This is a genomic window from Marivivens sp. LCG002, from assembly GCF_030264275.1.
Taxonomy (GTDB): domain Bacteria; phylum Pseudomonadota; class Alphaproteobacteria; order Rhodobacterales; family Rhodobacteraceae; genus Marivivens.
This window is the reverse complement of the sequence record NZ_CP127165.1, coordinates 752716-865062: the sequence shown is the minus strand read 5'-3', so window position 1 is coordinate 865062 and position 112347 is coordinate 752716. Positions and strand designations below refer to the sequence as shown.

General features: G+C 59.6%; 108 protein-coding genes and 4 tRNA genes (2 of these 112 cut by a window edge). 49 read left to right on the top strand and 63 right to left on the bottom strand.

Features of this window, described 5'->3' with window-relative positions; genetic code table 11:
- The 4 genes in view from glmS to QQG91_RS04385 are tightly spaced (each overlapping or abutting the next) and all read left to right on the top strand, a layout consistent with a single transcriptional unit that may run on beyond the window.
- On the top strand, positions 1-1711 hold the 3' portion of the coding sequence (glmS, locus tag QQG91_RS04400; protein ID WP_285771765.1) for a glutamine--fructose-6-phosphate transaminase (isomerizing). The gene continues 107 nt to the left of window position 1, outside the view; 1711 of the gene's 1818 nt are visible here — the last part of the coding sequence; the start codon falls outside the window, past its left edge; its stop codon occupies positions 1709-1711.
- Entirely contained in the window at positions 1711-2259 is a 549-nt protein-coding gene (locus QQG91_RS04395) for a pyridoxamine 5'-phosphate oxidase family protein (RefSeq protein ID WP_285771764.1), read from the top strand. Before glmS ends, QQG91_RS04395 begins: the two co-directional genes overlap by 1 nt.
- On the top strand, positions 2256-2846 hold the full coding sequence (locus QQG91_RS04390) for a GNAT family N-acetyltransferase (RefSeq protein ID WP_285771763.1): 591 nt from the start codon (positions 2256-2258) through the stop codon (positions 2844-2846). The genes QQG91_RS04395 and QQG91_RS04390 overlap by 4 nt, the downstream gene beginning before the upstream one ends.
- Positions 2822-3526: a DNA alkylation repair protein gene (locus QQG91_RS04385; RefSeq protein ID WP_285771762.1), complete on the top strand. Its 705-nt coding sequence runs from the start codon at positions 2822-2824 to the stop codon at positions 3524-3526. The genes QQG91_RS04390 and QQG91_RS04385 overlap by 25 nt, the downstream gene beginning before the upstream one ends.
- Here QQG91_RS04385 and QQG91_RS04380 read toward each other — a convergent pair.
- Positions 3523-3990, bottom strand: coding sequence for a D-galactarate dehydratase (locus QQG91_RS04380; protein ID WP_352232119.1), 468 nt, complete (start codon positions 3988-3990; stop codon positions 3523-3525). The genes QQG91_RS04385 and QQG91_RS04380 overlap by 4 nt on opposite strands.
- A 118-nt stretch (positions 3991-4108) precedes the next feature.
- On the opposite strand from QQG91_RS04380, the gene moaA reads away from it, so the two are divergent.
- Positions 4109-5113 carry a GTP 3',8-cyclase MoaA gene (gene moaA, locus QQG91_RS04375; RefSeq protein ID WP_285771761.1) on the top strand — a complete coding sequence of 335 codons (1005 nt, stop codon included), beginning with the start codon at positions 4109-4111 and terminating at the stop codon, positions 5111-5113.
- Positions 5114-5120: 7 nt separating this feature from the next.
- On the opposite strand, the gene QQG91_RS04370 is transcribed toward moaA, so the two are convergent.
- The 3 genes from QQG91_RS04370 to QQG91_RS04360 all read right to left on the bottom strand — a co-directional run bounded on the left by QQG91_RS04370 (position 5121) and on the right by QQG91_RS04360 (position 8947).
- Complete coding sequence (locus QQG91_RS04370) at positions 5121-6290, bottom strand: M20 aminoacylase family protein (protein WP_285771760.1); 1170 nt, start codon at positions 6288-6290, stop codon at positions 5121-5123.
- A gap of 66 nt (positions 6291-6356) precedes the next feature.
- The gene (locus QQG91_RS04365; RefSeq protein WP_285771759.1) at positions 6357-7637 is read right to left on the bottom strand and encodes a DUF3422 family protein; all 1281 of its coding nucleotides are present in this window, start codon (positions 7635-7637) and stop codon (positions 6357-6359) included.
- A gap of 128 nt (positions 7638-7765) precedes the next feature.
- Entirely contained in the window at positions 7766-8947 is a 1182-nt protein-coding gene (locus QQG91_RS04360; RefSeq protein WP_285772307.1) for a type III PLP-dependent enzyme, read from the bottom strand.
- Positions 8948-9238: 291 nt separating this feature from the next.
- Between QQG91_RS04360 and QQG91_RS04355 the strand changes: the two genes are divergently transcribed.
- On the top strand, positions 9239-9865 hold the full coding sequence (locus tag QQG91_RS04355) for a pseudouridine synthase (protein WP_285771758.1): 627 nt from the start codon (positions 9239-9241) through the stop codon (positions 9863-9865).
- On the opposite strand, the gene QQG91_RS04350 is transcribed toward QQG91_RS04355, so the two are convergent.
- Genes QQG91_RS04350 through QQG91_RS04340 form a run of 3 tightly spaced genes read right to left on the bottom strand, consistent with a single transcriptional unit; the run spans position 9859 to position 12365 of the window.
- On the bottom strand, positions 9859-10899 hold the full coding sequence (locus QQG91_RS04350) for a HesA/MoeB/ThiF family protein (protein WP_285771757.1): 1041 nt from the start codon (positions 10897-10899) through the stop codon (positions 9859-9861). The two genes, QQG91_RS04355 and QQG91_RS04350, sit on opposite strands and share 7 nt — an antisense overlap.
- Positions 10896-11363, bottom strand: a complete 468-nt coding sequence (gene dut / locus QQG91_RS04345; protein ID WP_285771756.1) for a dUTP diphosphatase — start codon at positions 11361-11363, stop codon at positions 10896-10898. The genes QQG91_RS04350 and dut overlap by 4 nt, the downstream gene beginning before the upstream one ends.
- Before the next feature lie 15 nt (positions 11364-11378).
- A complete protein-coding gene (locus tag QQG91_RS04340; RefSeq protein ID WP_285771755.1) occupies positions 11379-12365 on the bottom strand; it encodes a 2-hydroxyacid dehydrogenase in 987 nt (328 codons plus the stop codon).
- A gap of 127 nt (positions 12366-12492) precedes the next feature.
- Here QQG91_RS04340 and QQG91_RS04335 point away from each other — a divergent pair, with 127 nt between their 5' ends.
- Complete coding sequence (locus QQG91_RS04335) at positions 12493-12993, top strand: SH3 domain-containing protein (RefSeq protein ID WP_285771754.1); 501 nt, start codon at positions 12493-12495, stop codon at positions 12991-12993.
- 38 nt (positions 12994-13031) lie between these two features.
- Positions 13032-13940 (top strand): cation diffusion facilitator family transporter, encoded by a 909-nt coding sequence (locus QQG91_RS04330; protein WP_285771753.1) that lies wholly within the window; start codon positions 13032-13034, stop codon positions 13938-13940.
- Here the strand turns inward: QQG91_RS04330 and QQG91_RS04325 are convergent, their stop codons facing one another.
- Together QQG91_RS04325 and QQG91_RS04320 are read right to left on the bottom strand one after the other, a co-directional pair.
- Positions 13941-15968, bottom strand: coding sequence for a M3 family metallopeptidase (locus tag QQG91_RS04325; RefSeq protein ID WP_285771752.1), 2028 nt, complete (start codon positions 15966-15968; stop codon positions 13941-13943).
- A gap of 115 nt (positions 15969-16083) precedes the next feature.
- Positions 16084-16662 carry a transglycosylase SLT domain-containing protein gene (locus tag QQG91_RS04320; protein WP_285771751.1) on the bottom strand — a complete coding sequence of 193 codons (579 nt, stop codon included), beginning with the start codon at positions 16660-16662 and terminating at the stop codon, positions 16084-16086.
- A gap of 189 nt (positions 16663-16851) precedes the next feature.
- Here QQG91_RS04320 and gatB point away from each other — a divergent pair, with 189 nt between their 5' ends.
- Together gatB and QQG91_RS04310 are read left to right on the top strand one after the other, a co-directional pair.
- Positions 16852-18363 carry an Asp-tRNA(Asn)/Glu-tRNA(Gln) amidotransferase subunit GatB gene (gene gatB / locus QQG91_RS04315; RefSeq protein ID WP_285771750.1) on the top strand — a complete coding sequence of 504 codons (1512 nt, stop codon included), beginning with the start codon at positions 16852-16854 and terminating at the stop codon, positions 18361-18363.
- A 14-nt stretch (positions 18364-18377) separates the two neighbouring features.
- The gene (locus QQG91_RS04310) at positions 18378-18860 is read left to right on the top strand and encodes a PACE efflux transporter (protein ID WP_352232117.1); all 483 of its coding nucleotides are present in this window, start codon (positions 18378-18380) and stop codon (positions 18858-18860) included.
- A 12-nt stretch (positions 18861-18872) separates the two neighbouring features.
- On the opposite strand, the gene QQG91_RS04305 is transcribed toward QQG91_RS04310, so the two are convergent.
- Both QQG91_RS04305 and idi read right to left on the bottom strand, forming a co-directional pair.
- Positions 18873-19475 carry a hypothetical protein gene (locus QQG91_RS04305; protein ID WP_285771748.1) on the bottom strand — a complete coding sequence of 201 codons (603 nt, stop codon included), beginning with the start codon at positions 19473-19475 and terminating at the stop codon, positions 18873-18875.
- A 65-nt stretch (positions 19476-19540) separates the two neighbouring features.
- Positions 19541-20068 (bottom strand): isopentenyl-diphosphate delta-isomerase, encoded by a 528-nt coding sequence (gene idi, locus QQG91_RS04300; protein WP_285771747.1) that lies wholly within the window; start codon positions 20066-20068, stop codon positions 19541-19543.
- A 158-nt stretch (positions 20069-20226) separates the two neighbouring features.
- Here idi and QQG91_RS04295 point away from each other — a divergent pair, with 158 nt between their 5' ends.
- Positions 20227-20640, top strand: coding sequence for a c-type cytochrome (locus QQG91_RS04295; protein WP_285771746.1), 414 nt, complete (start codon positions 20227-20229; stop codon positions 20638-20640).
- Positions 20641-20767: 127 nt separating this feature from the next.
- On the top strand, positions 20768-21124 hold the full coding sequence (locus tag QQG91_RS04290) for a DUF4177 domain-containing protein (protein WP_285771745.1): 357 nt from the start codon (positions 20768-20770) through the stop codon (positions 21122-21124).
- Here the strand turns inward: QQG91_RS04290 and QQG91_RS04285 are convergent.
- A complete protein-coding gene (locus QQG91_RS04285; protein ID WP_285771744.1) occupies positions 21121-21375 on the bottom strand; it encodes a BolA family protein in 255 nt (84 codons plus the stop codon). The genes QQG91_RS04290 and QQG91_RS04285 overlap by 4 nt on opposite strands.
- A 78-nt stretch (positions 21376-21453) precedes the next feature.
- Between QQG91_RS04285 and QQG91_RS04280 the strand changes: the two genes are divergently transcribed.
- Positions 21454-22086, top strand: a complete 633-nt coding sequence (locus tag QQG91_RS04280; protein WP_285771743.1) for a J domain-containing protein — start codon at positions 21454-21456, stop codon at positions 22084-22086.
- A gap of 24 nt (positions 22087-22110) precedes the next feature.
- Here the strand turns inward: QQG91_RS04280 and QQG91_RS04275 are convergent, their stop codons facing one another.
- A complete protein-coding gene (locus tag QQG91_RS04275) occupies positions 22111-22605 on the bottom strand; it encodes a hypothetical protein (RefSeq protein WP_285771742.1) in 495 nt (164 codons plus the stop codon).
- A 223-nt stretch (positions 22606-22828) separates the two neighbouring features.
- Here QQG91_RS04275 and cobS (QQG91_RS04270) point away from each other — a divergent pair, with 223 nt between their 5' ends.
- The 5 genes from cobS (QQG91_RS04270) to QQG91_RS04250 all read left to right on the top strand — a co-directional run bounded on the left by cobS (QQG91_RS04270) (position 22829) and on the right by QQG91_RS04250 (position 28503).
- A complete protein-coding gene (gene cobS, locus QQG91_RS04270; RefSeq protein WP_285771741.1) occupies positions 22829-23800 on the top strand; it encodes a cobaltochelatase subunit CobS in 972 nt (323 codons plus the stop codon).
- A gap of 130 nt (positions 23801-23930) precedes the next feature.
- The gene (locus QQG91_RS04265) at positions 23931-24326 is read left to right on the top strand and encodes a hypothetical protein (RefSeq protein ID WP_285771740.1); all 396 of its coding nucleotides are present in this window, start codon (positions 23931-23933) and stop codon (positions 24324-24326) included.
- A gap of 84 nt (positions 24327-24410) precedes the next feature.
- Positions 24411-26288, top strand: a complete 1878-nt coding sequence (gene cobT, locus QQG91_RS04260) for a cobaltochelatase subunit CobT (protein WP_285771739.1) — start codon at positions 24411-24413, stop codon at positions 26286-26288.
- On the top strand, positions 26288-28084 hold the full coding sequence (locus QQG91_RS04255; protein ID WP_285771738.1) for an aminopeptidase P family protein: 1797 nt from the start codon (positions 26288-26290) through the stop codon (positions 28082-28084). The genes cobT (QQG91_RS04260) and QQG91_RS04255 overlap by 1 nt, the downstream gene beginning before the upstream one ends.
- A 77-nt stretch (positions 28085-28161) precedes the next feature.
- Positions 28162-28503: a DUF427 domain-containing protein gene (locus QQG91_RS04250; protein WP_285771737.1), complete on the top strand. Its 342-nt coding sequence runs from the start codon at positions 28162-28164 to the stop codon at positions 28501-28503.
- A gap of 3 nt (positions 28504-28506) precedes the next feature.
- Here QQG91_RS04250 and QQG91_RS04245 read toward each other — a convergent pair whose 3' ends face one another.
- The gene (locus QQG91_RS04245; RefSeq protein WP_285771736.1) at positions 28507-30195 is read right to left on the bottom strand and encodes a chloride channel protein; all 1689 of its coding nucleotides are present in this window, start codon (positions 30193-30195) and stop codon (positions 28507-28509) included.
- A gap of 63 nt (positions 30196-30258) precedes the next feature.
- Between QQG91_RS04245 and QQG91_RS04240 the strand changes: the two genes are divergently transcribed.
- Positions 30259-31626, top strand: a complete 1368-nt coding sequence (locus tag QQG91_RS04240; RefSeq protein WP_285771735.1) for an FAD-binding oxidoreductase — start codon at positions 30259-30261, stop codon at positions 31624-31626.
- Here the strand turns inward: QQG91_RS04240 and recN are convergent, their stop codons facing one another.
- The 12 genes from recN to ftsW all read right to left on the bottom strand — a co-directional run bounded on the left by recN (position 31627) and on the right by ftsW (position 45358).
- Positions 31627-33276: a DNA repair protein RecN gene (gene recN / locus QQG91_RS04235; RefSeq protein WP_285771734.1), complete on the bottom strand. Its 1650-nt coding sequence runs from the start codon at positions 33274-33276 to the stop codon at positions 31627-31629.
- Between the two features lie 20 nt (positions 33277-33296).
- Positions 33297-34151: an outer membrane protein assembly factor BamD gene (locus QQG91_RS04230; RefSeq protein ID WP_285771733.1), complete on the bottom strand. Its 855-nt coding sequence runs from the start codon at positions 34149-34151 to the stop codon at positions 33297-33299.
- A gap of 138 nt (positions 34152-34289) precedes the next feature.
- On the bottom strand, positions 34290-35207 hold the full coding sequence (lpxC, locus tag QQG91_RS04225) for a UDP-3-O-acyl-N-acetylglucosamine deacetylase (protein WP_285771732.1): 918 nt from the start codon (positions 35205-35207) through the stop codon (positions 34290-34292).
- A 177-nt stretch (positions 35208-35384) separates the two neighbouring features.
- Positions 35385-36959, bottom strand: a complete 1575-nt coding sequence (gene ftsZ / locus QQG91_RS04220; RefSeq protein WP_285771731.1) for a cell division protein FtsZ — start codon at positions 36957-36959, stop codon at positions 35385-35387.
- 176 nt (positions 36960-37135) lie between these two features.
- Positions 37136-38470 (bottom strand): cell division protein FtsA, encoded by a 1335-nt coding sequence (gene ftsA, locus QQG91_RS04215; protein WP_285771730.1) that lies wholly within the window; start codon positions 38468-38470, stop codon positions 37136-37138.
- Position 38471: 1 nt separating this feature from the next.
- The gene (locus QQG91_RS04210) at positions 38472-39344 is read right to left on the bottom strand and encodes a cell division protein FtsQ/DivIB (protein WP_285771729.1); all 873 of its coding nucleotides are present in this window, start codon (positions 39342-39344) and stop codon (positions 38472-38474) included.
- Positions 39332-40246 carry a D-alanine--D-alanine ligase gene (locus tag QQG91_RS04205; RefSeq protein WP_285771728.1) on the bottom strand — a complete coding sequence of 305 codons (915 nt, stop codon included), beginning with the start codon at positions 40244-40246 and terminating at the stop codon, positions 39332-39334. Before QQG91_RS04205 ends, QQG91_RS04210 begins: the two co-directional genes overlap by 13 nt.
- Positions 40247-40332: 86 nt before the next feature.
- Positions 40333-41259: a UDP-N-acetylmuramate dehydrogenase gene (gene murB, locus QQG91_RS04200; RefSeq protein ID WP_285771727.1), complete on the bottom strand. Its 927-nt coding sequence runs from the start codon at positions 41257-41259 to the stop codon at positions 40333-40335.
- Positions 41260-41312: 53 nt separating this feature from the next.
- Complete coding sequence (locus QQG91_RS04195; protein ID WP_285771726.1) at positions 41313-41570, bottom strand: DUF2484 family protein; 258 nt, start codon at positions 41568-41570, stop codon at positions 41313-41315.
- Positions 41571-41683: 113 nt separating this feature from the next.
- Entirely contained in the window at positions 41684-43084 is a 1401-nt protein-coding gene (gene murC, locus QQG91_RS04190) for a UDP-N-acetylmuramate--L-alanine ligase (RefSeq protein WP_285771725.1), read from the bottom strand.
- Position 43085: 1 nt separating this feature from the next.
- The gene (locus tag QQG91_RS04185) at positions 43086-44195 is read right to left on the bottom strand and encodes a UDP-N-acetylglucosamine--N-acetylmuramyl-(pentapeptide) pyrophosphoryl-undecaprenol N-acetylglucosamine transferase (RefSeq protein ID WP_285771724.1); all 1110 of its coding nucleotides are present in this window, start codon (positions 44193-44195) and stop codon (positions 43086-43088) included.
- Positions 44192-45358 (bottom strand): putative lipid II flippase FtsW, encoded by a 1167-nt coding sequence (gene ftsW / locus QQG91_RS04180; RefSeq protein WP_285771723.1) that lies wholly within the window; start codon positions 45356-45358, stop codon positions 44192-44194. Before ftsW ends, QQG91_RS04185 begins: the two co-directional genes overlap by 4 nt.
- Before the next feature lie 142 nt (positions 45359-45500).
- On the opposite strand from ftsW, the gene QQG91_RS04175 reads away from it, so the two are divergent.
- Positions 45501-46679, top strand: coding sequence for a BaiN/RdsA family NAD(P)/FAD-dependent oxidoreductase (locus QQG91_RS04175; protein WP_285771722.1), 1179 nt, complete (start codon positions 45501-45503; stop codon positions 46677-46679).
- Here the strand turns inward: QQG91_RS04175 and murD are convergent.
- The 8 genes from murD to QQG91_RS04135 all read right to left on the bottom strand — a co-directional run bounded on the left by murD (position 46676) and on the right by QQG91_RS04135 (position 55853).
- A complete protein-coding gene (gene murD, locus QQG91_RS04170; RefSeq protein WP_285771721.1) occupies positions 46676-48073 on the bottom strand; it encodes a UDP-N-acetylmuramoyl-L-alanine--D-glutamate ligase in 1398 nt (465 codons plus the stop codon). The genes QQG91_RS04175 and murD overlap by 4 nt on opposite strands.
- A gap of 128 nt (positions 48074-48201) precedes the next feature.
- Positions 48202-49284 carry a phospho-N-acetylmuramoyl-pentapeptide-transferase gene (gene mraY, locus QQG91_RS04165; RefSeq protein ID WP_285771720.1) on the bottom strand — a complete coding sequence of 361 codons (1083 nt, stop codon included), beginning with the start codon at positions 49282-49284 and terminating at the stop codon, positions 48202-48204.
- 3 nt (positions 49285-49287) lie between these two features.
- Complete coding sequence (locus tag QQG91_RS04160) at positions 49288-50730, bottom strand: UDP-N-acetylmuramoyl-tripeptide--D-alanyl-D-alanine ligase (protein WP_285771719.1); 1443 nt, start codon at positions 50728-50730, stop codon at positions 49288-49290.
- On the bottom strand, positions 50730-52241 hold the full coding sequence (locus QQG91_RS04155) for a UDP-N-acetylmuramoyl-L-alanyl-D-glutamate--2,6-diaminopimelate ligase (RefSeq protein ID WP_285771718.1): 1512 nt from the start codon (positions 52239-52241) through the stop codon (positions 50730-50732). Before QQG91_RS04155 ends, QQG91_RS04160 begins: the two co-directional genes overlap by 1 nt.
- Before the next feature lie 12 nt (positions 52242-52253).
- Entirely contained in the window at positions 52254-54035 is a 1782-nt protein-coding gene (locus QQG91_RS04150; RefSeq protein WP_285771717.1) for a peptidoglycan D,D-transpeptidase FtsI family protein, read from the bottom strand.
- Positions 54032-54385: a cell division protein FtsL gene (ftsL, locus tag QQG91_RS04145; protein WP_285771716.1), complete on the bottom strand. Its 354-nt coding sequence runs from the start codon at positions 54383-54385 to the stop codon at positions 54032-54034. Before ftsL ends, QQG91_RS04150 begins: the two co-directional genes overlap by 4 nt.
- On the bottom strand, positions 54385-55353 hold the full coding sequence (gene rsmH, locus QQG91_RS04140) for a 16S rRNA (cytosine(1402)-N(4))-methyltransferase RsmH (protein WP_285771715.1): 969 nt from the start codon (positions 55351-55353) through the stop codon (positions 54385-54387). Before rsmH ends, ftsL begins: the two co-directional genes overlap by 1 nt.
- On the bottom strand, positions 55353-55853 hold the full coding sequence (locus tag QQG91_RS04135) for a division/cell wall cluster transcriptional repressor MraZ (RefSeq protein ID WP_285771714.1): 501 nt from the start codon (positions 55851-55853) through the stop codon (positions 55353-55355). The genes rsmH and QQG91_RS04135 overlap by 1 nt, the downstream gene beginning before the upstream one ends.
- An 845-nt stretch (positions 55854-56698) precedes the next feature.
- Between QQG91_RS04135 and QQG91_RS04130 the strand changes: the two genes are divergently transcribed.
- A complete protein-coding gene (locus tag QQG91_RS04130) occupies positions 56699-56914 on the top strand; it encodes a DUF1127 domain-containing protein (protein WP_285771713.1) in 216 nt (71 codons plus the stop codon).
- Between the two features lie 312 nt (positions 56915-57226).
- Here QQG91_RS04130 and QQG91_RS04125 read toward each other — a convergent pair whose 3' ends face one another.
- Positions 57227-57679, bottom strand: coding sequence for an Lrp/AsnC family transcriptional regulator (locus QQG91_RS04125; RefSeq protein WP_285771712.1), 453 nt, complete (start codon positions 57677-57679; stop codon positions 57227-57229).
- Positions 57680-57752: 73 nt separating this feature from the next.
- Between QQG91_RS04125 and QQG91_RS04120 the strand changes: the two genes are divergently transcribed.
- On the top strand, positions 57753-58361 hold the full coding sequence (locus tag QQG91_RS04120; protein WP_285771711.1) for a LysE family translocator: 609 nt from the start codon (positions 57753-57755) through the stop codon (positions 58359-58361).
- On the opposite strand, the gene QQG91_RS04115 is transcribed toward QQG91_RS04120, so the two are convergent.
- Together QQG91_RS04115 and QQG91_RS04110 are read right to left on the bottom strand one after the other, a co-directional pair.
- Entirely contained in the window at positions 58358-60760 is a 2403-nt protein-coding gene (locus QQG91_RS04115; RefSeq protein WP_285771710.1) for an ATP-dependent helicase, read from the bottom strand. The genes QQG91_RS04120 and QQG91_RS04115 overlap by 4 nt on opposite strands.
- 68 nt (positions 60761-60828) lie before the next feature.
- Positions 60829-61446: a MarR family winged helix-turn-helix transcriptional regulator gene (locus tag QQG91_RS04110; RefSeq protein ID WP_285771709.1), complete on the bottom strand. Its 618-nt coding sequence runs from the start codon at positions 61444-61446 to the stop codon at positions 60829-60831.
- Between the two features lie 90 nt (positions 61447-61536).
- Here QQG91_RS04110 and QQG91_RS04105 point away from each other — a divergent pair, with 90 nt between their 5' ends.
- The 7 genes from QQG91_RS04105 (at position 61537) to hisH (ending at position 68464) form a co-directional block, all read left to right on the top strand.
- Positions 61537-63048, top strand: a complete 1512-nt coding sequence (locus QQG91_RS04105; RefSeq protein WP_285771708.1) for an MDR family MFS transporter — start codon at positions 61537-61539, stop codon at positions 63046-63048.
- Positions 63049-63186: 138 nt separating this feature from the next.
- Positions 63187-66630 carry a pyruvate carboxylase gene (locus tag QQG91_RS04100; protein ID WP_285771707.1) on the top strand — a complete coding sequence of 1148 codons (3444 nt, stop codon included), beginning with the start codon at positions 63187-63189 and terminating at the stop codon, positions 66628-66630.
- 150 nt (positions 66631-66780) lie between these two features.
- Positions 66781-66855, top strand: a tRNA-Gly gene (locus tag QQG91_RS04095).
- An 18-nt stretch (positions 66856-66873) separates the two neighbouring features.
- Positions 66874-66948 (top strand) — tRNA-Gly (locus tag QQG91_RS04090).
- Positions 66949-66982: 34 nt separating this feature from the next.
- Positions 66983-67057: transfer RNA gene (locus QQG91_RS04085), tRNA-Gly, on the top strand.
- Between the two features lie 181 nt (positions 67058-67238).
- Complete coding sequence (gene hisB / locus QQG91_RS04080; protein ID WP_285771706.1) at positions 67239-67826, top strand: imidazoleglycerol-phosphate dehydratase HisB; 588 nt, start codon at positions 67239-67241, stop codon at positions 67824-67826.
- Positions 67823-68464: an imidazole glycerol phosphate synthase subunit HisH gene (gene hisH / locus QQG91_RS04075; RefSeq protein ID WP_285771705.1), complete on the top strand. Its 642-nt coding sequence runs from the start codon at positions 67823-67825 to the stop codon at positions 68462-68464. Before hisB ends, hisH begins: the two co-directional genes overlap by 4 nt.
- Before the next feature lie 45 nt (positions 68465-68509).
- Here hisH and QQG91_RS04070 read toward each other — a convergent pair whose 3' ends face one another.
- On the bottom strand, positions 68510-68899 hold the full coding sequence (locus tag QQG91_RS04070; protein ID WP_285771704.1) for a DUF2147 domain-containing protein: 390 nt from the start codon (positions 68897-68899) through the stop codon (positions 68510-68512).
- 131 nt (positions 68900-69030) lie between these two features.
- On the opposite strand from QQG91_RS04070, the gene hisA reads away from it, so the two are divergent.
- Genes hisA through QQG91_RS04050 form a run of 4 tightly spaced genes read left to right on the top strand, consistent with a single transcriptional unit; the run spans position 69031 to position 71164 of the window.
- A complete protein-coding gene (gene hisA, locus QQG91_RS04065; RefSeq protein WP_285771703.1) occupies positions 69031-69753 on the top strand; it encodes a 1-(5-phosphoribosyl)-5-[(5-phosphoribosylamino)methylideneamino]imidazole-4-carboxamide isomerase in 723 nt (240 codons plus the stop codon).
- The gene (locus QQG91_RS04060; RefSeq protein WP_285771702.1) at positions 69750-70037 is read left to right on the top strand and encodes a hypothetical protein; all 288 of its coding nucleotides are present in this window, start codon (positions 69750-69752) and stop codon (positions 70035-70037) included. Before hisA ends, QQG91_RS04060 begins: the two co-directional genes overlap by 4 nt.
- A gap of 60 nt (positions 70038-70097) precedes the next feature.
- Positions 70098-70856: an imidazole glycerol phosphate synthase subunit HisF gene (gene hisF / locus QQG91_RS04055; protein ID WP_285771701.1), complete on the top strand. Its 759-nt coding sequence runs from the start codon at positions 70098-70100 to the stop codon at positions 70854-70856.
- On the top strand, positions 70853-71164 hold the full coding sequence (locus tag QQG91_RS04050) for a phosphoribosyl-ATP diphosphatase (RefSeq protein ID WP_285772306.1): 312 nt from the start codon (positions 70853-70855) through the stop codon (positions 71162-71164). Before hisF ends, QQG91_RS04050 begins: the two co-directional genes overlap by 4 nt.
- 80 nt (positions 71165-71244) lie before the next feature.
- On the opposite strand, the gene QQG91_RS04045 is transcribed toward QQG91_RS04050, so the two are convergent.
- The 3 genes from QQG91_RS04045 to rlmB all read right to left on the bottom strand — a co-directional run bounded on the left by QQG91_RS04045 (position 71245) and on the right by rlmB (position 72936).
- Positions 71245-71664, bottom strand: coding sequence for a CoA-binding protein (locus QQG91_RS04045; protein ID WP_285771700.1), 420 nt, complete (start codon positions 71662-71664; stop codon positions 71245-71247).
- Positions 71665-71841: 177 nt separating this feature from the next.
- Positions 71842-72144 (bottom strand): hypothetical protein, encoded by a 303-nt coding sequence (locus tag QQG91_RS04040; RefSeq protein ID WP_285771699.1) that lies wholly within the window; start codon positions 72142-72144, stop codon positions 71842-71844.
- A 12-nt stretch (positions 72145-72156) separates the two neighbouring features.
- Entirely contained in the window at positions 72157-72936 is a 780-nt protein-coding gene (gene rlmB, locus QQG91_RS04035) for a 23S rRNA (guanosine(2251)-2'-O)-methyltransferase RlmB (protein ID WP_285771698.1), read from the bottom strand.
- Between the two features lie 148 nt (positions 72937-73084).
- Between rlmB and QQG91_RS04030 the strand changes: the two genes are divergently transcribed.
- Positions 73085-73168 (top strand) — tRNA-Tyr (locus QQG91_RS04030).
- Positions 73169-73309: 141 nt separating this feature from the next.
- Positions 73310-74311, top strand: a complete 1002-nt coding sequence (locus tag QQG91_RS04025; protein WP_285771697.1) for a GT-B fold glycosyltransferase domain-containing protein — start codon at positions 73310-73312, stop codon at positions 74309-74311.
- Between the two features lie 74 nt (positions 74312-74385).
- On the opposite strand, the gene QQG91_RS04020 is transcribed toward QQG91_RS04025, so the two are convergent.
- Positions 74386-75081 (bottom strand): SIMPL domain-containing protein, encoded by a 696-nt coding sequence (locus tag QQG91_RS04020; RefSeq protein ID WP_285771696.1) that lies wholly within the window; start codon positions 75079-75081, stop codon positions 74386-74388.
- A 157-nt stretch (positions 75082-75238) separates the two neighbouring features.
- On the opposite strand from QQG91_RS04020, the gene QQG91_RS04015 reads away from it, so the two are divergent.
- Both QQG91_RS04015 and QQG91_RS04010 read left to right on the top strand, forming a co-directional pair.
- Entirely contained in the window at positions 75239-77776 is a 2538-nt protein-coding gene (locus QQG91_RS04015) for a hypothetical protein (RefSeq protein WP_285771695.1), read from the top strand.
- A gap of 112 nt (positions 77777-77888) precedes the next feature.
- Positions 77889-79820, top strand: a complete 1932-nt coding sequence (locus QQG91_RS04010; protein ID WP_285771694.1) for a monovalent cation:proton antiporter-2 (CPA2) family protein — start codon at positions 77889-77891, stop codon at positions 79818-79820.
- On the opposite strand, the gene cobT (QQG91_RS04005) is transcribed toward QQG91_RS04010, so the two are convergent.
- On the bottom strand, positions 79821-80837 hold the full coding sequence (gene cobT, locus QQG91_RS04005) for a nicotinate-nucleotide--dimethylbenzimidazole phosphoribosyltransferase (protein ID WP_285771693.1): 1017 nt from the start codon (positions 80835-80837) through the stop codon (positions 79821-79823).
- 78 nt (positions 80838-80915) lie between these two features.
- Here cobT (QQG91_RS04005) and cobS (QQG91_RS04000) point away from each other — a divergent pair, with 78 nt between their 5' ends.
- Positions 80916-81692, top strand: coding sequence for an adenosylcobinamide-GDP ribazoletransferase (gene cobS / locus QQG91_RS04000; protein WP_285771692.1), 777 nt, complete (start codon positions 80916-80918; stop codon positions 81690-81692).
- Here cobS (QQG91_RS04000) and QQG91_RS03995 read toward each other — a convergent pair.
- Together QQG91_RS03995 and QQG91_RS03990 are read right to left on the bottom strand one after the other, a co-directional pair.
- A complete protein-coding gene (locus tag QQG91_RS03995) occupies positions 81689-82387 on the bottom strand; it encodes an FG-GAP repeat domain-containing protein (RefSeq protein ID WP_285771691.1) in 699 nt (232 codons plus the stop codon). The genes cobS (QQG91_RS04000) and QQG91_RS03995 overlap by 4 nt on opposite strands.
- The gene (locus QQG91_RS03990) at positions 82387-82710 is read right to left on the bottom strand and encodes a 2Fe-2S iron-sulfur cluster-binding protein (protein WP_285771690.1); all 324 of its coding nucleotides are present in this window, start codon (positions 82708-82710) and stop codon (positions 82387-82389) included. Before QQG91_RS03990 ends, QQG91_RS03995 begins: the two co-directional genes overlap by 1 nt.
- A gap of 161 nt (positions 82711-82871) precedes the next feature.
- On the opposite strand from QQG91_RS03990, the gene QQG91_RS03985 reads away from it, so the two are divergent.
- Positions 82872-83399: a peptidoglycan-binding domain-containing protein gene (locus QQG91_RS03985; RefSeq protein ID WP_285771689.1), complete on the top strand. Its 528-nt coding sequence runs from the start codon at positions 82872-82874 to the stop codon at positions 83397-83399.
- 45 nt (positions 83400-83444) lie between these two features.
- Here QQG91_RS03985 and QQG91_RS03980 read toward each other — a convergent pair whose 3' ends face one another.
- From QQG91_RS03980 to rpiA, 6 genes are all read right to left on the bottom strand, one after another.
- Positions 83445-84842 carry a Do family serine endopeptidase gene (locus tag QQG91_RS03980; protein ID WP_285772305.1) on the bottom strand — a complete coding sequence of 466 codons (1398 nt, stop codon included), beginning with the start codon at positions 84840-84842 and terminating at the stop codon, positions 83445-83447.
- 177 nt (positions 84843-85019) lie between these two features.
- Entirely contained in the window at positions 85020-85220 is a 201-nt protein-coding gene (locus tag QQG91_RS03975; protein WP_285771688.1) for a DUF2065 domain-containing protein, read from the bottom strand.
- Positions 85220-86095, bottom strand: a complete 876-nt coding sequence (hflC, locus tag QQG91_RS03970) for a protease modulator HflC (protein WP_285771687.1) — start codon at positions 86093-86095, stop codon at positions 85220-85222. The genes QQG91_RS03975 and hflC overlap by 1 nt, the downstream gene beginning before the upstream one ends.
- On the bottom strand, positions 86095-87255 hold the full coding sequence (gene hflK, locus QQG91_RS03965; RefSeq protein ID WP_285771686.1) for an FtsH protease activity modulator HflK: 1161 nt from the start codon (positions 87253-87255) through the stop codon (positions 86095-86097). The genes hflC and hflK overlap by 1 nt, the downstream gene beginning before the upstream one ends.
- 69 nt (positions 87256-87324) lie before the next feature.
- Positions 87325-88680: a glutathione-disulfide reductase gene (gene gor, locus QQG91_RS03960; protein WP_285771685.1), complete on the bottom strand. Its 1356-nt coding sequence runs from the start codon at positions 88678-88680 to the stop codon at positions 87325-87327.
- Between the two features lie 98 nt (positions 88681-88778).
- Positions 88779-89567 (bottom strand): ribose-5-phosphate isomerase RpiA, encoded by a 789-nt coding sequence (gene rpiA / locus QQG91_RS03955; RefSeq protein WP_285771684.1) that lies wholly within the window; start codon positions 89565-89567, stop codon positions 88779-88781.
- A 192-nt stretch (positions 89568-89759) separates the two neighbouring features.
- Here rpiA and QQG91_RS03950 point away from each other — a divergent pair, with 192 nt between their 5' ends.
- Both QQG91_RS03950 and QQG91_RS03945 read left to right on the top strand, forming a co-directional pair.
- Entirely contained in the window at positions 89760-91136 is a 1377-nt protein-coding gene (locus QQG91_RS03950) for an L-serine ammonia-lyase (RefSeq protein ID WP_285771683.1), read from the top strand.
- 11 nt (positions 91137-91147) lie between these two features.
- Positions 91148-92077, top strand: a complete 930-nt coding sequence (locus QQG91_RS03945) for a DMT family transporter (RefSeq protein WP_285771682.1) — start codon at positions 91148-91150, stop codon at positions 92075-92077.
- Here the strand turns inward: QQG91_RS03945 and QQG91_RS03940 are convergent.
- Positions 92074-92715 (bottom strand): thiamine diphosphokinase, encoded by a 642-nt coding sequence (locus tag QQG91_RS03940; protein ID WP_285771681.1) that lies wholly within the window; start codon positions 92713-92715, stop codon positions 92074-92076. The two genes, QQG91_RS03945 and QQG91_RS03940, sit on opposite strands and share 4 nt — an antisense overlap.
- A gap of 148 nt (positions 92716-92863) precedes the next feature.
- Here QQG91_RS03940 and QQG91_RS03935 point away from each other — a divergent pair, with 148 nt between their 5' ends.
- Both QQG91_RS03935 and QQG91_RS03930 read left to right on the top strand, forming a co-directional pair.
- Positions 92864-94942, top strand: a complete 2079-nt coding sequence (locus tag QQG91_RS03935; RefSeq protein ID WP_285771680.1) for a hypothetical protein — start codon at positions 92864-92866, stop codon at positions 94940-94942.
- 136 nt (positions 94943-95078) lie between these two features.
- Complete coding sequence (locus tag QQG91_RS03930) at positions 95079-96896, top strand: M3 family oligoendopeptidase (RefSeq protein ID WP_285771679.1); 1818 nt, start codon at positions 95079-95081, stop codon at positions 96894-96896.
- Between the two features lie 11 nt (positions 96897-96907).
- On the opposite strand, the gene QQG91_RS03925 is transcribed toward QQG91_RS03930, so the two are convergent.
- The 6 genes from QQG91_RS03925 to QQG91_RS03900 form a co-directional block, all read right to left on the bottom strand.
- The gene (locus QQG91_RS03925) at positions 96908-97849 is read right to left on the bottom strand and encodes a hypothetical protein (protein ID WP_285771678.1); all 942 of its coding nucleotides are present in this window, start codon (positions 97847-97849) and stop codon (positions 96908-96910) included.
- Positions 97842-98807 (bottom strand): Gfo/Idh/MocA family protein, encoded by a 966-nt coding sequence (locus QQG91_RS03920; RefSeq protein ID WP_285771677.1) that lies wholly within the window; start codon positions 98805-98807, stop codon positions 97842-97844. The genes QQG91_RS03925 and QQG91_RS03920 overlap by 8 nt, the downstream gene beginning before the upstream one ends.
- Before the next feature lie 77 nt (positions 98808-98884).
- Entirely contained in the window at positions 98885-99655 is a 771-nt protein-coding gene (gene pssA, locus QQG91_RS03915) for a CDP-diacylglycerol--serine O-phosphatidyltransferase (RefSeq protein WP_285771676.1), read from the bottom strand.
- A complete protein-coding gene (locus QQG91_RS03910; protein WP_285771675.1) occupies positions 99656-100348 on the bottom strand; it encodes a phosphatidylserine decarboxylase in 693 nt (230 codons plus the stop codon). It abuts the gene before it with no gap.
- A gap of 164 nt (positions 100349-100512) precedes the next feature.
- Positions 100513-101418 carry an RNA polymerase sigma factor RpoH gene (gene rpoH / locus QQG91_RS03905; protein WP_285771674.1) on the bottom strand — a complete coding sequence of 302 codons (906 nt, stop codon included), beginning with the start codon at positions 101416-101418 and terminating at the stop codon, positions 100513-100515.
- 226 nt (positions 101419-101644) lie between these two features.
- Positions 101645-102682: an RluA family pseudouridine synthase gene (locus QQG91_RS03900; RefSeq protein WP_285771673.1), complete on the bottom strand. Its 1038-nt coding sequence runs from the start codon at positions 102680-102682 to the stop codon at positions 101645-101647.
- Here QQG91_RS03900 and QQG91_RS03895 point away from each other — a divergent pair.
- Positions 102681-102980, top strand: a complete 300-nt coding sequence (locus QQG91_RS03895; protein ID WP_285771672.1) for a DUF6476 family protein — start codon at positions 102681-102683, stop codon at positions 102978-102980. The genes QQG91_RS03900 and QQG91_RS03895 overlap by 2 nt on opposite strands.
- A gap of 61 nt (positions 102981-103041) precedes the next feature.
- Here the strand turns inward: QQG91_RS03895 and QQG91_RS03890 are convergent, their stop codons facing one another.
- Both QQG91_RS03890 and QQG91_RS03885 read right to left on the bottom strand, forming a co-directional pair.
- Positions 103042-103866, bottom strand: a complete 825-nt coding sequence (locus tag QQG91_RS03890) for a citryl-CoA lyase (RefSeq protein ID WP_285771671.1) — start codon at positions 103864-103866, stop codon at positions 103042-103044.
- The gene (locus QQG91_RS03885; protein ID WP_285771670.1) at positions 103863-105068 is read right to left on the bottom strand and encodes a CaiB/BaiF CoA transferase family protein; all 1206 of its coding nucleotides are present in this window, start codon (positions 105066-105068) and stop codon (positions 103863-103865) included. The genes QQG91_RS03890 and QQG91_RS03885 overlap by 4 nt, the downstream gene beginning before the upstream one ends.
- Before the next feature lie 95 nt (positions 105069-105163).
- Between QQG91_RS03885 and QQG91_RS03880 the strand changes: the two genes are divergently transcribed.
- Positions 105164-105841 (top strand): IclR family transcriptional regulator, encoded by a 678-nt coding sequence (locus tag QQG91_RS03880; protein WP_285771669.1) that lies wholly within the window; start codon positions 105164-105166, stop codon positions 105839-105841.
- On the opposite strand, the gene QQG91_RS03875 is transcribed toward QQG91_RS03880, so the two are convergent.
- From QQG91_RS03875 to QQG91_RS03865, 3 genes are read right to left on the bottom strand one after another with little or no spacing between them, the layout of a single operon-like run.
- Positions 105842-106864: an ABC transporter substrate-binding protein gene (locus tag QQG91_RS03875; RefSeq protein WP_285771668.1), complete on the bottom strand. Its 1023-nt coding sequence runs from the start codon at positions 106862-106864 to the stop codon at positions 105842-105844.
- Positions 106828-108207, bottom strand: coding sequence for a sensor histidine kinase (locus QQG91_RS03870; protein WP_285771667.1), 1380 nt, complete (start codon positions 108205-108207; stop codon positions 106828-106830). Before QQG91_RS03870 ends, QQG91_RS03875 begins: the two co-directional genes overlap by 37 nt.
- 8 nt (positions 108208-108215) lie before the next feature.
- Entirely contained in the window at positions 108216-108881 is a 666-nt protein-coding gene (locus QQG91_RS03865) for a response regulator transcription factor (RefSeq protein ID WP_285771666.1), read from the bottom strand.
- 120 nt (positions 108882-109001) lie between these two features.
- Here QQG91_RS03865 and QQG91_RS03860 point away from each other — a divergent pair, with 120 nt between their 5' ends.
- The 4 genes in view from QQG91_RS03860 to QQG91_RS03845 are tightly spaced (at most 10 nt apart) and all read left to right on the top strand, a layout consistent with a single transcriptional unit that may run on beyond the window.
- Positions 109002-109964, top strand: a complete 963-nt coding sequence (locus tag QQG91_RS03860) for a Bug family tripartite tricarboxylate transporter substrate binding protein (protein WP_352232114.1) — start codon at positions 109002-109004, stop codon at positions 109962-109964.
- Positions 109964-110404, top strand: coding sequence for a tripartite tricarboxylate transporter TctB family protein (locus tag QQG91_RS03855; protein WP_285771665.1), 441 nt, complete (start codon positions 109964-109966; stop codon positions 110402-110404). Before QQG91_RS03860 ends, QQG91_RS03855 begins: the two co-directional genes overlap by 1 nt.
- 10 nt (positions 110405-110414) lie before the next feature.
- Positions 110415-111920 (top strand): tripartite tricarboxylate transporter permease, encoded by a 1506-nt coding sequence (locus QQG91_RS03850; RefSeq protein ID WP_285771664.1) that lies wholly within the window; start codon positions 110415-110417, stop codon positions 111918-111920.
- A 2-nt stretch (positions 111921-111922) separates the two neighbouring features.
- Positions 111923-112347, top strand: the 5' portion of a protein-coding gene (locus QQG91_RS03845; protein WP_285771663.1) for an acyclic terpene utilization AtuA family protein. 928 nt of this gene lie beyond the right edge of the window; the window shows 425 of its 1353 coding nt (coding positions 1-425); the start codon lies at positions 111923-111925; its stop codon lies off the right edge, out of view.

Below are 112347 nucleotides of genomic sequence, written 5' to 3'. Positions count from 1 at the left end.
CGTTCAAGAGGGTGTGCTCGACCGTCGCCGCGCTGTCGGCAAGCTTGTGAACCTTTCCGACACGCTCGTGCACCAGCCGCTTTTCGGCAAGTCCGGCATCGGCCACACCCGCTGGGCCACACATGGCGCGGCTTCGGTCAAGAACGCGCACCCGCACCGCGCGGGCAAAGTGGCCGTGGTCCACAATGGTATCATCGAGAATTTCCGCGAGCTGCGCGCGTTTCTTGCCGAAAACGGCATCGGGTATGAGACCGACACCGATACGGAAACCGTCGCGCTCCTCACCGAATATTTCCTGCGTCAGGGCAACGCCCCTGTCGACGCTGCCAAGCAAACCATTGCCCGTCTCGAAGGGGCCTATGCGCTTTGCTTCCTCTTCGAGGGCGAAGAAGACCTTCTTGTGGCCGCCCGCAAAGGCTCCCCTCTCGCCATCGGTCACGGCAACGGCGAGATGTTCGTCGGCTCGGACGCGATCGCGCTTGCGCCGATGACCAACCAGATCACCTATCTCGAAGAGGGCGATTGCGCTGTCATCACCCGCACTTCGCTGGAGATTGTCGACATCAACGGAGCTCTTGCAAACCGAGAACTGCGCAAGGTCCAGATCGACGCCGCGACCATCGATAAGGGCGGCTACAAACACTACATGGCCAAGGAAATCGCGGAGCAGCCGACCGTGACCACCAATGCCATGCACCATTATCTCAACGGCGCAACGATCGAGCTCCCTGCTCCCGGCGTTGATTTCACCAAGATCGAGCGGTTGACCATGGTCGCTTGCGGCACGGCCTATTACGCCTGTGTCGTTGCGAAATACTGGTTCGAGCAGATCGCGGGCATCCCCGTCGACGTCGACGTTGCCTCGGAATTCCGCTATCGCGAACCGCCGATTTCCAAAGGCACCGCCGCGCTCTTCGTGAGCCAGTCGGGCGAAACCGCCGACACGCTCGCCGCGCTTCGCTATTGCCGCGCCCATGCCGACAGCATCCTGTCGGTCGTCAACGTCCCCGAAAGCTCCATCGCCCGCGAAAGCGACCTTGCCATGCTCATCCATGCAGGCACCGAAATCGGCGTGGCATCAACCAAGGCGTTCACGTGTCAGCTGACAACGCTTGCCATTCTCGTGCTCGAAGCTGCTGCGCAAAAGGGTCGCCTAACGCCAGATGAATTGGCACAGCGACTTGATGATCTACGGGCGCTCCCCGGCATCCTGAACATCGCCCTCGGCATCGAAAGCGCCTGTGAAGCGGTGTCTCACAAGCTTGCCGAGGCCCGTGATATTCTCTTCCTCGGTCGCGGCCAGATGTATCCCATCGCCATGGAAGGCGCGCTGAAACTCAAGGAGATCAGCTACATCCACGCCGAAGCCTATGCCTCGGGCGAGCTCAAGCACGGGCCCATCGCTCTCGTGGACCAGAACGTCCCCGTGATCGTCATGGCCCCGCGCGACGCGCTCTTCGAAAAGACCGTGTCCAACATGCAAGAGGTCATGGCCCGCGGCGGCAAGGTGCTTTTGGTTTCGGACAAGAAAGGCATCGCAGAAGCCGGCGAAGGCACGTGGGAGACCCTCACCATGCCCGAAGTGCCCGACATGCTTGCACCGATCCTCTACGCGATCCCTGCCCAGCTCATCGCCTATTACACGGCCGTTGCCAAAGGCACCGATGTCGATCAGCCACGCAACCTCGCCAAATCGGTAACGGTGGAATAATGGCCAAACAGTTCCCTGCCTTTTCCGAGGATCACCGCAGCTTTATCGCGGCGCAGCACATCTATTTCGTTGCGACTGCAGCCAATGAAGGCCGCGTGAACCTCTCGCCAAAGGGCGGGGACTCGCTTCGTGTGACGGGCGACACTCAACTCGTCTGGCGCAATATCACAGGCAGCGGCAACGAAACGGCGGGCCACCTTCTCGAGAATGCGCGCATGACCGTCATGTGGTGCGGCTTTGAAACGCGTCCCCTGATCCTTCGGGCCTATGGCAGGGCCCGCGCCGTGCATGACGGGGATGCGGATTGGGCCGCGCTCGATGCGCTTTTCCCCGCCCACGACGGGGCACGCAATATCTTTGTAATGGATGTCGATCTGGTCCAGAGTTCATGCGGGTATCAGGTGCCCTATTTCGATTTCAAAGACGAACGCGCCACGCTCGGCACATGGACCGAAACCAAGGGCCGCGAGGGGATCAAAGCCTATTGGGCCGAGAAAAACACCAAAACCATCGACGGAAAGCCGACAGGCATCGAGGACTATCTATGAGCTGGCCCACCCCCGTCACGCTTGAGGGAAAGCACGTTCGTCTTTGCCCTCTGAGCCGTGACCACTCCGCTGATCTGGCCGAAGCCTCTGCGGACGGCGACCTGTCGCGGCTTTGGTATACGAGCGTCCCTTCGCCCGAAGGCGTCCCTGCTGAAATCGAGCGCCGTCTCGGACTTCAGGCGACCGGTTCCATGCTCCCCTTCGCGATCTGCACGCCTGATGGCAAGGCTGTGGGTATGACCACCTATATGAACATCGATGCCACCAATAAACGCGTCGAGATCGGGTCCACGTGGTATCGCAAATCCGTCCAGCGCAGCCCTCTCAACACCGAAGCAAAGCGTCTTCTCCTTGCCCATGCCTTCGACACTTTGGGCTGCATTGCGGTGGAATTCCGAACCCACTTCATGAACCATCAGAGCCGCGCCGCCATTGAGCGCTTGGGCGCGAAAATGGACGGCGTTCTGCGCTCGCATATGGTCATGGCGGACGGATCGCTGCGGGACACGGTTGTCTATTCGATCATCGCAAGCGAATGGCCCGCCGTTCGCGCCCATCTGACATGGAAACTGGAGCAACCTCGGTGAACATCGACCAAGCGCTAACCGCACTCGAAGCACTCGCCGACGCGGAAAAGGCACCCGAGCTACTTGCCTATCACAAGGTGGAGCGCCCCTATCTCGGCGTGAGCAATCCCCAGATCGACGATCTCACCAAGGAATGGCGCGCGGCATGCACTCTCGAGGAACGACTAGAGCTCGCATCTGCGCTCTGGGCCACCAACATCCACGAGGCACGCATCGCAGCGGCGAAACTTCTGACCCAAGCCCGTATCCGACCCGACGACACGGCCGCATGGGAGTTGATCAAGTCCTGGGTGCCCGACTTCGACGCTTGGGCGATTGCCGATCATGTCGCCATCGCGGGCCAAAAGCGCCTGAGCGCTGATCCGACGCGATTGGACGAGATCGAACCGTGGACCGTCTCCCCGCATATGTGGTCGCGCCGAGCGGTGCTTGTCATGACGCTCCCTTGGACCAAGATCACCCACCCCAAACCCGAAGAGATCGCGGCGCGCGAGCGTATCCTGTCTTGGGCGGCGGGGTATGTGGACGACCGCGAGTGGTTCATCCAAAAGGCCATCGGGTGGTGGCTGCGGGATCTGGGCAAGCGCGACCCCGAGCGCGTCAAAGCCTTTATCGCGGACTACGGCCCGCGGATGAAAGCCTTTGCCCGCAAAGAAGCGCTGCGTCAGCTCAAGGACTAACCCCCTGAAAAGACGTTGAGTTCGATGATCCCCGTGAGCGGAGCATCGAGAAGCCGCATAGCGGCAAGGCTGATCTGGCTGCCTGATCCTTGTGCCCCGCCCGAGGGGCGCAGCTCGAGGTTCACCGAAGCGCCCTTGTAGAGCACGCGTCCCATCACCAGCTCGTCCACTAGCGGCGTCTTGAGCCAGATCCCGGGATCGGCGGGCGATCCGAGCGTGGCCAAAGTCGTTCCGAGTTCGGCTTCCGCATTCACAGGCTTGGCCAGCGCGGCCTCTCTGTCCTCTTGGCTTGTGGTGTCAAATTCAGCGGCGGTGCGCGCGGATTTCGGAGGCTCGGGCGCAGGTGTGGGGTCGAGCGTTTGCACCGAAACCGCCTCGGGTGCCCCAAAGACAGGTGCAGCGCCTTCGCTCGGGCCGAACCGAGAAAGCGAAGGAGACGAACAGGCCGCTAGCAAAGGCGCCACAATCAAAAGAGGTATGAGCGAGATGTGTTTCATACTTACACGCTACTTTGGTGCGAAACCTCTGACAACTCTCCGAATGGCCCTTGCCGAAGTGGAGAGCGACTCCTAGGTTCGCTCTATGACCCCAACTCTGGTTGATCCTTTTCAGCGGGCCATCCGCTATCTTCGCGTCTCGGTGACGGATCGCTGCGATTTCCGCTGCGTCTATTGCATGTCCGAGAATATGACGTTCCTTCCCAAAAAGGACCTTCTGACGCTTGAGGAACTGGATCGGCTGTGCTCGGCCTTCGTTAATCTCGGCGTTGAAAAACTTCGGATTACAGGGGGGGAACCGCTGGTTCGCCGCGATATCATGACGTTCTTCCGTTCGATGTCCCGCCACCTTGAAAGCGGGGCACTCAAAGAGCTGACCGTCACAACGAACGGCTCCCAACTCGCCAAATATGCCCAAGACCTCGCCTCTGCGGGAGTGCGCCGTATCAACGTTTCGCTTGATACGCTGGACGAGCAGAAGTTCGCCGACATCACTCGTTGGGGCCGCCTACCTCAGGTTCTCAAAGGGATCGACGCCGCGCAGGAGGCGGGGCTTCGGGTGAAAATCAACACCGTTGCACTCAAGGGGTTCAACGAAGACGAGCTCTTCTCGCTCACCGAATGGTGCGCAAGCCGCGATCTGGATCTGACCTTTATCGAGGTCATGCCGATGGGCGACATCGGCAACGAGGACCGTCTCGGGCAATACTGGGCGCTCTCGGACCTGCGCGCCCGCCTTGCGGAACGCTACACGGTTCGGGACACGGACGAGCGGTCTGGCGGGCCTGCCCGCTATGTCAGGCTCGAGGAAACGGGGCAGAAGATCGGATTTATCACCCCGCTCACCCATAATTTCTGCGAAAGCTGTAACCGTGTGCGGATCACCTGCACAGGCGAGATTTACACCTGTCTCGGTCAGGAGGGTCATTCGGACCTCCGCGCGCCGCTCCGCGCCTCGGAAGATCCCGCCCATATCGAGGACGCCATCCGCCGCGCCATCGCGCTCAAGCCCAAGGGCCACGACTTCGATTATTCGCGTCAGGATGTTCAGGGGAAGATGAGCCGCCACATGTCCCACACGGGCGGCTGATCCTCGCTTAGGCTTGTTCGATCGGCATCCGTTCTTCGGCAAGCCCGACCCACCAGCTCGAACCGGCAGGAATAACCTCGTCGTTGAAGTTGTATTCAGGGTGATGGACCATCGCCGTTTCGCCGTTTCCGACAAGGATATAGGCCCCCGGACGCTCTTCGAGCATATAGGCAAAGTCTTCGCCGCCCATGATCATCGGGGCTTCGGCGCAACTGCCGGACACTTTGGTTGCGACATGGGCCGCGAATTCCGTCTGTTCGGGATGGTTTACCATGACGGGATACCCGTGGAAGTAATTCACCTCTGCCTCGCCGCCAAAAGCGAGCGCCGTGGTCCGCGCGAGGGCGGTCAAACGCTCTTCGGCAAACTTTCGCGTCTCTTTGGTCATCGCGCGCACTGTGCCTTTGATCGTCACAAGCTGCGGGATGACGTTGAACGCGGTCGAACTGCTTTCGATCGAGGTCACAGAAACCACCACCTGATCGACGGGATCGACATTGCGGCTGGCAATCGTCTGGAGCGCAGTCACAATCTGTGCCGACATGACAATCGGATCGACAGTATCATGCGGTTTCGCAGCATGGCCGCCCCGCCCCTTGATCACGATCTTGAACTGGTCGGTAGAGGCGAAAAAGGACCCTGCGCGAATGGCAAAAGTGCCCATGGGAACCCCCGGCCAATTGTGCATCCCATACACTTCCTGAATTCCGAAGCGATCCATAAGGCCATCGGCGCACATCTCGCGCCCTCCGCCGCCGCCCTCTTCTGCGGGCTGGAAGATCACCACGACCGTGCCGTTGAACTGGCGCGTATCGCACAGATACTGCGCTGCCCCCAAAAGCATCGCCGTATGCCCGTCATGACCGCAAGCATGCATGGCCCCCGGCGTTTTGGACGCATAGGGAAGGCCGGTTTCCTCGTGAATGGGGAGTGCGTCCATATCGGCTCGCAGACCGATCACGGCACCCTTGGTATCGGTTTTCCCCTTGATGACACCGACAACGCCCGTGCGTCCAAGACCCGTGACGACCTCATCACAGCCAAAGGCACGCAGACGCTCTTCTACGAAGGCCGCCGTTTTGTGCACCTCAAAGAGAATCTCGGGGTTCTCATGCAAATGCCGACGCCACCCCGCAATCTCGGGAAGTCGTTCGGCAAAGCTGTTCTTGATCGGCATGGGTGCACCTCGGGGTTTATGGATTGCGTGCAGTCTCACGCATCCCACGCCAAGGAGCAATACCACCTATTCCATATGTTTATGTATGCGTCTGAGCATCAGCCAGACCGCAAGAACAACCACAGGCGTGGCCGCTGCCGCGATATAATACTTGGGAATATCAAAGGCCTTTTCGATCGGACCCAACATATAAAGCACTAGGTTGAGTGCATAATAGCTGATCGCGACGACCGATAGACCCTCGACCGTTTTCTGGAGCCTGAGCTGAAGATCGGAGCGACGGTCCATACTGGTCAGAAGCGCCTGGTTCTGGGCGGAGCGTTCAACGTCGACGCGGGTTCGGAGCAAATCACCCGCACGGATCGCCCGATCCGACATGGCTTTGAGCCGCACTTCCGAGGATTTGACAGTGCGCATCGCGGGATCATAACGGCGGAGCATGAACTCGGCAAAGGTCTGTCGCCCTTCGAACCGCTCTTCACGGAGCACTTCGATCCGCTGGTTTACAATCAATTCATAGGCCGTCGTTGCCCCGAACCGAAAGCTCGAGCGCGCAATCAACCCTTCAAGCTGGGCAGAGACTTCGAGCAGTTGATGAAGGGTTTCGGCGGGTTGGATCGCCTCGTCCGCCATGCCCTGCACAAGTTTGGTCAACCTGTCCTCAAGCTGATTCATTGTCGGCCCCATGTCGCGCACGCGGGCCAGCCCGAGCATCGACATGGATTTATAGGTCTCGATCTCGCAAAGGCGCTGCATCACGCGGCCGATGCGACGCTCTCCTGTTTCGGGGCGGGCAAAGATCGCGAACCGCATGTGCCCCTTGGGGTCGATGCGAAAATCCGAAGCGATCACCAATTCGTCCTCGAGCACACGGCTGATGGCAAGGCTTTCGGGAACGAACCAGTCTTCGATCTTGGGCTCGATCTGACGGTCGTCGGTTAGCGGTTCGACACGGATAAGTGCCGAAGTGATCCGCGTTCCTGGAGCCGCATTGAGCCAGTCTTGGGGGAACACCTCGAAGGTTGCGGCGTCAAAGGGGCGTTCGGCCACGCCGTCACCGATGATCGTATAGGTCACGAACTCGGTGTGGCTCTCCCATTTCAGCATGTATTTGCCGATTTGCCCGAAATAATGGGTGGCGCCCGGTTGCGGGTGCGACGCACCGAACCGATCGAGAAGGTCGATCAGATGGGCCCGCTCGGCATCCCGATCCCGCTCGGCGGCATTTTGTGCTGGTTTTATCGCAAGATAAGCCGCGCGCCCCGGTGCCTTCATCGACGGGAAAGGCCGCGCATGAAGCTCGTTGACGAGCGAATAACGGAGGGGGTGATCTTCTATCGGGGTCATAGCGCAGCCATCAATAAGGTGGGTGCACTCTAATCGGATAGACCGATCGTTCAAGATAAAAAATTAGTCTTTATAAAGACTTAGCGGCACACAGTGGTATACAGTGTGCCGCTTTGATGCTTGGGTGGTTAAATGCAAACCACGTCGAGCGGAGGGAAGCCGTTGAAGCAGACCGAGCTATAGGTCGACGTATAGGCACCCGTGTTGCGGATGAGCACGCGGTCCCCTGCCTTGAGCGTGAGCGGAAGCGGCATCGGGCGCTTTTCATAGAGCACGTCGGCGCTGTCGCAGGACGGACCCGCCATGATGCAGGGACCCATCGCGTCTTCGTCACGCGGGGTTTCGAACTTGTAGCGGATCGCCTCGCCTTCGGTTTCGGCAAGACCCGAGAAACGACCGATCGAGAGGTAAACCCAGCGGTGCATGTCGCGGTCCGACTTGCGCGAGACAAGCAGAACTTCGGACACGATCACGCCTGCTTCGGCAACCATACCGCGACCAGGCTCGGCCATGATGCGTTCGACTTCGCCGAACTTGGCGATGACAAGCTCCATAACGGCAGCGGCATAGTCGGTCGGCGCCTGAATCTCTTCATCATAGAAAGCGGGGAAACCGCCGCCGATGTTGAGAAGGGTGAGGTCATGACCCGCAGCCTTGGCGGCGTGCCAGATCTCGGCCAGCGCTTCGAGCGAAGGCTCCCACATGGCGGCCTGACGGGTTTGCGAGCCGACATGGAACGAGAAGCCCACAGGATTGAGGCCAAGCTCCTTGGCAAGATCGCACAGACGCAGAGCCGTATCACGGTCGCAACCGAACTTGCGGGTGAGCGGCCAATCGGCCTGAGACACTTCTACGATGAGACGGATATAGACATCGCTCCCCGGCGCATGCTCGGCGATTTTGTAGAGCTCTTCGTCGGCGTCGGCCGCAAAGAGCGTGATCCCTGCGTTAAAGGCCCAAACGATATCCGAGGGACGCTTGATCGTATTGCCAAAAGAAATCTGGTGCGGCTTTGCACCCTGCGACAGGCAGATTTCAATCTCGGGGCGCGAGGCGGCGTCGAAATGCGAACCGAGCTGCACAAGGCGCTCGATCACTTCGACAGCGGGATTCGCCTTGACGGCATAGTGGATGTCGGCGCGGCCAAGACCTGCCTTGAGCGCGTGATACTGCTGTTCGACACGGTCCACGTCGATCACAAGGGTCGGACGATCAAAGTCGTGGGCCGCGACATATTGGTCGAGACGGGAAGCGTCAAAAGACAGGGATTCGGTTTTCGCCGAAGCGAAGCTCGCAGTCGTCATGGTCATCTCCATCAGACGGGCCAAAGGCCAAACAGTTCCAAAAGGAGACGTTACCGTCGCTACGTAAACACGTTCAGCGGGACTGCTTTACCGGCCAGAGGCGCGTGCGTTGGCGTCTATAAAACGCGCATTTGGGGCAAATACCGACTCGTTTCAAGAGGAAATTTTCATCGCGGAAAAATTTTTCCCTTTGCCCGCATGAATTTGATCAAACCCCTTATTCTCATGGGTTTTTTGATCATTTTCCGCGCTGTATTCTTTTCTCGCCTGCCTTGAGAGGCTGCGCTACAAGGCGATATGGCCAAACTCGTTCTTTTCAACAAACCCTTCGACGTTCTCTCGCAGTTCACGGATACCAAAAATCCGACACCGCGCGCGACGCTTTCCGACTATATCAAGATCAAGGGGGTCTATCCCGCTGGTCGTCTTGATCGCGACAGCGAGGGGTTGATGCTTTTGACGGATGACGGTCGGCTTCAGGCGCAATATTCGAATCCACGGTTCGCGACCGAAAAGACCTATCTGGCGCAGGTCGAAGGCGCGCCGACAGATGCCGATCTGGACCCGTTGCGGCGCGGGGTGACGCTGAATGATGGGCCGACCCGCCCCGCCAAAGCGCGTCTCATCGATCCGCCAAGCATCTGGGAGCGTGATCCGCCCGTCAGATACCGTAAATCGATTCCCGATCAATGGATCGAGTTGACCATCGCGGAGGGACGGAACCGTCAGGTGCGGCGCATGACGGCCGCCATCGGTTTTCCGACCCTACGCCTCATCCGCTGGTCGATCGGGCCCTATACCGTGGCCGATCTCGATGTCGGAGAATACGAGGTCAAAGAAGCGATGCTGACACCGAAAGCCGCTTCAGCGCCCAAACCACGACGGCCAGAGGGCCAAAGACCGCGCCACAATCGGGGTCAGTGAGCCTTGCTGCAAGCGGGGCAATCTTCGCGCCGCTTGGTCCTGAGCACGCGTGGCTCTGCGTAAAGCGCATCATAAATCAAGAGCCTTCCGCGCAACCCTTCGCCCGCGCCCACGATAGCTTTGACCGCTTCGGTGGCCATGAGTGATCCGATCACCCCCGGCAACGGGCCGAGCACGCCCGCCTGCGCACAGGTCGGAACCAATCCATCCGCAGGTGCTTCGGGGAAGACGCATTCGTAACACGGCGCTCCATTGGCGGGATCATAGAGGCTGATCTGGCCTTCCCATTGCGTCATCGCAGCCGCAACCAAAGGCTTGCCGAGCTCGGCACAGATACGGTTGACGAGATACCGCGTCGCAAAGTTATCCGTCCCGTCGAGAACGATGTCATACTCGCCGATCAGCGCCTCTGCATCCTTTTCGGTCAAGCGGCGCTGATAGGGTTTCACGGTGATAAACGGATTGATGTCCTTCATCGCGGTTTCCGCCGAGAACACCTTGGGCATCCCGATGCGGCTGTCGGCGTGGATCACTTGGCGCTGAAGGTTCGAGCCTTCGACCTCGTCATCATCGACGATCCCGATGGTTCCAACGCCCGCCGCCGCAAGATAGAGAAGCGCGGGCGAGCCAAGCCCCCCTGCCCCGATCACCAGAACCTTGGCTTCCTTGAGCTTTTTCTGCCCCTGACCGCCGATCTCGCGCATGATCATGTGCCGCGCATAGCGGTTGATTTCGGTTTCCGAGAAGGTCCCCGTTTGAATCGGGGTGGTTGCTTCCGCTTTGGCTTTTGCCTTGAGCTTGGTCAGAAGCCAGCGATAGCCCGCGATGATCACCGCAAAGCCGATCAATAGCGCCCAAAAACGCACATCACCGCCTGTGGCTTCGCGGAGGGGATGGCCTTCGATAAAGGTGATTTGAACAAGAATGACCCCGACCATCAGGATCGAGATCATGACCCAACGCGCCTTTTTCGGGGCGCCCATGAGCATACCGATGCCCCAAAGCGCTAGGACCATCGCGCCGACGAGGATCACGATCTGACCCCCGTAGAGCCGAAACCGCCCGCACCGCGCTGGGTTTCACTCAGACCTTCGGTGATTTCGAAACGGGCTTGTAGCACGGGCGCGACGACAAGCTGGGCGATGCGGTCGCCATGGGCGATATGGAACGGCTCGGACCCAGCATTCATCACGATAACCCCCAAGGGTCCGCGATAATCGCTGTCGATCGTGCCCGGCGTATTGGGAAGGGTAATCCCGTGCTTGAGTGCAAGCCCCGAACGCGGCCGCACCTGCACCTCGTAGCCTTCGGGAATTTCCATCCGCAGCCCCGTCGGGACAAGGACCCGCGCCCCCGGCTCCAGTGTGACGCCTTCCCTTTGATCGGTGGGGAAATTGGCGCAGACATCGGCCCCCGCTGCACCTCCTGTCTGATAGGCGGGCAAGGGAATGCTGCGATCGGCGTCCGCAAGCCACTCAAGACATATGGTCGGGGTCATCAAAGCGTCCTTTGCTCAATACATCGACGGGACGACAAGATCGGGCGGACGGTGCCCGTCAGCAAAGGTGCGGATGTTGATCATCACCTTTTCGCCCATCTCCAGACGCCCCTCGACCGTGGCCGAGCCCATATGCGGCAAGAGCACCACATTGGGCAACTCGCGCAGGCGCGGATTGAATTCGGTCCCGTGTTCGAAGACATCAAGCCCTGCACCCGCGATCTCTCCCGCGCGGAGCATGCGTGTCAAAGCGTTTTCGTCGATCACCTCGCCGCGGCTGGTGTTCACGATCACGGCGCTCGGCTTCATCAGCTTGAGACGACGCGCATTCATAAGGTGGAAAGTGCTCGGCGTATGCGGGCAGTTGATCGACAGCACGTCAACGCGCGAGACCATCTGGTCGAGGCTCTCCCAATAGGTCGCGCCGACTTTCTCCTCGGCCTCGGGGCGAAGACGTTTGCGGTTGTGATAATGCACGGTCATACCGAAGGCCTGCGCGCGGCGGGCGACCGCCTGACCGATCCGGCCCATCCCGAGAATCCCCAAGCGGCGCCCCGCAATCCGCCCGCCAAGCATTGCAGTGGGGGCCCATCCGCCCCATTCGCCCGATTGCATGAGAGCAAGCCCCTCGGGGATGCGGCGGGTGACGGCAAGGATGAGGGCCATCGCCATATCCGCCGTATCCTCGGTCATCACGCCCGGAGTATTTGAAACATGTATTCCGCGCTGACGGGCGGTGCCAACGTCGATATGGTCGACCCCTGCCCCGTAGTTTGCGATGAGCTTGAGCCGGTCCCCCGCTGCGGCAAGCATCGGATTGTCGATCTTGTCGGTCACGGTGGGCACAAGAACATCGCAGCCGCGCATCGCCTCGACGAGTTGTTCACGGGTCAAGGGCGTGTCGTCATCACGAAGGCGCACATCGAAGAGCTCTTTGAGACGGACTTCGATCTGTTCGGGTAAGCGTCGCGTGACGACAACACTCAGACGTTTACCTGACATGATTTTCCCTCCGCTGCTTTGCAAATCACTGCATTGGTGTCAGATTGCCAAGACAATGACCGAGGCACAAGAGCACCTAAGCCGCCCTTGGACAATTGAGCAGACTAGATTTCGGAAAGCATCTGTTATGACGACCCTCCTTCGCTGGCTGGCCTTGGCTCTTGCACTTGCCGCATCTCCGCTGCCCGCACAGGAGATCGTGCGCGGCGAGGTCACGAACCTTCCGCTTCCGCGCTATGTTTCGCTCAAGGCAGGCGAGGCGAACGTGCGGCGCGGGCCTTCGCTTTCGCATCGGATCGACTGGATCTTCACCCGCCGCGACATGCCGCTTCAGGTCGTGGCCGAATTCGAGAACTGGCGCCGTGTCGTCGACCGCGAGGGGCTTGGCGGCTGGATCCACTTTACGCTTTTGTCGGGTGTGCGCACTGTCATCGTTGACGAAGAAATGCAGCCGGTCTTTTCGCGCGCCAGCGAAGACAGCACCCAGATCGCCCTGTTGGAAAGCGGTGTGATCGCACGTCTCAAAGGCTGCACGCCGACATGGTGCGAGATCGATGCGGACGGCTATGACGGCTGGGTGCCCAAATCGGCGATTTGGGGGGTAGACCCCGAAGAAGTGCTGGAATAATCCTTCAGTCTCCTGACCCGAAATCCTAGAGTAGGCCAATGAGCCAAGCACACCACACGCGCCTGAACATGTCGGCGGGGATGTTTTCCGTCGCAGTCGCACTGATCCTCGTGTTTGCGAAACTCTGGGCGCTTTCGCTCACGGGATCGGTGGCGATTGCCGCCACGCTTGCCGACTCGGCGCTTGATCTGATGATGTCGATCGGGGGACTGATCGCGATCCGCTACGCCGCCAAACCCGCAGACGAGGACCATGCCTTCGGCCATACCTCGGCCGAGGATCTTGCCGCTCTCGCCCAATCGCTCTTTATTGCGGGATCGGCGAGCTGGATCACCTATGTGGCGGTCAAACGGCTCCTTTCGGGCGAGGCAGGTGCGCTTTCGGACGAAGGCGCGGGGATCACCGTCATGGTGTTTTCGATCCTCCTCACCTTTGGCTTGGTGCTGTGGCAACGGTTCGTGGCGCGCAAAACAGGCAACAAGGTCGTTGCGGCTGACTCGCTCCATTATGTGGGCGATCTCGTTCCGAATGTGGGGGCGATTGTCGCGCTCTGGGTCTCGTCCCGCTTCGGGCTCGGGACCATCGACAGCATTGTGGCCCTTATGGCCGCCGCGCTGATGTTTGCGGGCTCCTTCAAGATCGGCAAAACAGCTTGGGATGCTCTGATGGACCGCGCCGCCGACGAGGAAATGATCGACGGGATCGGCAAGATCACCGACGATTTTCCGGGCGTGCACGGGTTTCACGACCTCAGGACACGACAAGCGGGCAGCCGCGTCTTTGTGAACATGCACATCGAACTTGACGGTAGCCAGAGCCTTGATGACGCCCATGCTATCGGCGCGGCGCTTAGGCGCAAGATCGTGAGCACCTATCCAAGCGCGGACGTCATGATCCACAAGGACCCCATCGGGGTGGAACGCCACCCCGACGACGATCGCCGCTGATCAGGCTGCGTCGAGCAACCCCCGCCCTTTGAGAAGCGCGTCGACACCAGGAAGCCGCCCGCGGAATTGTGTGTAAAGCTCGGCCGCATCCTGCGAGCCGCCCTTGGAGAGAATGAACTCCTCCAGCTTCGCGGCAAGCGCGGGATCGAAAGGATCCCCCGCCTCTTCGAAAGCGGCAAAAGCGTCGGCGTCCATCACCTCGGACCACATATAGCTGTAATACCCGCTCGAATATCCGTCCCCCGCAAACACATGGGCGAAATGGGGAGTGGCGTGGCGCATACGGATCGCACGCGGCATCCCGATGTCTTCGAGCACTTCGGCCTGTTTCTGCATCGGATCGGCGGGGGCCGCGCCATTGTGGAACGCAAGATCGACCAGCGCGGATGAGACATACTCGACCGTCTGGAACCCCGTGTCATAGGTCGCAGCCGCCAGCACGCGGTTCAAAAGATCGCTCGGCATCGGCTCGCCTGTTTCGGCATGAAGCGCGAATTCGGCGAGCACGGCAGGCACTTCGAGCCAGTGTTCATAAAGCTGGCTGGGCAGCTCTACAAAGTCGCGTGCAACCGAGGTGCCGCTGATGCTTTCATAGGTGACATCCGACAGCATCTGGTGGAGCGCGTGGCCGAACTCGTGGAACAGCGTGCGCGCGTCATCATAGGAAAGAAGCGCGGGCTGACCTTTGGCGGGTTTGGCAAAATTGCACACGTTCACCACGATGGGCCGCACATCGCCGTTGCTGCGGCTTTGGCTCCGCATGGCCGAGCACCATGCACCCGAACGCTTGGACCCCCGCGCAAAGTAGTCCCCCACAAAGAGAGCCACGTGCTCGCCATTGCGGGACACCTCCCAAAGGCGCACATCGGGATGGTAAAGCGGACCTTCGGCAGGCTTGAATTCAAGGCCGAAAAGACGCGAGGCACAGGCAAAGGACGCCTCGATCATCTTGTCCAACTGGAAATAGGGTTTGATCGCGGCCTCATCGAGGCTGTGCTCCTCTTCGCGGCGGCGCGCGGAATAATAATGCCAGTCCCACGGTTCGAGCGGCGCGGTAAAGCCATCGGCCACAAGACGCGCCTCAAGCACTTTGGCATCCGCTTCCGCGGCAGCCTTGGCGGGCGCCCAGACCTGCAACAGAAGGTCCCGAACGGCAGAAGGCGTTCCCGCCATCTCGGTTTCAAGTTTGAAGTCTGCAAAGCTTTGATACCCCAAGAGCTTTGCGCGCTCTTCGCGCAGCTTGAGCGTTTCGGCGGCAATGGCACGGTTATCGGTCGCGCCGCCATTCGCCCCTCTCGCAGTCCAAGCCTCATAAGCGGTCTTGCGCAGGGAGCGGTCCCGACAGAACTGGAGGAACGGCACAATCAGAGAACGGCTCAGGGTGATCACAGGGCCGCTCTGCCCCTTTTCCTCGCCTGCAGAGCGGGCCGCAGAGGCCACAAAATCAGGCAGACCCGCAAGCGTTTCCTCGGTCACGGGCATGAACCAATCGCGCTCGTCCGCCAAGAGGTTCTGGGTGAATTCGGTGCCGAGAACGGAGAGCCGCGATTTGATCTCTTTGAGCCGTTCCGCCTCGGCCCCTTTGAGCAAGGCACCCGAACGCACAAAACCACGATGGGTGAGCATGAGAACACGCTCTTGTTCAGCCGTCAGGCCCAGCGCGTCGCGGCCGTTCCAAAGCGCATCGATACGAGCAAAAAGAGCCTCGTTCGAAGAAATCTCCGAGCCATAGGCCGAAAGTTTCGGAGCAAACTCGCGCATCAAGGCTTCGCGCTCGGGATTACTGTCTGCGCCCGCCAAGGCGTAGAACGCGCCGAGAACCGCGCTTAGGCGCCCATCCGCCAGCTCGAGCGCCGTGATCGTGTTCTCGAAACTTGGCGCGTCCTCGTTTGCGGTAATGGCCGCAATATGGGCGCGCGCCTCGTCAAGCGCCGCATCGATCGCAGGCGCGAAATCCTGATCCGAAATCTCGTCAAAAGGCGGAAGCCCGAAAGGGGTGGACCAGTCGTTCAATAGCGGATTGCTCATCTTCGTTCCCATCAAAGTCTTTTGTAACGAAGTGGCGTTCTCGGCCGCTTGGGTCAATGGGAAACGCGAAAATCCCGCGATGCTTTGTGCGGCAGGTGTCGCGGGATGCCTGTTTTCACCCTTTGCAATAGGATTGCTCGCGCGTCCACGAAACCATCTCGGCGCGTTTCTTCGAATTCACAAACGGCGCCCAATCGGCAGCAAGCCCCTCGCGACCGGAGGCGACCTTGCCGTCGCGCGGGACCGTCACGGCGGCGATCCTGATCGCGCAGGAGAGATTGGCGGCCCCATCCTTGAGCGCATCGACGGTTTGCGCGTTGCAGTCATAGCCCTTGGCCGTGCGGGGGCTGATCTGGGTCAGCCCGATCCACGCACCGCCCCCACCCGAAGCTTCGGGGTTCCAAGTGCTTTCGTGCTTGGCCAATGCAGAAAAGAGACCTGCCCAAAAGGCCGCTCGGCCGTTTTCATCTGCGGTGAAATACCCAGGACACCATTCCTGAATGTCCTCGGGATATTCGCTGAGGAGTGGCGCACCATGATTTTTGAGAGCGGCAAGCGCGCTTTCGGTCCAAACTTCCGCCTCGGGTCGATGATCCCAAGCCATCGCAGGCAGCGCGGAAGGTTGTTCGATTTCGGGCGTCTTTACGCAGGCCGCCGCACTCAGACCGATCGCCGCACAAAGAGCAGCGCGCATCAATGATACCATGTCCACAAGCCGAGTTGTTGTCGTCGGCGGAAGATGTGCCCTGCACTCCTGCGTTGAGTCCAGTCAATCTTGTGGCGAATTACGGGAATTGGCGGCTCTTCGCTCATGTGAGATGACTTGAACCCAAAGCCCGATGGGCCTAGAGAACCTCTGTCAAAGCCAAAGGACTGGGAAAAGATGCTCGACCTGACCTACGAAGCCCCGAAACCCAAAGTGATTGCGGGGGCGACTTCCGACTGGGAACTCGTGATCGGCCTTGAGGTGCATGCTCAGGTCGCAACCAAAGCCAAACTCTTTTCGGGCGCCTCGACGCAATTCGGCGCAGAGCCCAACTCGAATGTGGCCTTTGTGGATGCCGGCATGCCCGGAATGCTTCCCGTCATCAACGAAGGCTGTGTCGCCCAAGCGGTGCGCACGGGGCTTGGCCTCAAGGCCGAGATCAATCTTTGGTCCGCCTTCGACCGCAAGAATTACTTCTACCCCGATTTGCCGCAGGGCTATCAAATCTCGCAGCTTTACCACCCCATCGTCGGGGAAGGTGAAGTTTTGGTCGAACTCGGCAACGGCACCGCGCGCCGCGTGCGCATCGAGCGCATCCACCTTGAGCAGGACGCCGGCAAATCGATCCACGACATGGACCCCTCTATGTCGTTTGTCGACCTCAACCGCACCGGCGTTGCGCTGATGGAAATCGTGTCGCGGCCCGATATTCGCGGCCCCGAAGAGGCCGCCGCCTATGTCGGCAAGCTGCGCCAGATCATGCGCTACCTCGGCACCTGCGACGGCAACATGCAGAACGGCAACCTGCGCGCCGACGTGAACGTTTCGGTCTGTAAGCCCGGTGCCTATGAGAAGTTCATGGAAACTGGCGACTTCTCGCACCTCGGCACGCGCTGCGAGATCAAGAACATGAACTCGATGCGCTTTATCCAGATGGCCATCGAATACGAGGCGCGCCGCCAGATCGCCCTGATCGAGGATGGTAAGACGGTTGTTCAGGAAACCCGCCTTTATGATCCCGACAAGAACGAAACCCGTTCGATGCGCTCCAAAGAAGAAGCACATGACTACCGCTATTTCCCCGATCCCGACCTTCTCCCGCTCGAGATCGAGCAGGCGTGGGTGGATGACATCGCGGCGTCGCTTCCTGAACTTCCCGATGCGAAAAAAGCCCGTTTCATGAGCGACATGGGGCTTTCGGATTATGACGCCTCGGTGTTGACCGCCGAAGTCGCCAATGCCGAATACTTCGAAAAGGTCGCCGAAGGCCGTGACGGCAAGTTGTCTGCGAACTGGGTCATCAACGAACTCTTCGGCCGTCTGAAAAAGGACGACAAGAGCATCGAGGACAGCCCCGTTTCGCCCGAGCAACTCGGCAAGATCGTCGGCCTGATCACCAAGGGCGACATTTCGGGCAAAATCGCCAAGGACCTTTTCGAGATCGTTTATACCGAAGGTGGTGACCCCGAAGCGATCGTCGAAGAGCGCGGCATGAAGCAGGTGACCGACACCGGCGCTATCGAAGCCGCAGTCGACGAAGTGATCGCCGCCAACCCCGCTCAGGTCGAAAAGGCCAAAGCGAACCCCAAACTTGCGGGCTGGTTCGTCGGTCAGGTGATGAAGTCCACAGGCGGCAAAGCCAACCCTGCAGCAGTCAACGAGCTGGTGCTGAAAAAGCTTGGTATTTGATCAAATTTTGAGTAATGAAAGCGGCGGCCTTTTGGCCGCCGTTTTTGTTTGAGGCTTTTGGAACCATGCGCAACACGACCGACAGGATTCGTCATGCGATATCCTTTGAAATCATAGCGATCATGATCGCGACCCCTGTCAGCGCGTTGCTTTTCAAACAGAACATGACTGACATGGGCGTGATCACCGTCGGAAGCGCCACCATCGCGATGGTGTTCAACTATGCCTATAACTGGGTGTTCGATCACGCGATGCTGCGTTTTCGGGGCACGGTCCGCAAAACCATCCCGATCCGTATTTTCCACGCGATTTTGTTCGAGCTGGGACTTCTCTTCGTGCTCACGCCGTTTATCGCGTTTTACCTTGGCGTCGGACTTTGGACCGCGCTTATGATGGATCTCGCGCTTACGGTTTTCTATCTCGTCTACGCGTTCTCGTTCAATTGGATCTATGATGCTGTTTTCCCCGTTTCGGATGCGCCGAAACAGGGAACGTAATCCGCGATTTGATCAGCGCTCTGCCATCATCTGATGGAGCGCGTCCATGCCGCCTTCTGCCATGCGCGTGACCTCACCCGCGTGTTTGTGCAGAGCAGCGACCAATTCGGGGTCATCGGTGGTCTGGGTCACGACGATGCCTTGGTCGGTGATCTCGATCTCGTTCACAAGGTTTTCGCCCCGCATAAAGAAAATATCGAGCGTCGGGCTTTGGACCATGATCTTGGGATCACGGCCCTCTTCGACGCGGGCGATCATGCCTGTTACGTGGCTGACCAAAGCGTCCATCACCTCGGGATCGCTCGAGGCGGTCACCGTGCGGATACCGTTTTCAAGGTTCTCGACCGTGCGCGTCATCGTTTTGAACCCGTCGAACATGATCGCAAGCTCGGTGCTTTCCTGATCGGTGGCATCCATACCGCGCAAACCGGGCATCCCCATAGCGCTGTGATCGACGGAGCCGCCCTCACCATGCATTTGCGCGTGCATTGCCGAATGATCCATGCCGGAGCCATGCGTCATCTGGGCAAAGGCGTGCTCTTGGCCCAGAAAATAGGCACCGCCCGCTAGACCAAGGGCAACAACGGCAGCGGCGATTTTGAACGATCTGGTCATAATGAACTCCTTTTTCAGGTTCATTACATGAAACATTCCGATTTCAAAATGCGTAAAGTGTCGCGCTAGCCGAAAATCGCGCGCTCGTGATCGGCAAGATAAATCTTGAGCCACGGGGTAAAGAGCTGCGGCGCGGCGGCGATTTCCTCTGCCAAACCCTCGCGAGAGACCCAGCGCGTCGCCTGAACTTCGTCTTTGTTCAGGGCAAGCGGCGCAGTGTCATCGACATGCCCCACAAAAATATCGACGACTTCGTGCTCGGTCAGACCGCCGCCCACGTCTGCGCGGTATTCCACTTGTTCACGCCATTCGAGACCGACGTCTTCGATCCCCAGCTCCTCGGCAAGACGGCGATGGGCACAGGCTTCGGGCGCTTCGTCCCAGTGCGGATGGGTGCAACAGGCATTGGCCCAAAGATCGGGGGTGTGGTATTTCCCCGAAGCGCGTTGTTGCAATAGAACGCCCCGAGAGGAGAGCAAAAACACGCTGACGGCCTTGTGGCGCAGGCCCAAGCGGTGCGCCTCGAGCTTGCGGAACGGCACGAGCGCTCCGTCGCGCCAAACAGGGATCAATGTGTCGTCGTTCGAAATCATGCGCAGCCCAATACAAGGTTCGCCGTCTTTTTCCAGCCCAAAAGACACACGACCAAAGTCGCCGCGACGGATTAGCACGGGGGGTTTAAGGTTGCGCGCGTCTGATCTATTTTGCGCCCAAGGTGCGGATGATGCACCACAACCAAAGGAGTCCTTTGATGAAGACTTTGAAAGTTTCCGCCGTTCTCGCAGTTCTGGCAGCCCCCGCATTCGCAGAAGGCGATGCAGCAGCAGGCGCCGAGGCATTTGATCGCCAGTGCGTCAGCTGCCACATGATCGCGGACGGCGACAACGTAATTGCAGGTCGCGGCAAAACGGGCCCCAACCTTTTCGGGCTCTCGGGCAAGACCGTCGGCTCGGTCGAGGGTTTCAACTATGGTGACGCCATCGTAGCCGCAGGGGCTGCAGGGACCGTTTGGACCGAAGAGGCCTTTGTGCCCTATGTTCAGGACCCGACCAATTGGCTCCGCGAGACCACCGGCGACAAGAAAGCCCGCTCGAAAATGAGCTTCAAGGTCCGCTCGGAAGAAGATGCCGCAAACCTTTGGGCTTATCTTTCGACCTTCAACTAAGAGCCCGACCGTTTTCGGAAAGCGCGCCCGATCATTCGCGGCGCGCTTTTCATTTGCCCCGAACGCTTCGGCTGGACACAGGCCATAGCGATGCTAGGGTCAGCCACGTTTCAACCGGAGATACGAGATGACGCGCTACGAATACAAAGTGGTTCCCGCCCCCCGAAAAGGCACCAAGACCAAAGATGCCAAAACTGCGGATGCCAAGCTTGCCGTCTCGGTCGAAGAGATCATGAACGAAATGGGTGCGCAGGGCTGGTATTACCTCCGTTCCGATACACTTCCCATCGAGGCGCGCAGCGGTCTGACGGGCAAGTCGACCACGTTCCAGCATCTTCTGGTCTTTGTCCGCGAGATTGCAGAGGACACCGAAATGCCCCCCGCCGTGGTGATCGCTCCCCCCGCTCCACAGGTCGATGTGCCCGAAGACGACGCGCCCGAAAACGAGGCCGAAGCGCCCGATGCCGGCGAATCCAAAGCCTAGCGGATATCGATCGCCAGGGCGTGAATCCGCTCGATAATGTCTTTTCCGATCGCGGAATGGATCGCGCGGTGCCGTGCAATCCGGCTCATTCCGTCAAAACCATCGCCCGTGATGATCACGCGCCAGTGGCTTTCGCCGCCGTCCTGATATCCTGCGTGACCACGGTGACCTTCACTTTCATCAATGACTTCAAGGTGTTCAGGCGAAAATGCTGCGATCAGACGTGATTCAATTTCTTTGGCAAGACCCATTATTTTCTCCTCTGCCCCTTCAAACTTCTGACGCTTGGTTTAAACTCGCTGCTCCGAGTCGAAAAGATAAGGCTGCATATGTCCAAGACTGACCCTTTCGGTTTCGACATTTCGGTGTCGGCCTCTAAAAAGAAAAACCCACGGGGCCGCCGCGGGATGTCTGGTGCGTTCGATACCTCTACCCGCGTGTGCGAGCATCCGGGATGCGAGGAATCGGGTCAATACCGCGCACCCAAGAGCCCTGATGTGCTCGACGATTATCTGTGGTTCTGCAAAGACCACGTACGCGAGTACAACAACAAATGGAACTTCTTCGAGAACGCCACCGAGGCCGAGCTTGAAGCCCAGTTCAGCAAGGACCGCGTCTGGGAACGCGAGACCAAGCCTTTCGGCAAGAAGTCCGAGGAGCAGCGGGCCTGGGCCCGTCTGGGCGTGGATGACCCGCATCAAGTGCTGGGTGAAAACGCCACGCGCAATCCCGGCAAGGCCAATGGCGGCACGCGCCGTCTTCCTCCGACCGAGCGCAAAGCCATCGAGATTCTCGATGCCAAGGACACCATGAGCAAGGCCGAGATCCGCAAGGTCTATAAGTCGCTGATCAAAGTGCTCCACCCCGACATGAACGGCGGGGATCGCTCGCACGAGGATCAGTTGACCGAGGTCGTCTGGGCTTGGGATCAGATCAAAGCCAGCCGCCATTTCGCGGACTGATTATTCAAAACAGCCACGGCGCCCCTAAGTGCGGGCGCTGTGGAGCCGCGTGAGACGCTCTTCGTGACGCAACTCTTCGCGATAGGCCACAAAGGTGAGGTGGGCCAGCATCACCGCAGACACCCAAGCCGCAGCCAGAATAGGCGCGCCGATAAGCGTAATGGCAAGTGTGAAGGGGCCGAACATCGTGCCATAGACGGGAAGCACAAGCGTGCCCGCAACCAGCGATCCCACAAGACTTAGGTAAAGCGCGCCCCAAAGCGCAGAGGCGAACCCTTTGGCCCCGACTTGGCCCATAAAGCGCGAAGACGCCTTGAGCGCGAGCACAGCGCCACAGGCGCCCGCCAGACTGACCCACGCTTCGTAAAGTCCTATGTCGAAAAACGGCCCGACATTGCGCAATCGAATAACCGAGACAAAGGCGATGAGCGCCCCCAAGACAGCCAAAAGGACATAGGCGAATGCAATATTGCGTTCGCCGCGCGACGGTAATCTGAGCTTGCGAAAGTTCTGACGCACGCCTGTTCCTCTTGGACCTGATACACTTCTATCGCCAATTTTCACCCGTTTCGCCAGAGTTTGCTGCGCAACTCACTGTTTCCAAGGTCACCGAAACCATCGGATGTGACGATAAAAGCCGCAAAAAGACGCGCTTTGCCCTTTTACTCGCCGCTCTTCGAGATATGTTGCACAGCGACCCGAGGCGCCGCCTCTCTGGATTTAGACTAGGATTGATCGAACGATGACGGATCAGAACGTAAAGCCCACCGAAGAAATCTCGGTCCGCGAGGTTTTTGGCATCGACACGGATATGAAGGTCAAGGGCTTTGCCGAGCGCACGTCGCGTGTGCCCGAAATCGACTCGACCTATAAATTCGATCCCGACACGACGCTCGCGATCCTTGCAGGTTTCAGCCACAATCGCCGCGTCATGGTTCAGGGCTATCACGGCACGGGTAAATCGACCCACATCGAACAGGTTGCCGCCCGCCTGAACTGGCCCGCCGTGCGTGTGAACCTCGACAGCCACATCAGCCGTATCGATCTCATCGGTAAGGATGCGATCAAGCTGCGTGACGGCGTTCAGGTCACCGAATTCCACGAAGGCATCCTGCCTTGGGCGCTCCGTAACCCCGTTGCGATCGTGTTCGACGAATACGACGCGGGCCGCGCGGACGTGATGTTCGTGATCCAGCGCGTTCTGGAGCATGACGGCAAACTCACGCTTCTCGACCAGAACGAGATCATCACGCCGAACCCCTATTTCCGTCTCTTTGCGACGGCGAACACGGTCGGTCTTGGCGATACCACGGGTCTCTATCACGGCACCCAGCAGATCAACCAGGCACAGATGGACCGCTGGTCGCTCGTCGCCACGCTGAACTATCTCAGCCATGACGCCGAAGCCGCGATCGTTTTGTCCAAGGCGCCGCACTACAACAACGAAAAGGGCCGCAAGACCATCAACCAGATGGTGACGGTTGCCGACATGACCCGCACTGCGTTCATGGCAGGCGATCTTTCGACCGTTATGTCGCCGCGCACCGTCATTGCATGGGCCCAGAACGCCGAGATTTTCCGCAACGTCGGCTATGCGTTCCGCCTGACCTTCCTCAACAAATGTGACGAGCTCGAGCGCCAGACCGTGGCCGAGTTTTATCAGCGCTGCTTTGACGAAGAACTGCCTGAAAGCGCAGCATCTGTCGCAATTTAAGGCACTCTCACCAACTTGTTTTCAAAAGGCCCGCCGTTTCGGCGGGTCTTTTTCGTTTCAACCCTCTGCGAAGGGATAGTTTTCAAACTGCATAGTTGATTGGCGGAAATTTTGCGTCAAAGCTCAACTTATGAGCGGTTTGAAAACTTTTCTGTTCCTTCTGTTTTGCGTCTTTGGAGGCGTCCTCGCCCCAAAGCAGAGTTCGGCTGGCGTGATGGATGATCCGCTCTATCGCTTCGCCTCCTGCACGGGTCGGCTCTCTGCGCTGATGGAGTTCCAGTGGCTGACCGATGGCCCTGCATCAGAAGAGACGCAGCAGCTTCGGGATATGATGATCGAGCTCGTCGACGCCATCATGCCCCAAGGCCAAGGACCAAAGGTTCTTGCCTGGCGGATCGACGCCAAAGCGGCGCAATCGAAACTCCTCACTTCGGCTTATTTCGCGACCGACAGCGACCAAGCGCTCTGGTCTATGGCACGGGCCACACAGCAAATAGACGAATGCCGCGCTTTGCTGCTTTCGTGACATGAAAAGGCCGTCTTCGCCCACTGGTCATTGACCCGATGCTGCACTAGGTTGCCCTTTGAAGACGTCAAGAAAGCGGCCCGCATGAGCAAACCGACCGACAACCCCGCCGATCCGTTCAAAAAGGCCCTCGCCGAAGCGACCAAGGTCATGGCGGAGGACGCGGAGCTTACCGTGACCTATTCGGTCGACCCTCCGGGCCAGACCAAGGATAACGTGCGCCTGCCGCAGATCAGCCGCCGCATGACCCGCGACGAAGTGCTTCTCGCGCGCGGCACCGCCGATGCTTTTGCCTTGCGCCACAAATTCCACGATGCCGCGATTGCCAACCGCTATCTGCCCCAAGGCCAGATGGCCCGCGATCTATACGATGCGATGGAATCCGCACGTGTCGAAGCCGTCGGTGCCCAGCACATGCCCGGCACGGCCAGCAACATCGACGTGAAAATCGGTGTCGAGGCCGCGCGCAAAGGCTATTCGCAAATCCGCACCTCCTCCGAGGCCCCTCTTTCGGTCGCAGCGGGATATCTGGTGCGCCACCTTGCAACGGGTCGCCCTCTTCCGGCCGGCGCGGACAACGTGATGAACCTCTGGCGCGGCTTTATCGAAGATCAGGCCGGCGAAGCGCTCGAAGGTCTCGGCGACGTGCTGAACGACCAGAAGGCATTCGCCAAACTCGCCCGCAAGATCATCTCGGACCTTGGTTATGCCGACCAGCTTGGCGATGACCCCGACCAAGAGGACGAGGAGCAGCAGGACCAAGCCGAAGAACAGCAGGAAGAGGAAGAAACTCCCGATTCCACAGGCGAGGACGAAGATCAGCAGGAACAGGCCGAGGCCGACCCCGAACGTTCTCAGGACCAGCAGCAGGACCAATCCCAAGCCGAGGTAAGCGCGGACGATCTTTCGGATCAGGACTATGACGAAGAGGCCGAAGCCCCCGAAGGCGAGGCCCCGCTCGATCCACCGCCGCCGCCGCCCGTCTCGGACGCCGACCCGAATTACGAAGTCTACAAAACCGAGTTCGACGAAGAAATCGGCGCCGAAGAGCTTGCCGAAGCTGCCGAGCTCGAGCGTTTGCGCGCCTATCTCGATCAGCAATTGGAACCACTCAAGGGGGCGGTTTCGCGACTTGCCAACAAGCTTCAGCGCCGTCTTCAGGCCCAGCAGAACCGCTCTTGGGAGTTCGACAAGGAAGAAGGCATCCTCGATGCAGGCCGCCTTGCCCGCGTGGTCGCGAACCCCACGACCCCGCTGTCGTTCAAATGGGAAAAGGATACAGAGTTCCGCGACACCGTTGTGACGCTGCTCCTCGACAACTCGGGTTCCATGCGTGGTCGCCCGATCTCGATTGCGGCGATCTGTGCGGACGTTCTCGCACGCACGCTGGAGCGTTGCTCGGTCAAGGTCGAAGTGCTCGGCTTTACCACCAAAGCGTGGAAAGGCGGGCTCAGCCGCGAAAAATGGCTGGCCGAGGGGCGTCCGATGCAACCGGGCCGTCTCAATGACCTGCGCCACATCATTTACAAGGGCGCGGACGCTCCGATGCGGCGCACCCGCGCAAACCTTGGCCTCATGATGAAGGAGGGGCTTCTCAAGGAAAACATCGACGGTGAAGCGCTCGAATGGGCACACCGCCGTCTTGTGGCACGCCGCGAACAGCGCAAGATCCTGATGGTGATCTCGGATGGTGCGCCCGTGGACGACTCGACACTGTCGGTCAACCCCGCCAATTACCTTGAAAAACACCTGCGCGATGTGATCGCCATGATCGAAAAGCGCAAGCAGGTCGAGCTTTTGGCCATCGGGATCGGCCATGATGTGACGCGGTATTACCAACGTGCCGTGACGATCACCGATGCAGACCAACTCGCAGGCGCGATGACAGAGCAGCTTGCCTCGCTCTTTGATTCCGATCCGCGCAAGCGCGCGCGTGTGCTGGGCATGAAAAAGGTTTCTTGATGTTCCAAAGCTTTACGGCCCCGACCTCTCCTGAACAGGGTCCTCCGCGTCTTGCTGCGCTGAGGAAACAGATCAAAGACAATGGGCTGCATGGCTTTTTGGTGCCGCGCGCGGATGCGTTCCAAGGCGAATATGTCGCGCCCTGCGATGAACGACTGGCTTGGCTGACGGGCTTTACGGGGTCTGCGGGCTTTTGCGCCGTGCTGGACAAGGTTGCGGGGGTCTTTATCGACGGCCGCTATCGGCTTCAGGTGCTGGATCAGGTGGCCCCTGACTTTACGCCGGTGCATTGGCCCGAGGTATCGCTCTCTGCTTGGCTGATGGACCAAGGATGTGCGAGTCAGGTGATCGGATTTGATCCATGGCTCCACACGGTCAAGGAAATCGCCGCGCTGCGCGAAGCCGCCCCTCTGATCGAGTTCAAACCGAGCAAGAACCTTGTCGATGCGATCTGGACGGATCGGCCTGCACGCCCGAGCGCCAAATTCTTTGCCCATCCGATCGAGTTTTCAGGCAAAAGCCACGAGGACAAAATCACAGAGCTGTCCGCTGTTTTGGCGAAGCAGGGGCAGGCATGCACTGTCATCACGCTTCCCGATGCGATTGCCTGGCTCCTGAACATCCGCGGCAACGACATTGAAAAGAATCCCGTTCCGCAGAGCTTTGCCCTCTTGCACAGCAACGGCACAGCCGAGCTTTTTGCCCCCGGAGGCAAAGCGGACGACATTCTGGGGCATCTCGGCCCCAAAGTTTCGGTTCGACCGATGGACGACTTCCTTTCTGCCGTCGCCGCGCTCGAAGGTCCTGTGCGGATCGATCCCAAAAGCTGTCCAGAACGCGTTCTGACAGCGCTGACCTGCGCGGGTCGTGTCGTGGTCAAAGCGCCCGATCTGTGCGAATTGCCGAAAGCCTGCAAGAACCCCGTCGAAATCGCGGGAACGCGCGAGGCGCATCTCCGCGACGGCGCCGCGATGGTGCGGTTCCTTGCGTGGCTTGATGCAGAAGCGCCCAAGGGCGGCGTCACCGAGATCGACGTCGTCAAAACGCTCGAAGGATTTCGGCGTGATACCAATGCACTTCGCGACATCAGCTTTGATACCATTGCGGGCACAGGACCGAACGGCGCCGTGATCCATTACCGCGTGACCGAAGGCACAAACCGCACTCTGTCCACTGGCGATTTGATCGTTGTGGATTCGGGCGGGCAATATCTTGACGGCACCACCGATATCACGCGGACCATCGCTATCGGGGCTGTGGGCGCGGACGAACGGCGCTGTTATACGCGCGTGCTGCAAGGCATGATCGCCATCAGCCGTGCACGCTTTCCCGTCGGGGTTGCCGGCCAGCATATCGACGCCCTTGCCCGCTTTGCGCTTTGGAGTGATGGGCTCGATTTCGATCATGGCACCGGTCACGGTGTAGGCTCTTACCTTTGCGTCCACGAAGGACCCCAGCGGATCAGCAGGTTGTCCGACGTGCCGCTCGAAGCGGGAATGATCCTTTCGAACGAGCCAGGATACTACCGCGCAGGCGCGTTCGGTATCCGAATCGAAAACCTGATCGTCGTGAAAGAGGCCGAAACGCTGGTCGGCGGTGATGCACACCGCAAGCAACTGGACTTCGAAACCCTGACCTATGTGCCGCTTGATCGGCGACTGATAGACGCAGGTCTCCTCTCAAGCGACGAGAAAGACTGGATTGACGGGTATCATGCCGCTACGTTGCAGCTTATCGGGCCTCGCGTAGACGGTGAGGCCAAGCACTGGCTTGAGCGCGCTTGCGCCCCACTTTGACGTTTTATTGTCACAACGAGCCTCTATCCCTGACGGTCAATAGCTTTGGCCGTTCTTCGCAATGAAAGGAGCCCTCGATGGCAGACCATATAAAGATACGTCCCGCGAACGGGACTTGGGTCGTCCGTGCCGGTGGCGCAGTTATCGGTGAGACCGCACGTGCGCTTGAACTGAACGAAGAAGGTTTCGCCCCCGCGATCTATTTTCCTCGAACCGATGTCGCCATGGCCTTTTTGGACAAATCCGACACCGCAGCGACCGACCCGCACAAAGGCACGGCCACCTACTACAACATCGTCGCCAAGAGCGGCCCGATTGCAGACGCGGTCTGGTCCTTTGAAGAGGCTCGGGACGAGCTCAAGGAAATCGAAGGCTATCTGTCCTTCTATCCTGCCAAGGTCGCAATCGAACAGGTCTGAGACCTAGGAGTGCTCTTCGGCGGCAACAGCCGCCAAAGCCCGATTGAAGGCACGTAGAGCATCGACGTGGAACACAGCCCCCCGCAATGTTGGGGGGCTATCTTTTTGGGTGAAACTCACCACAGGCACGATGCTCGAACCGCTTTGCTCGAAGAGCGGCATGGCTTTGTCGAGCGTATCATCGGGTTCGACATAGATGCCTTGTGCGATCAATTCGGCGCAGGCTTCTTGGTCCACTTCGGTATCGGTGTTCAGGCTGCGCATGATGCCCGCCACCTTGAAGGTCGCAAGGAGATAGGCCTGCGGTCCTGCAGCAAGGTGCACATTGCGCCGCTCGAGCTGTGTCAGAAAGAACGAACGGTCCACAAGCCGCGATGTGAGCGCCGTGGCAAGCGACACCGCAACCATCACCGCCAGACCCGTCTGCCAGTCACCTGTGAGTTCGAAGACGATCAGCGTGGTGGAAATCGGTGCGCCGAGAACAGAGGCCGCAACCGCCCCCATCCCTGCAAGCGCATAGAGTGTGGCCGACCCCGATTGCTCGGGGAAAAGCGATGTTGCAAAGAGACCAAATGCAAGCCCCGTCAGCGCCCCGATCATGAGCGAAGGCGAGAACACCCCGCCGCCCATGCGCCCGCCCATCGTGATCGCCACCGCGATGATCTTGACCCCGACAAAGAGAACGGCCGTCCAGAACCCGAGCCGTCCGAACAATGCATCCGCTGTGATGCCATAACCCACGCCGATGATATGAGGAAAGACCAGCGCAATTCCCCCAAGAAGCAGCCCCGCCGTCGCAGGCCGCAAAAAGCGGGGCAGATGCAAAGCCTTTTGAACAAGCGTTGCGAAATGATCGGCGAAAAAAATCGTTCGGATCTGGGCATAGGCCACAAGGCCGCAGATCAGCCCAAGGATCATGAAGGCGGGTATTTCGGCGTAAAAGCGCAGAGCGGTCAGGGAGGAGATCGTGAATTCGGGGTTGTCGCCAAGCGCAAGCCTGCTCACGATGGCGCCTGTCACCGATGCGATCGCAATGGGCGCAAAGGCATGGACGGCAAAATGCCGAAGCACCACTTCGAGCGCAAAGAGAGCCCCCGCAATCGGCGCGTTGAACGATGCAGAAACCGCCGCCGCAACTGCGCACCCCAAGAGATCGCGGCCCGTGACGCCATCTGCGCGAATCCACTTGGAGACCACGCTCGAAATCACTGAAGCAAGGTGCACAACGGGACCCTCGCGTCCCGAAGAGCCCCCCGTCGAAAGAGTGATGAAACTCGCCACTGCGGAGGCGGCCCCCGCTTTGACGTCGACGCGGCCTTGGTTCAAAGCTGCCCCTTCAATCACATCGGCCACCGAATGCACCCGCCCGTCCTGGGTAAACCGATCAAGGATGAGCCCAACGCACAGGCCGCCAAAGGTCGGAATAAGGACTATCCAATACCATGCGAGACGATCCACATTTTGATAGAGCCAAGCGACATTGTCGGTCTGATAGACCAAGGCCTGAAGGCTCTCGATCCCCGTGCGAAAGAGCACAGCCGCCCCGCCGCCCAAAAGACCGAGAAAGAGCGCAAACACCCAGAACTGAGCCTGAGAGGGACCTTTCTTGCGAATGATCCGAAGCGTGAGCAGCGCCTCCTGTTTCCAGTTCGCCAGAACAACCAGGACCGGATTCTTACACTGCTCAACCATACGCTCGTATCTTTCGCCTTGCTGCGTCTTGTCCTAGTCTTTCGCCAAAGAGAAAGGCACACCATGACGTCCGACAGCACACTTCACTTGCTTGCAACCTTACTAGGAGATCGTCTGTCTGTCTCCAAGTCAGAACGCGACAATCATGGCCGCTCGGAAAGCCATTTTCCCCTTACCCCGCCCGACGCGGTCGCCTTTCCCGTATCGACAGAAGAAGTGGCGGAAATCCTGCGGATCTGCACGGCATCGAATACGCCTGTCGTGCCGTGGGGGGCAGGAACATCACTCGAAGGCCATGCGCTCGCGATCAAGGGCGGAATCTGTCTTGATCTGTCCCGCATGGATCGGGTGATCGAAGTGAACGCCGAAGATATGGATGCCCGCGTCCAACCGGGCGTCACGCGCGAAGCTCTTAACGAAGAGCTGCGCAGCACGGGGCTGTTCTTTCCTGTCGATCCCGGCGCGAATGCGTCGATCGGCGGTATGGCCGCAACACGGGCCAGCGGCACCACGGCGGTGCGCTATGGGACCATGCGGGACAATGTGATCGGGCTTGAAGTGGTTCTTGCCGATGGCAGGATCATTCGCACGGGCACGCGGGCGCGCAAATCCTCGGCAGGATATGACCTCACCGGTCTCTTCGTCGGCTCCGAAGGCACGCTCGGGGTCATCACCGAACTGACCCTTCGGCTTCAGGGGCAACCACAGAGCATCTCGTCTGCCGTCTGCGCCTTTGAAAGCCTTGAGGGGGCCGTCGAAGCGGTGATCGAAACGATCCAGACAGGAATTCCCATGGCGCGGATCGAATTCGTGGATGCGGCAACAGCCTTGGCGGTAAATGCCTATTCGGGTGCGGATTTTCCCGCCAAACCCCATTTGCTGATCGAATTCCACGGCTCGGAGAGCGCGACAGCAGAGCAGGCCGAACTCTTCGGAGAGATCGCCAAGGACCACGGCGCAACGGGGTTCGATTGGGCCACCAAGACCGAGGACCGCAACAGGCTCTGGTCAATGCGCCACAAGGCTTATTGGGCGATCCTCGCCTCCCGCCCCGGCTCGCGGGCCATTGTCACGGACGTTTGCGTTCCCGTCAGCCAACTCGCCCGCGCGGTGAGCGAAACCCAAGCGGATATCGAGGCAAGCGGCCTTCCCGCCCCGATCCTCGGGCATGTCGGGGACGGGAATTTCCACGCGATCCTCTTGATGGACGAAAACAGCCCCGAAGAACGCGAGATCGCCAAGGGCCTTGCGCATCGCATGGCCGAACGGGCGCTGGCGCTCGGCGGCACCGTCACGGGCGAGCACGGGATCGGTATGGGAAAGCTCGGCTACATGCGCGCGGAGCATGGCGAAGCTTGGGACCTGATGGGCGAAATCAAAGCGGCGCTTGACCCCCAAGGCATCCTGAACCCCGGAAAAGTAGTGCCGTGATCAGCTCGGCATCAGCGCACGCGCCGCGGCTCGCGCTTCGTCCGTAATACGATCCCCCGACAGCATGCGGGCAATCTCGTCGATCCGGTCCGTCATCGTCAGGGGCACCACGGTCGAAGTGGTCGCATCCTCGGTCTGACGCTTTTCCACGCGCCAATGGTGCCCGCCGAGCGCCGCGACCTGCGGCGAGTGGGTCACGACAAGCACCTGACCGCCCTTGGCGATCTCGGCCAAACGGCGGCCCACAGCATCGGCGGTCGCGCCGCCCACGCCTCGGTCGATTTCGTCAAAGATCATCGTCATGCCGCTGACCCCTTGGGTGAGGCACACCTTGAGCGCCAGAAGGAAACGGCTCAGCTCGCCCCCAGACGCGATCTTGTTGAGCGGGCCTGCGGGTGATCCGGGGTTGGTGGCAACGGTAAAGTTCACCTCGTCGCGCCCCTCGGGTCCTGCATCGCCTTGGGTGATTTCGGTCACGAAAACCGCACGCTCCATCTTGAGCGGCGCAAGCTCTTTGGCCATGGCGGCATCAAGCCGCGCTGCGGCCTCGCGGCGGGCGTCCGAGAGAGCAGCGGCGGCACTCTCATAGGCGGCCTCGGCCTCTTTTACGGCCTGCTCCAACTTGCCCAGTCCTGCTTCGCCTGCATCAAGCACCGCCAAACGCTCGCGCAGGTCGTCGGCAAATTTGGCAAGGTCGTCGGGCAACACGCCATGCTTGCGGGCAAGACCACGGATCGCAAAAAGACGCTCCTCGCAGTCCTCTAGCTCGGCAGGGTTAAAGGTCAGCGCATCGAGGCAGGCCTCGACCCCGCTTTGCGCTTCGGAAAGCTCGACCATCGCGCGTTCAAGCGCCGCAAGAGGTGCATCAAGCCGCCCTTCGGCCTTGTCGACGACCCCTTCGAGCCACCGATTGGCTGAGGCGATCATCCCCTCTGCCCCATCGTAGCTCAGGGCATTGAGCGCTTGGGCGACGTCCTGTTTGATCTTTTCTGCGGCCTGCATCAGGCGGCGGTCGGTATCAAGCTTGGCCTCTTCCCCGGGTTCGGGCGCAAGCTTGTCCAGCTCGCCGACGGCATGGCGCAGGAAATCCTCTTCAGCGCGCACCTCGGCGACTTTGGCTTCGGCCTCTACCAAGGATTTACGTGCCTTGGAGAGGGTGCGCCACGCCTCGCCCGTCTTTGCGATCAAGGTGTCATTGGTGGCAAAAGCATCGAGAAGCTGGCGGTGTCCACGCGGATTGAGTAGCCCGCGATCGTCATGCTGGCCGTGAAGTTCCACCAATGTGTCCGACAATTGCCGCAGCACTTCACCCGAGACGCGGCGATCATTGACCCATGCGGTCTTGCGCCCGTCGGTCGTGTTCACGCGGCGCAGGATCAGTTCGCCTTCGTGCTCGATCCCGAATTCGGAAAGAAGCGCTTCGGCGGGGTGTCCCTCGGGGAGATCGAAGACAGCCGTCACTTCGCCCTGCTCTGCCCCAGCGCGCACCAATTCAGCGCGGCCACGCCACCCCAGCACAAAGCCGAGCGAGTCGAGAAGGATCGATTTGCCCGCCCCTGTCTCGCCTGTAAGCACATTGAGACCCGGCTGAAACTCGAGTTCCAGCCGATCAATGATCAACATATCACGGATATCGAGCCCGCGGAGCATACCTGTGCCTCGTTAATGACTTAGAGCCATTCGCCCTTGACCGTCTGGCGATAGATTGCAGAAAGCCAGTTGTTGTCAAAGGCTTTGGGTTCAAGCCCCTTGCCCGTGAGAAGCGCGTAGCTGTCCTGATAAAACTCGGTCGAAGGGAAGTTATGGCCGAGAATGGCCCCTGCGGTCTGGGCCTCTTCGTTGAGACCGAGTGCAAGATAGGCCTCGACCAGACGGTGGAGCGCTTCGGGTGTCTGCGAGGTGGTCTGGAACTCCTCGACCACGACGCGGAAACGGTTGATCGCAGCGGTGTAATGCTCGCGCTTGAGATAATAGCGGCCGATTTCCATCTCTTTGGCAGAGAGGTGATCGAAGGCAAGGTCGAACTTGAGGATCGCCGAGCGCGCATATTCGCTATCGGGGTAACGTTCGATCACCGCACGCAGCGCCTGAAGCGCCTGGAAGGTGAGTCCCTGATCACGGCCCACTTCGTCGATCTGGTCGTAATAGCTCAGCGCGAGAAGATACTGCGCATAAGCGGCATCCTTGTCGGCAGGATAGAAATCTACAAAACGTTGCGCAGCGGCACGGCTGTTGGGGTAGTCGCGATCACGGTGATAGGTATAGGCCTGCATGATCAAGGCGCGCTTGGCCCATTCGGAATAGGGATAAAGCCGCTCGATCTCGCTGAAGTAAAACACCGCATCTTTTTCGTCGCCGCGTTCCAGCTCGTATTCGCCGCGCTGATAGATTTCTTCGGGCGTATAGTTTTCGAGAGGAACATCCGGACGATTGTTGAACTTGCCGCATGCGGAAACAACCAAGAGCGCAGCAAGAAGCGCCCCAGCCTTGAGCTTTGATTTTGCGTCAAATTTGCCGCCTGACATTACCGCGCCCCCGACATTCTTGGTGTGTCATTCAAAGAGCCGAGCCCTTTGTCCCGAAAAGGTCTAGCACATAAAAATTTGGGGCAAAATGCCTTTTGCTCTCTCGGCGGATATACGTTGCACCAAGGCGTTCAATCTTTAGGCAACAGCCATGAGATCAAGCGCGCTCAGCCCCGCGCCGGGAAGCCGCGCAACCTGCCAAGGAGCGCAGGTGACAAGACGATAATTGCGCGGATCGGAGAAGACTTCACGCAAGAGCGCATTGGTCAGGGCGTGACCTGCGCGTACCCCTTCATAAGCGCCGATGATCGGTGCGCCTGCGGTAAAGAGATCCCCCAAAGCGTCCAGCATCTTGTGCCGCACCGCTTCGTTGCCGTGACGCAAACCGCCCGGCGTCAGAACGCTTTCGCCGTCGACGACAACCGCATTTTCAAGCGAGCCGCCAAGGGCAAGGCCCGCCTTGCGCATCGCTTCAACATCCGAATTGCGACAGAAGGTGCGGCTGTTGCAAAGCTCGCGCACGAATGCGCCATTCGCAAGCGACATGGCTTTGGTCTGGGCACCGATGGCAGGATCGGGAAACTCGATCGAGAACGACATGTAAAGTTCGCTCGACGGGCGCAGCACCGCGACCGCCTCGCCGCGCGTGACCTTTACCTCGCGCAGAATTTCGATGGCACGCAGCGGCGCCTCGAGTTCCACCAAGCCGATTTTGACGAAAGCCGCAACGAATTCTGCCGAACTGCCGTCCATGATCGGCACTTCGGGTCCGTCGATGTCGATGAATGCGTTATGCACGCCGCAGCCGCTGAGCGCAGCCATGATATGCTCGATGGTCGCAACGGACACGCCTTCTGCATTGACGATACGCGTGTTCAGCGCCTCTTGGCTGACGTTCGACCAAAGAGCGGCAATCTCGTTGTCGCCCGTAACATCTATGCGGCGGAACACGATGCCCGTATCCGCTGGCGCGGGACGGACGGTCATAGCAACGGGAATACCCGAGTGGAGACCGATCCCCTTGAAGGTGACTTGCGACTGTAGGCTCGTTTGCACGGAGCGCCCTCGGCTGTTTCGTTGCCAGAGAGGTAAGGCTTTGCCGTTCAGGGAACAACTCACAGATTACAACCGCCTGAAACAATTCCGCTCCTATTGTAACACAGCGAAAATAACCTTGCGTCACAAAGAAAAAGACCGCCCGAAGGCGGCCTTTTGCATTGTTTTCAAACCGAATTAATTGGCCTGACGACGCAGGAACGCAGGGATTTCGATGCGCTCTTGCTCGGGGTCAAGCTCGGGGTCTTCGTTACGGATGGCGCGAACTTGCGGCTGGGTGCGCTGTTCTGCCTCGGCATTCTGACCCGTCATACGGTTGATGAGCGAGTTGATTCCAAAGCGGGCCTTTTGCTGCTCCGGTTGTGCCTGCGGTGCAGGAGCCGCCGGACGCTGTGCCGCTTGGGGCTGTCGCGCTACCGCATGCTGGAGACGTGCCATCGCCTCTGGCGAGGGCGTTCCAGGTGCAGGTGCACGCGGAGCGACAAAGCTTTCGGCGGCCTGCATGGTCGGCTCTGGGCGCGGCTGGTATGCGGGCGGCGGAAGATCATCCTCGGCCACTGCGGGCTGGTCTTCGAAGTCATCAAAGATGTCCTCGGCCTGCTCGGATGCGGTTTCAAAGCTGTCGTCAAACAGGGTGCGTTCCTTTTGGGCAGGCGCGGCCTGACGCGGAGCCTGCGCTACGGGTGCAGGAGCGGGCTCGACATGGCGCGGGGCTTCTGCGCTGACAGTCTGGGTGAGCGGCTCTGCCATAGAGCGGCGCGGAAGCGGCGTTTCTTCGCGCTTCTGCACAGCGTCGATACCGGTTGCGACGACCGAAACGCGCATACGGCCTTCCATCGTGGTATCAAGGGTCGAACCCACGATGATGTTTGCATCGGGATCAACTTTTTCACGGATCTTGTTGGCGGCTTCATCAAGCTCGAACAGCGTAAGATCATGACCGCCGGTGATGTTGATCAGAACACCTCGTGCGCCTTCGAGGCTGATTTCGTCGAGAAGCGGGTTCGCGATGGCTTTTTCCGCAGCTTCGATTGCGCGGTTTTCGCCTTCGGCTTCGCCCGTACCCATCATCGCCTTGCCCATTTCGTCCATCACGGCGCGGACGTCGGCAAAGTCGAGGTTGATGAGGCCCGGACGGACCATAAGATCGGTCACGCCCTTGACGCCCTGATAGAGAACGTCGTCAGCCATTGCGAAGGCTTCGGTAAAGGTCGTGCGTTCGTTGGCAAGACGGAACAGGTTCTGGTTCGGAATGATGATCAGCGTGTCGACGACCTTCTGAAGGGCTTCGACACCCTCTTCGGCCTGACGCATACGCTTTGCACCTTCGAACTGGAACGGCTTGGTGACAACACCGACCGTCAGAACGCCAAGCTCGCGTGCCGCCTGAGCGATGATCGGAGCAGCACCCGTCCCGGTGCCGCCACCCATACCCGCGGTGATAAAGCACATGTGTGCCCCCGCAAGATGGTCAACGATCTGTTCGATGCTTTCTTCTGCCGCAGCAGCACCAACGGTCGCACGCGCACCCGCGCCAAGACCTTCGGTGACTTTGATGCCCATCTGGATGCGCGCTTGCGAGCGCGATTGCTGGAGCGCTTGAGCATCGGTGTTTGCGACAACGAACTCGACGCCGTCGAGCTCTTTTTCAATCATGTTGTTTACTGCGTTGCCGCCTGCGCCGCCAACACCGAAAACAGTAATCCGGGGCTTGAGTTCTTCTTGCCCGGGCATGGAGAGGTTAAGTGCCATACTCTTACCGCCTGTAATTTTTAGGCCCGTCCCGCCGGGCTCTTTCGCCGAATATTACATTGATTCTAACGCGATGTTGCCCGAACGTCACGGAAAAAACATAAAAATCCCGCAAAATCTTGACGATTTTTACGGGATTTCCGCTTCTTATAGCGTGATCGGCAATATCTTGCGTATTACCAGTTGTCTTTGAACCATTTGACGGCCCGCTTGAGCGAGCGCGACGGATAGCGTTCGGCGGGGATTTCAAAGTCCCACCATTCATCTTGCGGGTTCGCCGCAAAGAGCGTGAGGCCCACACCCGCCGCAAACGCGGGTCCTGTGGCCGCCTGCGGCAACCCCTGAACACGGAGCGGTCTGCCCAGACGGACCAGTTGGCCGAGGATGCGGCTGGCAAGCCCATCGAGACCCGGGATCTGGCTTGCGCCGCCCGTCAGAACGATCTGCTGGCTGGGAAGATGCTCGAAACCCGCAGCGTCAAGACGCGCGCGGATTTCCTCGAGGATTTCTTCGACACGCGGGCGCATGATACCGATCAACTCGGCACGGCTCACGGTGCGGCGGTCGCGCTCCCAATCGCCCGTATCTCCGCCGATCTCGATCATCTCGCGGTCGTCCATCCCTGTGGCAACAACGCCGCCGTAGAATGTCTTGATCCGCTCAGCGGTCGCCATCGGGATTTGCAGCCCGAGCGAAATATCCTTGGTCACGTGATCCCCGCCCATGCGGACGCTGTCGGCATAGATCATGTGTTTCTTCATAAAGATCGACAGGCCCGTCGAGCCGCCGCCCATGTCGATGCAGGCTGCGCCAAGTTCTTGTTCGTCTTCGACGAGCGAAGCGATGCCTGACACATAGGCCGACGAGGCTATCCCCGCGAGTTCGAGGTCACAGCGCTTGATACAGTGCAGAAGGTTGTGGATCGCAGAGCCTTCGACGGTCAAAAGATGCAGATCGGCGGCGAGTTCGTTGCCCACCTGCCCCCGCGGATCGACAAGCCCCGAACGATGATCGAGAGCGAAATTCACTGGCTGCGCATGAAGCACTTCGCGGCCTTCGCCGATATCGGGCATGTCGCAGGCTGCCAAAACGCGACCGATATCGCTGTCCGTCACGATCTGGCCGTCGATCTCGACGCGGCCATCAAGCCCATAAGAACGCGGACGCGCGCCGCCGAAACATGCGATGACGTGGTCCACTTTGACGTTGGCCATCTTTTGTGCAGCGTGAACGGCGGTGCGGATGGTGCGCTCGGCCTCTTGCACCGCTTCGATCTCGCCAAAGGAGACGCCGCGCGAACGGGTGGTCGCAGCACCGATGACCCGAAACTGGGACTGACCCGCAAGCGATCCCACGCCTTCGCTTTCGCGAAACCGCTCGGGACCGTCAAACCGCAGAACGAGACAGGCAATCTTGGAAGAGCCGATATCAAGAATAGCCACAACACCGCGCTGCATTGCTGCTTGGCGCATGTTTCTCATTGCCCGCTGGGCTTCGTAGAGGTGCCTCATCTTAGTTACCTGTCCCGGATACTGCCGCGTTTATGCGCCGCATTTCAGCTGCGGCTTGCTCGTTGAGCCGGATCGTTGGCCGGCTTGAATGTCGGAAATCGATGACGGAAACGTCACGCTCCAAAAGGTCCTGACTTTGTGCCATGACGATGACGCGCTCGAGCGCGCGCACCGGATTTTCTTCGGGGAGCTGGATGCGCTGATCACGGTCTAGAACCAGATCCCAGCGACGTTCGCCCATCCTGACAAGACCGCGCACGCGGTCCCAGACAGGCGTCGCAGCCGCAAAAAGAGCCATCGCCTCGGCAATGTGGTCCTCGGCTCCGTCACCCGCGATCAGGGGAAGATCGGCGCGATCCGAACGCGCCTCGATGGCCGTTACGAAATTGCCCTCGGCGTCGATGAGATGAAGCCCGTTATCCCCGCGCCAGACGGCTACGGGCGTGCGGGCCACGATATGAACCTGAAGCACACCGCCGGGCTTGATGCGCAGAGTGGCGCTCTCGACGGCATTCAAGGCCTCGACCTTTTCGCGGAGCTCTTCGAGGCTGAAGTCGAAGGACGACAGCGGAAGCGCCAGACCGAGCACCTCGCGCACCTCATCCGAAAGACGTTGTTCGGCTCCGTCGATCGCAACCGCCGTCACCATGAATTCGGGGCGATGCTCGATCGCCTCCCGCAGGCTTTCATAATTTGCCACAAGGGTCGCGCGATTGTCGGGGCTTGCCAGCCAAGCCGCCGTAACAAGACCCGCAACGGTCATCGGGATGCCGACCTTGATCAGCGTCCGATAAAACGGTGAAAGCATCCAGCGCTGGTAGCGATACCCCCAACGCGAGGGCGTCGGATCACGGCGCATCTTCATCGCGAGCATGAGGCGTCCTCTACCAACCACTTGCACAGGTCTACAAAATTGATGCCCGCAAAGGCCGCCTGCTCGGGCGCGAGCGAGGTCGGGGTCATTCCGGGCTGGGTGTTCGTTTCAAGAAGGATAAGCCCGTCAAGACCGCGGCTCTCGTCCCAGCGGAAATCGGTGCGGCTCATCCCGCGACAGCCGAGCGCGTTGTGCGCCCGCACCGCATAGTCAAGACAGGCATCGCGGATCTCGTCGGGGATATTCGCGGGGATCTCGTGACGCGATCCGCCGACCTCGTATTTTGCGGCGTAATCATACCAACCCGTGGTGATGATATCCGTCACGCCAAGCGCGCGTTCTCCCATCACCGCAGTGGTCAATTCGCGGCCCGGCGCGAAGGTTTCAACCATTACCGTCTCGGGCATCTCGTCGGAAAGCTGCGGTAGCTGGTTCGACCCTTCGTAGACGATATAGACGCCAACGGACGAGCCTTCGTTGTTCGGTTTGACCACATAGGGCGGCGCCATCATGTGGCGCGTTTTTACGTCCTCGCGAGACGCGAGAATGCTTTCGACAACGGGAAGACCTGCTGCGCGATAGACCTCTTTGGACTTATCTTTGTCCATGGCAAGCGCCGAAGCCAGCACGCCTGAATGTGTGTAGGGAATACGAAGCCACTCAAGGATACCCTGAACCGCGCCGTCCTCGCCCCAGCGACCGTGCAAAGCGTTGAAGACGACATCAGGTTTGGCGGACTTGAGGTCCTCGACCAGCGACGGCCCTGCGTCGATCTCGACCACGTCGAAACCGCCGGCGCGGAGCGCCTTGGCACACTCGCGACCCGAGCTGAGAGACACCTCTCGCTCTGCGGATGGACCCCCCATCAACACACACACCTTAGGGGCTGCCTTGCTCGACATTCCCACCGCCTCTGCTTGCGGGCCTTGTGACCCGTCGTTCGTTATAAAGCCCTTGCCTGCGGGCTGTGGTCTTGTGACCGGTATTCTTATTCGTTCGGAGCCGGTTCGCCGACCCTCATGATTTCCCATTCTAGCGTGATACCGCTTGAATCGTAAACCTTTTTTCTCACTTCTTCGCCCAATCCCTCGAGGTCGGCGGCCGTTGCGCCCCCCGCATTGGTCAAAAAGTTGGAATGCATCACGTTCATGACAGCCCCGCCGCGTGTCGCGCCGCGCATCCCCGCGTCGTCGATCACCTTCCATGCCTTGAGCTCGTGGGTGTCGTCAGCGCGTCCCGTGCTTGAAAAACCGGCAGGATTTCGAAAGGTGCTGCCCGCCGTACGATCCTTGGTCGGCTGGGTTTCGTCGCGCTTTTTAAGCTGTGCCTCCATATGGGCGGCAAGCGTTTGCGGATCGCCCGTCCGGGCCTCGAAGGTCGCCGAAACAATGACCGCGCCCTCGGGCAGATCGCTTTGCCGATAGCGCATGTTGAGCGCTTCTTTGCCGAGCGTCACACAGTCCCCCGAGCGCAAAACGACCGTAACCTCCTTGAGGTAATCGGCGGTGTATTCGCCATAGCACCCCGCGTTCATCCGAACAGCCCCCCCGATCGAGCCGGGGATCGTGCGCAGAAAGCTGAGGTCGACACCCGCCTCTGCCGCACGGCGCGCCACCATGGAGTCAAGCGCCGCAGCCCCCGCGACCACGCGATTGCCGTCGATTTCGATCCCGTTGAAACCCCGTCCAAGACGGATCACGACCCCTCGGAGTCCTCCGTCCCGCACGATCAGGTTCGAGCCGACCCCCATCGCAAAGACAGGCACGTCATCGGGAAGAGCCGCAAGAAACTCGGACAAGTCCTCGCGGTCGGCAGGTTGGAAGAACACGTCGGCAGGGCCGCCCACCCGAAGCCAGGTCAGCTCGGCAAGGCTCTTGCCTCTGGTCAGTGTGCCGCGCACCTGCGGAAGTTCCATGTCACAGTCCTATGGGTTATTCGCCTCGTCGATACAGGGAGGGCGATACCGGATCAAGCGCGGCTGCGCTGGAATTTGGCCCGCAGCCAGCGGGACAGGAAAACGATCGGCCAGCGCAGGATCGAAGCGCCTGCCGCAAAGCAGATCAAGCCGACGAGCGGGCCGTTTTCAAAGGTCACATATCCGAGAATGGGCACACCCGTCGCGATCAGGATATACGCGCGGCGCCAATGGTTGTCCCGCGACGGCAAAAGACCCGCGATATTGGCTGCCACAAACCACACCAATGCAATCAGAATAGAAGTAGACATAATGCTCGGTCCTTCTTTTGGACGGGGCCAGCCTCTTGACCCCTGACCTCAGAACGCCGCAAACGACGCCTGATATTCAATATCAACGGGCGGGTTGATCCCGCCTCGCCGACCTACTTTGCTCCCAAACGCGCGGGCAGGTTGTTCGCCCAAGCGCTGATCGTCCCTGCCCCGAGGCACACGACGATATCGCCCGATTTGGCTTGTTCGCGCACAAGGCGTTCAAGATCATCTTCGCTCAGAAGAGCGCGGGCATGGCGATGCCCATGACGGATGAGCCCCGCAACGAGATCGTCACGGCTTGCGCCTTCGATCGGGGTTTCGCCTGCCGCATAGACTTCGGCGATGGCGACGACGTCCGCATCATTGAAACAGGAGCAGAAATCCTCGAACAGCGAATGGAGGCGGGTATAGCGGTGTGGCTGATGCACAGCGATCACGCGGCCGTCCGACGCCTGACGTGCGGCCTTGAGAACCGCCGCGATTTCAACGGGGTGGTGACCGTAGTCGTCGATGATCGTCACGCCATCCACTTCACCGACCTTGGTAAAGCGGCGATTGACCCCGCCGAAAGCGGCAAGAGCGGCGCGGATTTCCTCTTTCTTCATGCCGAGGTGACGGGCAACCGCCACAGCAGAAAGCGCATTCGAGACGTTGTGGTCGCCCGGCATCGGCAGCGTGCAGCCTTCGATCACATCGCCTTCGGCCTGAAGCCCGATGTCGAAATGCGCCACGCCCTTCACATAGGTCAGGTTCAGCGCACGCACATCGGCCTGTGCGTTGAAACCGTAAGTGATCACGCGGCGATCCGTGATCTTGCCGACGAGAGACTGCACCTCTGGATGATCGGTGCAGCAGACGGCGACGCCGTAGAACGGAATGTTTGAAACGAAATCGTAGAACCCTTTGCGCAGGTTATCGAGGCTTCCCCAATGCTCCATATGCTCGGGGTCGATGTTGGTGACGATTGCGATGGTCGCGGGAAGACGATTGAAGGTCCCGTCGGACTCGTCCGCTTCGACCACCATCCATTCGCCGTCCCCGACCCGGGCGTTCGAGCCATAGGCATGGATGATCCCGCCGTTCACGACGGTCGGATCGAAGTTCCCCGCATCAAGCAGCGCCGAAACCATGGTGGTCGTCGTCGTCTTGCCATGCGTGCCCGCAATCGCAACGTTCGATTTGAGCCGCATCAGCTCGGCCAGCATTTCGGCACGTCGCACGATCGGGAGCCCTCGGCGGCGCGCTTCGTCAAGTTCGGGATTGCCCGGTTTGATTGCCGAAGAAATGACGATGACTTCCGCACCTTCAAGGTTCTCGGCCTTTTGGCCTTCGAAGATGGTGACACCCATCTCGGCAAGACGGTCGGTGATCTTGCTGGTTTTGGCGTCGGAGCCTTGCACGCGATAGCCGTGGTTCACGAGAACCTCTGCGATCCCTGACATGCCGATCCCCCCGATCCCTACAAAATGGATCGGACCTACGTCGAGGGGGAGCTTGGTAACAGCGTTCATTTTACTCTTCTTCTTTCTTATCGCCGGATGCGAGCTCTTCAACGAGAGCGGCAAGACGGTCGGCGGCATCGGGAATTCCACAGGACAAAGCAGCGGACGCCATCATCGCGGCCCCACGCGCATCGCCGAGCACGTTTAGAATCTGTTCGGCAAGGGTTTCAACCGTGAATTGGGCCTCGGGAATACGAATGGCGCCGCCCGCTTCGACCAAGGCTTGGGCATTCGCCGTCTGTTCATCACGGATCGCAGCCGCCAAAGGCACGAGGATCGACGGACGACCGATGACGCTGATATCGGCGACCGAAGAGGCCCCCGAACGGCTGATCACCAGTTGCGCTTCGGACATGCGGGTCGGAACATCGTCGAAGAACGGCTCTATTTCGGCGCTGATGCCTGCGTCGGCATAGGTCTCGGCCACGCGCCAGCGATCTTCGGCGCGGGCTTGGTGACTGACACGGATATATTGGCGAAGCTCCTGCGGCAGCGAGGCAATCGCGGCGGGCACCACATCCGAAAGGATCTTGGCCCCCTGAGAGCCGCCCATCACAAGGATCGACATCGGGTATTCACCCGGTTCGATATAGCCTGCCCCTGCGCGGCGCAGAACCGAAGCGCGCACGGGGTTGCCCGTGTGGATACCTTCGATCCCGTCGGGAAGCGTGGTCGGCCATGTGCCGCAGGCCACCACATCCACCCGCTTTGCAAAAAGCTGGTTGACCCGTCCGAGAACGCCGTTCTGTTCATGAAGCATACGTGGACGGCGCAAGATCGTTGCCGCGGCAATCGCGGGGATCGATGGATAGCCGCCGAAACCGACGACAACCGCTGGCTTGTCTAGAAGCATCCGCCACGTTGCGGCGAGAACACCGGCCCCGATGGTGAACGGCACCATGACTTTGGCCAATGCGCCACCACGGGCAAAGGTCGCGCTTTTGACCTGCATGATCTCGACCGCGTCGGGAAAGCCGCCCGTGTAGCGCGCACCGCGCTCATCTGTCGAGAGCCGCACGCGCCATCCACGCGAGAGCATAACTTCGGCCAAGGCCTGAGCGGGAAACATATGCCCGCCCGTGCCACCTGCCGCGATGATCAGAAGGGGGGGCTTGCTCATCGACGCCCCCTAAGAAGGATTTCGCCGATCTCGCCCTGAGGACGGGTGCGGGTAAAGGCCAGAAGCATACCCACGGCGATACCGCCTGCGATCAATGAAGACCCGCCGTATGACACGAAAGGAAGCGTCATCCCCTTGGCAGGAAGCAGACGCACCGCAACGCCCATGTTGATCATCGCCTGAACACCGAATGCGCAGGCAAGGCCGGTTCCTGCCAAGCGGATGAAGGGATCACGTTCCTTCATCAAACGCAGGAGCGAGCGCACCACGATGATCGCATAAAGCGCGATGATCGCCAGCACACAGACAAGACCGTATTCTTCGGCAGCCACCGCGATGATGAAATCGGTATGGGCGTCGGGCAGTGACCATTTCACCTGACCTTCACCCACGCCGACGCCGAAGAAACCGCCTTCGCGGATGGCGTTTGTCGCATAGCCGATCTGGGTGCGCGGATCGATTTCAGGGTTCAAAAAGCCGTCGATGCGGCGGGCGAAGTGCTCGGAATTGGCATAGGAAAACGTGCCCGCAAGAACGACGAGACCCGCAATCCCCATAAGGAGCAGCATCGGCGCACCGGCAACGAAATACATGACGCCCCAAGCAAAAAGCACGAGGCAGGCCTGACCGAAGTCAGGCTGAAGCGCCAGCATAAGGCAGATCATCACCGTCAGAATAAAGGAATACATCCGCCCCGGAGGGCCGCCGATCTCGAAGGCGGCAGCCATGAACCAGGCGGCGACAACCACAAAACCGGGCTTGAGGAATTCGGACGGCTGGAACGAGGCAAACCCGAGCGAATACCAGCGCACCGCGCCTTTGCCGAAATCGGTTCCGAAGACAGGCAAAAGCGCCAGAGCGACAAAGGCCAGAAGAAAGCCGATCACCCCGAGACGCCGCACCATCGTGGGCGACATCATCGACATGACAAGCATCACCAGCATCGCGCTTCCGCCGAAGAATGCCTGACGCAGCACATAGTGGAAAGGCTCGAGACCATTGCGGGCCGCCAGCGGCGGAGAGGCCGCAAGCCCAAGCAAAAGCCCGATACCGAACAGCATGAAGACGCATGTCATCGTCAATTTGTCGATGGTGCGCCACCAACGTGGAATAATAGGATCGCCGGCCTGCGCCGGGATCGTTCCATAGACCATTTCCGTCATGGATATACCGCTTTATCTGCCTCAATTGTGCCCGTTGTCCGGGTCTGAGAATAATGCTAACCCGTGCTGCGCCCGATTGCCAGTAAATTCAGGGCAATCGGCGGAAATCGCGCGTTCCCGATCCTAAAAAGGCAGGCCAGTCATGAAAGTGAAGACACTCATTCTCGGAGCGGGTGCCGCGGGTATGTTTTGCGCCTCGCGCGCGGGGGCCGATGTTCTCGTGATCGACCATGCCAAAGCGGCGGGCGAGAAGATCCGCATCTCGGGCGGTGGACGCTGTAATTTCACCAACCTCGACATTCAATTTTCGAACTATATCTGCGCCAATCCGCATTTTCATAAGTCGGCACTGTCACAATTCACACAATGGGACTTTATCGAGCTGATGGCCAAATACGGCATAGCATGGCACGAAAAGACCCTCGGCCAGCTCTTTTGCGACGAAAGCGCCAAGGATGTCGTCGCGATGCTGCGACAGGAAATGGACAAGGCGGGCGCGGACCTCTGGCTCCAGACAGAGATCGAAGCGATCCAGAAAGACGGTGACCACTTCCACGTGGCGCTCTCGCGCCAAGGGCGGCGCGTCTTGGTCGAGGCCGAGAACCTCGTCGTGGCGACGGGCGGCAAGTCGATCCCGAAGATGGGTGCGACGGGCATCGGTTACAAAATCGCCTCGGATTTCGGGATCAGGGTGACGGAAACGCGCGCGGGCCTTGTGCCCTTTACCTTTGATGCGGAGCGCTTCAAGGCGCTTGCGGGTCTGTCCAGCGAAGTCACGGCCCGCGCGGAGCGGGGGCCTGCCTTTACCGAAGGAATGCTGTTCACCCATCGCGGTCTTTCGGGGCCGTCGATGCTCCAGGTCTCGTCCTATTGGCGCGAGGGAGAGGCCATCACGCTCGATATGTCGCCCAAGAGGTCCTTGGCCGAATTCCTCAAATCGGAAAAGCGTGGGGCGGGGAAAAAGAACCTGACGACCATCCTCGGGATGATTTTTCCAGCGCGGCTTGTCGAACATCTGGCGGGGGTCATGGATATGTCCGGCAATATCGCAGACTGGTCCGACAAACGCCTGACCGAGCTTGCCGATCAGCTTCACGCTTGGGAATTGGTCCCGACAGGCAGCGAAGGGTATCGCACCGCCGAAGTCACGCTCGGCGGGATCGACACGGACGAGCTTTCCTCCAAGACAATGGAAGCCAAAAAGGTCAAAGGCCTCTATTTCATCGGCGAATGTGTCGATGTCACGGGCTGGCTTGGCGGGTATAACTTCCAATGGGCTTGGGCATCGGCGGCCGCTGCGGGCCGCGCGATCAGCGCTTAGCCCAGTTTGGCGACCTGTGCGGCGAAATCCTCGCCGCGTTTTTCGAAGCTGTCATACTGATCGAAACTTGCGCAGGCAGGCGCAAGGAGCACGACATCGCCTGCCTCGGCCTCGGCGGCGGCGCGAGTGACGGCCACCTCCATCGTCGTGCAAATCTCGGCGTCGACGCCTTTTAGGGCGAGAGCGAATTTCTCGGCTTCACGCCCGATGACATAGGCTTTGGCGACCGATCCCACATGGGGCAAGAGCGCGTCCACACCGCCCTCTTTCTCGAGGCCGCCGCAAATCCAGCGGATGCGCGGGAACGCCTGAAGCGCTTTGGCGGCGCTATCCACATTCGTGGCTTTGGAGTCGTTGACGTATTTCACGCCCCCGATTTCGGCAATGAGTTGGGAGCGATGCGGAAGTCCGGGGTAGGATTTCATCGCCTCTTCGATCTGTCGCGGCCCGATCCCGAGCGTGCGGCAGGCCGCATAGGCGGCACAGGCGTTCTGATGATTGTGCGCCCCGGGCAGCCCCACAATCTCTCGTAGGTCGATCGAGCCGACCTGACGGCCTTTGCGGTATTCGGAGAGAAAGCCCTTGCGCGCGAAAACGCTCCAGCCCTCGCCCGAGAGTTTGCGGCCGCTCGAGATCGAAATCACGCGGTCATCGGCTTGGCCCATGGCAAGCTGATTGGCAAGATAGCGTCCCTCGTTTTCGTCGACGCCGATGATGGCGCGGTCCGGCCCGCCTTCAGCGAACAAACGGCGCTTGGCCGCGAAATATCCGCCAAGACCTGCGTGACGATCAAGGTGGTCGGGGCTGAGGTTGGTCAGAACCGCGATATCGGGGGTCAAAGCCCGTGCCAGATCGGTCTGATAGGAGGAAAGTTCAAGCACGATGACTTCGCCGTCTTGCGGCGGATCGATATCGAGGACGCCTCGACCGATATTACCTGCAAGTTGGGTCGGACGGCCGCATTCCTTGAGGATGTGGTGGGTCAGCGCCGAGGTCGTGGATTTTCCGTTGGAGCCGGTGATTGCGATGACGCGGGGGCTTGTGTCGAAATCGTCGAAGCCTTCTGCCGCAAAGGAGCGGAAGAACAGGCCGATGTCATTGTCGACGGGCACGCCTGCATCCCATGCGAGGGCGATGACGGGATGCGGCGCGGGATAGAGATGCGGGATGCCGGGCGAGACGATGAGCGCGGCGACACCGTCAAGGGCCCCCTCGCGGGTCAGATCACGTATCTCGAAGCCTTCGGTTTCGGCAGCTTCGCGGCCCGAGGGGCTATCGTCCCAGCACAGGGGATGGGCACCGCCTGCGGCCAAAGCTTTGGCGGTGGCGCGCCCCGACCGGCCTAGGCCCAAGACAGCGACGGTTTGGTTCTCGAACCCTTGGACGGGAATCATGGATCAGCCTCCGTTGACTGGCAGGAAGGTGCCGCCCCTCTCGCGCAATGGCAAGAGAGGCGAAAGGGAGGGCTCTGCCCTCTTGGCCTTTGGCCAATTCACCCGGGATATTTGCGGCACAAAGGCAATCAGCGCACTTTGAGTGTGGCCAGACCGATCATCGCAAGGATCAGCGAGATGATCCAGAAGCGGATTACGATCTGGGGTTCGGACCAGCCTTTTTTCTCGTAGTGGTGATGGATAGGGGCCATCAGGAAGACCCGTTTGCCGGTGCGTTTGAAATAGGCCACCTGAATGATCACGCTGAGGGTTTCCATCACGAAGAGGCCGCCGACGATGGCGAGCACAATCTCGTGTTTGGTGGCGACCGCGATGGATCCGAGTGCGCCGCCCAAAGCGAGCGAGCCGGTATCCCCCATGAACACAGCGGCAGGCGGAGCGTTATACCACAAAAAGCCGAGACCGCCGCCGATGAGACCCGCGCAGAAGATCAAAAGCTCCCCTGTATCAGGCACATAGTGGACATCAAGATAGTCGGTGAAGTCCACACGGCCTACGGCGTAGGCGATGATGCCGAAGGTTCCTGCGGCGATCATCACGGGCATGATCGCAAGACCATCGAGGCCATCGGTGAAATTCACCGCATTCGCCGCGCCGACGATGACGATCATGGCGAAGGGGATAAAAAAGAACGACAGGTTGATCAGCGCATCCTTGAAGACCGGCAGTGCCAGTTGATAGGTCAAACCTTCGGGATGGAAGGACGCGGCCCAGAAGCCGGCGATACCTGCGACGAGAAAGCCGAGGACAAGGCGGACTTTGCCCGAGACACCGTCGGTATTCTGTTTGCGCACCTTGGCGTAATCGTCGGCAAAGCCGATCAGCGCATAGGACAGGGTCACAAAGAGAACGAGAAGCACATAGGGATTGTCGAGGCGCGCCCAGAGGAGCGTCGAAACGGTCAAAGCGCCAACGATCAACAGACCGCCCATGGTCGGGGTGCCCTGTTTGGCGAAATGTGCCTCGGGGCCGTCCGCGCGGATCGGTTGACCCTTGCCCTGTTTGCGGCGCAGCACATTGATCAGCGGCTTGCCGAACAAAAAGCCGAAGATCAGACCCGTGAAAAGCGCACCGCCCGCACGGAAGGTGATGTAGCGAAAGAGGTTGAATACATCGCCGCCGTCAGACAGCGCGGTGAGCCAATAGAGCATGTATTAAACCTCTTCTTCCAATCTGGGGTTGCGTTGCCCCATTTTGCGGATGGCGTCAACAACGAGGCTGACTTTGCTCCCCTTGGAGCCTTTGACGAGAACGACATCCCCGCTGTCGACCAATTTTGCCACATGCGGGATGAGGTCCGTGGCGCTCTGAGCCCAGCGGCCTTTTTTCTCTTCGGGAAGGGCGTCGTGAAGGTGCTTCATACGTGGGCCGACGCAATGCACAAGGGCCACGTTTTCCAGTGAGCGGTCCTTGGCCACTTGGGCATGAAGCGCGAGCTCGTCGGGTCCGAGTTCGAGCATATCGCCAAGGATCGCGATCCTGCGGCCCGTGTTCCAGCGCCCGACACCGTTGCGCGGGGTGCGTGCCGCGAGCACTTCGAGAGAGGCGGCAAGGGATGTCGGATTGGCGTTGAAGGCATCGTCGATGAGATCGAGATATTCATCCGATTTGGCGGAATCGAGATAGACGACTTCCGCGGTGCCGCGCCCTGCGGGCGGAGCCCATTCGGCAAGATCGAGAAGCGCCGTCACACGATCGGCCCCGAGCGCTGTGACAACTGCAATCACTCCCATTGCGTTCTGGGCGAAATGCCGCCCTTCGGTGCCGACTTTGAGCAGAACAGGCGTGCGCCAGGCGCGGCCTTTGGCGATCGTATGGCCTTCGCGAATGCGCAGATCAGCGAGGCGGTGGTGACAGCCTGCGCTTTGGCCGAACGTGATGATCTTGGCGTTTTTCGCATTGGCCGCGTCAAGGAGGATCGGCGTCGTTGGCAAATCGCCGTTCAGCACTGCAATGCCACCCGGTTCGAGGCCGTCGCAGATCGACGCCTTTTCACGGGCGATGCCTTCGATGTTCTCAAAGGCTTCGAGGTGGGCGGCGGCAACGGTTGTCACCATGACCACATGCGGCCGCGCCATCTTGACCAACGGCGAGATTTCGCCGGGATGGTTCATGCCGATTTCGATCACCGCATATTCGGTGTCCTCGGGCATGCGGGCCAGCGTCAGCGGCACGCCCCAATGGTTGTTGTAGCTGGCTTCGGCGGCGTGTGTTCTTCCCTGTTTGGCAAGAACGGTGCGCAGCATTTCTTTGGTCGATGTTTTACCGACCGAACCTGTCACGGCGACAACGCGCGCCGCAGTGCGCGCCCGCGCTGCGCGCCCCAGTGCTTCGAGCGCGGCAAGCACATCGGGAACGATCAAAAGCGGAGCGCTTTCGGGCACGCCTTCGGGTCGATGGGTAACGAGAGCCGCAGCCGCCCCTTTTTCGAGTGCTTGCGCCACAAACTCGTGACCGTCGCGCGCCGCTTTGAGCGCAACGAAAAGATCGCCCTTGGCCAAAGTGCGCGTGTCGATCGAGACGCCGTTCACCTCAAACTCGGTCGTGGCGTGGCCGCCCGTGGCTTGGGCTGCGTCTTTTGAAGTCCAAAGGGCCATCAGATTTTTCCATCCAGAGCGGCAACGGCCACGCTGGCCTGTTCCACATCGTCAAAGGGCAAAATATCGTCCCCGATGATCTGGCCCGTTTCATGGCCTTTGCCGGCCACAAGAAGAGCGTCACCAGGTTCAAGCATATCGGCGGCGCGAAGGATGGCTTCGGCGCGGTCGGCCACCTCCATCACGCGGTCCGATCCACCGGCATTGATCGCGCCTTCGAGGACAGCGGCGCGGATTTTGGCGGGGTCCTCCGATCGCGGATTGTCGTCGGTGACGATCACGAAATCGGCGTTGCGCACGGCTTCTGCGCCCATCAAGGGACGCTTTAGCGTGTCGCGGTCGCCCCCTGCCCCGACGATGGCGATGATGCGACCCATGACATGCGGGCGCATGGCCCGAAGAGCGGTGCGCACCGCATCGGGGGTATGTGCGTAATCGACAAAGACCGCAGCCCCGTTCGCACGCGTTGCCGCAAGCTGCATGCGGCCCCGCACCGTGGTCAGATAAGGAAGCGTTTCGAAAACGGCAGCAGGGTCCTCGCCCGCAGCGATGACAAGACCTGCCGCAAGAAGCACGTTGTCCGCCTGAAACCCGCCGACGAGGTTGAGCCGCTTGAGATAGGTTTTCCCCTCGAAGGAGAAACGAAGCTCCTGCCCCGTCGCATCGAACCGCTGGGCGCTGAGGTAAAGGTCGGCATCCTCGCGGCGTCCGACACGGATCACCTCTTGACCGCGATCTTCGGCGATGTCAGCCACGCGGGTACCTTTGGGATCATCGATATTGATCACGGCTCCCGCTTCGGGGGGAAGAACACGGTCGAAAAGCCCCATCTTGGCTTCGAAATAAGCCTCGAAAGTCTTGTGATAATCGAGATGGTCTTGGGTGAAATTGGTAAAGCCCGCCGCTTTGAGCATGACCCCGTCAAGGCGGCGCTGGTCAAGACCGTGGCTGGACGCTTCCATCGACAGATGGGTCACACCTTGACGCGCCGCTTCGGCCATCACGCGGTGGAGCGTGATCGGCTCGGGCGTGGTGTGGCGCAGCGGATAGGTCCATGCGCCTTCGACCCCCGTGGTTCCGAGATTGCATGCCTCGTGCCCCAGTTCGAGCCAGATCTGGCGGCAAAATGTTGAGACCGACGTTTTCCCGTTCGTTCCCGTGACGGCGACCACGGTCGAGGGTGTCGGGCCGAACCAGATCGAGGCAGTTTGCGCAAGCGCCGCACGGGCGTCTTCGGCCACGATGAGAGCCGCGCCTGCGGCTTCGACTTCGGCACTGCACAAAGCGGCACCTTCTGGATCGGTGAGAACAGCCGCTGCCCCTTGGGCAAGCGCTTTGGCGACAAAGCTTGCGCCATGCACCTTGGTTCCGGGAAGCGCAAAGAACAGCGTGCCTTGGGTCACCTCGCGGCTATCGACGCTGATCGCGGTGATCTGCGCCTCTTTGCCGCCGCGTGCACGCAGTCCAAGGGCCGCAAGATTAGAGTTTTTGTTTGCTGCCCCGTTGGTCATGCCGTTCCCCGTTCAATTCGAGGTGAGTGTTACACCCTCTAGGGAGGACATTTCAATCTGTGGTCTGAGCCCAAGTAGAGGGGCGACGCGGCGGATCATCTCTGCGGCCACGGGAACCGCAGTCCAGCCTGCGGTGCGGCGCGGCTCGGTGCCCGAGGTTTCGACAGGTTCGTCGAGCGTCACGATCAGCACATACTTGGGGTCGGAGGCGGGGAACATGGAGGCAAAGGTCGCGATGACCTTGTCGTCATAATATCCGCCCGTCGGCTTGGGCTTATCGGCGGTGCCCGTTTTGCCCGCCACTTCGTAACCGACAACCTCGCCAAAGGATGCGGTGCCGCGCACGACCACCTGACGCAGCATGTCGACGGCGGCATCTGCCGAACGCTCGGACATCACGCGCTCGCCCAAGGCGGGGTGATCTTGACGCAGCAGGGTCGGCGACACCTGATAGCCGCCGTTGGCAATCGTCGCATAAGCCGCAGCAAGGTGAAGCGGCGAGGCCGACAAACCGTGACCATAGGAAATGGTCATGGTCGAAATCTCCGACCACTGCTTCGGCTGAAGCGGACGCCCCGAAGGCGCTTCGATCAACTCGACGCTGGTCGGCTTGAGGAACCCAAGCGTTTCAAGAAAAGCCTTCTGGCGCTCGGGTCCGATCTGGAGCGCGATGCGCGCGGTGCCAACGTTCGAGGACTTGACGATCACATCCGTGCTGGTCAGCTGCGGGCCGTAGTTGTGGAAATCGTTGATACGGAAACGACCCCAGGTCATCGGCCCTTTGGTGTCGATCATGGTGTCGGGGTTGATCAGGCCAAGCTCCATGGCCTGTGCGACCGCAAATATCTTGAAGGTGGAGCCGAGCTCGTACACACCCTGCACAGCGCGGTTGAAGAGCGGGCTGTCGGATTGATCGCCTGTGGTCAGCACACGCGGTCGGTTGTTGGGATCGAAGTCGGGAAGCGACGCCATCGCGACAATCTCGCCCGTGTGGACATCCATCAGGATCGACGTCGCGCCTTTGGCGTTCATGAGCATCATGCCGCCTGCAAGCACACGTTCGGTCGCGGCCTGAATCGTGAGGTCGATGGAGAGCTGGAGCGGCGCACCCGCGTTTGCGGGATCCCGCAAATACTCGTCGAACTGCTTTTCGACACCCGCGACACCGATCACTTCGGCAGAGTTCACCCCCTCACGCCCGAAACGGGCACCGCCAAGGATGTGCGACGCAATCGGGCCGTTGGGATAAAGACGCATCTCGCGCGGACCGAACAGAAGACCGGGCTCGCCGATATCATGCACAAGCTGCATCTGCTCGGGGCTGATCTGCTTGCGAATCCAGAGAAATTTACGATTGCCCGTAAAATCCTTGAGCAGTTTTTCCGCCTCGAGCTCTGGGAAGATCGCGGCGAGTTCCGTCGCAGCACGAGTAGGATCGACCATCATCTGCGGCTGGGCATAGAGCGCGTGGGTATCCATATTCGTCGCGAGAATACGGCCGTTGCGATCCACGATATTTGCGCGCTGGTTGATGATCGGGTTGGTGACGAGCGCGGTGCGCGGCTCTTCGGGTTCGGTCGAGGCGATAATGCCCATTTTGCCGATGATCGCGACAAAGGCGAAAAAGAACATCATGCCGAGCATGAGAAGACGGCCTTCGGCGCGCGAACGCGACTTGTCCCGCATTTCCTCGTGACGGACGCGTTTGTTTTCGGCTTCGATGGCGTCGGGGTTTTCTCCGACCTGACGGGCCTTGAGAATGCGGGCAAGCGGACGGAGCGGTGTGCGGATCATAGCGGCTCCTCCCCTTCCAGCGTTCCTTTGACTTCCACCGCATCCGTGATGGGGAGAAGGTCGGGCATCGGATAGATCACCTGATCGACGCGACCAAAGGCATCGGGCATGATCGGGAGCAGTCCGAGACGCTCGAAGTTGAGGTCCGCAAGATCGCGAAGACGGTCAGGACGATTAAGGTAAGCCCATTCCGCTTCGAGCGTGTTCAATCGCGCATGGGCCGCGCCGATCTGGGCATGAAGCGCGCGCACTTCTTTGATCTGTTGCTGGGTCGCATAATTCTCGCGATAGGCCCAAAACGCCAATGCCATGACGGCGAGTGCGGACAGAACATAAAGAATACTACGCATCACTTTTCACCCTTGCGAAGAGGCATTCCCAGCGCGGATCGTTCAACTTCTCCCGAAGGCGCATCGGTGCGCACCGCAACCCGAAGCTTTGCAGACCGCGAACGCGGATTCTCGGCAAGCTCTTGGTCGTCGGGACCGATGGCCTTGCGGCTCTTCAATTCGAATGCAGGCGTTTCGCGGTGCAGCTCGGGGGCATAGCGGTTCGCATTGCCCGTGCTGCCCGAACGGGCCTGAAGGAAACGTTTGACCATGCGGTCCTCGACCGAATGGAAGGTCACAACCGCCAACTGACCGCCCGGCGCGAGCGCGCGCTCCGCCGCCATAAGACCTTCGGCCAGCTCACCGTATTCGTCGTTCACAGCGATACGGAGCGCCTGAAATGTGCGGGTGGCCGGATGACTTTGCCCCGGCTTTGGACGCGGCAGGCAGCTTTCCACAATTCTGGCAAGCTGCAGCGTTGTTTCGATGGGGCGGGCATTGACGATGGCGCGGGCGATACGGCGGGACGCACGCTCTTCGCCATAAAGATAAATGATCTCGGCAAGATCCACCTCTTCGGCGGTATTCACCAGATCGGCGGCACTGGGTCCCGATTGCGACATGCGCATATCGAGCGGTCCGTCGCGCATAAAGGAAAAGCCGCGCTCCGCGAGATCGAGCTGCATCGACGAAACCCCAAGATCGAGCACAACCCCCGCCAGACCCGAACCATATTCGTCAAGTCGCGAGAATGTGCCTTCGACCAGTTCGAGCCGATCGCCGTATTCATGCGCCCAAGGCGCAGCCATTTCAAAGGCGAGCGGATCGCGGTCAACGCCGATCACTTTATCCGCACCCGCCTCCAGCAAGGCTCGGGAATAGCCGCCTGCCCCGAAGGTGCCGTCCAGCCAAACGCCAGAAACAGGTGCGACCGCATTGATAAGCGGCCGCAAGAGAACTGAGATGTGGGGCTGGTCGGGAGAGGACATCAGCTTCCCCCCAAAACACTGAGCGGGTCGAAGTCATCGGGCATATCGTCGAGCCAGTTGTCGATATCGGCACCGACCGTGGCTTGGAATGTTTCCTGATTCCACATTTCGAAACTGTCGCCCATGCCGCGGAAATAGATCTCGCCCTCTTCGATCTTGAGCTTTTCGCGCAATTTGAGCGGAAGGATGACGCGGCCATCCTTGTCGACCTCAAGCTCGGTTGATTGGGTGATCATGAGATGGGCGAGTCGCTTTTTGTCGGCCGTGCGCTCGCGCGGCATCGCGTAAATCTCGCCCACGATCTTTTCGTGCTCGGCCACGGTATAGGCCTGAAGCTCGTTCTTGAGATGCTGACCATAGACAATCACGACGCGCGGCGAGAGACCTTCTGCCCACTTGGGGTCACCGCCTTCCAGCACACGGCGATAAGGGGCTGGAATCGACATCCGTCCCTTCTTGTCCACCTTTTGGGTGTGTTCGCCTGTAAACGCCAGAACCACTACTGCGGTGCCTCTCTAACCTGTCACTCTTAGCGAAAAACGAAACGGCGGATTGAGCTGCTGCCACTGCTCAATCCGCCGTCGTCGTCCCTCGCGGGATGTCCGACTGCACGCGCCACCTGGGGGGATGTCTGCTCGCTCGCGCGCCGGATCTCTTGTTTTCGAAAGTGTGGGAGCCTGTATGAAACCTGCTTATGCCGGTGGGGTTCTTTTGCCCCTTAAATATCAAACCCATCGCTTTCGATGACCTGAAATTGCCACGCAGAACGGGTGCGCGCAACACTTTTTTGGGAATTCATGGAACCATTTGGGTCAGCCTGGAGGAAAAGTTATCCACATTCGCACTCCACCGTGAGGAACGAGAACCAATGGTGGATACCATAGCACCATTGCACACAATATGTTGTATTCAGAGTGGTTGAAAAACAAGTTCCAGAAAAACCCAAAAAATTTCCAGACACGCGCACTCATGCTGAACATCCCCAAAGTTATCCACAGATGTTCGCCCCATGTTCACCTGATTTCACGTCAAAACACGTGGACGTGATTCGGAAATCCAGCGAGTTCCATGAAAAGCGCAATCGGATTCCATGTGGTTCCAGAAGCATCATTTCAGCGCGTCGCTCGCACGCGCGCGCGAGCACACGTGCAAACCCCATGGGCAAGTCGAGCATTGGAGCGGCAGCAAGATAGGTCAGCTTTGCGTATGCACTTTCTGCATAGCAGCATTGCTCATTCATCCATTGTGCAAACGCAGCAATGGGCGCATCTATAGTCCAACAGCGCGACACAGAGCGCATCGAGACAAAGCCCCGAACGGGGGCAAGACGAGAAAGAGATACGAAATGGCATACGCAACCGAGACCCGCACCGCAGCATTCGGCCTGACCGCAGTTTTCGGCAACATCGCCGCTCAGGTTTCCGAGTTCTTCGCAAAGCGTAAAGTCTACGCAAACACCGTGAACGAGCTTGAAGCTCTGAACGACCGCGAACTCGCCGACCTCGGCATCGCTCGTTCGATGATCAAGCGCGTCGCAATCGAAGCCGCTTACGGCGCCTAATAGAACACTCTCGGGTCTCCTCCTCCTCCCTGAGACCCCTGAGAAACGGCCCGCTCTCTCTCCTCCTCCCTGAGAGCGCACCGGACAAAAGCGACGGCATCTTCCTCCTCCCTGATGCCGTCGCTTACAAGAATACGAGGCGCTCCTCCTCCTCCCTGAGCCCTCGTTAAATAGGACCCAAGCGCTCTCCTCCTCCCTGCGCGAAGGTCCGATAAGCGCCGCTCTCTCCTCCTCCCTGAGCGGACGCCGAACAGAACGACGGTGCCCTCCTCCTCCCTGGCACCGTCGTTTTCCGTTTTAAGGACCGTGAGTTCAGGAACGGATATCCTTGGGAGAGCCCATCACCATATAGCTTGTGATCGAGCGCACATTCGGAACCGTGCCGAGCGTGTCGGTGTGAAACGCCTTGTAGGCGGCGAGATTCTCTACCTCGACCCGCAAGAGGTATTCGAAAGCCCCTGCAACGTTATGGCATTCGGTGACGGGCGCCGCATTGCGCATCGCCCGCTCAAAGGTTTCCTGCGCAGCTTTGGTGTGTTCGGACAAGCCGACCGTCACATAGACCAGAAACCCGCGCCCCGTTTTCGCGGGATCAAGGCGCGCCGTATAGCCTTTGATCACCCCCGACTTTTCAAGCTCTTGAACCCGCCGAAGGCACGCCGAGGGCGACAAACCCACCTTTTCCGCAAGGGCGATATTCGCGAGTCGCCCGTCACGCTCCAATTCACGCAATATCTTTCGGTCCAGATCATCAAAAGTCGTCATTTATTGCACCTCGAATTCGATTTTGTCGAATATATGCAATCAAATTCGCCCCTTGACCACATATACAACTGCAATGACATACGAACTCCTTACCGCACTCATCGGCTTTTCCTTCGTCAGCTCGATCACACCGGGTCCGAACAACATGATGCTCATGGCCTCGGGCGCGAATTTCGGGCTGCGCCGCACGCTGCCGCATATGATGGGTGTGGGGATCGGCTTCGTTTTTATGGTGTTCCTGGTCGGTGCAGGGCTTACCCAACTCTTTGATCTCTGGCCGCTGAGCTATTCCCTGCTCAAAGTGGTCAGCGTCGTCTATCTGCTTTATCTTGCTTGGAAGATCGCGACCGCGGCCCCGAAGAGCCCCGATGCCCCCGAAACCGACAAGAAACCGATCACATTTCTTCAAGCGGCGGCCTTTCAATGGGTGAATCCCAAGGCATGGGCCATGGCCCTCACCGCCACGACGGCCTATTCTGGCGACCATTCGATGCGAAATGTCGTCATCGTGGCACTGGTGTTCGGCGCGGTGAACCTCCCCTCCATCAGCACTTGGACGGTTCTGGGCGTGCAGATGCGCAAGATCCTCACCAATCCGCGTCGCCTGCGCGTCTTTAACTGGACGATGGGCGCACTTCTGGTCGCGACGCTCTGGCCGATTCTTGCCGGAATGAGCGCCTAGAACGGAACATCGTTGGCAGAGTCGGCGGAGACGACGAATTTGGACACGACCTTTTTCGCCCCTGCCTTGTCGAACTCGATGTCGAGCTTATCGCCCTCGATCTCCATCACCTCGCCATAGCCGAACTTTTGGTGGAACACGCGATCCCCGACGGTAAATGACGATACGGCAGTGGCGTTGATGATGATCCCGCGCGCCTCCACAGGTTGCGCCATACCGCGCACACCTTGGGCGCGCGACTGCATGCGCCGCCAACCTGGCGAGTTATAGACATCCGCTTTGGAAGCACGCTCGAAAATCTGGCTGTCCTGCGCGGTTCGGATCGAAGGCGATGCGCTTGCGGACATCCCCGCCGCACCATAGCCGCCGCCGTAAAGACCAGGAGGCGTCATCACCTCGACATGCGCCTCAGGGAGCTCGTCGATAAAGCGGCTTGGAAGCTGGCTTTGCCATTGACCATAAACGCGGCGGTTGGCGGCAAAGGATATCGTGCAGATCTCCTCTGCCCGCGTGATGCCGACATAGGCAAGCCGCCGCTCTTCCTCGAGCCCCTTGAGACCGCTTTCGTCCATACTGCGTTGGGACGGGAAAAGTCCGTCTTCCCATCCGGGAAGAAACACCACAGGAAACTCCAGACCTTTGGCGGCATGAAGCGTCATGATCGAGACTTTTTCCTCGGAATCCTCGGATTCGTTGTCCATGATCAATGCGACATGTTCGAGAAACCCCTGAAGGTTGTCGAAATTCTCGAGCGCCTTGACCAATTCCTTGAGGTTTTCAAGGCGGCCGGGGGCTTCGGGCGTTATGTCGTTCTGCCACATGCCCGTATACCCGCTCTCGTCGAGGATCATTTCGGCGAGTTCGACATGGGTGTCGGCCTCGGCACGGACTTGGGCATTCCAGCGCAAGAGGCTGTCGACGAGATAGCTGAGTTCCTTGAGACCCTTACCGCCAAGGAGTTTCGCCTCGCAGACAAGCCGCGCGCCTTCGACCAGTGAAACACCGTTCGAGCGGGCGGTGCGCTGGATGGTTTGAACCGCTTTGTCGCCAAGCCCGCGCTTGGGGGTATTGACGATCCGCTCGAAGGCGAGGTCGTCGTCAAGGCTCACCGCAAGGCGGAAATAGGCCATGGCATCGCGGATTTCCAAACGCTCGTAAAAGCGCGGACCCCCGATGACGCGATAGGGAAGACCGATGGTCAAAAACCGATCTTCAAAGGCCCGCATCTGGTGCGAGGCACGAACGAGGATCGCCATATCTTCAAGCGATTTGGGCGATTGACCACGGGTGCCGCGCTGAGACGCTTCGATTTCTTCTCCGATCCAGCGGGCCTCTTCCTCGCCGTCCCAATGGCCGATGAGTCGCACCTTTTCGCCGTGCTCGACCTCGGTCCAAAGTTCCTTGCCCAAACGGCCCTTGTTCCCCGAGATCACACCCGATGCAGCAGCCAGAATATGGGGCGTGGAGCGATAGTTTTGCTCGAGCCGCACGATCTTGGCGCCGGGGAAGTCCTTTTCGAAACGGAGAATGTTGCCGACTTCGGCGCCGCGCCAGCCGTAAATCGACTGGTCGTCATCCCCCACACAGCAGATATTCTTGTGCCCGCCCGCAAGGAGGCGCAGCCACAGATACTGGGCCACGTTGGTATCCTGATACTCGTCCACGAGGATATAGCGGAACCAGCGCTGGTATTGCGCCAGAACGTCGGGGTGGGTCTGGAAAATCGTGACCATGTGCAAAAGCAGATCACCGAAGTCCACCGCGTTCAGTTCGCGCAAGCGCATCTGGTATTGGTAATAGAGGTCCACGCCCTTGCCATCAAAGGCGCTCGCGTCGCCTGTCGGAACCTGTGCAGGGGTCCAAGCGCGGTTCTTCCACTGGTCGATGATCCCTGCAAGCATCCGCGCAGGCCAGCGTTTGTCGTCGATGTTCGCCACCGACAAAAGCTGTTTCAATAGGCGTATCTGGTCGTCGGTATCCAGAATGGTGAAGTTTGTCTTGAGCTCGACGAGTTCCGCATGGCGGCGCAAGAGCTTGACGCAGATGGAGTGGAACGTGCCGAGCCAAGGCATGCCCTCGACCGCCTCGCCTAAGAGGGACGCAACGCGGAGCTTCATCTCGCGCGCGGCTTTGTTGGTGAAGGTAACGGCAAGAATTTCGTTCGGACGCGCACGCCCCGTCGTCATAAGGTGCGCAATGCGGCAGGTCAGCGCCTTGGTCTTGCCCGTTCCCGCGCCCGCAAGCATCAGCACCGGACCGTCGAGTGTTTCGACTGCCTCGCGCTGTGCGGGGTTGAGCCCCTCAAGATAAGGAGTGGGGCGAGCAGCCATCATGGCCCGCTGGCTTAGCGGGATATTGGCTGCGGCTTCAAAGGCGTCATCTTCGGAAAAACTGCTCATGCGGCGCAGAATAATGCCTTTGGCCGTCGAGGGAAAGTATGTTCCTCAAATGTTCGCGACTTGCGGGGCTATTTCTCGTCCCCGAGGAGAGAGGCCCCCGTCACGCGCGCGACACCGAGCACATACCTCTGGAACAGGATTGAGAACCGTTCGATATCCTCCTCGGGCCAGTCTTCGAAGATTTGCACCATAAGGCGCCACTTCGATGTCATGAAATCCGAGATGTATTTGCCCCCCTTCGGCGTAAGATCGATCACGCTCTTGCGCGCATCGGATTGCGACGGTCGGCGCACCGCGACTTCTCTGGAGACAAGCTCGGCAACGATCCGCGACGCGCGCGAGGGGTCGACTTCCATCAATTCGGCAACGCGGCCGATCGTCGGCTCTTCGGGACGGAGCAACCCCACCCCCGCATTCAGTCGGGCAATCGCGATGAGTCCCTGAAGCATCGCAGGCTCGAGCGGCGTTTCGAGACCTTCGATCATTTTGCCTTGGAACTCTCCCTTTTCGTACAGGCGACGCCAATGGAAATTCGCCACGTCGAAACGCATCAGAGCGTCAATGGCTTCCTCTGAAAACCCTCTCACCGCGAGACGTTCCGACACTTTGGCCTGAATGCGCGGATCGGGGCGGAAAATGTCGTGCTCTTCGCTCATCTGGGCGCTGCTTCCGTTTTTATGTGCCATTGTCAAATATATGCTTTTGTCATATATATGCCATTGTCACATATTGACGCAATAGACTCTCGCCAGCGGAAATCCCCTTAGGATCATCAAATGTCTACCCAATCACATTCCGCGCCGGCCCCTGCCGACGCCCCGAATCTTCGGCTTATCATCGGCTCGATCGGTGTTTTGCTGCTGCTCGCCGCTCTCGACCAGACCATCGTGTCCACCGCACTTCCGACGATTGTTGCGGATCTGGGCGGGCTCGAGCACCTGTCATGGGTGGTAACGGCCTATATCCTCGCTTCGACTGTCGTGGCGCCGCTCTACGGCAAACTCGGAGACCTTTATGGTCGCCGCAACACGGTGTTCGTTTCGGTGGGTCTGTTCCTGCTGGGCTCCGCACTCTGCGGTATCGCGAGCAATATGACCTTTCTCATCCTTGCGCGTGCGCTTCAGGGTCTTGGGGGCGGCGGTCTTTTCGTGCTTGCTCTCTCGGTCATCGGCGAGGTGATCCCACCCAAGGATCGCGGCAAAACCCAAGGTATTTTCGCCGCCGTCTTTTCGGTCTCGTCAGTGATCGGGCCGCTCTTGGGCGGCTGGTTCGTCGAGGTGTTCAGCTGGCACTGGATTTTCTATATCAACATCCCCTTCGGCGCTTTGGCGGTTGCGGGCTTTGCCTATGCGTTCAAACCGACAGGCCGCCGCGTCAAACACAAGATCGACTGGTGGGGCGCAGCACTCCTTTCAACCACTTTGGCGGGGATGACGCTCTTTACCTCGCTCGGCGGCCAGACTTTTGCGTGGGATTCGGTTCAGATCATCGGCCTTGCCGCCGTGTCGCTTGTCTCGCTCGTCGGCTTTATCTGGGTCGAGGCCCGCGCCGAAGAGCCGATCCTGCCGCTCGGTCTTTTCAAAAAGAACGTCTTCTGGGTCACGAGCGTGATCGGCTTCATTGCAGGGGCCGTGATGTTCGGCTCCATCACATTCTTGCCGATCTACCTTCAGATCGCCAAGGGCGTGACCCCGACCGTTTCGGGTCTCATGCTGGTTCCGATGACCTTCGGCATCCTGTTTTCATCGGCCATTGCAGGCCGCTCGATGGGCAGATCCGGTAAATACCGATGGATTCCCATCGTGGGGATGAGCGCGCTCATCATCGGCATGGCTCTTCTGAGCCAGATCACCGCCGACTCGAGCACTGCTTATTTCGCTTTCTGCATCGTCTTTGTCGGCCTCGGGATGGGCTGTATTTTTCCCGTCGTCACCACCGCCGTGCAGAACGCCGTCCCGATGGAAGTCATCGGCACCGCAACCGCTGCGGGCCTGATGTTCCGTCAGGTCGGCGGCTCGCTCGCAGTTGCAGCATTCGGCGCGCTGTTCTCCGCCCGTCTTGCATCGCAAATGGAAGGTTTTGCGATGGGGAACGGGGGCGGCGAATTCAGCCCCGCCGCCCTGCGCAACCTGCCCGACAATGTGAAAGCGCTCGTCGGAGATGCCGTCGTCAATGCGATTCATCCGATCTTCTGGATCGCAGGCGGTCTTGCATTCATCGGTATACTTTTCTCGCTTTTGCTTGAGGAAATCCCCCTCATCAACCGTCAGGTTCCCAAAGGCGAGTAATACAATCGATGGCTTGGCAGAATAATCGATTATTCTGCCAAGCCATTTACGTTAACGCTAACAAATATGCGTTTTACGGTTGACCCCCCTGCAAATGTCCCTACAGATTGCTGCAACTGCAAAAGGGGACCGTTTGCCATGCCCGAATTCAAGAAAATTCTGATCGCCAACCGCGGTGAAATCGCCATTCGCATCATGCGTGCTGCGAACGAGATGGGGAAAAAGACCGTCGCGGTTTACGCCGAAGAGGACAAACTCGGTCTCCACCGCTTCAAAGCGGACGAAGCGTATCGCATCGGCGAAGGTATGGGTCCCGTTGCCGCCTATCTCAGCATCGAAGAAATCATCCGCGTCGCCAAAATGTCGGGTGCTGATGCCATCCACCCTGGTTACGGTCTACTTTCGGAAAACCCCCAATTCGTCGACGCCTGCGAGGCCGCAGGGATCACCTTTATCGGCCCCAAGGCCAAGACCATGCGCGAGCTGGGCGACAAGGCCAGCGCCCGCAAGGTCGCCATTGCCGCGGGCGTTCCGGTCATCCCTGCAACCGAAGTGCTTGGCGATGATATGGACGCCATCCGCAAAGAAGCAGCCGAGATCGGCTATCCCCTGATGCTCAAGGCGTCTTGGGGTGGCGGCGGTCGCGGGATGCGCCCGATCCTCACGGAAAAGGAACTCGAGGAAAAAGTGCGTGAAGGCCGCCGCGAGGCCGAAGCCGCCTTTGGCAACGGGGAAGGCTATCTTGAAAAGATGATCACCCGCGCGCGCCACGTCGAAGTCCAGATCCTCGGCGACAAGCACGGCACGATATATCACCTTTGGGAGCGCGACTGCTCGGTCCAGCGCCGTAACCAAAAGGTCGTCGAACGCGCCCCTGCCCCATACCTCACCGAAACCCAGCGCGAGCGGATTTGCAGCCTCGGTAAGAAAATCTGCGAACACGTGAACTATGAATGCGCGGGCACCGTTGAGTTCCTGATGGATATGGATTCGGGCGAGTTCTACTTCATCGAGGTGAACCCCCGTGTTCAGGTCGAGCACACCGTCACCGAAGAGGTGACAGGCATCGACATCGTTCGCGCCCAGATCCTTATCGCAGAAGGCAAGTCCATCGTGGAGGCCACTGGCTGCGCCTCTCAGTATGATGTCAAACTTGACGGCCACGCGCTCCAGTGCCGCGTGACCACCGAAGACCCGTCGAACAACTTCATCCCCGATTATGGTCGCATCCAGACCTATCGCTCCGCCACGGGTCCGGGCATCCGTCTTGACGGCGGCACGGCCTATTCGGGCGCCGTGATCACCCGCTATTACGACTCGCTTTTGACCAAGATCACCGCGCGTGCGCCCACCCCTGAAATGGCCATCGCCCGCATGGACCGCGCACTGCGGGAATTCCGTATTCGCGGCGTGTCGACGAACATCGAGTTTGTGATCAACCTTCTCAAGCACCCGACGTTCCTGAACTACGAATATACGACCAAGTTCATCGATACGACGCAGGAGCTCTTCAACTTCTCCAAGCGCCGCGATCGCGCGACCAAGATCCTGACCTATATCGCGGATATCACCGTCAACGGTCATCCCGAGACCGCAGGCCGTCCGCGCCCGCCTGCCGACCTCAAAGACCCCAAAGCCCCCGTCAAACCGGGGGCCGAGGTCCAGAACGGCACCCGCCAGATCCTTGACCAGCACGGCCCCGCCGCCGTGGCAGACTGGCTTCGCAACCAGAACCAGCTTTTGATCACCGACACGACGATGCGCGATGGGCACCAGTCCCTTTTGGCGACCCGCATGCGCTCGATCGATATGATCCGCGTGGCCCCCGCTTATGCGCAAAAGATGTCGAACCTCTTCTCGGTCGAATGCTGGGGCGGCGCGACCTTCGACGTGGCCTATCGCTTCTTGCAGGAATGCCCGTGGCAGCGTCTGCGCGACATCCGCGCGGCCATGCCCAACGTGATGACCCAGATGCTGCTGCGTGCATCGAACGGTGTCGGCTATACCAACTACCCCGACAACGTCGTGCAGGAATTCGTGCGTCAGGCCGCCGAGTCGGGCGTCGATGTGTTCCGCGTCTTCGACTCGCTCAACTGGGTCGAAAACATGCGCGTCGCGATGGACGCCGTGATTGAGGCGAACAAAGTTTGCGAAGGCACCATTTGCTACACGGGCGACATGCTCGACCCTGCCCGCGCAAAGTATGATCTCAAGTACTATGTGGGCATGGCCAAAGAACTTGAAGCTGCCGGCGCGCATGTGCTCGGCCTCAAGGATATGGCGGGCCTCCTGAAACCCGCTGCCGCCGCCGCCCTCGTCAAAGCGCTCAAGGAAGAGGTCGGCCTGCCGATCCACTTCCACACACACGACACCTCGGGCGCTTCGATCGCGACCGTGATCGCGGCTGCGAATGCAGGCGTTGATGTCATCGACGCCGCGATGGACAGCTTCTCGGGCGGCACCTCGCAGCCGACCATGGGCTCGATCGTCGAAGCCCTGCGCGGCACCGAGCGCGACACAGGCCTCGATATCAAAGCGATCCGCGAGATTTCCAACTACTGGGAACAGGTCCGCGCCCAATATGTCGCCTTTGAATCGGGTCTCCAGTCGCCCGCCTCCGAAGTCTATCTCCACGAAATGCCGGGTGGCCAGTTCACCAACCTCAAGGCACAGGCCCGTTCGCTTGGCCTAGAAGAGCGTTGGCACGAAGTCGCACAGGCCTATGCCGACGTGAACATGATGTTCGGCGATATCGTCAAAGTGACCCCCTCGTCCAAAGTGGTCGGGGACATGGCGCTTATGATGGTCTCGCAAGGTCTCACCCCCGCCCAGGTCCAGGACCCCGCAAGCGACGTCGTCTTCCCCGACTCGGTCATCGACATGATGAAGGGCAGTCTCGGCCAACCCCCGGGCGGCTGGCCTGCCGATCTTCAGAAAAAGATCCTCAAAGGCGAGACCCCGATCACCGACCGCCCCGGAAAGCACCTCAAGCCCGTCAACCTCGAAGAGGTCCGTGCCGACCTTTCCAAACAGCTCGAGGGCAAAGCCGTCGATAACGAGGACCTGAACGGATATCTGATGTATCCCAAGGTCTTCCTCGACTACATGGGCCGTCACCGCACCTATGGCCCCGTGCGCACGCTTCCGACAAAGACCTTCTTCTACGGCATGGCTGCGGGCGAAGAGATCAGCGCCGAAATCGATCCCGGCAAAACGCTCGAAATCCGCCTCCAAGCCGTCGGCGACATGGACGAGAACGGCGAGGTCAAAGTCTTCTTCGAACTGAACGGCCAGCCGCGCACCATTCGCGTGCCGAACCGCGCAGCCACGGCAACCAAAGCGGTCCGCCCCAAGGCCGAAGCGGGCAACCCGAACCACATCGGCGCGCCGATGCCCGGGGTGGTGGCCACTGTTGCTGCTCAGGCGGGTAAAGAAGTCAAAGCAGGCGATCTCCTCCTGACCATCGAAGCGATGAAGATGGAAACGGGTATCCATGCCGATCGCGATGCGGTCGTCAAATCGGTCTTCGTTTCCGCAGGCGGCCAAATCGACGCCAAGGACCTGCTCATCGAATTCGAATAAGGGGCATTCGCGACCAAACCGAAAGGGCGGGGCACGGACCCCGCCCTTTCTCTATGCAACGGCCTTGATCGGCAAAAAATTTTGCCCGAAGCGCGTTTTCCCCTTGCAGCCTTCCGCTCCATTTCATATCTCACGCCCACCGAAAAGGAAGCGGGCGTAGCTCAGGGGTAGAGCATAACCTTGCCAAGGTTAGGGTCGGGCGTTCGAATCGCCTCGCCCGCTCCAATTCGGTCTGACAACGGTGCGGGCGTAGCTCAGGGGTAGAGCATAACCTTGCCAAGGTTAGGGTCGGGCGTTCGAATCGCCTCGCCCGCTCCAAGTCAGACCCAGACCTCACGGTCAAAGCTCAGGTGCGGGCGTAGCTCAGGGGTAGAGCATAACCTTGCCAAGGTTAGGGTCGGGCGTTCGAATCGCCTCGCCCGCTCCAACAAAAGAACCTCCCTTCGGGGAGGTTTTTTGTTTTTCGGGCCTGCCTTGCCTTTGTGCTCCAAATATCCCGGGGTGAATGCGCCCATCGGGCGCAGAGGGGCAGCGCCCCTGCTGCGCTTGAAATGCTTGGCCTTTCGTCCTCCCGCCCCTATAAGCCAGTTAAATTCAACGGAGGCTCCATGCGGACGGCTTTGATCACACGCAAGACGGCGGAAACGTCGATCTCTGTCGAGTTGAACCTCGACGGCACAGGCACCTATGACAACAAAACGGGCGTCGGCTTTTTCGACCACATGCTCGACCAGCTGTCGCGTCACTCCCTGATCGACATGACCATCCGCGCCGAAGGCGATTACCACATCGATGATCACCACACCGTCGAGGATACGGGCATCGCCATCGGTCAGGCCCTCGTCAAAGCCTTGGGCGACAAAAAGGGCATCAACCGCTACGGGCACTTCGCGCTCGCCATGGACGACACGCAGGTCCGCTGCGCCCTCGATTTGTCGGGACGCTCCTATCTTGTCTGGAACTGCCCCTTCACGGCAGAAAAGATCGGCACCTTCGACACCGAGCTGGTGCGCGAATTCTTTCAGGCGATCAGCCTCCATGGCGGTATCACGCTCCATGTCGACCTCGTGCACGGCGTGAACAGCCACCACATCGCCGAGGCCGCCTTCAAGGCTCTGGCCAAGGCATTGCGCATGGCCGTCGAAACCGACCCGCGCATGTCGAACGCCTTGCCCTCGACCAAAGGTGCCCTGTGACCCTCACGGTTCTTGTCGATTACGACAGCGGCAATCTGCACTCTGCGCAAAAGGCCTTTGAACGCATGGCGCGCGAAAGCGGTCACGGCACCGTTGTCGTGACCTCTGACGCGGATGTCGTCGCCAAAGCGGATCGTATCGTTCTGCCGGGCGACGGCGCTTTTCCGGCCTGCCGAAAGGCACTCTATGCGGTCGACGGCGTCGCCGAAGCCATCGTCGAGGCGGTCGAGACCCGCGGCGTGCCCTTCATGGGGATTTGCGTCGGCATGCAGATGCTCGCGACACGCGGCCACGAATACGAAGTGACCACGGGATTCGACTGGATCAAGGGCGAGATCACCCACATCGCCCCCGCGGACACCTCGCTCAAAGTGCCGCACATGGGCTGGAACGATTTGGTTATCGACCATCCGCACCCCGTTCTTGCCGGCATCAGAACGGGCGATCATGCCTACTTCGTCCACTCCTACCATATGGCGGTGGAGAACAAGGCAGAACGGATCGCACATGTGGATTATGCAGGCGACATCACGGCCATTGTCGGGCGCGACAATATCATCGGCACCCAATTCCATCCCGAGAAAAGTCAGGCCACGGGATTGAGGATCATTTCGAACTTCCTCGACTGGAAGCCCTAAAGCACAACACCCGCCCTTCGGCGGGTGTCGCATTTTTCGTCGGTCTTATTGACGGATCCAGGTGCCACCGTTGCGGCAGAGCCCCAGAACGCAACCGGATACCGAAAGATTGTCACCGTCGAGCACCAGCTTGGACGAATAGGTCTTGCCGCTGTCGGGCGCAAAGACCTTGCCCGAGTAACGGCCATTCCCGTGCGGAACCGTCTCGAAGATGATTTCTTTGCCGATGTTGTCCGATGCCATGACCGCACCGTTCGAATCAAACGCCTGCGTCAGGACCCCGCAAAACGTGGTTCCGCAAACCTTGACCTCGATCAGACCGGTGTTGCCGTTGTTGTCGGGCACCGTCCGCCACATTCCTTCAATCGGATCGGCGGCAAAAGCCGCCCCCGCGCTCAGCACAAAAGCCGCAATCGTCGTAGCAATCTTTTTCATGCAGTCCTCCCTTTTGCGGCAGGTTTCCCGAGGTTCATGATTCTAAGCAAGCATTACCTTGGGTCGCCGCCTGTCGTTGCATTCTTTGCTCCGTCATGCATAACGGCCACAAGCAAAGAAAAGGTAAGCCCATGATCCTTTATCCCGCCATTGATCTCAAGGACGGCAACGCCGTGCGCCTCTACAAAGGCGACATGGATCAGGCCACCGTCTTCAATACGGACCCCGCCGCTCAGGCCCGCGCGTTTGTCGAAGCCGGCTGCGAATGGCTCCATCTTGTCGACCTCAACGGTGCTTTCGCGGGCGAACCCGTCAACGCCGCCCCCGTCGAAGCCATTCTGCGCGACTGCAAGGTGCCTGCCCAACTCGGGGGCGGCATCCGCGACATGGCGACGATCGAGCGCTGGCTGTCCAAAGGCCTGAGCCGCGTCATTCTCGGCACCGTCGCCGTCGAGAACCCCGATCTTGTCCGCGAAGCCGCCCGCGCGTTCCCCGGTCATGTTGCCGTAGGCATCGACGCCCGCAACGGTCGCGTGGCCACCAAAGGCTGGGCCACCGAGACGGACGTTCTTGTCACCGATCTGGCCAAGTCCTTCGAAGACGCAGGGGTCGCCGCCATCATCTATACCGACATCAACCGTGACGGCGCGATGCAGGGCCCGAACATCGAAGCAACGGCAGAGCTTGCCCGTTCCGTTTCGATCCCCGTCATCGCCTCGGGCGGCGTTTCCTCGCTCGAGGATCTGCGCAATCTCAAGTCCTGCGGTGCTCCGCTTGACGGCGCAATATCGGGCCGCGCACTCTATGACGGCGCCATCGATCTGGCCGAAGCCCTCCAAGTCCTCAAGGCGTGAAGCGGCTCGCCTATCTCGTGTTGGGGATCGGCATAGCGCTTTGTCTTTTACCGATCCCCCTGATCTTCTGGGCAAGCCGGTTTGCCCAGAACCACGGCTGCAGGCTCGATGAAGCAGGCATCTATCCTTGTTTCGTGGGCGGCACCGACTGGGGGAGCACCCTTGCTGCGGCCTCGATCTCGGGCTGGCTGCTGATCCTTACGCTCCCTCTCGCGGGCTTTCTGGCGCTCGCGCTTCTCGCTCTTTTCTCGATCGATATGTTCCTGCGCTGGCGCCGCCGCTGACGTTGCATCACGCCGCGCCCCGCTCTATGAGAGGCCAAGAGACGAGAAAAGGCGCGCCCCATGCTCAAAACCCGCATCATCCCCTGCCTCGACGTGGCCGATGGCCGTGTGGTCAAAGGCGTGAACTTCGTCGATCTGATCGACGCAGGCGATCCGGTCGAAGCCGCCAAAGCCTATGACGCTGCCGGCGCGGACGAGCTGTGCTTTCTCGACATCCATGCAACCCACGAAAACCGCGGCACGATGTTCGACCTCGTGACCCGCACCGCAGAGGCCTGTTTCATGCCGCTGACCGTGGGCGGCGGCGTGCGCACCCACGAGGACGTGCGCGCCCTGCTCCTTGCCGGTGCCGACAAAGTGAGCTTCAACTCGGCCGCTGTGGCAAATCCCGATGTTCTGACTGAAGCGGCGCTGCGTTTCGGCTCGCAGTGTATCGTGTGCGCCATCGACGCCAAGACGGTCGAACCCGGCCGCTGGGAAATCTTTACCCACGGCGGGCGCAAGCCGACCGGCATCGATGCAATCGAATTCGCAATCAAAGCGCAGGAAAAAGGCGCAGGCGAAATCCTTCTCACCTCGATGGACCGCGACGGCACCAAAGCGGGGTTCAACCTTCCCCTCACCAAAGCGATCAGCGAGGCGGTCGATATTCCCGTGATAGCCTCGGGGGGCGTCGGCACACTCGACCACCTTGTCGAAGGCGTGACCAAAGGCGGGGCTTCGGCCGTGCTTGCCGCTTCGATCTTCCACTTCGGCACATACACCATCGGCGAGGCCAAGGCCCATATGGCCGCCGCAGGCATTCCAGTGAGGCTCTGATGTCCCTTTACGATCTCGACAAAACCATTCAGGCCCGCAAATCCGCCGACCCCGAAAGCTCCTGGACGGCCAAGCTTTTCGCGAAGGGCCCCGAGAAATGCGCCGAAAAATTCGGTGAAGAAGCGATCGAGGCCATCATCGAAGCCGTCAAAGGCGACCGCGACAAACTCATCGGCGAAGCCGCAGACAGTCTCTACCACCTCTTGGTGATGTGCGCCGCCCGCGACATCACGCTTGCGGATATCGAAGCCGAACTCGACCGCCGCACCACGCAATCGGGCATCGCGGAAAAAGCGTCACGCGGCTGATCTGCCTTTGTGCCGAAAAATATCCCGGGGTGAATGCGCCAAAGGCGCAGAGGGGCAGAGCCCCTCCCCTCAAAGCACGCCTAAAGCCCGAGGCGCGGGATTTCGATCTTGGGACAGAGGTTCTGGACCGTGCGCACGCCACGCGCTTCGGCCCGTTCCAAAGCCGCATCGTTGATCACACCGATTTGCAGCCAGATCGCCTTGAGCGAGGGCCAGCGTGTTAGGGCTTCCTCCACGATCTCCGGCACTGCTTCGGAGGCGCGAAAGACATCGACCATATCGACATCCTGTGGAATCTCGGCGAGCGAAGCGTAAATCGGACCACCTGCAAACGCCTGTCCGGCAAGGCCCGGGTTCACTGCAATCACCTCATACCCGCGCTCGACAAGATAGTGCGCGACAGCATGCGACGCACGCGCAGGATTGGCTGAATATCCGACAAGCGCGATGCGCTTCACATCGGTCAGTAACCCGCGCAGATAATCGTCGGAATAGCCCATGGTGATCCTCAAAAAAACGCCCGAGACAGGGCCCGGGCGTAAGGTATGGAACGAGGGACAGTAGGTAAACAGTGAAAGTTCCGGTTCACTGCCTATCAGTTATCTATGCTGGACATCCTGACACAAAAGACCCTCTCAGCAATTCGTGAACAGAGCTTTAAGCGCGGGGAAGAATCCTTAGTCGAAAATATCCTCGATGAAATCGAATAGACCCTTCACCGCTTTTTTGGATTTGGATTTCTTTTTCTTCTTCGATTTGCCGCCCAGAAACGCCTCGGCCAGTTCCGCAACATCAAAGTCGCGCGGCTTGGCATCGGGCTGCGGAGCCCGCGCCGAGGGAGAGGACTTCATCGCAGCTTCGATCTTGGAGAGCGGCGCGCCACAGGATGTGCAAACAAGCTCATGTCGCCCGCCGTATGACATCTCGAATGCGGCACGGGTGCCGCAATAACAACAGGTAGCGATGCGCGCCTCCGACATAGGCCCTCCGGTTCAGCGTCCTTTACTTGCATATAGGGCGACTGCGGCCGCGTTGGAGACGTTGAGAGAGCCAAATCCGCCCGCTGCGTCGATTTTCACCAGAAAATCACAGGTTTCCTTGGTTTTTTCGCGCAAACCCGGACCTTCTGCACCCATCACAAGTGCGACAGGACGGTCGAATTTGCCCGCAAGCGCCGCTTCGATGGTCGTGTCGGCCTCTCCGTCGAGCCCCAGAATGATGAACCCGAGCTCCTTGAGCTCGATCATCGCATCGGCCAGATTGCGCACCCGCACATAGGGCTGGCGCTCGAGCGCGCCGCTGGCGGTTTTGGCAAGCGCACCCGTCTCGGGCGCCGAATGGCGTTGGACCCCCACAACCGCGCGGGCGCCGAACACCTCGGCCGAGCGGAGAATCGCTCCGACGTTATGCGGGTCGGTGACGCGGTCGAGCATCACGATCCGCTGCGGCATCGGGCCATCGGCCAGCGCGATATCCTTGAGCGATCCCCAGTCGAGCGGTTTCACTTCGAGCGCTGCGCCCTGATGGACCGAATCTTCGGGCACGGGGGCAGCAAATTTTCTTGGATCGGAAATCTCAACGGGCATGCCGGATTCGGCAATCGCATCGGCCAGCTTGGCTTGGGCATTTACCGTGACGACAAGGCGCAATTTCTTGCGCGCGGGGTTCAACAATGCGTCCCGCACCGCATGCAACCCGAAGAGCCATACAGTTTCCTGTTCGGCCGCACGCTTGCTTTGTTCCTTTTCGATAACCCACTTTGGCTTTTTCATCGCTCTCTCCGCTTTGACATTCCCTCAATGCGCCGAGCCGCTTTTCAACGCAAGTCACAAGCAGATGCAAAAGATTGGGATTTTCCTGTTGACGGCCATCGCTGCCGCGCATATTCAGCGCCTCGCAAACAGAGCAATGCACTGTTTCGGGCGACGAGCTGCAAGGTGCGGCAGCGGACTGTAACTCCGCCGGGGAGACCCACGCCTGGTTCGATTCCAGGGTCGCCCACCATCTCCTTCCGACATGGTGGTCAAGTTTCAAACGATGCGGCGCGTGTGCCGAAGGCGTCTTTTGATTTGACCCGCTACCGCCTATAGTTGCCCAAAGATCGAAAAGATCGGACGGGGCATCGAATGGGGCGCAAGACGGAGCATGTCTACAAAATCCAAAGCGGATCAGAGTTTCAATATCGTTATCATCGGGCACAAAGGGCGACTTCAATATGAAGCGCTCCTGTTTGTGGCCTCGCTCAGACATTCGTCTCCCGATTTCAAAGGCCGAATGATCGTCGCCGAACCCAAACAGGGCCCCTTGTGGCCCAAACCGATCGCGATGGACAAAGCCATCAAGGACGAGTTGATCGAACTCGGTGCGGAAATCCTATCTTTCGAAAGCAAAGCCTTCGGGCAAGCCTACCCCTATGGCAACAAGATCGAATGTCTTGCAGCGCTGCCCGAGGGAGAGCCTTTCGTGTTTTTCGACAGCGACACCCTGATCACCGGCGAAATCGACAAAGTCGGTTTCGACTGGTCGCGCCCCTCGGCCTCGATGCGGCGTGAAGGCACTTGGCCCGTCGAAGAGCTTTATTGGCCGGGCTATACGGCGATCTGGAAATCCCTTTACGAAAAATTCGGGCTCGACTTCGAAAGTTCGCTCGATTTGGGTAAACCTGACGAATATTGGGAGCGCTATCTCTATTTCAACGCGGGTTGGTTCTATGGAAGCGACCCGAAACGCTTTGGCGAGACCTTTTTCAGGTTCGCGACCGAGATTCGCAAAGCTCCGACACCCGAGATGGTGATCCAACCGCTTGATCCTTGGCTGGATCAGGTGGCGCTTCCCCTTGTGATCCATGCCTTGGGCGGCGGACGTCCCGGCGCCGAACTTGACGGGCTTGATGGAGATGTCAGCTGTCATTACCGCATGTTCCCCCTGCTTTATGCCCGCGAAAGCGACAGGGCCGTCGAGGTACTCGAAGCGATCAGCGCCCCCAATAGGCTCAAGAAGGTGCTCAAGGAATATGAGCCGATCAAACGGATGATCTATCAAGGACGCGGGGAAAAAGTGCGCGCGCTTTTTGACCGGAACAATCTGCCGCCGCGCGAGCAGAAAATCCGCAATATCCTCAAAGCCGAAGGCTTCTGGATGCGCTAGACAGGGGGCTCTGCCCCCCCGTCTGCCTTCGGCAGCCGTCCCCCGGGATATTTGGGGCACAAAGGCAATGGGCCTCACTCTATTGCGAAGGTTGCCTCGATTGTTGCGCTGACGGTGATCGTCCCGCCCGAAATCGGAACGTCTTTGGCAAGGCCGCGCATTTCCATCGCCTGAAGATACACGGGCGGCATTTGATAGCCTGTGCCGCTTTCGGACAGGGTGAGGAGCGGGCCGAGTTGCACATCGGCGGCTTCGGCATAGAGGCCCGCGCGAGCGCGGGCATCGGACACAGCGGCGCGTCGCGCTTCGTTCAGCATATCGGTTTTGTTTTCGAGATCGAAGCTCAGCCCCTCGATGCGGTTGGCCCCTGCTTCACTTGCAAGGGCGATCAGGGCGCCAAGGCCCTCAAGGTCTGTCGTCGTCAACGTGACGATATTGGAGGCGCTGTAACCGCTGGGGCTCGGGGGTTCGGAACCAGCGTTGTCGTAGGTGTAGACAGGGTTCAGCGTAAGCTGTGAGGTTTGGATATGATCAGGCGCAATCCCGTTTGCAGTGAGGCGAGCCAAAAGCGCTTCGACTTTTTGCGAGGTCTCCTCAAGTGCCGCTTCTGCTGTGTCACTGCGGCTTTCCACGCCGAGGCGCAGCGTGGCGAGATCGGGGGCCACCGTCATTTCCGATGTGCCCGAGACGGACATGCTACGAAGTGTTTCGGCCTGAGACGCGAGGGGAAAGGCGACGAGGGCAAGTGCAAGAAGATGTCTGAAATGCATGGGCGGCTCCGAATTTGTGCAAAACCATAGTGCCAACATGGGGGGCCCTGCGCCCTGTCGCCAGTCACAAAACGACGATGGGCGGGAAGTTGCTATAGCGCCCGAAGCGCAAGCCCGTTACATTTCGCCCCAGACCAAACAGTGATAAAGCCATTACATGAAACCTAATTTTGCGCTTTCTCTATCTGTCGAGGGCATCCGGCTTTTGCATCGGGTGACAGGCGGATGGCACCTTGTGGGGGAGGTGGCGCTTGATTCCGAGGATATGGGCGGGGAGCTTGCGCAGCTGAGGCAGACGGCGCTTGCTCTGGAACCGGGCGGAATCAGGAGCAAGATCCTTTTACCGAATGATCAGATCAAATATTTTGCGCTGGACGGCACCCGCGCAGAGGCTGCGGACATCGAAGCGGCTCTGGATGGGACGACGCCCTATGCACTTGACGAGCTGAGCTATGACCACTCCAAGGGCGGGGGCCGGACCTATGTCGCGGCGGTCGCAAAGGAGACCATGGAAGAAGCCGAGAGTTTCGCCAAGAGCTTCCATTTCAATCCTGTGTGCTTTGCAGCGATCCCCGAGGAATTTTCCTTTGTCGGCGAGCCGTTTTTCGGGATGACGGCGATGGCTTCGGAGCTGGGCGAGACACTGGTCGAGCGCGACGCAGACGCGGTCAGGATCATCGGCCGCGCGCATATGCCCAAGCCTTCGGACCCAGAGCCTTTGGCGGAACCGCAGGCAGCGGATGCCCAGCCTGCTGTAGAGCCGACCGAACCGCTCGCGGTGGACGTCGCGCCCGATGGGCTTGCGCCGCAAATCGAAGAGGACATCCTTCAGGGTGATCTCTTTCCCCAGTTTGACGAGACCAGTGACCCCTCGCCCGCTCCCGCCACACCGCTTGATGCGGAGCCCGAGCCACAGGTCGTGTTCAGCAGTCGTGCCAAGCCGAGCACGGTAGCGACCGAAGCCATCAAGATGCCGCCGCTGACCGCGCGGCCCGCGCCGACGCAGGTCGACGGGCGGATCGAGCCTACCTTTGCGAGCCGTTCGCGCAGCGCCGCGCCCGCACCCAGCGTCGAGCCTGCCCCAAAGAGTGCCGCAGCGCCGCAGCTTGCGGTCCCGCGCGAGACGACCGAAGGCCCCGCTCCCAAACTCGAAGCGCCGCGTGTCGCAACGCCGACCGCACCTTTGGCCGAAACGCGCGCTCCGTCGGTCAAGCTGCCTTCGCTTCCCAAAGTGGATCTACGCGGCCTGCTAACGGGGTTTGTCACGCGCGCAAAGCCGAAGCGCAAGGCGAAGCCCGAGGTCGAGAAAATCGAGGCCGAGGTCGAGCAGCTCACGATTTTTGGCGCGCGCAAGCATCAACGCGGACGCCCGCGTTACCTCGCGCTGATCCTTACCGTTCTCTTGCTCCTCTTTCTTGCTGCCGTGGCGGCCTGGGCCTCGTATTCGGATGATACGCTTGCGCGTTGGTTCCGAGGCGAAAGCGCGACCACCCAATTCGCGCAGGAAACCGAGGTTCTTCCGCTTCCCGAGATGTCAGAAGAGGAAGAGTTCGACATTGCGACAGCCGCTGCCGATATGGCCGAAGACGGTAGGGCGGCGGCTGACACTACACAAGACGAGCTTGCCACGTCCGAGGAAGAGCAGGCGAAAGAGATGGGCACTCCGATGTCGCCCGCCGAGGCCGAGCGCATTTATGCAGCGACGGGCGTTTGGTTGCGCGCCCCGCGCATGGCCTATGTGCCCCGCACCGAAACCTCGGACGATGTGATTATCCCCGCGATCGATCCCGTCACGATCGGAACCGATGCGATTGCGCTTCCCGTGACCTTTGCGGGCGACCGACCGATGCTCGCGCCCAGCAATCCCCCTGCCCCCGGCACCGTTTTTCCGCGTGACGAGAACGGATTCATCCTTGCGACCCCCGAAGGCACCGTGATGCCCGACGGCGTGATGGTTTATGCTCGCAAGCCCGATGTGATCCCGCCTCTCCGCCCCGCCCTTCCCGAGCCCGACGCGACCACAGCCCAGACCGAGGTCGAGGCAAATGATCCCCTTGCAGGCTTCAGGCCCAAAGAACGTCCCGACACGCTTGCCGAAAAAATCGAACGCGAGGCGCTCGGCGGGTTCACAAATGACGAATTGGCGTCCCTGCGTCCGCGACTGCGTCCCGAGGGGCTTGCGCCGCCGCCTGTCACCGAACCTGACCCGATCGTAGATGAAGCGGTGGCGAGCGCACTTGCGGCAGCTCCCACGTCTGATGTCGCCGCTATCGCTGCCGCGATCGCCACTTCGGCGCCGCCGCCGAGCAGTCTTAATAATCCGACGAACGCCGCTGTCGCCTCTTCTGTGCGTCCCGATACCCGCCCCCGCAACTTTGCCAACATCGTCCAAGCCGCCCGCAGCGTCCCCGCCGTCGCCGTAGAGCCCGCCGCGGTGGTCAGCCCATCGGGCCCCAGCCCGCGCAGCGTCGCTTCGGCCGCCACGCAAAACGGCGCGATCAACCTGCGCGAAATGAATTTGATCGGCGTCTCGGGCACCTCCAACCGTCGCACTGCAATCGTGCGGATGAGCAACGGGCGGTTTCTCCGCGTCGGCGTCGGCGATGGAATAGATGGCGGACAGGTAACGGCCATCGGGGAAAATGCGCTGAATTACGTCAAGAACGGGCGCACCTATTCGCTCCAGATGCCCTAGCGGCAGGTAAACTCCGCCTTCTTTCAAAAACAGCGATATTGTTTCAAGAAATTGAAACGGAATCCTCTGTAACTGCGTTGAACCATCAGGGCAGTTCAGCGATACCAAAGTTATGGAATCCTTTCTCTTTCAGGCCACAATATATCTCGGCGCGGCGGTCATCGCAGTGCCTCTGGCCGCGCGTCTCGGACTTGGCTCGGTGCTGGGCTATCTCTTGGCGGGAGTCGTTATCGGCCCGCTGACGGGACTTGTGGGAAGCGAGACCCAAGATCTCCAGCATTTTGCCGAATTCGGCGTGGTAATGATGCTCTTTCTCATCGGTCTCGAGCTTGACCCAAAGACATTGTGGCAAATGCGGACCCGACTTCTCGGGATGGGCGGCGTTCAGGTGACGCTCACGGCGATGGTGCTGATGGCGGCGGCCTATCTCATGGACGAGACGTGGCAAACCTCGATTGCCGTCGGCCTTATCCTCTCGCTCAGCTCGACCGCAATCGTGCTGCAATCCCTTTCGGAAAAGGGGCTCATCCAAACAGCGGGCGGGCGCAATGTTTTTTCGGTGCTCCTGACCCAAGACATTGCCGTTATCCCGATGCTCGCCTTTCTCCCGCTTCTTGCGGTCAGCTCGACCGTCACGCTTGCCCCCGACGGATCGGTCAAGCGGGCGATTGATGCGACGGACGCGGGGCACCATGGCCTCTCGATCGTCGAGGGGCTGCCTGCATGGGGCGTGACGCTCGTCACCTTTGGCGCGGTGGGCGTGATCGTGCTTGCCGGGGTCTACCTGACGCGGCCCGTCTTTCGCTATATCCACCACGCAAAACTGCGCGAGATGTATACGGCGCTCGCGCTTTTGATGGTGGTGTCGATTGCCGTTTTGATGAACCTTGTCGGTCTCTCGCCCGCGCTCGGGACGTTCCTCGCGGGTGTGGTGCTGGCCAACTCGGAATTCCGCCACGAGCTTGAAAGCGACCTTGAGCCGTTCAAGGGCCTCTTGCTCGGCCTCTTTTTCATCACGGTCGGAGCTGGGTTCAACTTCACAGCGTTTTTCCGTGAACCGCTCGACATCCTCGGGCTGACGCTTTTGCTGATCGTTGTGAAGGGCGGCATTCTCTACGCCCTCGCCCGCATCTGGAAACTTGCGCCGCGGGATCGCTGGCTTTTTACGCTCGGGCTGTCCCAAGCGGGGGAATTCGGCTTTGTCCTGATCTCGTTTTCTCTGGCTACAGGCGTTTTGACCGAGGCTCTGGGTCAACGGCTCTTGTTGATCATCGCGCTCTCGATGCTCATCACCCCACTGCTTTTCATTCTTTATGAATTCCGCATCAAACATCTCAAATCGCCCGAAACCGATACCGCGAGCGACGAGATCAACGAAACCGGCACCGTGATTATCGCGGGGATCGGCCGCTTCGGTCAGATCGTGAACCGTTTGATCCAGAGCGCGGGGTTCTCGACCGTGGTGCTCGACTCCAATCTTGAAACCGTGCAGACGATGCGCAAATTCGGCTTCAAGGGGTTCTTCGGCGATCCTGCACGCCCCGACCTTCTCAAGGCTGCGGGTATCGACAATGCCAAAGTCATGGTGATTGCGGTGGATGGCCGAGACAAGGCGACCAAGCTTGTGGCCTATGTCCGCAAAGTCCGCCCAGACATCCACATCGTCGCCCGCGCGCGCGATCGCGGCCATGTCTACGAGCTTTATGCAGCGGGTGCGAACGACATCGTGCGCGAGGTCTTCGACAGCTCGCTTCGTGCGGGACGCTATGCGCTCGAAAACCTCGGCCTAAGCGAATACGAAGCTGCGGTTGCAGAGACCCAGTTCTATCAACACGACCGCGCCGCGATGAAGGAACTCGCCCAGCTTTGGAAACCGGGCATCAGTCAGGACCAGAACGAAGACTATATCGCCAAGGCGAAGGAGCTGAATTCCGATCTGGAGCTTTCGCTCACCTCGAAGGACGAAGCGAAAAAGGCGCTCGAGAACCGCCCGTTTTCGGGTGGGCGCCGCCGCAAGGACAGCGCCCTGAACCCTGAGGAGTGATCAGCCTTCGCTGACGCCTGCTTCGGCAAAGGTCACCATGCCCGAATGACAGGCAATCGCGCCTTTGAGCACGCCGATGGCCAGAGCCGCGCCCGACCCTTCGCCAAGACGGAGACCGAGCGAAAGCAGCGGCTCTTTGCCGAGACGTGCGAGGAGCTTGGCATGTGCACCTTCGGCGCTCTGGTGGCCTGCGACAGCGTGGTCGAGTGCACCTTCGGCAATCTTTGCGAGGACGGCCGCAGAAGCGCAGCAGATAAAGCCGTCAAGGATCACGGGAATGCTGTGCGCACGCGCAGCGGCAATCGCCCCTGCCATTGCGGCAAGCTCGCGACCGCCCAAGGCGCGAAGCACCTGAAGCGGATCGGCAAGTAGCGCCGCATGCAGCGCAAGGCCGTCGCGCACCGCAGATGTCTTGCGATCAAGTCCCGCATCGTCCACGCCTGTGCCGCGACCTGTCCACTCGCCTGCCTCGCCGCCGAAAAGAGCGGCCGAGATTGCGGCGGCGGGGGTCGTGTTCCCGATGCCCATCTCCCCCGTCACCAAAAGATCGGCCTCGGGGTTCACAGCGGCCCAGCCTGCGGCCAGAGCCGACACAAGCTCTTCCTCGGTCATTGCAGGGGCAACGGTGAAATCGGCGGTCGGACGGTCGAGATCGAGTGAGACAACCGACATCTCGGCGCCAAAGGCTTTTGACAGTTGGTTGATCGCTGCGCCGCCATGTTCGAAGTTTGCCACCATTTGAACGGTGACTTCAGGCGGGAAAGCCGAGACACCGCGTGCGCAAACACCGTGGTTTCCCGCAAACACGATGACCTGCGGCTTTTCGAGAAGCGGACGCCCTGTCCCGCGCCATCCGGCATACCATATCGCAAGATCCTCAAGTCGCCCCAAAGCCCCCGGAGGCTTGGTCAATTGGCCGTTGCGATCGGCAGCGGCATTGATGGCGGCTTGATCAGGCTGACGCCCCGTTGCGACAAGTTTGCGGAACTCTTCCAGCGTTTTGAAGGGGACGGTCATAATGCTCCTCGTTGAATTTTTGTTTGGTCTTCTCTAACGGTCTGGGAAGAGATTGGAATGCAAAATAAGGTCGCATTGATGACAACGAACGACATTGAACAACCGCTCGCTAAAATCAGTGACATTTCTGCGTCCCTCGGGCTTTTGAGCCGCCTCCCGATTCCGGTGAACTTTGCCGAAGCGAAAGCACGTGGCGCAGGTGCGGCTTGGGCCTTTCCGATAGCGGGCATGATGATTGCGTTTGTTGTGGCCTTGGGCGCTTGGGCGCTGCTGCACTTCGGCGTGCCTGCACAGGTCGCCGCTGCCATCGCTCTCGGGGTTCAAATCGTCATCACAGGAGCCATGCACGAAGACGGGCTTGCCGATGCTGCGGACGGTCTTTGGGGCGGCTGGGAAAAGGAACGCCGTCTGGAAATCATGAAGGACAGCCGCATCGGTGCTTATGGCGTTCTTGCACTCGGACTGTCTTTGCTGATCCGGTGGAGCGCCTTGTCGGCGATCTTTTCCACGAATGCCGTGTTTGCGCCGCTTCTGGCGGTCGCGGCAGTCAGCAGGCTCCCGATGCTGGCCTTGATGGCGACGCTCCCCAACGCACGCGGAACGGGGCTGAGCGCTTCGGTCGGCCAACCGTCCAAGGACACGCTCGCACTCGGCTCCGTGGTCACGCTTGTAGCGGCAGTGGTGTTCGCAGGCTGGTCCTTTGTGCCGCTCTTTCTCTTTTGTGCTGTGGCGACGTTTGCCTGCGCGCGAATTGCATTGGCAAAGATCGGTGGCCAGACGGGGGATATCCTCGGTGCGACACAACAAGTCGTCGAAATGACCGCCCTCGTCACTCTGGCAAGTTGGGCGGTCTAATCCACGCAGGCCAAGGCCGCGACAAGGCTCTGCGGCCCGTCATAGGGTCCGATATCGCGGGTTTCATATCCGCGCGTCGCCAGCACGCGGGACCAATTCGCGCTTGCGGTGATTACTTCGGGTGTTCCGTCACAACTGCGCAGCCCGCCGCTGATGGCGCTTTCACCGATACGGTGGTTTGTATGCCCTTCGAGCGCGGCTTTGGGCGTGACTGTCCATGGCGGGTCCCGATGATCGAACTCGACGAACCGCAGCACTTTGGCAAGATGGGGACGATCCACAAAGGCCACCTCGACAAGCCCGTTGCCGTCGAAATCCGCGATCCCTGCAATCGAGAGCCAGCGGTGCCGCGTGCCGATCGGCGCGGTCGAGGCGATGGGGAGGATGCCGTCCTCTGCCACATCAAAGACCTGTATCCGCGCACCTTGATCAAACGTGCTGACAACGGTGATGATTTCCATGTCGCCGTCGGCATCCAGATCGGCAAGCCGCGGTTCGGTATCTTCGAAGACGGCTTGCGGATAGCTCAGACGCAGGCTTTGCCCATCGGTCAAACCGACTTCGAGCGCTGCGTATTCGCCGCCGGCGAGCGCACCATGCCCATAGGCATCGGTCGGCTCGACATAGCGGGCAAAGGACACGTCAGCGGCGCAGATTTGCGGAAAGAGAGCAAAAAGCGCCGCCGCAATCCGCATCAGATCTGCTTTTCGGGCATCTGGACGCGAAGACCGTCGAGCGCATCCGTTACCTTGATCTGACAGGTCAGGCGCGAACGTGCAGGATCGGGTTGATATGCGAAATCAAGCATATCCTCTTCCATCGGGTCCTTGGCAGGCAGCTTCTCCACCCATTCTTCGGCAACATAGACGTGGCAGGTCGAACAGGCACATGCACCGCCGCAGTCGGCTTCGATTCCGGGAATACCGTTATCGCGGGCCCCTTCCATCACGGTCAGGCCGTTTTTGACCTCGATCGTGTGTTCTTTGCCGCCGTGTTCGATATAGGTGATGCGCGCCATGAGTTGCCTTGTCCCTCAAGTGTTTTCAGTCCCGCGTAAACTATGCGACCCCTATGCCGCTTTCCAGTGCAAAACACGCGCACGACTTCACCATTGCGACATTTGCTGGCCTCAGCCTTGGCGCTTGGCTATAGTCTGCGAAACACCAAGAGGCAGAGCAGTTGGCCCGTCGCACATCCATTCTCACCGCCCTCATCGGCGGGCTGACCCTGTCGGCCTGTTCCGGCGGGATTGTGCCCTCGTCCAACCCTCCGAGCTTTAACGCGGAAGCCATCGAATATGACGTCGCGGGGAACTGTTATGGACGTGATGTGACTCCTGCGGTCATCGAAACCGTGACCGAACATGTGATGGTCCAGCCCGCGATGGTGACATCAGACGGCACCGTGACAAGCCAAGCCGTTTTTCGCACCGTGACGCGGCAAGCGATCCTGCGCGAGCGCCGCGAGGTGGTTTTTGAAACCGTATGTCCACAAGCCTTGACGCAAGACTTTGTCGCGTCGCTTCAACGCGCACTCCGAACCCGTGGGACCTATAGCGGTCCGATCAACGGGATCATGGACGACGCCACACAAAAAGCGATCCAGACCTATCAACGTCAGGAAGGCTACGACAGCTCGCTTCTGGACATCAGGACCGCGCGGGATTTCGGCTTGGTCGCCATCAGCGCCGAGGACCTCCAGAACTGAAAAGGGCGCCACAGGGGCGCCCTTTTGCGTAATAGTGGTCTTTGATCACTCTTCGATATTCAAAGCGACGAAACGGGGCTCTCCGCCGCGACGGATCAAAAGAAGGAGCGAGCGGCGGCCTGCGTCACGCGCTTCGCTGATGCGCGCTTCGAGGTCGTCGATATTCTCGACCGCTTGCTGACCTGCTTCAGTGATCAGATCCCCTTCGCGAAGACCTTTGTCTTCTGCATCACTTCCTGCTTCGACCGAAAGCACTAGCACACCGCGATCGGTACTGATCCCGTATTGGGTCGAGAGCTCTTCGGACAGCTCGGAAAGGGTCATGCCGAAAAGCTCTGCCGTTGCGGGGGCATCGGGCTCCATGTTCGCGGGCAATACGCTTTCAGCGGTTTCGCGGCGTCCCAAAGTCACGACAAGCTCGACCTCGTCACCTTCGCGCAGAACGGTCACATCGACCTCTGCACCGACGGGGGCATTGCCGACCATGCGCACCAATTCGCGGGTGTCTGCGACTTCTTTGCCGTCGAAACGGATGATCACGTCACCGGCTTTGACGCCTGCATCCATCGCGGGGCCGACGGGCACATCGGTCACCAAAGCACCACCCGTCTGTTCAAGCCCGACGATGGCGTCGACCATGTCCTCGGTCACGTCCTGAATACGGACACCAAGCCAGCCACGACGGGTCTCGCCGAATTCCTTGAGCTGATCGACCACGTTCTTGACCACGTTGGAAGCCATCGAGAAGCCGATCCCGATAGAGCCGCCATTCGGCGAGAGGATCGCGGTGTTCACACCGATCACATCCCCATCGAGGTTGAAAAGAGGCCCGCCCGAGTTGCCACGGTTGATTGCGGCATCGGTCTGGATGTAGTCGTCATAAGTGCCCGACAATTCACGGTTTCGGGCTGAGACGATCCCTGCCGAAACCGAAAAGCCTTGGCCGAGCGGGTTGCCCATGGCCAGCACCCAGTCCCCGACCCGCGAGGTGTCGCTGTCGCCGAATTCCACGAAATCAAGCCCCGTGGCATCGACCTTGAGAAGGGCGATATCGGTGTTGGGATCGGTGCCGACCACTTCGGCCTTCATCTCGCCGCCTTCGAAGAATTCGATCATGATCTCGTCGGCGCCTTCGATCACGTGGTTGTTGGTCACGACATAACCGTCTTCCGAGATGACAAAGCCCGACCCCAGAGCGTTCGATCGGCGCGGACCGCCTTGGGGTCCGTTGAAGTCACGGAACAGGTCCTCGAAGGGCGAGCCTTCGGGCACAACGCCCTGCGGCAAGGTGCTCGCCGCAATCGTTGTGGTTGTTGTGATATTCACGACGGCGGGGCTGATCTGCTCTGCGAGTTCGGCAAAGCTTGCGGGACGATCCTGCGCGAGAACCTGCGGGACAGGCCCTGCGATCAGGGCGACGGAAAGAGCAATTGCAGAAAGCATCCCCCCGAGTTTGGGACGGTTCGACGTGATCGCGAAAGTATTGGACGACACGGACTTTTCTCCTCGCAAATGTAATTCAAAACCGAAGGCGGCTTCGTTCCGCTAGATGTGAGCCTAAGCCGTTCCGAAATCAATTCAAACAGCCATCGCGCACTCTCAAAGGCACGTGACGAATTGTTACGAGCCGAAACCAAGGGCGAAAGCCGCCCAGACAAAGCCGACCCCAACCGCCAAAGCCCCGAGACCGACCCGTCGGCGCGTCTCGATCGGCATGGCTTTGAGCACTTCGAGCGACCGTTCCATAAGCGAAGGGGCCAGCGCATAGGCCAGCCCCTCCACCACGCATACCAGCCCGATTGCCAGCATGATAAACCCCATCAGTCGGTGGCCCCCTGCGACGAGCGAAGGTAGTCAAAGAAATCGGACTCGGGCGAGAGCACCATCGAGGTGTTTTCCGAGCCGAGGGCATCACGATAGGCGACCAGCGAGCGATAGAAACGGAAGAACTCTGCATCTTCACCATAGGCGGCCGCATAGATGGCGGTGCTCTGCGCATCTGCCTCACCGCGGATGATCTCTGCCTGACGCTGTGCGTCCGAGGTGAGTTCGACCACGGTGCGATCCGCCTGTGCTTCGATCCGCTGGGCGGCTTCGCGGCCACGGGCTACTTCGTCGGCAGCCTCACGCTCGCGTTCGGCTTCCATACGATTGTAGGTCGCTTGAAGGTTCTCGGGCGGAAGGTCGGTGCGCTTGAGACGCACGTCGATCAGCTGGATACCAAGCGCCTGTGCCTCGTCGATGGCACCATTGCGAATGGTCTGCATCAAAGCCGCACGATCCGTCGAAAGAATATCGTTCGACGTCACCGAACCCAAGGCTTCGCGGGTTTGGGCGCGCAGGATAGAGTCGAGACGCGATGCGGCAAACTCTTCGCCGCCCGCACCGACAGCCTGACGGAACTGGCGCACATCGGCGATCCTGTAGCGTGCAAAGGCATCCACGATCAGACGGCGATCATCCGAAGGCGTGACTTCGAGCGAAGCCATATCGCGGCTCAGGATGCGGTCATCGTAATAGACGACCTGTTGGATCAGCGGGATCTTGAACCCCAGACCGGGATCTTCTTTTACGGTCACGATCTGACCGAATTGCAGCACCAGAGCCTTTTGGCGTTCGTCCACGATGTAGAGCGAGGACAAAAGACCGGCGACAACCACGACAAGCGCGGGGATCAACAAAGCAGATTTACGCATTAGTTCGACCCTCCCGTCGTAGTGGTTCGGTTACGGTTGATCTCGTTGAGCGGAAGATAGGGCACGACACCCGAGCCACCCTCACCGTCCTCGAGAAGAACGATGTTCGACTTGCGGAGAACCTCTTGCATCATGTCGAGGTAAAGACGCTCTCGCGTGACCTCGGGTGCGAGACGGTATTCGGCAAGGATTGCTGAGAAACGGCTTGCGTCACCTTCTGCACGGTTGATGACTTCAGCGCGGTAGGCTTCGGCCTGTTCGAGGATCTGCGCAGCTTCACCGCGCGCCTGTGCGACTACGCGGTTCGAGTAGGCATCTGCCACGTTCTTGAGACGGTCACGCTCCTGCTCGGCGTCCTGCACCTTGCGGAAGGCCGAGATGACGGGCTCTGGCGGGTCCGCTTTGTCAAAGTTCACGCGGACGATATTCACGCCGCTGTTATAGCCGGCGAGTGTCGAAACGATGAGATCCTTGAGACGCTCGGCGATGACACCGCGATCACGGTTGAGGATGGGCGCAAGCTCGGACTGCGCGATGATTTCACGCATCGCGGATTCAGCCACAGCTTCGATTGTTGCCGATGGATTGGCGAGATTGAAGAGATAGGCTTCGGGGTCGGAAATGTTCCAGACGACCTGAAAGTCGATGTCCACGATATTCTCGTCACCCGTCAGCATCAGGCCGGCTTCCTGACCGGTGCGGCTTGCACCGATCTCGATCGTGCGTTCGGTCGTGACCGCGATCACTTCACGGGTCACGATGGGCCAGGGCGCAAAGTTCAGACCCGGGTTTCCGATCGCATAGGGCTTGCCAAGCAAAAGTTCGACCGACTGTTCTTCGGGCTTGACCGTGTAGAAAGAGGCAAAGGCCCAAAGCGCAACAGCGCCAAGAACCCCGAGCCCGATACCGCCACGCGTGATCTGCGGACCATTCGGGCCACCATTCATCGGACGCCGGCCATTGCCGCCGCCGCCACCGCCGCCCATGAGCACGCGAAGCTGCTCGCGGCCTTTGTTTACAATCTGGTCGATTTCGGGGATCTGCCCCTGACCGTCGCCGGGTCGACGCCCGCCGTTCTGGCCGCGGTCGCGATCATCATCGCCGCCGCCCGATCCGCCTCTGTTGCCTCCACCCCAGGGGCCGCCATTATTTCCAGACATATAATTCCTTATCCCTTACTTGCGTCAGTCACCTGCGTTCCCTCAAAGATGTGTGTTTCCACACGAAATTCAAGCGGTCCGCGTCGGCGCTTTCATGGTTACGAGTTCTTCGGCCATGGTCGGATGAACCGCCACGGTCCGATCAAAGTCTTCTTTGGTTGCGCCCATCTTCACCGCAATCCCCACCATCTGGATCATCTCGCCCGCATGGTCGGCTACAATATGACAGCCCAGAACCTTGCGGGTATCGGCGCAAACGATGAGTTTCATCAGCACACGGTCGCTGCGTCCTGCAAAGGCATGATGCATCGGTTTGAACGACGCCACATAGACCTCGATCGGACCTTTGGCGGCGGCATCCTCTTCGGAAAGGCCGACAACGCCGTATTCTGGCTGGGTAAAGATCGCCGAAGGGATCAACTCGTGATCGACCGCCGTCGGATTGCCTTTGAACACGGTCTCGACAAAGGCCATCGCCTCGCGGATCGCAACAGGCGTCAATTGCACTCGGTCGGTCACATCGCCGATGGCAAAGACGGAGGGAATATTGGTCTGCGAATATTCGTCGACGACGATCTCGCCTTTGCGACCCGTCTTGATGCCAACCTCCTCAAGCCCGAGCCCTTGGGTGTTGGGTGAGCGGCCCGTTGCGAACATCACCTGATCAAACAGCTTCTCGACGCCGTTCGTGCCTTTGACGCAGATTTGATCGCCCTGCTTTTCCATCGAGAGGATATTCACGCCACAATGAAGATCGACGCCGCGTTCTTTCATCTGATCGGCAATCAGCCCGCGTGCCTCTCCGTCGAAACCGCGCAGGATCTGTTCGCCCCGGTAATACTGCGTCACCTCGACGCCAAGACCGTTGAGAATACCCGCAAACTCGCAAGCGATATACCCGCCCCCAACGATCAGGATCGACTTGGGGAGTTCATCCAAAAGGAAAATCTCGTTCGACGTGATGCCGAGGCCTGCGTTTTCCATCTCGGGCACGCTTGGGCGGCCGCCGACCGCAATGAGGATATGCTTGGCGGTAAAGGTCTGCCCCGTGCTGAGCGTAACGGTATGCGCGTCCTTGAGCGTGGCGCGGGCGTCGAAAATTTCGACGTTGGAGCCATCGAGAAGGCGGCGATAAACGCCCTCGAGGCGATCAAGCTCGGCATGGAGTTTACCGCGGAATTCAAGCCAGTTGAACGTGCCGTCGGGCACGTCCCAGCCATAGGCACGCGCATCGGACATGGCCTCGTTGAACTCGGAGGCAAAGACCATGAGTTTCTTGGGCACACAGCCACGGATCACACAGGTTCCGCCCATCCGGTATTCTTCGGCAAGCGCGACTTTGGCTCCGGTCGCAGAGGCCACACGCGCCGCACGCACGCCGCCCGAGCCGCCCCCGATGACAAAAAGATCGTAATCAAAGGCCATGTGTCTCACTCCGTTTGTCTTGTGGAGGCCCTTTGTCGGCCACCCGCTGCCCCCGAGCAGATGGTCGCCACGACTTGCGCCGTCAAGAGGCGCAAGGCTCAGTCGGAAATATCGGTGAAGAGGTTATCGTTCTCGAGAAAGTCGAATTTGCTCTCTTCAACCGAACCTGCGTTGATGTCGCGCACTTCCACGCGTCCGTCTCCGTATCCGATCACAACTGCGTCACAAATGTCGATGAAAAGCCCGTTCTCGACGACGCCCGGGATCTGGTTCAACACAAGGCTGAGCTGGCGGGCGTTGCCGATGCGGTTGAGATGCAGATCGAGGATATGGTTGCCCTCGTCCGTGATGAAGGGACGGTCCCCGTTCATACGCAGCGAGACATCGCGCCCCATCACATCCATGCCGATCAGAGCTTCTTCGACGATTGTTTTCGTGGTCTGCCAACCAAAAGGGATCACTTCGAGCGGGAGCGGGAAGGCACCGAGCGTCTCGACCGATTTGGAGACATCCGCGATCACGATCATCTGGTCCGAGGCAGTCGCCACGATCTTTTCCTGAAGATGGGCCCCGCCGCCACCTTTGATCAGATTGAGGTTGCGGTCGAATTCATCTGCGCCGTCGATCGTCACGTCGAGCCACTTGGCCTCGTCAAGGCTGATGACTTCGATCCCGACTTCGCGGGCAAGTTGCGCGGTGCGGGTCGAGGTCGGAACCCCCTTGATCCGAAGACCTTCGTTCTGGACCATCTCGCCAAGGCATTTCACCAGCCAAGCCGCCGTAGACCCCGTTCCCAGCCCGACGCGCATTCCGCTCTCGACATATTGGGCCGCGCGCTTTGCGGCGACGAATTTGGCTTTGTCGATGGGGGAAAGTTCACCGGTCATGGGGCAGCTCCGCAGTTGGTTCACAGGCGTTATAGGAACATTTCCGCAAAGGTGCGAGAGACAAAAGCCCGCATCGGATCGCAATTTCCGTAGGCAAAATGCGCGAATGCGCCTTTGAGCACGACTATGTCGCATTCGGACAGCTTTCGCGGTTGGCGCAACCTAGGTTAGGGACAACAAACGAGGTGCGCGATGTTTCTTTCAGTCTTTGACATGTTCAAAGTGGGCATAGGCCCGTCTTCCTCTCATACGATGGGGCCCATGGTTGCGGGCGCACGCTTCCTCGAGCATCTGAGGAAGCTCCCTTTCGGCGTCCACGGGCTGCGCGCCTCGCTGCATGGCTCGCTCGCTTTTACGGGCGTCGGGCATGCAACGGACCGCGCCGTGATCCTTGGTCTCGCTGGCTTTCTACCCGACAGTTATGATGCCGAGCGCGCGGAAACCGAGCTTGCCCGCATCAACGCAGAGGGCACGATCCATGTCGAGGGTCTGGGCACGCTCGACTTCAATCCCAAGGACCATCTCGTCTTCGACTACGGTCCAAACCTCGAAGGCCATGCAAACGGGCTGATCCTGCGCGGCGTCGACACCCAAGGCGACGTGATCGCCGAAGTGGTCTATTACTCCATCGGCGGGGGCTTTGTGCTGACCGCCGAGGAGCTTGCCGCTGGGCAAGCCACCGACAACGGCCCGCCCGTTCCCTTCCCGTTCAAGTCGGCGGCAGAAATGCTCGATATGGCGGCCGCAAGCGGCAAGAGCATTGCCGAGATGAAACGCGCCAACGAACATTCCCGCGGCGGCAGTGCGGCGCTCGACAGGGGCGTTGCCCGCATTTGGGACGTGATGAACGCCTGTATCAATCGCGGCCTCAGTGCGCCCGAAGGCATTCTCCCCGGTGGTCTCAAGGTGCGTCGCCGTGCGCCTTCGATCTATCAAAGCCTGATGGCAGAGCGCGGCATGAACCTTGTTGCGCCGCATACGATCAACGATTGGATGTCGGTCTATGCGATGGCGGTAAACGAGGAAAACGCGGCGGGGGGCCAAGTCGTCACCGCGCCGACCAATGGCGCAGCAGGGGTCGTGCCCGCCGTCATCCGCTATTGGCTCGACCATGTGCCGGGCGCGAGCGAGCGCAATATCCCCGATTTCCTTCTGACGGCTGCAGCCATCGGCGGGCTGATCAAATTCAACGCCTCGATCTCGGGCGCCGAATGCGGATGTCAGGCCGAGGTCGGAAGCGCCTCTGCCATGGCGGCCGCAGGGCTCTGCGCGGTTCTGGGCGGCACCCCCGAACAGGTCGAAAACGCAGCAGAGATCGCGCTTGAACATCACCTCGGAATGACCTGCGATCCCGTCAAAGGATTGGTTCAGGTGCCCTGCATCGAACGCAACGGACTGGGCGCGATCAAGGCGGTTTCGGCGGCATCACTCGCCCTACGCGGGGATGGCAAGCACTTTGTACCACTCGACGCTGCAATCGAGACGATGCGGCAAACAGGCATGGACATGCACAGCAAATACAAGGAAACATCCCTTGGCGGCCTTGCCGTCAATGTTCCCAATTGCTGATGGCCTAGATTATGACCGACCGCGTCCCTCTCGGAATTGCCCTGATGATCGGGTTTTGTGTCATCGCGCCCATGCTCGATGCCTTTGCAAAACTCGCAGCCGAGACGATCCCCGTCGGTCAGATCACAACCGCGCGCTTTATCGTGCAAGCCGCGATCATGGCGCCTGTTTGCATGATCATGGGCTTCGGGCTTCGGCTTGATCCGCGGCTCTTGGGCCAGATGACACTACGGGCGCTTTGCCTGATCGGATCGACATATTGCTTTGTGGCCGCTGTTTCGCGGATGCCGATTGCAGACGCGCTGGCCATTGCCTTTGTCGAACCCTTCATCCTCTTGATCCTCGGCAAGTTCCTTTTCAACGACGAGGTCGGACCGCGCCGCATTGCCGCCTCGGTCGTCGGCTTCGGCGGCTCGCTTCTTGTCATCCAGCCAAGTTTCAGCGCCTTTGGATATTGGGCGCTCTTCCCGCTAGGAACCGCAGTGCTTTTTGCGCTCTATATGCTTGTCACGCGGGGATTGAGCCGCAAGATCCACCCGCTCCCGATGCAGTTCCACACGGCAACCGTCGCGACCGCGATTTGCGTTCCGATCACTTGGATCGCGGACATCACCGCCATTCCGACGCTCGATCCCGTGATGCCAGAGGGCATTTTCTGGGTCTGGCTTTTCGGTGTCGGAGCGTGCTCCGCCGCCTCGCATGGCCTTATGACCTATGCGCTTCGCTTTGCGCCTTCGGCCACCCTTGCGCCCCTTCACTACCTCGAAATCGTGAGTGCTGCGATCCTCGGGTTCCTGATCTTTCAGGACTTCCCGAACCTGCTCACCTGGACAGGGATCGCGATCATCGTCTCGTCGGGGCTTTATATCGTGCACCGCGAACGGATGACCGCCCGCAGCGCCACGGTCACGCTTCCGCCGAGCGGCCAGAATAAGGTCTAGAACGCGGCTTCCAGAACGGAATGCGCTGAGCGCGGCACGCTGAGGAGTGCGAGCCCCGAAAGTGAAATACGCTGGTGGCCCTCCAGCGCTTCGTTCGAGATCGACGTCAGGCCAAGCGGATCAAGCCTCTGCCCGCTCAGATTCCATCGCAAGCCTTGTGTCTCGCAGGTCAGCGCTTCGAGCGGCATGATCGACAGCCGCGTTCCCGCGTCGAGCGAGAGTGTAAGCGTTCCGCGCGCCACGACCGAAACATCCTCGGGCCCGACCAGCATGATCCGTTTGTCGGCATAACGCGCCATGACATTCACAACCGACAGGAAATGATCGACCCGCCCGCCCGTAAAACCCAAGGCATAGATGAGCGGGGACCTGATCCGCGAAACACATTTCTCGAAGTCCGTCGTCGATTGCTCGTGAACGTGATGGAGCACATCGGCAAAACCTTCGCGGTCCTGCGGCGCAAGGCTGTCCAGATCGCCGATGACATGGTGCGGGCGAAGCCCCGCCGCGCCCAGCGCCTTTGCCCCCCCATCCGCCGCAACAACCACCGAAGCCAGAATCGCAAAGTCACGGATGTCCTGGGGATCGGCTTCACCGCCCCCCACAACCAAAACGGGATCGTTTTCAGCCAGAATCATGATATTCAACGTAAAAACCCCCGTTTTTGGGTGACTTTGCCACAATATGGCCTTGAAATAATCCCGCTCTTTTCTTGGTTTTGTTCCAGAAATCAATCCAATCAATGGTAAAACCACTGAACAGAGTTTGTAAAAGAGCGAGGATCCCATGGTCGGATCGAGTAAAGTCTTAACAGTTTCATACGGCACCTTCTCGTGCACACTCGAAGGATTCGATGACTCCTTCGACACGATGAAGGCGATTGCGGAATACTTCCGTGATCTTGCAGCCGATGACCGTTACTTCGGTGCGGAGCCCCCGACACCCGATGCCGAGATGCTCGCTCGTATTGCTGAACGAGAGATTGCCCGTCGCGTTGAGGCGCGGATGAGCGATGGGGGTATTCACCTCCGCGCTGCCGATGCCACCATGCCACGTGCCCAAGTAGCCGCAACTCCTGCTCGCGTTGCGTCTGCTCCGGTTTCCCAAGCCGAGCCCACGATGCCTCCTTCGGCTGTGGCTCAGCCTGCTGCGGCGATGCCGCGCACTGCTCCGATGCCTTCCGAGAGTGTTGCCGCCAAATTGCAGCGCATCCGTTCCGTTGTCGGCAAATCGGCTGTTCAACCCGCCGAATTCATCGAGGATCTTGCCCCCTCGCAAGAGTTTGTCGAAGCCGAAGAGATCGAAGAACTGACCTTCGGCTATGAAGAGAGCGCACCCGAGAGCCAAGCCCCAGTTGCACCTGTGACCGAGGCCGTTTCTGAAGAGTCCGTTCGAGAAGAAACACTCGAAGAAGACGCAAGCATCACGTCTATTCTCTCCGAAGTCGAACCCGAGGTTGCGGAAGAGGTCGAAGACGACGAACCCCAAGCGCACGAGCTTGCCGATATCGACGAGGAAGAGGCAGAGCCTGAGATCGTGGACGAAGACGAGTTGGACGAAGAGGATGCCCTTTTGGGCCGCCTGACAGCCGAACTTGACGAAGTCGACCTTGAAGAAGACGACCACGAGGAAGTTGACCTCGAGGAAGACGATCTTGAGGCACAGGACGAGGCCGACGAGGCGCTTGCCGCCGAAGAGGAAACGCCCGATACCGACGATACGCTCCTCGAAGAGATCGCGGCGGCGGTTGCCCCCGAGGCACCTGCACCGCAGGCAGAAGAAGCGCCCAAGGACCTTCGGGCTCTTGCCCGTAACCGCGTCCGTGTCATTCGGATGAAACGCGCAAGCGAGGACTTCGAGCGCACCCTGACGGTCGAGTCGAGCGACACTTCGATCTTTGCCGACGCCGAAGACGATCTTGAAGATGAAGCGCCCGCTGTCGCCGCCAAGAAGGAAGTCAATCTTGCCGATCTTGACGGGCTTGACGAATTCGATGTGACGTCTGATGCCCTTTCGGATGAGGAAGAGGCAGAGCTGTTGCGCGAGCTCTCTCAAATCGAAGAGGACGCAGAGGAAGACGACTTCGACGATGAGGACGACTTTGTCGCCGAAGCAGAGACCGACGCCTTTGAAGAAGAGTATGACGAAGCGCCGGTGCACGCCCCTGCCCCGTCCCAGAACCCTCTGCGCCGTATGGGCCGCGCCCTTCTTGACCGTGCCCCCGATCAATCGGATGACGTGAACCGGATCGCTGACCGTGCCGACCAGCACCTGCGCGAACCCGAATCCAATCGTCGCCGCGAAGCTTTCTCGCAACTCAAGGCCGCTGTTGCCGCCACCGAGGCGGCCCGCATGCTGGGCGAAAAGCAGGAAACCGAGGAAACCCGCGAAAACCCCTTCCGCCGTGTTCTCGATCAGGTGGTTCGCCCCCGTTCCGCCAAAGCCGAGGAAGAGCGCCCGCGCCCTGCTCCGCTCAAGCTGGTCGCAAGCCAGCGCGTCGATGTCGCCCCCGTCGAAGCCCCGAAATCGGGTCTTCCCGTGATGCCGCGTCGCATCGCCGTCCAGAGCAACGCGGTCCGCAAAGAAGAGATAGAGCAAGATGCCTCGGGCTTTGCGCAATTCGCATCCGACATGGGCGCGCAAAGCATCGAAGAGCTTCTTGAAGCTGCGGCTGCGCACACGACCTTTGTCGAAGGGCTCGAAGATTTTTCCCGCCCGCAAGTCATGCGCAAGCTGATGGAAATCGACACTTTTGACCGCGAAGACAGTCTTCGGGCCTTCGGCACCCTTCTGCGTGAGGGCCGTATCGCCAAAGTGCGCAATGGCCGCTTCGCGATTTCCGAGGACACCGACTATCGCCCCTGATGGGTGCAGATAACCGATGATCAAAGCGGCAGGGTCTTCTCTGCCGCTTTTCTTTTGCACCGTATGAACGATGGTGCCTTTTCTCTTGTCCCCTTGGCTCCTATCTTGAGGGGAACCAAAGAACAAAGAGGCAAAGATGACCAAGCATTCTCCCCTATTCGACGCAAACGCTTCCGGCGGTAAATCTCTTGGCCCTCTTCCCGAGTGGGATCTCACGGACCTTTACCCTTCGACCGATTGCGCCGAAATCAAGCGGGACATCGACTGGCTTGAAGCGGCCTGCGCCTCCTTCGCCGCCGACTACGAGGGCAAACTCGCGACCCTCTCCGCCATTGATCTTTTGGACGCGATCAAGCGCTACGAGCAGATCGACATCATCGCGGGGCGTCTGATGTCCTTTGCGGGTCTGCGCTATTACCAGATCACCACCGATCCCGACCGCGCCAAATTCATGTCCGACCTTCAGGACAAGATCACCGTATACACGACCCCTCTGGTGTTCTGGAGCCTCGAGTTCAATCGCATTGAGGACGAGCGCTACACCCAAGTCATGTCCGAGAACGCCGATCTTGCGCGATACAGACCCGTGCTCGACCGTATGCGCGCGATGAAACCTTATCAGCTTTCGGACGAGCTCGAAAAATTCCTGCACGATCAAAGCGTTGTCGGCGCCGCCGCATGGAACCGCCTCTTTGACGAAACCATTGCGGGCCTGACCTTCGAGGTCGATGGCGAAGAGCTGAACATCGAAGGCACGCTTGATCTTCTCTCGGAGCAAAAGCGTGAACGCCGCGAAGCAGGTAGCCGCGAGCTGGCGCGTGTTTTTGAAAAGAACGTCAAGACCTTTGCCCGCGTGCACAACACGCTCGCCAAAGAAAAGGAAATCGAGGATCGTTGGCGCGGGTTTGAAACCGCCCAGATGAGCCGCCACCTTTCGAACCATGTCGAACCTGCGGTGGTCGAAGCGCTTCGCAACGCAGTTGTCGAGGCCTATCCGCGCCTTTCGCACCGTTACTACCGTCTCAAGGCCAAATGGCTCGGGCTTGAAAAGCTTCAAGTCTGGGACCGCAACGCCCCCCTTCCGATGGAAGCGGACCGGCTTGTCGGTTGGGAAGAAGCGGAAAAGGTCGTCATGGAAGCCTATGCGGCCTTTGATCCGCGCATGGCCGAGATTGCCGAGCCGTTCTTCAAGAAGGGCTGGATCGACGCGGGCGTCAAACCCGGTAAGGCTCCCGGTGCCTTTGCACACCCGACGGTGAGCACGGTGCACCCCTATGTGATGCTGAACTATCTCGGCAAGCCGCGCGACGTGATGACACTTGCCCACGAGCTGGGTCACGGCGTCCATCAGGTTCTCGCTGCAGGTCAGGGCGAGCTTCTCTCATCGACCCCGCTCACCCTTGCGGAAACGGCTTCGGTCTTTGGCGAGATGCTGACCTTCCGCAAGCTGCTCTCCGAGGCCAAATCCAAGACCGAGCGCAAAGTGCTTCTCGCCGGCAAAGTCGAGGATATGATCAACACCGTTGTGCGCCAGATCGCCTTTTACGACTTTGAATGCAAACTCCACGCCGCGCGCCGTCAGGGAGAACTTACGCCCGAGGATATCAACGCACTCTGGATGTCGGTTCAGGGCGAGAGCCTTGGCGATGCGTTCGAATTCTTTGACGGATACAAGACCTTCTGGGCCTATATCCCGCACTTCGTCCACTCGCCCTTCTATGTCTATGCCTATGCCTTTGGCGATGGCCTCGTGAACGCGCTCTATGCCGCCTATGAAGAAGGCGATGCGGACTTTCAGGAAAAGTATTTCGACATGCTCAAAGCGGGGGGCTCCAAGCATCACAAGGAGCTTCTTGCGCCCTTTGGTCTTGACGCCTCGGACCCTGCGTTCTGGAGCAAGGGTCTGTCGATGATCGAAGGCATGATCGACGAATTGGAGAAGATGGAGGACTGATCCCACAAGGATCAGCCCTTTAGATCGATCCCGAAATGTTTGAGATTGACGCCCTGCGTTTTGATACGGCGCAGGGCGGTCTCCACGAACCTCGGTCCGCCGCCATTGAGCATCTTGCGGAAAAGGAACCAGTAGACAAACGCTTCGTGCGGCCAATCCTGTGACGTCGCTTTTTCGATTGCGCCGCCGATTTCCATCATATCGTGACAGGACACCCCGTTATGACAGAGATCGGTTTTGGCACAAAAGACGGCTGGCACACCCAGACACATCCCTTCGAGCGCATGCGGTGAATTATAGGACACCGTGACCCGTGCCTTGGCCAGCACATGGGTCACTGGAGCCTTGGTCACTTCGACATTGCCGCGCTGTCGGTCGAGACGTCCCAAGAGATCGTCAAGCTGGTCGTCGGCGACCGCAGGATGGCTCCAGATGATGATCTTTTCTCCTTGGGCCGCAGCCACCGCGCCGCGCACCAACTCGCGAATGTCGATCCGTGTGGTGCGCTCCAGAATTTCGTTCATCGGCTGGAGCAAGAGCACGATGGAGTCGCGTTCTGGGAGTTCCACCGCGTCGCTCACATAACGCAGTTTTTCCGCAAGCTTGCCAGTAAATGCCGCAGCTTTGGCCGCAGGTTGCGCCGCCGCGTCGAACGTTTCGCCGACCAACGAGCTTTCGCCGAACACCCCTTGAGGGTCGGCATAGAAATAGGGTGCGATATAGGCGGGCCCCGTATTCAGCACGTTTTGCTGATGGTGGAACCCCTGATGCACGAAATGGAAATTCCCGTCAAAGGGATCGGGGGGAATGTTCAGGGGCGCGCGCTCGATCAATTCGGCACGGCCCCCCAGTTGATGAAGTCCCTTGAGCAGGCGGGCATAGAAATGCCCCTCTGCTTCTTTCACATGCGCCAAAAGGTTCTTTGGCACGTGAATGTAGAACGTCTTATCCATGTTCCGCCTTGAAGGTCATATCGATCATGCGCTGCGTGCCGCGCGAGAATTCGAGCGGACAGGGATAAGCCGCGCCCGTCTCGACCGAGCGCGAGAAGGCTTCGACCTGGAGCACATATTGGTTCACGGTCGGGAAGCGTTCAGTCTTGCGCCCCTCTGCGGTTTCCACCGTCACTGTCGCGATGTCATAGACATTGGCATTGAACGGGGCGTTCAGCGTCACATGACCTTTGGTCCCGTGGAAGGTCAGATACTGCCGCGCCGCCATCCGCATGGACACCACGCCCTGATAGGCAAAGGACGGGAACGTGGCAGAAAGCTGTGTGAACACGTCCACATCGTTTTCGCGCACGATCTTGGCATGGGTCACGTCCGTGGGCTCTTCGCCCGTGACGAAGCGGGTCGAGCCGAAAATATAGACCCCGATATCGGGAAGCGCACCGCCCCCTGTTTCGGGACGGTTGCGGATGTTGTCCGTGTCGGCCGCGTTGTTGTAGCTGAACACCGTATCGACAAGCATCAGCTCGCCGATTGCGCCCCCTTGGACAAGCTGGCGGGCACGCTGGAACTGCGGATGATGCACGATCATATAAGCTTCGGCGGCAAGCTTGCCGCTTTTGTCGCGCGCGGCGATCAGGGCATCGAATTCAGCCTCATTCATGGCAATCGGCTTTTCGCATAGCACATGTTTACCCGCGGCTAGCGCCTTGAGCGTCCATTCCACATGGAGATGGTTCGGCAGCGGGATATAGACCGCATCGACCTTTGGGTCGGCAAGCAGGGCCTCGTAGCTGTCGTGCACGACAAGATTGGGCTGGAACGCTTGAAAGGCTTTGGCCTTGTCAGCGTCAGAGGTTGCCAGCGCGTAAAAGTTGGCTCCCTCTGCGGCGTGGATGGCGCGGGCCATATGCTGTTGTGCGAACTTCGCCGCACCAAGGACTCCCCAACGGACGGTCATGTGAAAACTCTCCATTTTTCATTGAGATGGAGAGTAACAGGACCACAGGCAAGGGCAATGACAACAAAGCCCTTGTGTCAGGATTGGGTGTGGTTTTCGTCCTTGTGGCCCATGTCTTTCCAGACGTGCGCGCGGCGCCACGTCCAAACGATGGACCCGAGGTAAATCGTGCTGAGCACGACAAGGGTCGCCCAAGGCCATGTAAAGAGCACCGCGACGATCCCGATGATCGCAAGCACCAGAAAACGCGCATATTCACGCGGAATCGTCACGGATTTAAGCGACGGTGTGGGGACGCGGCTGATCATAAGGAGCCCCGAGACGAGCATCGCCCCGCCGACGAACCACTGGTTCGGTGCGCCGAGCTCGGGAAAGGTCTTGTGGACAAAGAGCGGGAACATCACGAGAAGGGCACCCGCGGGAGACGGCACACCGACGAAATTGCGGCGCTGTTCGTCCTTGGGACGGGCCTTGGCGTCGACGTTGAAACGTGCAAGGCGCATCACGCAGCAGATCGCATAGATGAGCACCAGAATCCAACCCTCGCTCGAGGATTGGAGGCCATAGAGATACATAACGATCCCCGTCGCCACGCCGAAGTTCATAAAGTCGGCAAGCGAGTCGAGTTCGGCCCCGATTTCGCTTTCGGTCTTGAGAAGCCGCGCAAGTCGCCCGTCAAGACCATCGAGAATGGCCGCCACGAGGATCAGGAACACCGCGAATTCGATCCGCCCCTGCATCGCAAACCGAATGGCCGTCATACCGGCGCAAATGGCCGAAAGAGTCAGCAAATTCGGCAACATCTGCCAAAGAGACAAGGATTTCTTCGATTGCGGTGCCTGTGCCATTTAGATGCTTTCTGCCATGCGGCGCGGCTCGTCGCTGTTGAGATCCGCCAGAACAGTTTCGCCTGCGATCATGGTTTGGCCAAGCGCGACTTTGGGGGCCACACCATGGGGGAGATAAACATCGACGCGCGATCCGAAACGGATAAGGCCGAAACGCTCGCCCGTCTTGAGCTGTTCGCCGCCTTTGACAAAGGGCACGATACGGCGCGCGACAAGACCCGCGATCTGGACAACAGCGATCTCGCGGCCGTCTTCAAGCTCGATACGGAGCGAATTGCGCTCGTTGTCTTCGCTTGCCTTATCGAGCGAGGCATTGAGAAATTTGCCGGGACGATAGGCGACCTTTTTGATCGTGCCCGTGATCGGCGTACGGTTCACGTGACAATTAAAGACGCTCATGAACACCGATACCCGAAGACGCGGCTCGGGACCCATGTCGAGCTCGGCGGGCGGAACTGCCTCTTCGATCAACGAAATCACACCATCGGCGGGCGAGACCATAAGTCCGCTCTGCTGCGGCACCGAACGGATCGGATCGCGGAAGAAGTAATAGCACCAAACCGTCAAACCCACTCCGATCCAACCCAGAGGCTCCCAGATCAGGAAGAGCACGGCAGTGATCGCGGCGAAGATCGCCACGAACTTGCGTCCCTCGGGATGCATCGGCTTGATAAAGGTATCTGTCATTTTCATGGGGCGCCCCCGTCTGTTCAACGCTTGGCCAAAGAATGGCCGAGTTTCCAATCGCCGCTTTTGCGGCTGCTTGCTGCTTCCTTTGCCTCAAGGCTTGCCCGCTGACAAGCAAAAGGGCACTCCTTTTCAGAAGCGCCCCTTGAATTGATCGCGAACTAGGCCCCTCAGACCGTCTCGAGCATACCCTTTTCGCGGGCAAGCTCGGTCATGCGGCTTTGAAGCTTTTCAAAGGCACGCACTTCGATCTGGCGGATACGCTCGCGGCTTACGCTGTATTGTTCGGACAAATCCTCGAGCGTGATGGTTTCATCCTGAAGACGCCGCTGGACCAGAATATCGCGCTCGCGCTCGTTGAGCACCATCATCGCTTCTGCAAGCAACGCGCGGCGGCTCTCGAGCTCGTCACGGGCCTCGTAATGGGCCGCCTGATTGGCGTCCTCGTCCTCGAGCCAGTCCTGCCATTGCGTCGAGGTATCGCCATCCGAACCGACCATCGCGTTGAGAGAGGCATCGCCCCCCGACATACGGCGGTTCATCGAGATGACCTCATCCTCGGTCACACCAAGATCTTTGGCGATTTGCGCGACGTTATCTGGGTGAAGATCCCCCTCCTCCAACGCGCCGATCCGTGCCTTGGCTTTGCGCAGATTGAAGAACAGCTTTTTCTGCGCCGACGTGGTGCCGAGTTTCACAAGGCTCCACGAGCGCAGGATATATTCCTGAATGCTGGCGCGGATCCACCACATCGCATAGGTCGCAAGGCGAAAGCCCTTTTCGGGATCGAAGCGTTTGACCGCCTGCATCAGACCGACGTTCGCCTCGGACACCACCTCGGCCTGCGGAAGACCATAGCCGCGATACCCCATGGCGATTTTGGCCGCGAGACGCAGGTGCGATGTCACAAGCTTATGGGCCGCGCCTGAATCCTGATGATCGACCCAGCGCTTGGCAAGCATGTATTCTTCTTCGGGTTCAAGCATCGGGAATTTGCGGATTTCCTGCAAATACCGATTGAGACCCTGCTCCGGCGACGGTGCCGGAAGATTTGCATAGCTACTTGTATTACTCATATCTGTCCCCCTCCAATGTATAAGGGCTTAACATCGATATTGGTTGCAGATGCCTCCTGTTCAAGAGGCACAATCTAAAATTTCATACGAACTATGCGCCCCATTCCGTCGAAGAACGAGAGGCATTCGACTGCAATCGCGCACAGATGATCTCTTGCAACAATAGAGCCAATTGTGATGCATCGGGTTAACGCAGGGCGCTGCAATAAGTTGCGCCCAAGGGGGTTCAGACCTCGATCTGCCCGCCCAAGTCACGGAGCAAGTCGCGCATATCCTCGGGAAGCGGGGCTTCGAACTCGAGAAACTCACGCGAAACGGGATGGGTAAAGCCCAAAGTCGCGGCGTGCAGCGCCTGCCTTGGAAACTCGGACGCGGCTGCCTGACCCTTTTCCCCGACAGATTTCACGGCAAGCTTTCGGCGCCCTCCGTAAACAGGATCACCGATGAGGCTATGACCGACATGAGCCATGTGCACGCGGATCTGATGTGTGCGCCCTGTCTCGAGCCAACATTCGAGCAAAGCCGCAACCGCGGGTTCGCCCAAGGTCTCGACGATCCGAGCGCGCGTCACGGCATGACGCCCCGTCTCGAAACTCACCGCCTGTCGCTGGCGATCGGTCTTGTGCCGCCCGAGGAAGGTCTGGATTTTCAAGACATTTCCCGGCTCGAAATTCGTGCCCTTGATCCCGTGCAGGCGCGGGTCGTTCTGATCGGGAACCCCGTAGCAGATTGCAAGATAGCGGCGCTCGACCGTATGTTTCTCGAATTGCGCCGCAAGGCCGTGGTGCGCACGATCGGATTTGGCCGCCACCAAAAGCCCGCTCGTTTCTTTGTCGATGCGGTGCACGATGCCGGGACGCTTTTCTCCACCCACACCCGAAAGACTGTCGCCACAGTAATGCATCAAAGCATTGACCACCGTTCCCGAAGGGGTGCCCGGCGCAGGATGAACAACCATGCCCGCAGGCTTGTTGATCACGATCAGATCATCGTCTTCATAAACGACCTCGAGCGGAATATCTTCTGCCTCGAGATGGTCGGCTTCGGTGATTTCGACCGCAATCTCGATCTCGTCGCCTTCGCTCACCTTATGACGCGGATTGTCGATCACCGCGCCGTTCACCGAAACCGCGCCTTGCTCGATCAACTTTCCAAGCCGCGAACGGCTCAGCTCCGCTTCATCTGGCACATCCCGCGAAAGCGCTTTATCAAGACGCGATGGAGGATCGATATCGATCGCAAATTGGATAATAGTGCTCGCCATGACCAAGGCTCCCGAAGAGAACACACCCTTTCCGCAAGAGCTGATCTGGCTCAAACGGCTGGTGATCATTCTTGCAGGTGTGATGATTGCGGGGTTCCTAGTCCTTATCGCAACGCTTGTCATCCGTCTTCGGGAAAGCACGCCCGTTTTTCCCGAGACATTGTCGTTGCCCAAAGGTGCAACACCGCTCTCGATCACCCGCGCAGCCGACTGGATTGCCGTCGTTACGACCGAAAACGAGATCCTGATCCTCTCCGCTGACGGACAGAGCCTGCTTCAGACGCTCAAGATCGACTGATATCGCCTTTGTGCTCTAAATATCCATAACGACCAAAGCAGCCAAAAGCGCAAAAACCCGATCAAGAGGGGCGGTCATCGGCCAAGCTCTCCGGGTCATAGGTAAAAAGAAAACGCGGCGGGATCGGTCCCTTGTTGCGACCGCCCTGCTGCATTTGCTCCCAAGCATGTGCCAGAATGCCGACCGACCGCGACAGACAAAAGAGCCCCCGAGCAAGGGGGGCCGCGCAGCCGAGCTCGGCGAAAATGACGGCGGTCGCCCCGTCGATGTTCATCGGAACAGGACGCGCGCGTCCTTCCCCGAGAGCGGTCTCGACGGCCCCGCCGATCTGGGCAAAGCGCCCTGACACAGTGCCGGCCCCAGCCGCGTCGCGCACCAAGGCCATCAAACGCGGGGCACGCGGATCGCCGTTCTTGTGGAACCGATGACCGAAACCGGGAATGTATTTCGTCCGCTCGTTCTGCCACTGCACGATTGCGGCGCGGGTCGCCTCTTCCAGAGACTGACCCTCTGCGATGCGGCTGTCGATATCGTAATAAAGCTCAAGACTTTGTTCACCTGCACCGCCGTGGACGTCGCCCAGCATATTCACTGCAGTTGCCATCGCATTATTGAGCGGCAAGCCGCACGTGACGGCCATGCGCGCCGCTGCGATGGAAGGCGCCTGTGGGCCATGATCGACCGCCGCAACCAATGCCGCCTCCAAAAGTCGCGCCTCGCCAGCGCTCGGCAAACGGCCCGCCACCATCAGCCAGATCATCGCGGGAAAACTTGTGGTCCCGATCAGGTCCTGAATAGGTAAGCCGCGAAAATTGATCTTGCCCGGTTCCATCTCGATAATAGATGTGCGCCACCAATCGCGCACGTCCTGAGCATCCTGTGTCATATTTCCCCCCGTTCGCGCATCTCGCCGATGTCTTGCGCGGAATATCCCAAGCTCAGAAGAATCTCGTCGCTATCGGCTCCGAGACGCGGCGGTGGCGAGTCGACCTTCGGCACCTCGCCATTGATCTTGATCCCTGTGCGGAGCACCGAAATAGACCGACCGACGCCCTCAACCTCTTCGAAATCGGCGATCATACCTCGCGAACGGATGACCTCGTGATCAAGAACTTCGGTCAGATCGAGCACCGCACCGGCTGGCACCCCGAGCGCGTTGAGTTCTTCGGCCCAATCTTCGGCGGATTTTGCCGCAAGCGCCTTTTCGATCTCCGACCTGAGGGCCAGACGATTACGCTTGCGGTCTTCGCGCGTCAGATAATCCGTATGTGCAATCAAATCCTCGCGGCCGATGTGGCGGGCAAGGATTTCCCACTGCTCGTCTTTATTTGCGGCAATGTTCAGGGGTGCGTCTTTCGCCCTAAAGGTGCCCGAAGGCGCCGAAGTCAGGTTCTCGTTGCCGTTTGCGGTCGGCTTTTGTCCTGCAATCATCCAGTTCGAAACGGCCCAACCCATTGTTGCGATCAGGGACTCGAGCATTGACACGTCGATGAATGCACCTCGGTTCGATGAATTCAGCGCTGCGGAAATGGCCAGTGCCGCCGTCAACCCACCGACCGAATCCGCGACGGGATATCCGACCCGCAGCGGAGCGCTCTCCGCGTCGCCTGTGATGGCCATCACCCCAGACGCCCCTTGGACGATCTGGTCATATGCAGGTCGATGGGTCCAAGGCCCCGTCTGGCCGAAGCCCGAAATCGCACAATAGATCAACTCGGGGTTTTCGCGCCGTAAGACCTCGTAACCGACGCCCAGCCGATCCATCACGCCGGGGCGATAGTTTTCGACAAGCACATCTGCACTTTGGACAAGCCGCCGCAGAACCTCGCGGCCCCTCTCGGTCTTGAGGTTTGCGGTGACCGATTTCTTGCCTGCGTTCTGTGCAAGAAAGGACACCCCCATGCCTTTGGCGCTCAGCTCAGGGTCGGCCCCAAGCTGCCGCGCGAGATCACCCCCTTTGGGCATCTCGACCTTGATCACCTCGGCCCCGAGATGGGCGAGCTGGTGACAACAAAATGGACCCGCCAGAACATTCGTCAGATCGAGCACGCGAATGCCCTTGAGCGGGGTGAGTGCGGAAGGAGCCATGGGGATTCCTGAAATTCTACTAGACAGAACTTTATATCCAATAATAGAACTAATGCAGAGACGGCCCTCGTCTGTCAAGAAAAGGAAGAGACCCGATGTCCGATGCAAAAGGTGTCGATGCCGTCGAGCGCGCGCTTTCCATCCTCGATGCGTTCTCGAAAGATCTGCCCGAATTGACCCTGACCGAGCTCTCCACCCGCACGGGGCTCTATAAGAGCACGATCCTGAGGCTCGCCGTCTCGCTCGAGAAATTCGGCTATATGCTGCGCGGGGAAAACGGAAAGTTCCGCCTAGGACCCGCGGTGTGGCGGCTGGGCGCGCAGTATCGGCACAGTTTCGACCTTGCCGCGATCTTGCGTCCCGAACTCGAAACTTTGAGCGAGGTCACGCAGGAAACGGCATCATTCTATATTCGCGAGGGTGACATGCGGGTCTGTCTCTTTCGGTGCGAACCCGCTCGCGCAATCCGCCATACCATAACAGAAGGCGCGCGCATGGCGCTGGATCGGGGTGCCTCGGGCAAGGTGCTTTTGGCGTTTGCCGGCACCGAAGGTGATCGCGCGACCATCGCCAACGGATATGCTCTCTCTCTTGGCGAGCGAGAAGCGGAAGTCGCGGCGCTTTCGGTCCCGATCCGACGCCCTGACGGGCAGCTTGTCGGAGCCTTGTCTGTCTCGGGATTGATCACCCGTTTCAGCGAGACCAACCGCGCGCAGTTGCTTCATGCGCTCAGGGAAAGCCAAAGCCGTCTCGAAGCGCAAATGATAAACTGATCACTGGACGACTGCCGCGCTCCATTCGCGAAGGAACTGTTGCCGTTTCAGCGGGTCGACAAACACCAAAAGCCCCGTATCGAGCCGAATGGGTCTGAGATAGGATTGCGCGGCAAGCGCACCTGCATTGATACGCGGAAGCCCCGAGTTCTCTTCAAGGACGCGCTGCCCCGTGGCGCTCAGCAGAAAATCCAGAAACGCGGCGCCCCCTGACGGGTTCTCGGCATTGGCGGGGATAAGCGCCGTGCGCAAGAGGATGTTGGTAAAATCCTCAAGCTCGATGATCGTCGCCGCGCCCTTCTGGTCAAGTCGCGCAAGCGCGTAGCTTCCCAGAACGTTGTAGGCGATGGCCAATTCACCGCTTTCGACGGCGTTCAGCATGGCGCTCGAGGCCTCGTAGAGTTTCGGCTCGAGCCCGCCCATGACCTCGCTCAGCCGCCAATAGGTGTCCGACTGCCGCGCGTCTTGGGTGGCAAAGAGATACCCCGCCCCCGATTTGCGGGGATCATAGGTGCCGATCCGCCCGCGAAAGGTTTCGGGATCATCCCGAAGCTGGCGAATAAGATCGGATCGGGTCGCGGGGGTCTGCCGCCCCTCGAATGCGGCCTGCGAAACGACCGTCACCACAGGTTCTTGGGCAAAGGCAAAGAGTTGATCCTGCCAGCGCGCCCAATCGGGTAGAGCTTCGGTTTGCGCCGAGCTGTGTCCCTGTGCCAAGCCGTCGTTCGCCAGCTTCATCTGGAGATCCATGGCCGACGACACCGCCAGATCAAACACCGCCCCCTCTTCGTAAATCGCGCGATAGACTTCCTGCGTGCTCGCGACGACGTAATCGACGCCTATATCGGGTCGCACCTCTTGGAAGGCTTCGATCACGGGGCGAAAAATGCCGATATCGGTGGTGGAAAGGATCGAGATGGTCTCGTCCCCCTGCCCTTGGAACAGTTGTTGCTGTTCGATGTCAAAGGCGAGCGTCGTGGATGCGATCAGCGTGATCGCAATGGAACATAGAGCGCCGCGCATGTGCCTCCCTCCTCTCGTTCAACGATTTCAAATCTTCCGTTCAGGGATCGTGCAACCTCTTTCACGATGGTCAGACCGAGCCCCGAGCCAACCACGTCTTCGACGTTTGCACCGCGTTGGAAACGCCCCGTCAGTTGCGCAGCTTGCGCCCCGAAAAGCCCGCGCCCGCTGTCCTTGACCTCGAGGCGGGCAAACCCGTCTGCGCTGATGACACTCACCTCGACCAAACCGTCTTTGGGCGTGTATTTGATCGCATTATCAATAAGATTTCGCAAAGCGGCTTCGAGAAGGATGCGATCGGCATCGACGGTGATGTCTTGGGCATGCGGAAGGCAAACCAGTCGCACGCCTTTCATCTCGGCAGATGGTTCATAGCTCTCGGTGATGTCTTCGACCAAGAGAGACAGATCGATTTGTTCGTCTGCCCGTTGGTCGGACCGAAAGACCACCGCAGCGTGTTCGAGCATCTGCCCCGCAGAGCGTGCAGAGGTGTCAACAGAGCGGATCATCGAACGGATCGTTTGCCGCGCCTCTTCGTTTTCGGTTTGGCGCAGTGCGATTTCCGCCTGCGCCCGCAACGTCGCGAGGGGCGTGCGAATGTGATGTGCTGCCTCGGCGATAAACGTCTCGGTCCGGCTCAGGGCGACGGACAGGCGCGACATGAACCCATTGAGCGCCGTCACCAAGGGCACAAGCTCTCGCGGCACAGGGCGTTGGACAGGGCGAAGATCCTGCGGGCCACGCCGCCCAACGGCCTCGACCAGCGACGACACGGGTTTCACCACAAGTCGGGCGGTCAGAAGCGAGAGGCCGACGGCAATCACAAAGAACCCGATGCCGAGAAGTGCCGCCCGCTCGGCAAGGCTCGCCACGATGGTTTCCTGCGATGTGCGGGTCTGGGCAACGATCACCCGCACAGGCAGCGCTTTGCCGTTGACCAGAACAGAGCGTTCCACCGCCGCCGCCCGCACAAGCAAACCGCGATAGGCATCGTCATAAAAAAGCGGCGTCAATCCATTCAGCGGTTCGGTCGGGAGCGCCAGCTCGTCATAGCCCGTGACGGTCTCGTCACCGATTGTGATCCGGTAGAACACCCGATCCTGCCCGATCGAACCCAGCATGGAAAAGGCGGTATAGGGGATATCGACCGCCACCCCCTCTTCGCCACCCCTGAGTTCTTCGGCAATAGCGATGGTTGCCGCCCCCAGAATGCTGTCCTGCGTGCGCTCTACCGCAGAATCGGCAACCGTGCGCACCGAGAGATAGAGCAACCCGGAGAGGAGAATCGCCACCAAAAGAAGCTGGAGGAGCAGCCTTCGACGAATCGAAATCGACTGATTCACGACCCGTTTCATGCAGCGGTGAGGCGATAACCCACGCCCCTGACGGTCTCGATTCTGGCCCCACTGCCCTCGAGTTTTTTGCGCAGACGCCCGACGTAAACCTCGATCGCATTGTCGGTGACGGCCTCGGATGCAGAGAACAGACGGTCACATAATTGCCCCTTGGAAAAGATGCGGTCGGGGGCGGAAATCAGCACCTCGAAAAGACGCAATTCGCGGCTTCGGAGCTCTCGGGTTTCATGTGCGAAACTGACCGTTGCCCCCAGCGGATCAAAGGTCAGATCGGCAAAGGTCATACGGGTTTGCGACACCCCGGATCGACGGCGGAGCACGGCGCGCACACGCGCCTCTAACTCTTCAAAATCAAAGGGCTTTGTGACATAGTCATCGGCACCTGTATCGAGGAGAGCGACCCGATCGGACACCGCCGAACGGGCGGTCATCACGATCACGGGCGTGTCCCGTTGGGCGCGCCTGTGCGAGGCCAGAAAATCGCGACCATCGCCATCGGGGAGCATGATGTCGAGCAAGATGAGATCATAGCTTGCGGCGGCAAGGTGATCCTCGGCATCGGCGAGCGATGCGGCCCAATCCACGCCGTGCCCATCGAGCGACAATCGCTTCTGCACCGACAGAGCAAGATCGCTGTTATCCTCGACGAGAAGAAATCTCACCCTGCGCCCTCCTATGACATTTTTTTGAACATGACAGGTTCGTGTCAGGTTGAAGGGAAATCTTTCGTCTTCGCAAGGGGCCGGAGGGACCGCCCCTCAAGACTGTCTGGGAGGACAACAATGAAAATGACAATCAAGGCGCTCGTTTCGAGCGTTGCTCTCACCGTTGCAGCCAGCTCTGCCTTCGCAGCCGAGTGCATTGCCCCCGCCAACCCCGGTGGTGGCTGGGACTTCACCTGCCGCCAGATCGGCAAAATCCTTTTCGACATCGGCCAAGTGTCCGAGCCGGTTCAGGTGACGAACATGGCTGGCGGCGGCGGCGGTCTTGCGTTCAGCCACGTTGTGAACGAGCGCGCTGACGATGCAGACCTTATTGTTGCGGCCTCTTCGGCAACCACCACCCGTCTTGCCCAGAACGCTTTCGGCGGCATGACCGCTGATCAGGTTCGCTTTGTCGGCGCCATCGGTGCCGATCCGGGCGTAATCGTGGTTGCAGCCGACAGCCCGTTCCAGTCGCTGAACGATCTCGTCGCTGCAATGCAAGCAGATCCGAGTTCGGTCGCCTTTGCCGGCGGTTCGGCCGTGGGCGGTTTCGACCACCTCAAGGTTCTCCAGGTTGCCAAAGCCAGCGGCATCAACGAAGTGACCAAGATCAAATACATCGGTGTTGACGGTGGTGCGGATGCCATCACCCAGACCGTCGGCGGCTTTACCCAAGGCATGACCGGCGACATGTCGGAAATCGTCGGCTTCATCAAATCGGGTGAAGTGCGCGCATTGGCCGTCCTGACCGAAGAGCGCGTTCCGGGCTTCGAGGACATCCCGACTGCGCGTGAACAGGGTGTCGACGTTGTGGCCGTGAACTGGCGCGGTCTCTATGTGCCCAAGAACATCTCGGATGACGAGTTCAACGCTTGGGCGGACAAGCTCGCGGCGGTTGCTGCCTCGGACGAGTGGAAGCAGGCCATGACGGACAACGGTCTTGCGCCCTTCACCAAAGTCGGCGGTGACTTCCAGTCTTGGGTTGACGGCGTTGTTGCCGAAACCGAAGCGCTCAGCCGTGAAATCGGTGTGATCCAGTGATGAAAAGCGACCGCGTCTTCGGACTGGTCGCCGTGCTGGTGGCGCTCGCGTATATCGCGAGCGCCCTCCAGATTCAGACCAGCTTCCTGTCTGATCCTGTCGGATCAAAAACCTTTCCGATCCTGATCGCTTCTGCCGCCATCATTTGCGGTGTGGTGATGATTTTCAAACCGGATGTGGAACCGGACTGGCCCGAATTGAACGTCCTCGCCTCGCTGGTGTTTTCGGTCATCATCCTTGTCGGCTATGCCTATGCGCTCAAGCCGATCGGGTTTTTGGTCCCGACCGCCATCGTGGCCTCGATCCTGAGTTATCAGATTTCGCCCAAACCCAAATTCGCCGTTCTTGCGGGCTGCGGACTTTCGGTCGGACTTTTCATCGTCTTCAAGTATGCACTCGGCCTCAGCCTTGTTGCATTCCCCAAAGCCTTGATGGGCTGAGGAGTTATTCATGGACATTCTAGCTAATCTGGCGCTTGGCTTCGACATCGCGCTAAGCCCCTATACGTTCCTACTGGCCGTGATCGGCTGTTTTCTGGGGACGATCATCGGTGCGCTTCCCGGACTTGGGCCGTCGAACGGCGTAGCCATTCTGATCCCGATCACCTTTACACTCGGCCTTGATGCGGTTGCGGCGCTGGTTCTTCTGACCTCGGTTTACTACGGCGCGATGTATGGCGGTCGGATCAGCTCGATCCTTCTCAACATTCCGGGTGACGAGCCCGCGATGATGACCACGCTCGACGGTTTTCCGATGGCCAAAAACGGCCGTGCGGGGGATGCGCTCGTCATCTCGGGGGTGGCTTCCTTTGTCGGTGCTTTGCTGGCAACCCTCGGTCTCATGCTGCTGGCTCCGCTGCTGGCGCGTGTCGCCTATCTCTTCGGCCCTGCCGAATATTTCGCGCTTTACCTGCTTGCCTTCTCGACCCTTGGCGGCATCGCTTCGTCGAACCAGGCCAAGGCCGCGCTCGCCTCTTGTGTGGGGCTCGGCATCGCGATGATCGGGCTTGATAACACCACGGGCATGCCGCGCTTTACGGGCGGAAACATGCACCTGATGGACGGCGTCGATTTCCTCGTCGCTATCGTCGGTCTCTTTGCAGTGTCCGAAGTGTTCGTCTTTATCGAAAGCCACGGCAAAAACAGCGCCGTCGGCATCAAGCTCGACAAAGTCACGATCCCCTATCGCGAGATCTGGTCGACCCGTTGGACGATGCTCCGCTCGTCGGTCGTCGGCTTTATCGCAGGCGTCCTTCCCGGAGCTGGTGCCTCTCTGGGTTCGTTCCTCACCTATATGATGGAGAAATCCATCGCGGGCGACAAAGGCGGCTTCGGCACAGGCGTTGCCAAGGGTGTTGCCGCCCCCGAAGCGGGCAACAACGCAGCCGCAGGCGGCGCGCTCGTTCCCATGCTCACCCTCGGTGTTCCGGGATCGGGCACCACTGCGGTTCTTCTGGCCGTTCTCATGACGCTGAATATCACGCCTGGCCCGACGCTCTTTGCCGATCGTCCGGATGTGGTCTGGGGCCTGATCGCCTCGCTGCTCATTGCCAACTTCGTGCTTCTCGCCATGAACGTTCCCATGGTCAAAGTCTTTGTCCGCATCCTCTCGGTTCCGCCTGCTCTTCTCCTCCCCGGCGTGACCATGATCTCGTTTGTCGGCATCTATTCTCTGTCGGGAAGCTACTTTGACCTCGTCCTGATGATCGCCTTCGGTGTGATGGGCTATGTGTTCCGCAAGCTCGACATTCCCACTGTTCCCGTGATCCTCGGGATCCTTCTGGGCAACCAGATGGAGGACAACCTTCGCCGCGCAATGGTTCTTTCGGATGGGGACTGGACGTTCCTCTTTTCCTCGACCATTGCTAACGGGCTTTGGATCGCAGCGGTTCTGGGTTTTGTCGCCCCGCTCTTCCTGCGTCGTTTCCTGAAAAAGCCTGAACTCTCGGAAGACTGATCATGACACGCATTCTTATTCCCTCGGGTGCCCTTGGCCTTGGCTATGACAAAGAGGCTCTGGAACGGGGGATCGCGAATGCACCTGATCTGATCGCCATTGATGGAGGGTCCACGGACAGTGGGCCCTCTTATCTTGGGCGGGGGGTGTCGAAATATGCACGCTCCTCGACCAAGGCCGAATGGAAAGGGCTGATCGAGGCCCGTGCGCGGGCAGGTTGCCCTCTGGTCATCGGCACGGCGGGCACCTGCGGCGCGGACAGCACCGTTGACTGGCTCTTCGAGATCACACGCGAAATTTTGGCCGAACTCGGCCTGTCCGCACGGATCGCGACGCTTTATTCCCAGCAGGACGCCGAGGTCTTGGTCGATACTTTGGCGAGCGGCAAGATCACGCCGCTTCCCCATGCGCCCGAAATCAGCGCCGA

Excerpts from the sequence above, each read along its gene's own strand:
- QQG91_RS03885 (WP_285771670.1), bottom strand. The coding sequence starts at position 105,068 with ATGGCTCCTTCCGCACTCACCCCGCTCAAGGGCATTCGCGTGCTCGAT.
- rlmB (WP_285771698.1), bottom strand. The coding sequence starts at position 72,936 with ATGAAAAAGCCAAAGTGGGTTATCGAAAAGGAACAAAGCAAGCGTGCG.
- murB (WP_285771727.1), bottom strand. The coding sequence starts at position 41,259 with ATGGAACTTCCGCAGGTGCGCGGCACACTGACCAGAGGCAAGAGCCTT.
- QQG91_RS03875 (WP_285771668.1), bottom strand. The coding sequence starts at position 106,864 with ATGCGCGGCGCTCTATGTTCCATTGCGATCACGCTGATCGCATCCACG.
- dut (WP_285771756.1), bottom strand. The coding sequence starts at position 11,363 with ATGACCCCGACCATATGTCTTGAGTGGCTTGCGGACGCCGATCGCAGC.
- QQG91_RS04025 (WP_285771697.1), top strand. The coding sequence starts at position 73,310 with ATGTCTACAAAATCCAAAGCGGATCAGAGTTTCAATATCGTTATCATC.
- QQG91_RS04280 (WP_285771743.1), top strand. The coding sequence starts at position 21,454 with ATGTCCAAGACTGACCCTTTCGGTTTCGACATTTCGGTGTCGGCCTCT.
- QQG91_RS04070 (WP_285771704.1), bottom strand. The coding sequence starts at position 68,899 with ATGAAAAAGATTGCTACGACGATTGCGGCTTTTGTGCTGAGCGCGGGG.
- QQG91_RS03880 (WP_285771669.1), top strand. The coding sequence starts at position 105,164 with ATGTCCGATGCAAAAGGTGTCGATGCCGTCGAGCGCGCGCTTTCCATC.
- QQG91_RS04125 (WP_285771712.1), bottom strand. The coding sequence starts at position 57,679 with ATGACGACTTTTGATGATCTGGACCGAAAGATATTGCGTGAATTGGAG.
- cobT (WP_285771693.1), bottom strand. The coding sequence starts at position 80,837 with ATGACCGTCCCCTTCAAAACGCTGGAAGAGTTCCGCAAACTTGTCGCA.
- QQG91_RS04255 (WP_285771738.1), top strand. The coding sequence starts at position 26,288 with ATGTTCCAAAGCTTTACGGCCCCGACCTCTCCTGAACAGGGTCCTCCG.
- QQG91_RS03930 (WP_285771679.1), top strand. The coding sequence starts at position 95,079 with ATGACCAAGCATTCTCCCCTATTCGACGCAAACGCTTCCGGCGGTAAA.
- QQG91_RS04290 (WP_285771745.1), top strand. The coding sequence starts at position 20,768 with ATGACGCGCTACGAATACAAAGTGGTTCCCGCCCCCCGAAAAGGCACC.
- ftsA (WP_285771730.1), bottom strand. The coding sequence starts at position 38,470 with ATGAGGCACCTCTACGAAGCCCAGCGGGCAATGAGAAACATGCGCCAA.
- QQG91_RS04285 (WP_285771744.1), bottom strand. The coding sequence starts at position 21,375 with ATGGGTCTTGCCAAAGAAATTGAATCACGTCTGATCGCAGCATTTTCG.
- QQG91_RS04185 (WP_285771724.1), bottom strand. The coding sequence starts at position 44,195 with ATGAGCAAGCCCCCCCTTCTGATCATCGCGGCAGGTGGCACGGGCGGG.
- QQG91_RS03945 (WP_285771682.1), top strand. The coding sequence starts at position 91,148 with ATGACCGACCGCGTCCCTCTCGGAATTGCCCTGATGATCGGGTTTTGT.
- QQG91_RS03980 (WP_285772305.1), bottom strand. The coding sequence starts at position 84,842 with ATGCTTTCTGCAATTGCTCTTTCCGTCGCCCTGATCGCAGGGCCTGTC.
- QQG91_RS04310 (WP_352232117.1), top strand. The coding sequence starts at position 18,378 with ATGAAAGCGGCGGCCTTTTGGCCGCCGTTTTTGTTTGAGGCTTTTGGA.
- QQG91_RS03925 (WP_285771678.1), bottom strand. The coding sequence starts at position 97,849 with ATGGATAAGACGTTCTACATTCACGTGCCAAAGAACCTTTTGGCGCAT.
- rpiA (WP_285771684.1), bottom strand. The coding sequence starts at position 89,567 with ATGACCGGTGAACTTTCCCCCATCGACAAAGCCAAATTCGTCGCCGCA.
- QQG91_RS04340 (WP_285771755.1), bottom strand. The coding sequence starts at position 12,365 with ATGTCAGGTAAACGTCTGAGTGTTGTCGTCACGCGACGCTTACCCGAA.
- gor (WP_285771685.1), bottom strand. The coding sequence starts at position 88,680 with ATGGCCTTTGATTACGATCTTTTTGTCATCGGGGGCGGCTCGGGCGGC.
- QQG91_RS04110 (WP_285771709.1), bottom strand. The coding sequence starts at position 61,446 with ATGGCACATAAAAACGGAAGCAGCGCCCAGATGAGCGAAGAGCACGAC.
- QQG91_RS04390 (WP_285771763.1), top strand. The coding sequence starts at position 2,256 with ATGAGCTGGCCCACCCCCGTCACGCTTGAGGGAAAGCACGTTCGTCTT.
- rsmH (WP_285771715.1), bottom strand. The coding sequence starts at position 55,353 with ATGTCCTCTCCCGACCAGCCCCACATCTCAGTTCTCTTGCGGCCGCTT.
- QQG91_RS04115 (WP_285771710.1), bottom strand. The coding sequence starts at position 60,760 with ATGAGCAGTTTTTCCGAAGATGACGCCTTTGAAGCCGCAGCCAATATC.
- ftsW (WP_285771723.1), bottom strand. The coding sequence starts at position 45,358 with ATGACGGAAATGGTCTATGGAACGATCCCGGCGCAGGCCGGCGATCCT.
- murC (WP_285771725.1), bottom strand. The coding sequence starts at position 43,084 with ATGAACGCTGTTACCAAGCTCCCCCTCGACGTAGGTCCGATCCATTTT.
- QQG91_RS04330 (WP_285771753.1), top strand. The coding sequence starts at position 13,032 with ATGAGCCAAGCACACCACACGCGCCTGAACATGTCGGCGGGGATGTTT.
- QQG91_RS03935 (WP_285771680.1), top strand. The coding sequence starts at position 92,864 with ATGGTCGGATCGAGTAAAGTCTTAACAGTTTCATACGGCACCTTCTCG.
- hisB (WP_285771706.1), top strand. The coding sequence starts at position 67,239 with ATGCGGACGGCTTTGATCACACGCAAGACGGCGGAAACGTCGATCTCT.
- QQG91_RS04385 (WP_285771762.1), top strand. The coding sequence starts at position 2,822 with ATGGAAACTGGAGCAACCTCGGTGAACATCGACCAAGCGCTAACCGCA.
- ftsL (WP_285771716.1), bottom strand. The coding sequence starts at position 54,385 with ATGCGTAGTATTCTTTATGTTCTGTCCGCACTCGCCGTCATGGCATTG.
- QQG91_RS04205 (WP_285771728.1), bottom strand. The coding sequence starts at position 40,246 with ATGTCGAGCAAGGCAGCCCCTAAGGTGTGTGTGTTGATGGGGGGTCCA.
- hisF (WP_285771701.1), top strand. The coding sequence starts at position 70,098 with ATGCTCAAAACCCGCATCATCCCCTGCCTCGACGTGGCCGATGGCCGT.
- QQG91_RS04245 (WP_285771736.1), bottom strand. The coding sequence starts at position 30,195 with ATGGTTGAGCAGTGTAAGAATCCGGTCCTGGTTGTTCTGGCGAACTGG.
- QQG91_RS04360 (WP_285772307.1), bottom strand. The coding sequence starts at position 8,947 with ATGACCATGACGACTGCGAGCTTCGCTTCGGCGAAAACCGAATCCCTG.
- QQG91_RS03895 (WP_285771672.1), top strand. The coding sequence starts at position 102,681 with ATGACCAAGGCTCCCGAAGAGAACACACCCTTTCCGCAAGAGCTGATC.
- QQG91_RS03855 (WP_285771665.1), top strand. The coding sequence starts at position 109,964 with ATGAAAAGCGACCGCGTCTTCGGACTGGTCGCCGTGCTGGTGGCGCTC.
- QQG91_RS03860 (WP_352232114.1), top strand. The coding sequence starts at position 109,002 with ATGAAAATGACAATCAAGGCGCTCGTTTCGAGCGTTGCTCTCACCGTT.
- cobS (WP_285771692.1), top strand. The coding sequence starts at position 80,916 with ATGACAACGAACGACATTGAACAACCGCTCGCTAAAATCAGTGACATT.
- hisA (WP_285771703.1), top strand. The coding sequence starts at position 69,031 with ATGATCCTTTATCCCGCCATTGATCTCAAGGACGGCAACGCCGTGCGC.
- QQG91_RS03950 (WP_285771683.1), top strand. The coding sequence starts at position 89,760 with ATGTTTCTTTCAGTCTTTGACATGTTCAAAGTGGGCATAGGCCCGTCT.
- QQG91_RS04320 (WP_285771751.1), bottom strand. The coding sequence starts at position 16,662 with ATGCGCGCTGCTCTTTGTGCGGCGATCGGTCTGAGTGCGGCGGCCTGC.
- QQG91_RS04020 (WP_285771696.1), bottom strand. The coding sequence starts at position 75,081 with ATGCATTTCAGACATCTTCTTGCACTTGCCCTCGTCGCCTTTCCCCTC.
- QQG91_RS04210 (WP_285771729.1), bottom strand. The coding sequence starts at position 39,344 with ATGCTCGCGATGAAGATGCGCCGTGATCCGACGCCCTCGCGTTGGGGG.
- QQG91_RS04325 (WP_285771752.1), bottom strand. The coding sequence starts at position 15,968 with ATGAGCAATCCGCTATTGAACGACTGGTCCACCCCTTTCGGGCTTCCG.
- QQG91_RS03900 (WP_285771673.1), bottom strand. The coding sequence starts at position 102,682 with ATGGCGAGCACTATTATCCAATTTGCGATCGATATCGATCCTCCATCG.
- QQG91_RS04295 (WP_285771746.1), top strand. The coding sequence starts at position 20,227 with ATGAAGACTTTGAAAGTTTCCGCCGTTCTCGCAGTTCTGGCAGCCCCC.
- QQG91_RS04105 (WP_285771708.1), top strand. The coding sequence starts at position 61,537 with ATGTCTACCCAATCACATTCCGCGCCGGCCCCTGCCGACGCCCCGAAT.
- QQG91_RS03995 (WP_285771691.1), bottom strand. The coding sequence starts at position 82,387 with ATGCGGATTGCGGCGGCGCTTTTTGCTCTCTTTCCGCAAATCTGCGCC.
- murD (WP_285771721.1), bottom strand. The coding sequence starts at position 48,073 with ATGATTCCCGTCCAAGGGTTCGAGAACCAAACCGTCGCTGTCTTGGGC.
- hflC (WP_285771687.1), bottom strand. The coding sequence starts at position 86,095 with ATGCGTAAATCTGCTTTGTTGATCCCCGCGCTTGTCGTGGTTGTCGCC.
- QQG91_RS04240 (WP_285771735.1), top strand. The coding sequence starts at position 30,259 with ATGACGTCCGACAGCACACTTCACTTGCTTGCAACCTTACTAGGAGAT.
- hflK (WP_285771686.1), bottom strand. The coding sequence starts at position 87,255 with ATGTCTGGAAATAATGGCGGCCCCTGGGGTGGAGGCAACAGAGGCGGA.
- QQG91_RS04040 (WP_285771699.1), bottom strand. The coding sequence starts at position 72,144 with ATGTCGGAGGCGCGCATCGCTACCTGTTGTTATTGCGGCACCCGTGCC.
- QQG91_RS04150 (WP_285771717.1), bottom strand. The coding sequence starts at position 54,035 with ATGATCCGCACACCGCTCCGTCCGCTTGCCCGCATTCTCAAGGCCCGT.
- rpoH (WP_285771674.1), bottom strand. The coding sequence starts at position 101,418 with ATGAGTAATACAAGTAGCTATGCAAATCTTCCGGCACCGTCGCCGGAG.
- QQG91_RS04305 (WP_285771748.1), bottom strand. The coding sequence starts at position 19,475 with ATGACCAGATCGTTCAAAATCGCCGCTGCCGTTGTTGCCCTTGGTCTA.
- cobT (WP_285771739.1), top strand. The coding sequence starts at position 24,411 with ATGAGCAAACCGACCGACAACCCCGCCGATCCGTTCAAAAAGGCCCTC.
- QQG91_RS04010 (WP_285771694.1), top strand. The coding sequence starts at position 77,889 with ATGGAATCCTTTCTCTTTCAGGCCACAATATATCTCGGCGCGGCGGTC.
- QQG91_RS03850 (WP_285771664.1), top strand. The coding sequence starts at position 110,415 with ATGGACATTCTAGCTAATCTGGCGCTTGGCTTCGACATCGCGCTAAGC.
- QQG91_RS04155 (WP_285771718.1), bottom strand. The coding sequence starts at position 52,241 with ATGACCAACGGGGCAGCAAACAAAAACTCTAATCTTGCGGCCCTTGGA.
- QQG91_RS04250 (WP_285771737.1), top strand. The coding sequence starts at position 28,162 with ATGGCAGACCATATAAAGATACGTCCCGCGAACGGGACTTGGGTCGTC.
- QQG91_RS04175 (WP_285771722.1), top strand. The coding sequence starts at position 45,501 with ATGAAAGTGAAGACACTCATTCTCGGAGCGGGTGCCGCGGGTATGTTT.
- QQG91_RS03975 (WP_285771688.1), bottom strand. The coding sequence starts at position 85,220 with ATGGGGTTTATCATGCTGGCAATCGGGCTGGTATGCGTGGTGGAGGGG.
- gatB (WP_285771750.1), top strand. The coding sequence starts at position 16,852 with ATGCTCGACCTGACCTACGAAGCCCCGAAACCCAAAGTGATTGCGGGG.
- QQG91_RS04100 (WP_285771707.1), top strand. The coding sequence starts at position 63,187 with ATGCCCGAATTCAAGAAAATTCTGATCGCCAACCGCGGTGAAATCGCC.
- QQG91_RS04355 (WP_285771758.1), top strand. The coding sequence starts at position 9,239 with ATGGCCAAACTCGTTCTTTTCAACAAACCCTTCGACGTTCTCTCGCAG.
- pssA (WP_285771676.1), bottom strand. The coding sequence starts at position 99,655 with ATGGCACAGGCACCGCAATCGAAGAAATCCTTGTCTCTTTGGCAGATG.
- QQG91_RS04370 (WP_285771760.1), bottom strand. The coding sequence starts at position 6,290 with ATGCCGATCAAGAACAGCTTTGCCGAACGACTTCCCGAGATTGCGGGG.
- QQG91_RS04160 (WP_285771719.1), bottom strand. The coding sequence starts at position 50,730 with ATGGCCCTTTGGACTTCAAAAGACGCAGCCCAAGCCACGGGCGGCCAC.
- mraY (WP_285771720.1), bottom strand. The coding sequence starts at position 49,284 with ATGCTCTATTGGCTCACCGCGCTGTCTGACGGCGGCGATGTATTCAAC.
- moaA (WP_285771761.1), top strand. The coding sequence starts at position 4,109 with ATGACCCCAACTCTGGTTGATCCTTTTCAGCGGGCCATCCGCTATCTT.
- QQG91_RS04265 (WP_285771740.1), top strand. The coding sequence starts at position 23,931 with ATGAGCGGTTTGAAAACTTTTCTGTTCCTTCTGTTTTGCGTCTTTGGA.
- QQG91_RS04395 (WP_285771764.1), top strand. The coding sequence starts at position 1,711 with ATGGCCAAACAGTTCCCTGCCTTTTCCGAGGATCACCGCAGCTTTATC.
- QQG91_RS03890 (WP_285771671.1), bottom strand. The coding sequence starts at position 103,866 with ATGACACAGGATGCTCAGGACGTGCGCGATTGGTGGCGCACATCTATT.
- cobS (WP_285771741.1), top strand. The coding sequence starts at position 22,829 with ATGACGGATCAGAACGTAAAGCCCACCGAAGAAATCTCGGTCCGCGAG.
- QQG91_RS04195 (WP_285771726.1), bottom strand. The coding sequence starts at position 41,570 with ATGTCTACTTCTATTCTGATTGCATTGGTGTGGTTTGTGGCAGCCAAT.
- QQG91_RS04120 (WP_285771711.1), top strand. The coding sequence starts at position 57,753 with ATGACATACGAACTCCTTACCGCACTCATCGGCTTTTCCTTCGTCAGC.
- QQG91_RS03990 (WP_285771690.1), bottom strand. The coding sequence starts at position 82,710 with ATGGCGCGCATCACCTATATCGAACACGGCGGCAAAGAACACACGATC.
- QQG91_RS03940 (WP_285771681.1), bottom strand. The coding sequence starts at position 92,715 with ATGATTCTGGCTGAAAACGATCCCGTTTTGGTTGTGGGGGGCGGTGAA.
- QQG91_RS04230 (WP_285771733.1), bottom strand. The coding sequence starts at position 34,151 with ATGTCAGGCGGCAAATTTGACGCAAAATCAAAGCTCAAGGCTGGGGCG.
- QQG91_RS04015 (WP_285771695.1), top strand. The coding sequence starts at position 75,239 with ATGAAACCTAATTTTGCGCTTTCTCTATCTGTCGAGGGCATCCGGCTT.
- QQG91_RS04335 (WP_285771754.1), top strand. The coding sequence starts at position 12,493 with ATGACGACCCTCCTTCGCTGGCTGGCCTTGGCTCTTGCACTTGCCGCA.
- QQG91_RS03910 (WP_285771675.1), bottom strand. The coding sequence starts at position 100,348 with ATGAAAATGACAGATACCTTTATCAAGCCGATGCATCCCGAGGGACGC.
- ftsZ (WP_285771731.1), bottom strand. The coding sequence starts at position 36,959 with ATGGCACTTAACCTCTCCATGCCCGGGCAAGAAGAACTCAAGCCCCGG.
- QQG91_RS04130 (WP_285771713.1), top strand. The coding sequence starts at position 56,699 with ATGGCATACGCAACCGAGACCCGCACCGCAGCATTCGGCCTGACCGCA.
- QQG91_RS04365 (WP_285771759.1), bottom strand. The coding sequence starts at position 7,637 with ATGACCCCGATAGAAGATCACCCCCTCCGTTATTCGCTCGTCAACGAG.
- QQG91_RS04045 (WP_285771700.1), bottom strand. The coding sequence starts at position 71,664 with ATGGGCTATTCCGACGATTATCTGCGCGGGTTACTGACCGATGTGAAG.
- idi (WP_285771747.1), bottom strand. The coding sequence starts at position 20,068 with ATGATTTCGAACGACGACACATTGATCCCTGTTTGGCGCGACGGAGCG.
- QQG91_RS03920 (WP_285771677.1), bottom strand. The coding sequence starts at position 98,807 with ATGACCGTCCGTTGGGGAGTCCTTGGTGCGGCGAAGTTCGCACAACAG.
- recN (WP_285771734.1), bottom strand. The coding sequence starts at position 33,276 with ATGCTCCGCGGGCTCGATATCCGTGATATGTTGATCATTGATCGGCTG.